Origin of the sequence: Micromonospora sp. NPDC005174 (assembly GCF_040608495.1) — a bacterium.
GTDB lineage: Bacteria > Actinomycetota > Actinomycetes > Mycobacteriales > Micromonosporaceae > Micromonospora.
Map to the genome: position 1 here is coordinate 56926 of NZ_JBEXIJ010000007.1, position 111287 is coordinate 168212.

General features: G+C 72.2%; 107 protein-coding genes and 2 tRNA genes (1 of these 109 running past the window's edge). 61 read left to right on the top strand and 48 right to left on the bottom strand.

The features are described from left to right. Positions 1-15: 15 nt before the first annotated feature. The 3 genes from ABZU91_RS10635 to ABZU91_RS10645 form a co-directional block, all read right to left on the bottom strand. Positions 16-291, bottom strand: coding sequence for a hypothetical protein (locus tag ABZU91_RS10635; RefSeq protein WP_355237145.1), 276 nt, complete (start codon positions 289-291; stop codon positions 16-18). Positions 292-502: 211 nt separating this feature from the next. Beyond that, complete coding sequence (locus tag ABZU91_RS10640; protein ID WP_355237147.1) at positions 503-742, bottom strand: DUF397 domain-containing protein; 240 nt, start codon at positions 740-742, stop codon at positions 503-505. Positions 743-816: 74 nt separating this feature from the next. Continuing rightward, positions 817-1797, bottom strand: coding sequence for a helix-turn-helix transcriptional regulator (locus ABZU91_RS10645; RefSeq protein ID WP_355237149.1), 981 nt, complete (start codon positions 1795-1797; stop codon positions 817-819). 216 nt (positions 1798-2013) lie between these two features. On the opposite strand from ABZU91_RS10645, the gene ABZU91_RS10650 reads away from it, so the two are divergent. Next, positions 2014-3303, top strand: a complete 1290-nt coding sequence (locus ABZU91_RS10650; RefSeq protein WP_355237152.1) for an MFS transporter — start codon at positions 2014-2016, stop codon at positions 3301-3303. A gap of 63 nt (positions 3304-3366) precedes the next feature. On the opposite strand, the gene ABZU91_RS10655 is transcribed toward ABZU91_RS10650, so the two are convergent. Continuing rightward, positions 3367-3609 (bottom strand): mycoredoxin, encoded by a 243-nt coding sequence (locus ABZU91_RS10655; RefSeq protein WP_355050572.1) that lies wholly within the window; start codon positions 3607-3609, stop codon positions 3367-3369. Positions 3610-3702: 93 nt separating this feature from the next. On the opposite strand from ABZU91_RS10655, the gene ABZU91_RS10660 reads away from it, so the two are divergent. The 3 genes from ABZU91_RS10660 (at position 3703) to ABZU91_RS10670 (ending at position 6737) form a co-directional block, all read left to right on the top strand. After that, positions 3703-5868 carry an ATP-dependent DNA helicase UvrD2 gene (locus ABZU91_RS10660; RefSeq protein WP_355237155.1) on the top strand — a complete coding sequence of 722 codons (2166 nt, stop codon included), beginning with the start codon at positions 3703-3705 and terminating at the stop codon, positions 5866-5868. 122 nt (positions 5869-5990) lie between these two features. Next, entirely contained in the window at positions 5991-6242 is a 252-nt protein-coding gene (locus ABZU91_RS10665; protein WP_355237158.1) for a hypothetical protein, read from the top strand. 129 nt (positions 6243-6371) lie between these two features. Further along, a complete protein-coding gene (locus ABZU91_RS10670; RefSeq protein WP_139582271.1) occupies positions 6372-6737 on the top strand; it encodes a WhiB family transcriptional regulator in 366 nt (121 codons plus the stop codon). 293 nt (positions 6738-7030) lie between these two features. On the opposite strand, the gene ABZU91_RS10675 is transcribed toward ABZU91_RS10670, so the two are convergent. The 3 genes from ABZU91_RS10675 to ABZU91_RS10685 all read right to left on the bottom strand — a co-directional run bounded on the left by ABZU91_RS10675 (position 7031) and on the right by ABZU91_RS10685 (position 9862). Next, positions 7031-8377 (bottom strand): AarF/ABC1/UbiB kinase family protein, encoded by a 1347-nt coding sequence (locus tag ABZU91_RS10675; protein ID WP_355237162.1) that lies wholly within the window; start codon positions 8375-8377, stop codon positions 7031-7033. Continuing rightward, positions 8374-9486, bottom strand: a complete 1113-nt coding sequence (locus ABZU91_RS10680; RefSeq protein WP_355237165.1) for a hypothetical protein — start codon at positions 9484-9486, stop codon at positions 8374-8376. Before ABZU91_RS10680 ends, ABZU91_RS10675 begins: the two co-directional genes overlap by 4 nt. Positions 9487-9694: 208 nt before the next feature. Beyond that, positions 9695-9862, bottom strand: a complete 168-nt coding sequence (locus ABZU91_RS10685; protein ID WP_007464795.1) for a DUF5679 domain-containing protein — start codon at positions 9860-9862, stop codon at positions 9695-9697. A gap of 526 nt (positions 9863-10388) precedes the next feature. On the opposite strand from ABZU91_RS10685, the gene ABZU91_RS10690 reads away from it, so the two are divergent. Next, a complete protein-coding gene (locus ABZU91_RS10690; protein ID WP_355237168.1) occupies positions 10389-10919 on the top strand; it encodes a M48 family metallopeptidase in 531 nt (176 codons plus the stop codon). A gap of 255 nt (positions 10920-11174) precedes the next feature. Continuing rightward, on the top strand, positions 11175-11783 hold the full coding sequence (locus ABZU91_RS10695; RefSeq protein ID WP_355237171.1) for a hypothetical protein: 609 nt from the start codon (positions 11175-11177) through the stop codon (positions 11781-11783). A gap of 288 nt (positions 11784-12071) precedes the next feature. On the opposite strand, the gene ABZU91_RS10700 is transcribed toward ABZU91_RS10695, so the two are convergent. Further along, positions 12072-13388, bottom strand: a complete 1317-nt coding sequence (locus tag ABZU91_RS10700) for a zinc-dependent metalloprotease (protein WP_355237174.1) — start codon at positions 13386-13388, stop codon at positions 12072-12074. A gap of 115 nt (positions 13389-13503) precedes the next feature. Here ABZU91_RS10700 and ABZU91_RS10705 point away from each other — a divergent pair, with 115 nt between their 5' ends. From ABZU91_RS10705 to ABZU91_RS10730, 6 genes are all read left to right on the top strand, one after another. Beyond that, positions 13504-14517: a PDZ domain-containing protein gene (locus ABZU91_RS10705; protein ID WP_355237177.1), complete on the top strand. Its 1014-nt coding sequence runs from the start codon at positions 13504-13506 to the stop codon at positions 14515-14517. A 96-nt stretch (positions 14518-14613) separates the two neighbouring features. Then, positions 14614-17610, top strand: a complete 2997-nt coding sequence (locus tag ABZU91_RS10710; RefSeq protein ID WP_355237603.1) for a UPF0182 family protein — start codon at positions 14614-14616, stop codon at positions 17608-17610. 193 nt (positions 17611-17803) lie between these two features. Then, the gene (locus ABZU91_RS10715; RefSeq protein ID WP_355237180.1) at positions 17804-18313 is read left to right on the top strand and encodes a SigE family RNA polymerase sigma factor; all 510 of its coding nucleotides are present in this window, start codon (positions 17804-17806) and stop codon (positions 18311-18313) included. After that, complete coding sequence (locus ABZU91_RS10720) at positions 18303-19241, top strand: hypothetical protein (RefSeq protein ID WP_355237183.1); 939 nt, start codon at positions 18303-18305, stop codon at positions 19239-19241. Before ABZU91_RS10715 ends, ABZU91_RS10720 begins: the two co-directional genes overlap by 11 nt. A gap of 60 nt (positions 19242-19301) precedes the next feature. Beyond that, positions 19302-19375, top strand: a tRNA-Met gene (locus ABZU91_RS10725). Between the two features lie 148 nt (positions 19376-19523). Continuing rightward, positions 19524-19600: transfer RNA gene (locus ABZU91_RS10730), tRNA-Met, on the top strand. 116 nt (positions 19601-19716) lie between these two features. Here ABZU91_RS10730 and ABZU91_RS10735 read toward each other — a convergent pair. Next, the gene (locus tag ABZU91_RS10735) at positions 19717-23487 is read right to left on the bottom strand and encodes a S8 family serine peptidase (protein ID WP_355237186.1); all 3771 of its coding nucleotides are present in this window, start codon (positions 23485-23487) and stop codon (positions 19717-19719) included. Positions 23488-23659: 172 nt separating this feature from the next. Between ABZU91_RS10735 and ABZU91_RS10740 the strand changes: the two genes are divergently transcribed. Then, a complete protein-coding gene (locus ABZU91_RS10740; protein ID WP_355237189.1) occupies positions 23660-23911 on the top strand; it encodes a hypothetical protein in 252 nt (83 codons plus the stop codon). A 66-nt stretch (positions 23912-23977) separates the two neighbouring features. Here ABZU91_RS10740 and ABZU91_RS10745 read toward each other — a convergent pair whose 3' ends face one another. Continuing rightward, complete coding sequence (locus tag ABZU91_RS10745) at positions 23978-25309, bottom strand: extracellular solute-binding protein (protein WP_355237192.1); 1332 nt, start codon at positions 25307-25309, stop codon at positions 23978-23980. A gap of 138 nt (positions 25310-25447) precedes the next feature. Here ABZU91_RS10745 and ABZU91_RS10750 point away from each other — a divergent pair, with 138 nt between their 5' ends. Beyond that, the gene (locus ABZU91_RS10750; RefSeq protein WP_355237195.1) at positions 25448-26281 is read left to right on the top strand and encodes a phosphoribosylaminoimidazolesuccinocarboxamide synthase; all 834 of its coding nucleotides are present in this window, start codon (positions 25448-25450) and stop codon (positions 26279-26281) included. 19 nt (positions 26282-26300) lie between these two features. On the opposite strand, the gene ABZU91_RS10755 is transcribed toward ABZU91_RS10750, so the two are convergent. Continuing rightward, complete coding sequence (locus ABZU91_RS10755; RefSeq protein WP_355237198.1) at positions 26301-27197, bottom strand: hypothetical protein; 897 nt, start codon at positions 27195-27197, stop codon at positions 26301-26303. 17 nt (positions 27198-27214) lie between these two features. Continuing rightward, positions 27215-27508, bottom strand: a complete 294-nt coding sequence (locus tag ABZU91_RS10760; RefSeq protein WP_355237201.1) for a hypothetical protein — start codon at positions 27506-27508, stop codon at positions 27215-27217. A gap of 104 nt (positions 27509-27612) precedes the next feature. On the opposite strand from ABZU91_RS10760, the gene ABZU91_RS10765 reads away from it, so the two are divergent. Then, positions 27613-28062: a hypothetical protein gene (locus tag ABZU91_RS10765; RefSeq protein WP_355237204.1), complete on the top strand. Its 450-nt coding sequence runs from the start codon at positions 27613-27615 to the stop codon at positions 28060-28062. 21 nt (positions 28063-28083) lie between these two features. On the opposite strand, the gene ABZU91_RS10770 is transcribed toward ABZU91_RS10765, so the two are convergent. From ABZU91_RS10770 to glpK, 3 genes are all read right to left on the bottom strand, one after another. Beyond that, complete coding sequence (locus ABZU91_RS10770) at positions 28084-28533, bottom strand: YbaB/EbfC family nucleoid-associated protein (protein WP_355237206.1); 450 nt, start codon at positions 28531-28533, stop codon at positions 28084-28086. A gap of 88 nt (positions 28534-28621) precedes the next feature. Continuing rightward, positions 28622-29044 (bottom strand): DUF3592 domain-containing protein, encoded by a 423-nt coding sequence (locus tag ABZU91_RS10775; protein WP_355237209.1) that lies wholly within the window; start codon positions 29042-29044, stop codon positions 28622-28624. Between the two features lie 3 nt (positions 29045-29047). Further along, on the bottom strand, positions 29048-30532 hold the full coding sequence (glpK, locus tag ABZU91_RS10780; protein ID WP_355237212.1) for a glycerol kinase GlpK: 1485 nt from the start codon (positions 30530-30532) through the stop codon (positions 29048-29050). Positions 30533-30609: 77 nt separating this feature from the next. Here glpK and ABZU91_RS10785 point away from each other — a divergent pair, with 77 nt between their 5' ends. Then, on the top strand, positions 30610-31548 hold the full coding sequence (locus ABZU91_RS10785) for a ribose-phosphate pyrophosphokinase (protein WP_355237214.1): 939 nt from the start codon (positions 30610-30612) through the stop codon (positions 31546-31548). Between the two features lie 188 nt (positions 31549-31736). Here the strand turns inward: ABZU91_RS10785 and ABZU91_RS10790 are convergent, their stop codons facing one another. Continuing rightward, entirely contained in the window at positions 31737-32177 is a 441-nt protein-coding gene (locus ABZU91_RS10790; RefSeq protein ID WP_355237217.1) for an ATP-binding protein, read from the bottom strand. 120 nt (positions 32178-32297) lie between these two features. Between ABZU91_RS10790 and ABZU91_RS10795 the strand changes: the two genes are divergently transcribed. Next, complete coding sequence (locus ABZU91_RS10795; protein WP_355237220.1) at positions 32298-33422, top strand: DUF5931 domain-containing protein; 1125 nt, start codon at positions 32298-32300, stop codon at positions 33420-33422. A 14-nt stretch (positions 33423-33436) separates the two neighbouring features. After that, positions 33437-34084 (top strand): response regulator transcription factor, encoded by a 648-nt coding sequence (locus ABZU91_RS10800; RefSeq protein WP_355237606.1) that lies wholly within the window; start codon positions 33437-33439, stop codon positions 34082-34084. 5 nt (positions 34085-34089) lie between these two features. Here ABZU91_RS10800 and ABZU91_RS10805 read toward each other — a convergent pair whose 3' ends face one another. Further along, complete coding sequence (locus ABZU91_RS10805; protein ID WP_355237223.1) at positions 34090-34662, bottom strand: DUF5709 domain-containing protein; 573 nt, start codon at positions 34660-34662, stop codon at positions 34090-34092. A 51-nt stretch (positions 34663-34713) separates the two neighbouring features. Continuing rightward, positions 34714-35712 carry an SDR family oxidoreductase gene (locus tag ABZU91_RS10810; protein ID WP_355237226.1) on the bottom strand — a complete coding sequence of 333 codons (999 nt, stop codon included), beginning with the start codon at positions 35710-35712 and terminating at the stop codon, positions 34714-34716. 204 nt (positions 35713-35916) lie between these two features. Between ABZU91_RS10810 and ABZU91_RS10815 the strand changes: the two genes are divergently transcribed. After that, on the top strand, positions 35917-37116 hold the full coding sequence (locus ABZU91_RS10815; RefSeq protein ID WP_355237229.1) for a glycosyltransferase: 1200 nt from the start codon (positions 35917-35919) through the stop codon (positions 37114-37116). Positions 37117-37189: 73 nt separating this feature from the next. On the opposite strand, the gene ABZU91_RS10820 is transcribed toward ABZU91_RS10815, so the two are convergent. From ABZU91_RS10820 to aroA, 4 genes are all read right to left on the bottom strand, one after another. Beyond that, positions 37190-38044: a hypothetical protein gene (locus ABZU91_RS10820; RefSeq protein ID WP_355237609.1), complete on the bottom strand. Its 855-nt coding sequence runs from the start codon at positions 38042-38044 to the stop codon at positions 37190-37192. A 59-nt stretch (positions 38045-38103) separates the two neighbouring features. Then, positions 38104-38922: a histidinol-phosphatase gene (gene hisN / locus ABZU91_RS10825; protein WP_355237232.1), complete on the bottom strand. Its 819-nt coding sequence runs from the start codon at positions 38920-38922 to the stop codon at positions 38104-38106. A gap of 28 nt (positions 38923-38950) precedes the next feature. Further along, a complete protein-coding gene (rsgA, locus tag ABZU91_RS10830; protein ID WP_355237612.1) occupies positions 38951-39946 on the bottom strand; it encodes a ribosome small subunit-dependent GTPase A in 996 nt (331 codons plus the stop codon). A 135-nt stretch (positions 39947-40081) separates the two neighbouring features. Next, the gene (aroA, locus tag ABZU91_RS10835) at positions 40082-41383 is read right to left on the bottom strand and encodes a 3-phosphoshikimate 1-carboxyvinyltransferase (protein WP_355237235.1); all 1302 of its coding nucleotides are present in this window, start codon (positions 41381-41383) and stop codon (positions 40082-40084) included. Between the two features lie 101 nt (positions 41384-41484). Between aroA and ABZU91_RS10840 the strand changes: the two genes are divergently transcribed. The 5 genes from ABZU91_RS10840 to rsrA all read left to right on the top strand — a co-directional run bounded on the left by ABZU91_RS10840 (position 41485) and on the right by rsrA (position 44822). Continuing rightward, a complete protein-coding gene (locus ABZU91_RS10840; RefSeq protein WP_355237238.1) occupies positions 41485-42195 on the top strand; it encodes an SOS response-associated peptidase in 711 nt (236 codons plus the stop codon). A 196-nt stretch (positions 42196-42391) separates the two neighbouring features. Continuing rightward, the gene (locus ABZU91_RS10845; RefSeq protein WP_355237240.1) at positions 42392-42784 is read left to right on the top strand and encodes a WhiB family transcriptional regulator; all 393 of its coding nucleotides are present in this window, start codon (positions 42392-42394) and stop codon (positions 42782-42784) included. A 52-nt stretch (positions 42785-42836) separates the two neighbouring features. After that, positions 42837-43490, top strand: a complete 654-nt coding sequence (locus tag ABZU91_RS10850; protein ID WP_355237243.1) for an alpha/beta family hydrolase — start codon at positions 42837-42839, stop codon at positions 43488-43490. Positions 43491-43705: 215 nt separating this feature from the next. Continuing rightward, a complete protein-coding gene (locus ABZU91_RS10855) occupies positions 43706-44533 on the top strand; it encodes a sigma-70 family RNA polymerase sigma factor (RefSeq protein ID WP_355237245.1) in 828 nt (275 codons plus the stop codon). Position 44534: 1 nt separating this feature from the next. Next, on the top strand, positions 44535-44822 hold the full coding sequence (gene rsrA / locus ABZU91_RS10860) for a mycothiol system anti-sigma-R factor (RefSeq protein ID WP_355237248.1): 288 nt from the start codon (positions 44535-44537) through the stop codon (positions 44820-44822). A 118-nt stretch (positions 44823-44940) separates the two neighbouring features. Here rsrA and ABZU91_RS10865 read toward each other — a convergent pair whose 3' ends face one another. After that, positions 44941-45075 (bottom strand): hypothetical protein, encoded by a 135-nt coding sequence (locus ABZU91_RS10865; RefSeq protein ID WP_355237251.1) that lies wholly within the window; start codon positions 45073-45075, stop codon positions 44941-44943. 149 nt (positions 45076-45224) lie between these two features. Between ABZU91_RS10865 and ABZU91_RS10870 the strand changes: the two genes are divergently transcribed. Beyond that, the gene (locus ABZU91_RS10870) at positions 45225-45446 is read left to right on the top strand and encodes a biotin/lipoyl-binding carrier protein (protein WP_007464729.1); all 222 of its coding nucleotides are present in this window, start codon (positions 45225-45227) and stop codon (positions 45444-45446) included. Continuing rightward, positions 45443-45952 (top strand): GNAT family N-acetyltransferase, encoded by a 510-nt coding sequence (locus ABZU91_RS10875; RefSeq protein WP_355237255.1) that lies wholly within the window; start codon positions 45443-45445, stop codon positions 45950-45952. Before ABZU91_RS10870 ends, ABZU91_RS10875 begins: the two co-directional genes overlap by 4 nt. A gap of 11 nt (positions 45953-45963) precedes the next feature. Here the strand turns inward: ABZU91_RS10875 and ABZU91_RS10880 are convergent, their stop codons facing one another. Further along, positions 45964-46578 (bottom strand): helix-turn-helix domain-containing protein, encoded by a 615-nt coding sequence (locus tag ABZU91_RS10880; protein ID WP_355237258.1) that lies wholly within the window; start codon positions 46576-46578, stop codon positions 45964-45966. A 112-nt stretch (positions 46579-46690) separates the two neighbouring features. Between ABZU91_RS10880 and ABZU91_RS10885 the strand changes: the two genes are divergently transcribed. Next, the gene (locus ABZU91_RS10885; RefSeq protein ID WP_355237261.1) at positions 46691-48268 is read left to right on the top strand and encodes an MDR family MFS transporter; all 1578 of its coding nucleotides are present in this window, start codon (positions 46691-46693) and stop codon (positions 48266-48268) included. 61 nt (positions 48269-48329) lie between these two features. On the opposite strand, the gene ABZU91_RS10890 is transcribed toward ABZU91_RS10885, so the two are convergent. After that, complete coding sequence (locus ABZU91_RS10890; protein ID WP_355237264.1) at positions 48330-50159, bottom strand: tetratricopeptide repeat protein; 1830 nt, start codon at positions 50157-50159, stop codon at positions 48330-48332. A 181-nt stretch (positions 50160-50340) separates the two neighbouring features. Between ABZU91_RS10890 and ABZU91_RS10895 the strand changes: the two genes are divergently transcribed. Both ABZU91_RS10895 and ABZU91_RS10900 read left to right on the top strand, forming a co-directional pair. Continuing rightward, entirely contained in the window at positions 50341-51372 is a 1032-nt protein-coding gene (locus tag ABZU91_RS10895; RefSeq protein ID WP_355237615.1) for an SIS domain-containing protein, read from the top strand. A gap of 30 nt (positions 51373-51402) precedes the next feature. Next, positions 51403-52995 carry a histidine kinase N-terminal domain-containing protein gene (locus tag ABZU91_RS10900; RefSeq protein ID WP_355237618.1) on the top strand — a complete coding sequence of 531 codons (1593 nt, stop codon included), beginning with the start codon at positions 51403-51405 and terminating at the stop codon, positions 52993-52995. Between the two features lie 162 nt (positions 52996-53157). On the opposite strand, the gene ABZU91_RS10905 is transcribed toward ABZU91_RS10900, so the two are convergent. After that, on the bottom strand, positions 53158-54642 hold the full coding sequence (locus ABZU91_RS10905) for a glycosyltransferase family 39 protein (RefSeq protein ID WP_355237267.1): 1485 nt from the start codon (positions 54640-54642) through the stop codon (positions 53158-53160). 348 nt (positions 54643-54990) lie between these two features. Between ABZU91_RS10905 and ABZU91_RS10910 the strand changes: the two genes are divergently transcribed. The 4 genes from ABZU91_RS10910 to ABZU91_RS10925 are packed head-to-tail and all read left to right on the top strand — an operon-like array spanning position 54991 to position 58386. Next, on the top strand, positions 54991-56703 hold the full coding sequence (locus ABZU91_RS10910; RefSeq protein ID WP_355237270.1) for a nitrite/sulfite reductase: 1713 nt from the start codon (positions 54991-54993) through the stop codon (positions 56701-56703). Further along, positions 56700-56861 (top strand): hypothetical protein, encoded by a 162-nt coding sequence (locus ABZU91_RS10915; RefSeq protein WP_355237273.1) that lies wholly within the window; start codon positions 56700-56702, stop codon positions 56859-56861. Before ABZU91_RS10910 ends, ABZU91_RS10915 begins: the two co-directional genes overlap by 4 nt. Continuing rightward, complete coding sequence (locus tag ABZU91_RS10920; RefSeq protein ID WP_355237276.1) at positions 56858-57619, top strand: phosphoadenylyl-sulfate reductase; 762 nt, start codon at positions 56858-56860, stop codon at positions 57617-57619. Before ABZU91_RS10915 ends, ABZU91_RS10920 begins: the two co-directional genes overlap by 4 nt. Then, positions 57616-58386: a CbiX/SirB N-terminal domain-containing protein gene (locus ABZU91_RS10925; protein WP_355237620.1), complete on the top strand. Its 771-nt coding sequence runs from the start codon at positions 57616-57618 to the stop codon at positions 58384-58386. The genes ABZU91_RS10920 and ABZU91_RS10925 overlap by 4 nt, the downstream gene beginning before the upstream one ends. 85 nt (positions 58387-58471) lie before the next feature. Here ABZU91_RS10925 and ABZU91_RS10930 read toward each other — a convergent pair whose 3' ends face one another. Further along, the gene (locus ABZU91_RS10930; protein ID WP_007072794.1) at positions 58472-58729 is read right to left on the bottom strand and encodes a WhiB family transcriptional regulator; all 258 of its coding nucleotides are present in this window, start codon (positions 58727-58729) and stop codon (positions 58472-58474) included. A gap of 448 nt (positions 58730-59177) precedes the next feature. Then, the gene (locus ABZU91_RS10935) at positions 59178-60128 is read right to left on the bottom strand and encodes a diacylglycerol kinase family protein (protein ID WP_355237280.1); all 951 of its coding nucleotides are present in this window, start codon (positions 60126-60128) and stop codon (positions 59178-59180) included. A 43-nt stretch (positions 60129-60171) separates the two neighbouring features. Here ABZU91_RS10935 and ABZU91_RS10940 point away from each other — a divergent pair, with 43 nt between their 5' ends. Next, positions 60172-60561 (top strand): hypothetical protein, encoded by a 390-nt coding sequence (locus ABZU91_RS10940; RefSeq protein ID WP_355237283.1) that lies wholly within the window; start codon positions 60172-60174, stop codon positions 60559-60561. Positions 60562-60669: 108 nt separating this feature from the next. Here ABZU91_RS10940 and ABZU91_RS10945 read toward each other — a convergent pair whose 3' ends face one another. From ABZU91_RS10945 to sodN, 3 genes are read right to left on the bottom strand one after another with little or no spacing between them, the layout of a single operon-like run. Further along, complete coding sequence (locus ABZU91_RS10945; protein WP_355237623.1) at positions 60670-61077, bottom strand: ATP-binding protein; 408 nt, start codon at positions 61075-61077, stop codon at positions 60670-60672. A 31-nt stretch (positions 61078-61108) separates the two neighbouring features. Continuing rightward, positions 61109-61630, bottom strand: a complete 522-nt coding sequence (locus ABZU91_RS10950; RefSeq protein WP_355237286.1) for a GNAT family N-acetyltransferase — start codon at positions 61628-61630, stop codon at positions 61109-61111. Next, positions 61627-62031, bottom strand: a complete 405-nt coding sequence (gene sodN, locus ABZU91_RS10955) for a superoxide dismutase, Ni (RefSeq protein ID WP_355050524.1) — start codon at positions 62029-62031, stop codon at positions 61627-61629. The genes ABZU91_RS10950 and sodN overlap by 4 nt, the downstream gene beginning before the upstream one ends. Positions 62032-62115: 84 nt before the next feature. Between sodN and ABZU91_RS10960 the strand changes: the two genes are divergently transcribed. From ABZU91_RS10960 to ABZU91_RS10970, 3 genes are all read left to right on the top strand, one after another. After that, positions 62116-62466, top strand: coding sequence for a S26 family signal peptidase (locus tag ABZU91_RS10960; RefSeq protein ID WP_355237289.1), 351 nt, complete (start codon positions 62116-62118; stop codon positions 62464-62466). A gap of 145 nt (positions 62467-62611) precedes the next feature. Next, entirely contained in the window at positions 62612-63790 is a 1179-nt protein-coding gene (locus ABZU91_RS10965; protein ID WP_355237291.1) for an NADP-dependent malic enzyme, read from the top strand. Positions 63791-63821: 31 nt separating this feature from the next. Then, the gene (locus tag ABZU91_RS10970) at positions 63822-64784 is read left to right on the top strand and encodes a zinc-binding dehydrogenase (RefSeq protein WP_355237294.1); all 963 of its coding nucleotides are present in this window, start codon (positions 63822-63824) and stop codon (positions 64782-64784) included. A gap of 132 nt (positions 64785-64916) precedes the next feature. Here ABZU91_RS10970 and ABZU91_RS10975 read toward each other — a convergent pair whose 3' ends face one another. Together ABZU91_RS10975 and ABZU91_RS10980 are read right to left on the bottom strand one after the other, a co-directional pair. Next, positions 64917-65885, bottom strand: a complete 969-nt coding sequence (locus ABZU91_RS10975; protein WP_355237297.1) for a chlorophyllase — start codon at positions 65883-65885, stop codon at positions 64917-64919. A gap of 74 nt (positions 65886-65959) precedes the next feature. Beyond that, positions 65960-67009 carry an aldo/keto reductase gene (locus ABZU91_RS10980; protein ID WP_355237300.1) on the bottom strand — a complete coding sequence of 350 codons (1050 nt, stop codon included), beginning with the start codon at positions 67007-67009 and terminating at the stop codon, positions 65960-65962. Between the two features lie 90 nt (positions 67010-67099). Here ABZU91_RS10980 and ABZU91_RS10985 point away from each other — a divergent pair, with 90 nt between their 5' ends. Both ABZU91_RS10985 and ABZU91_RS10990 read left to right on the top strand, forming a co-directional pair. Beyond that, positions 67100-67555 (top strand): MerR family transcriptional regulator, encoded by a 456-nt coding sequence (locus ABZU91_RS10985; protein ID WP_355237303.1) that lies wholly within the window; start codon positions 67100-67102, stop codon positions 67553-67555. A 144-nt stretch (positions 67556-67699) separates the two neighbouring features. Further along, complete coding sequence (locus ABZU91_RS10990) at positions 67700-67873, top strand: hypothetical protein (protein ID WP_355237306.1); 174 nt, start codon at positions 67700-67702, stop codon at positions 67871-67873. A gap of 53 nt (positions 67874-67926) precedes the next feature. Here the strand turns inward: ABZU91_RS10990 and ABZU91_RS10995 are convergent, their stop codons facing one another. The 4 genes from ABZU91_RS10995 to ABZU91_RS11010 form a co-directional block, all read right to left on the bottom strand. After that, positions 67927-69042 (bottom strand): acetate kinase, encoded by a 1116-nt coding sequence (locus ABZU91_RS10995; RefSeq protein ID WP_355237309.1) that lies wholly within the window; start codon positions 69040-69042, stop codon positions 67927-67929. Then, on the bottom strand, positions 69039-71108 hold the full coding sequence (pta, locus tag ABZU91_RS11000) for a phosphate acetyltransferase (RefSeq protein WP_355237312.1): 2070 nt from the start codon (positions 71106-71108) through the stop codon (positions 69039-69041). The genes ABZU91_RS10995 and pta overlap by 4 nt, the downstream gene beginning before the upstream one ends. Before the next feature lie 265 nt (positions 71109-71373). Continuing rightward, positions 71374-71559: a DUF6104 family protein gene (locus tag ABZU91_RS11005; RefSeq protein WP_139582193.1), complete on the bottom strand. Its 186-nt coding sequence runs from the start codon at positions 71557-71559 to the stop codon at positions 71374-71376. 120 nt (positions 71560-71679) lie between these two features. Beyond that, the gene (locus ABZU91_RS11010; RefSeq protein ID WP_355237315.1) at positions 71680-75426 is read right to left on the bottom strand and encodes a multifunctional oxoglutarate decarboxylase/oxoglutarate dehydrogenase thiamine pyrophosphate-binding subunit/dihydrolipoyllysine-residue succinyltransferase subunit; all 3747 of its coding nucleotides are present in this window, start codon (positions 75424-75426) and stop codon (positions 71680-71682) included. Positions 75427-75680: 254 nt separating this feature from the next. Between ABZU91_RS11010 and ABZU91_RS11015 the strand changes: the two genes are divergently transcribed. Next, on the top strand, positions 75681-76022 hold the full coding sequence (locus tag ABZU91_RS11015; RefSeq protein ID WP_355237318.1) for a hypothetical protein: 342 nt from the start codon (positions 75681-75683) through the stop codon (positions 76020-76022). After that, positions 76019-76426, top strand: coding sequence for a hypothetical protein (locus tag ABZU91_RS11020; protein WP_355237321.1), 408 nt, complete (start codon positions 76019-76021; stop codon positions 76424-76426). The genes ABZU91_RS11015 and ABZU91_RS11020 overlap by 4 nt, the downstream gene beginning before the upstream one ends. Positions 76427-76524: 98 nt before the next feature. Here the strand turns inward: ABZU91_RS11020 and ABZU91_RS11025 are convergent, their stop codons facing one another. The 3 genes from ABZU91_RS11025 to ABZU91_RS11035 form a co-directional block, all read right to left on the bottom strand. Continuing rightward, positions 76525-77346, bottom strand: coding sequence for an ABC transporter permease (locus tag ABZU91_RS11025; protein WP_355237324.1), 822 nt, complete (start codon positions 77344-77346; stop codon positions 76525-76527). Further along, positions 77343-78278, bottom strand: coding sequence for an ABC transporter ATP-binding protein (locus tag ABZU91_RS11030; RefSeq protein WP_355237327.1), 936 nt, complete (start codon positions 78276-78278; stop codon positions 77343-77345). The genes ABZU91_RS11025 and ABZU91_RS11030 overlap by 4 nt, the downstream gene beginning before the upstream one ends. Positions 78279-78408: 130 nt before the next feature. Further along, positions 78409-79053, bottom strand: coding sequence for a hypothetical protein (locus ABZU91_RS11035; protein WP_355237330.1), 645 nt, complete (start codon positions 79051-79053; stop codon positions 78409-78411). Between the two features lie 149 nt (positions 79054-79202). Between ABZU91_RS11035 and ABZU91_RS11040 the strand changes: the two genes are divergently transcribed. From ABZU91_RS11040 to ABZU91_RS11080, 9 genes are all read left to right on the top strand, one after another. Then, positions 79203-79976, top strand: a complete 774-nt coding sequence (locus ABZU91_RS11040; RefSeq protein WP_355237333.1) for a GNAT family N-acyltransferase — start codon at positions 79203-79205, stop codon at positions 79974-79976. After that, complete coding sequence (locus ABZU91_RS11045) at positions 79973-80905, top strand: lysophospholipid acyltransferase family protein (RefSeq protein ID WP_355237336.1); 933 nt, start codon at positions 79973-79975, stop codon at positions 80903-80905. The genes ABZU91_RS11040 and ABZU91_RS11045 overlap by 4 nt, the downstream gene beginning before the upstream one ends. A gap of 136 nt (positions 80906-81041) precedes the next feature. Next, positions 81042-81866 carry a DUF4097 family beta strand repeat-containing protein gene (locus tag ABZU91_RS11050; RefSeq protein ID WP_355237339.1) on the top strand — a complete coding sequence of 275 codons (825 nt, stop codon included), beginning with the start codon at positions 81042-81044 and terminating at the stop codon, positions 81864-81866. Further along, on the top strand, positions 81863-82474 hold the full coding sequence (locus ABZU91_RS11055; RefSeq protein WP_355237342.1) for a PadR family transcriptional regulator: 612 nt from the start codon (positions 81863-81865) through the stop codon (positions 82472-82474). Before ABZU91_RS11050 ends, ABZU91_RS11055 begins: the two co-directional genes overlap by 4 nt. 74 nt (positions 82475-82548) lie before the next feature. Then, entirely contained in the window at positions 82549-83250 is a 702-nt protein-coding gene (locus tag ABZU91_RS11060; protein WP_355052798.1) for a response regulator transcription factor, read from the top strand. Continuing rightward, a complete protein-coding gene (locus ABZU91_RS11065) occupies positions 83247-84803 on the top strand; it encodes a HAMP domain-containing sensor histidine kinase (protein ID WP_355237345.1) in 1557 nt (518 codons plus the stop codon). Before ABZU91_RS11060 ends, ABZU91_RS11065 begins: the two co-directional genes overlap by 4 nt. A gap of 62 nt (positions 84804-84865) precedes the next feature. Further along, a complete protein-coding gene (locus ABZU91_RS11070; RefSeq protein ID WP_355237348.1) occupies positions 84866-86515 on the top strand; it encodes a trypsin-like peptidase domain-containing protein in 1650 nt (549 codons plus the stop codon). 183 nt (positions 86516-86698) lie between these two features. Next, positions 86699-87355 carry a BON domain-containing protein gene (locus ABZU91_RS11075; protein ID WP_355237626.1) on the top strand — a complete coding sequence of 219 codons (657 nt, stop codon included), beginning with the start codon at positions 86699-86701 and terminating at the stop codon, positions 87353-87355. 141 nt (positions 87356-87496) lie between these two features. Further along, positions 87497-88552: a glycosyltransferase family 4 protein gene (locus ABZU91_RS11080; protein ID WP_355237629.1), complete on the top strand. Its 1056-nt coding sequence runs from the start codon at positions 87497-87499 to the stop codon at positions 88550-88552. A gap of 14 nt (positions 88553-88566) precedes the next feature. Here ABZU91_RS11080 and ABZU91_RS11085 read toward each other — a convergent pair whose 3' ends face one another. Continuing rightward, on the bottom strand, positions 88567-90075 hold the full coding sequence (locus tag ABZU91_RS11085) for a protein kinase (RefSeq protein ID WP_355237351.1): 1509 nt from the start codon (positions 90073-90075) through the stop codon (positions 88567-88569). Positions 90076-90239: 164 nt separating this feature from the next. Between ABZU91_RS11085 and ABZU91_RS11090 the strand changes: the two genes are divergently transcribed. The 6 genes from ABZU91_RS11090 (at position 90240) to ABZU91_RS11115 (ending at position 98347) form a co-directional block, all read left to right on the top strand. Further along, positions 90240-91073, top strand: coding sequence for a patatin-like phospholipase family protein (locus ABZU91_RS11090; RefSeq protein WP_355237353.1), 834 nt, complete (start codon positions 90240-90242; stop codon positions 91071-91073). Beyond that, complete coding sequence (locus ABZU91_RS11095) at positions 91073-92089, top strand: 1-acyl-sn-glycerol-3-phosphate acyltransferase (protein WP_355237355.1); 1017 nt, start codon at positions 91073-91075, stop codon at positions 92087-92089. Before ABZU91_RS11090 ends, ABZU91_RS11095 begins: the two co-directional genes overlap by 1 nt. Before the next feature lie 9 nt (positions 92090-92098). Continuing rightward, complete coding sequence (cutA, locus tag ABZU91_RS11100; protein ID WP_355237358.1) at positions 92099-92419, top strand: divalent-cation tolerance protein CutA; 321 nt, start codon at positions 92099-92101, stop codon at positions 92417-92419. 48 nt (positions 92420-92467) lie between these two features. Then, positions 92468-95854, top strand: a complete 3387-nt coding sequence (locus tag ABZU91_RS11105) for a hypothetical protein (RefSeq protein ID WP_355237361.1) — start codon at positions 92468-92470, stop codon at positions 95852-95854. Between the two features lie 134 nt (positions 95855-95988). After that, on the top strand, positions 95989-97038 hold the full coding sequence (locus tag ABZU91_RS11110) for an acyl-CoA desaturase (RefSeq protein WP_355237364.1): 1050 nt from the start codon (positions 95989-95991) through the stop codon (positions 97036-97038). A gap of 154 nt (positions 97039-97192) precedes the next feature. Further along, entirely contained in the window at positions 97193-98347 is a 1155-nt protein-coding gene (locus tag ABZU91_RS11115; protein ID WP_355237367.1) for an FHA domain-containing protein, read from the top strand. A 49-nt stretch (positions 98348-98396) separates the two neighbouring features. On the opposite strand, the gene rocD is transcribed toward ABZU91_RS11115, so the two are convergent. From rocD to ABZU91_RS11130, 3 genes are all read right to left on the bottom strand, one after another. Beyond that, positions 98397-99611 carry an ornithine--oxo-acid transaminase gene (gene rocD / locus ABZU91_RS11120; RefSeq protein WP_355237632.1) on the bottom strand — a complete coding sequence of 405 codons (1215 nt, stop codon included), beginning with the start codon at positions 99609-99611 and terminating at the stop codon, positions 98397-98399. Further along, positions 99611-100426: a dimethylargininase gene (gene ddaH / locus ABZU91_RS11125; RefSeq protein ID WP_355237635.1), complete on the bottom strand. Its 816-nt coding sequence runs from the start codon at positions 100424-100426 to the stop codon at positions 99611-99613. Before ddaH ends, rocD begins: the two co-directional genes overlap by 1 nt. 616 nt (positions 100427-101042) lie before the next feature. Next, entirely contained in the window at positions 101043-101837 is a 795-nt protein-coding gene (locus ABZU91_RS11130) for a DUF4190 domain-containing protein (RefSeq protein ID WP_355237370.1), read from the bottom strand. 134 nt (positions 101838-101971) lie between these two features. Here ABZU91_RS11130 and ABZU91_RS11135 point away from each other — a divergent pair, with 134 nt between their 5' ends. Further along, on the top strand, positions 101972-102781 hold the full coding sequence (locus ABZU91_RS11135; protein ID WP_355237373.1) for a DNA-formamidopyrimidine glycosylase family protein: 810 nt from the start codon (positions 101972-101974) through the stop codon (positions 102779-102781). A gap of 9 nt (positions 102782-102790) precedes the next feature. On the opposite strand, the gene ABZU91_RS11140 is transcribed toward ABZU91_RS11135, so the two are convergent. After that, positions 102791-103708 carry an aminoglycoside phosphotransferase family protein gene (locus tag ABZU91_RS11140; protein WP_355237376.1) on the bottom strand — a complete coding sequence of 306 codons (918 nt, stop codon included), beginning with the start codon at positions 103706-103708 and terminating at the stop codon, positions 102791-102793. A gap of 16 nt (positions 103709-103724) precedes the next feature. Here ABZU91_RS11140 and ABZU91_RS11145 point away from each other — a divergent pair, with 16 nt between their 5' ends. Next, positions 103725-104606, top strand: a complete 882-nt coding sequence (locus tag ABZU91_RS11145; RefSeq protein ID WP_355237379.1) for a fructosamine kinase family protein — start codon at positions 103725-103727, stop codon at positions 104604-104606. A 102-nt stretch (positions 104607-104708) separates the two neighbouring features. On the opposite strand, the gene ABZU91_RS11150 is transcribed toward ABZU91_RS11145, so the two are convergent. Beyond that, positions 104709-105188 (bottom strand): MarR family transcriptional regulator, encoded by a 480-nt coding sequence (locus ABZU91_RS11150; protein ID WP_355237382.1) that lies wholly within the window; start codon positions 105186-105188, stop codon positions 104709-104711. Between the two features lie 101 nt (positions 105189-105289). On the opposite strand from ABZU91_RS11150, the gene ABZU91_RS11155 reads away from it, so the two are divergent. The 3 genes from ABZU91_RS11155 (at position 105290) to ABZU91_RS11165 (ending at position 108620) form a co-directional block, all read left to right on the top strand. Next, entirely contained in the window at positions 105290-106186 is an 897-nt protein-coding gene (locus ABZU91_RS11155) for an NmrA/HSCARG family protein (RefSeq protein ID WP_355237385.1), read from the top strand. 278 nt (positions 106187-106464) lie between these two features. Continuing rightward, positions 106465-107670: an AGE family epimerase/isomerase gene (locus tag ABZU91_RS11160; protein WP_355237638.1), complete on the top strand. Its 1206-nt coding sequence runs from the start codon at positions 106465-106467 to the stop codon at positions 107668-107670. Then, positions 107667-108620, top strand: coding sequence for a carbohydrate kinase (locus ABZU91_RS11165; protein ID WP_355237387.1), 954 nt, complete (start codon positions 107667-107669; stop codon positions 108618-108620). Before ABZU91_RS11160 ends, ABZU91_RS11165 begins: the two co-directional genes overlap by 4 nt. 363 nt (positions 108621-108983) lie before the next feature. Here ABZU91_RS11165 and ABZU91_RS11170 read toward each other — a convergent pair whose 3' ends face one another. Together ABZU91_RS11170 and ABZU91_RS11175 are read right to left on the bottom strand one after the other, a co-directional pair. After that, the gene (locus tag ABZU91_RS11170) at positions 108984-109952 is read right to left on the bottom strand and encodes a LacI family DNA-binding transcriptional regulator (RefSeq protein WP_355237641.1); all 969 of its coding nucleotides are present in this window, start codon (positions 109950-109952) and stop codon (positions 108984-108986) included. 71 nt (positions 109953-110023) lie between these two features. Then, positions 110024-111287, bottom strand: the 3' portion of a protein-coding gene (locus ABZU91_RS11175) for an FAD-dependent oxidoreductase (RefSeq protein WP_355237390.1). 116 nt of this gene lie beyond the right edge of the window; 1264 of the gene's 1380 nt are visible here — the last part of the coding sequence; its start codon lies beyond the right edge, outside the window — the gene reads right to left on this strand; the stop codon is at positions 110024-110026.

The following is a 111287-nucleotide window of genomic DNA, read 5'->3' on the forward strand; positions in this document are numbered from 1 at the left end:
CGGACGTCTGGTGGGTCAGGTACCGGTCCGGCCGGGTCTGCGCCGGAAGGCGGGCCGCACTTCGCTGAGCGGAAGGACCTTGACCCGTTGCTTGCCTGCTCGTACCGCGCCGACTGTGGACAGGGCCCGGGCCAGCAGTAACGCGGCGTCCCGGTCCTCGGCGTGGACGGTCTGCCGGCGCGGCTCGGGTGTGGTCGTCTCGTCGCGGAGGCGATGGCCGTCCGCCCAGGCGGCGGCGATGTCCCCGTCGGCGACGGTGCGGATGTCGGTGCGAACGATCAGGAACCGCATAAGGGTCTCCGGATGAACCGCGACGGATGAGCCAGTGTGGAAGTTCCACGTTTCGTGGGTCATGTTACGCCCCGTGTTCATCCCAGCAAGTGAAACGCGCCTATTGGTTTCGAGCCTCGTCCGATCGGCGGATGCCTGGTCAGCGGGGTCGCCGACGGATACGACGGCGGGGCCGCCGGCATTGTGCCGACGGCCCCGCCTCAGTGGAGGATCAGTTCAGATCGAACTGGCCCGTCTTCGCTCCAGCGATGAAACCGAGCCAACCGGCCCGGTTGAACAGCAGCACCGGGCCGCCCCGGTCCTTGCTGTCGCGCAGCGCGACCGCCGACGGGCCGCTGCCCAGCGGTGCGACCTCCACGCAGTTGGAGGTCTGGCTGCGTGTGCTGGTACGCCACGGGGCGTCCGCCAGCGAACTGGCGGAGACGGACGGCGTGTGGTGGATGTCGTTCATGGCTCTGCTCCTGGTGTGAACCGATCCAATGGGACGAGTGGTGCCGCACGTCCCGACGGATGGTCCCCCGTGGATCACCGGTCCGTCAGCCGCCCCGAATCACGGCGGCGTTGGGTCGGCGCCGTTGCCGGCCCGAACGCCACTGTGGATGCGGGGCCCGCCCCGGTCAGCCGTCCCGTCGCCTCGATCAGCCAGGAGAGGGTGTCCGAGGCGTTCAGTGCCGCCGTGCATAGCCACTCGAACACTACTTTATAGCGATTTAGCGTGATTGACTCGGTCGACATGACGTCGGTGAACCCCCCTTCGATGGCCAATGTCTCCGGATCGAGTGGATCGGCGAACCGATAGAGGGAGAAGGCGGTCGGCGGAAGGTACCAATCGCCGACCTGCGTGTCCCGCGGAAGCACGTGCAGCGTCACGTTCGGCAGCAGGGCCAGCTCGCACAGCTGGTGCAGCTGCTCGTGCAGCACCTCGGGCGGGCCGGCCCGACGGCCCAGAGCCGCCTCCTCCAGCACGGCCGTGTAGCTCGGCGCGTGCGGCTCGCGCGTCAGCAGGGTCTGACGAGCCAACCGCGCCCGTACCTCGGTCTCCAGCTCGTCCGCCGGCTCGGGCTCGCCGGCGCCCTCGCCCACCCGGCGGGCCGAGAGGAGGCGGACCCGCGCGTACCCGGCGGTCTGTAGCAGGCCCGGCACCAGCACCGGGTTGTACTCGGAGATCTCCGCGCAGCCCGCCTCCAACTCGGCCCAGCTGCGCTGCTGCTGCGTCATCACCGGAAAGTTCTTCAACCAGCCGCGCATGTCGCCGGCCTCACCGGCGATCCCGAGCAACTCCTCGCGCGCCGCGGCGTCGGCGCCGTAGAGGTCCAGCAGGACGCCGACGTCCTGCGGGTCCGGTCTGCTGCGGCCGTTCTCCAGGCGTGACAGTTTGGACGCGGACGCCCAACCGATCCGTTCGATGACCTGGTCGCCGGTGAGGCCCGCGGTCTCGCGCAGGCTGCGCAGTTCGATGCCCAACCGTCGACGACGCATGATTGGGCTGGGTGCGGCAGGAGGCACAGTGTCCTCTTTCCCGTCGTCCGCCGCAGACGCGACGGTAACTGTATGAAATTCGCCCCCCACGGTCAGTATGGACGGCGCGACCGGTGTCGGAGGTTCCGGCGGGGGCGTGTCTTACCAAAAATGGACCACGGGTACGCCGGACGATGACGGACCCGCGGTCCCAGCCCCGTCGACCGCGCCCAGCCGGGCACGCCACCCTGCCGGAGGGACCCCATGCGCACCGTCCTGCGCCGACCCGACTTCCGCCTGCTGTTCGGCGGCCTGCTGGCCAGCATGACCGCCGAGTCGATCCTGCTGCTCGCGCTCGCCATCTGGGTCAAGGACCTGACCGGCTCCAACGGGCTCGCCGGCGGCATCATCTTCGCCGTCGTCGCTCCGATGACGACGGCGCCACTGGTCGGTTGGTTCGTCGACCGGTACCCGCGCCGGCCCTTCTTCGTGGCCGCGAACGTCGTCACCGCGCTGCTGCTCGTGCCGCTGTTCACCGTCCGCGACGCGAACGACGTCTGGCTCGTCTATCTGGTCGCCGCCCTGTACGGGCTGTCGTCCATCACGCTCGGCGCGGCGCTCAGCGGACTAATCCGGCAACTGGTGCCCGTGGACCTGCTGGCCGAGGCCAACGGCGTGCTGCAGACCGTACGCCAGGGGTTGCGGTTGATCGGCCCTCTGGCCGGCGCGGCGCTCTACGCGGCGCTCGGTGGATGGGCGCTGGCCAGCATCGGCATGGTCGGCTTCGTGACCGCCGCCGCGGTGGTGACCGCGGTGCCGAGCCCGGCGCAGTCGCCGCCCACCGTACGGCTGCGCTGGCCCGCCGAGCTGGGCGCGGGCCTGCGGCATCTGACCGGTGAGCCGGCGCTGCGCCGGGCCCTCGTCGGCTACGGGCTCGGGTCGCTGGTGATGGGCTTCAGCGAGTCGTTGATCTTCGCGTACGTCGACCAGGGGTTGGACCGGGACGCCGCGTTCGTGGGCGTACTCGTGATGGTGCAGGGCGTCGGCGGCCTGTGCGGGGGGCTCTGCTCACCGGCCCTGGTCCGCCGGCTCGGCGAGGTCGGCACGCTGGCCGCCGGGGTGGCGTTCTTCGCGCCGGCCGCGCTCGCGCTCGCGTATCCCGAACTGCCGCTCGGGTTCGCGGCGGTGCTGCTGGCCGGCATCTCGCTGCCCCTGACGATGGTGGGTCTGCACACGCTGATCCAGCGGCGCACCCCACCCGACCTGGTCGGACGGGTGGCGGCGGCCACCCAGGCGCTGGTCAGCGGACCGCAGGCGCTCTCCATCGGCGCGGGCGCCCTCCTGGTCGGCGTCCTGGACTACCGGGCCCTGTTCGTGCTGGTCGGGGTGGCCACGCTGGCCGCCGGTGCCTACCTCTGGCGGGGCCGGCACCTGAGCGCGCCGTCCGGGGCGCCGACGTCGACGCCGCCGGCCCTGCCGGGGCCGCGCCGCCCGCTCGACGCCGGCATCGACGGGTCGGTGACCACGGCCACCCGGCGGCCGTTCCGGCGGTGACGGATGTCGGGAACGACGAACGGCCGCCCCGGAGGGCGGCCGTTCGAGTGTCGTACCGGGCGGTCAGGCGCCCAGCGTGGCCAGGTGCTGCTTGACCTGCGTGATCGAGGGGTTGGTCAGGGCGCTGCCGTCGTCGAAACGCAGCGTCGGCACCGTCTGGTTGCCGCCGTTGACGCTCATCACGAAGTCCGCGGCCTTCGGGTCCTGCTCGATGTCGACCACCTCATACCCGATGCCTTCCCGGTCGAGCTGCGACTTCAGCCGGTGGCAGTAGCCGCACCAGGGAGTGGAATACATCGTCAGCATGATCTGATCCTCCAGCTGCTCCGGCCACCGGCTTGCCGATCAAGCCGAGGCTGTCCGCTACAACGCCCGGGGGAGCTGAGATGATTCCTGGTTGTGGGGGTTCACTCAGCGTCGGAAGGCGTACTCGCCGGGCTGGACCCGGAGCAGCGCTCCGCGGTGACCGCACCCGCCGGCCCGGTCTGCATCCTGGCCGGGGCCGGCACCGGCAAGACCCGCGCGATCACCTCCAGGATCGCCCACCGGGCGCTCACCGGTGAGATCTCGCCCCGGCACGTGCTCGCGGTCACCTTCACCGCCCGCGCCGCCGCCGAGATGCGACACCGTCTCACGCTGCTCGGGGCGCACGGTGTCCAGGCGCGGACCTTCCACGCCGCCGCACTGCGCCAGGTGCGCTACTTCGCCCCCCGCCTGCTGGCCGGCCGAGCCATGCCCGAGCTGCTGGACAGCAAGGTGCGGCTGGTCACTCTCGCCGCCGCCCGGGTCGGTCTGCGTACCGACCGGGCTGCCGCACGGGACCTGGCCGGCGAGATCGAGTGGGCCAAGTCGTCGCTCGTCGAACCGGGCGACTACGTCGTGGCGGCGGCCCGCGCGCTGCGTGACACGCCACACGAGCCGGCGAAGGTCGCCGATGTGTTCACCGCGTACGAGCAGCTCAAACGCTCCAACGGGGTGATCGACTTCGAGGACATGCTGCGGGCCGCGGTGTGGGGCATCGAGGAGCACCCGGACGTCGCCGAGCAGGTCCGTGGCCAGTACCGGCACTTCGTGGTCGACGAGTACCAGGACGTCAACCCGCTCCAGCAGCGGCTGCTGGACGCCTGGCTGGGCGGCCGCGCCGACCTGACGGTGGTCGGTGACGCCAGCCAGACCATCTACTCGTTCACCGGGGCGACGTCGGCGTACCTGGTCGACTTCCCGCGCCAGCACCGGAACGCCACGGTGGTCCGGCTGGTCCGGGACTACCGCTCCACCCCGCAGATCGTCGGGCTCGCCAACGCCGTGATCTCCCAGGCTCGCGGCACCGAGGCGCGGCTGCGACTGGAGTTGAGCGGACAGCGTCCTCCGGGGCCGGAACCCGACCTGCGGATCTTCACCGACGAGCCGGCCGAGGCGAACGCGGTGGCCGCGCGCTGCCGGACGCTGATCGACGGGGGAACGCCGGCGAAGGAGATCGCCGTGCTGTTCCGGACCAACGCGCAGTCCGAGGCGTACGAGAAGGCGCTGACCGAGGCCGCCGTGCCGTACGTCGTCCAGGGCGCCGAGCGCTTCTTCGAGCGCACCGAGGTTCGCCAGGCGATGGTCGCCCTGCGCTCCGCCACCCGATCCATCCCGGGGGAGACGCCGCTGCCCGCCGCCGTCGTCGAGGCGCTCACCGCCGTCGGCTGGGCGCCGGACACGCCCCCGGCGGGCGGCGCCGCCCGCGAGCGCTGGGAGGCGCTGGCCGCGCTGGTCCAGCTCGCCGAGGAGTACGCGGCCACGCCCGAGGTGGTGCCGATCGGTGCGGCCGCCTCGGTGGAGCGCGCGGTCACCCTCACCGACTTCACCGAGGAGCTGGCACGCCGGGCCGCCCAGCAGCACGTGCCGACGGTGGACGGGGTCACGCTGGCATCGCTGCACTCGGCCAAGGGGCTGGAGTGGGACGCCGTCTTCCTGGTCGGCCTCGCCGAGGGCACCCTGCCCACCACGTACGCCAAGACGGTCGAGCACGTGGAGGAGGAGCGCCGGCTGCTCTACGTCGGGATCACCCGGGCCCGGCAGTGGCTCTGGCTGTCGTACGCCGCCGCGCGCTCGCCGGGCGGGCGGGCCCGACGGCCCTCGCGGTTCCTGCCCCAGCTCGACCGCTCCGGAGGCACCGAGCGGGCCGGTGCCTCCGCCGGTCCCGCACCCCGTCCCGAGCGGCGTCGGACGCAGATCGTGTCCTGCCGGATCTGCGGCGCCACCCTGCTCGCCGGCCCGGACCGGAAGCTCGGTCGCTGCCCCACCTGCCCGTCCGACATCGACGACGAGCTGCACGAACGCCTGCGCGAGTGGCGGCAGCGGGTGGCCGGCGCGCAGAAGGTCCCGGCGTACGTGGTGTTCACCGATGCCACGTTGACCGCGTTGGCCGAGCGGCGGCCCGGCCGGCCGGAGGAGTTGATCGCCATCGCCGGCATCGGCCCTCGCAAACTGGGCCTCTACGGCGAGTCGGTACTGGCGCTCGTGGGGGGCGCGGGGGTGGACGACGTCTGCCCGGAGAAAACTTTCGAAATCTCGTCGTAAATTCGTTTGCCCTCGCGCCCAGGCGAGGAATAGCCTCAGAACACACCACGCGAGCGGCGCCATTCCGGCTGCTCACGGGGGTTGGTCCAGTCGATTCGAGGAACGTGAGGGAGGTGGCCACCGTGGAGATCTTCACCTATGAGCGTCTGACGGCGATGCCGTCTGTCCACGCTCCGCTGTCGGCTGTCCGGGTGGCCCTTGCGGCCGCACGACCGTCGGTTCCGCAGGTGCACCAGGTTCAGGCCGAGCTGAACCTGACCGTTGCGCCGAATGCCGGAGTCGAGGGGACCAGTGGCATCACGGGCATGGGCATCGATGGCGCGAAGAAGCGCACGGATGTCCGCGGCGTTCCACCTCGAGGTAGACCGGTCTGAATCTCAGACACCGGCTCACCTCGAGGCCGCGGAACCCGTTACCGGGATCCGCGGCCTCAGTTTTTTGCCCCGCCGAAGTACGTCGGAATGCGATCCACGAGATCGAAGTGAGAGAGAGGTGACCGGGAGATGAGTCTGGCGTTGGCCCCCCTCGATGTGAGCGTCGAGCTGGAGGCGAACCTGCCCTGCCGGAAGTTCGACCCCGACCTGTGGTTCTCCGACTCGCCTGCCGAGCTCGAGTTGGCCAAGTCGCTCTGCGGGGACTGCCCGCTGCGCGTCGAGTGCCTGGCCGGAGCGGTGGAGCGAGCGGAGCCGTGGGGCGTCTGGGGCGGCGAGATCTTCGAGCGTGGCGCGGTCGTTCCGCGCAAGCGGCCCCGTGGCCGTCCGCGCAAGGAGGACGTCGCTCGTGACGCCGCGCTCCGGGTCGAGGCCGAGGCGCGCCTGGCGGCCAGTGGGCTGTCCGAGGTGCGTGGCGCGGTCCGGCTGGCAGCCTGACATGTTCCCGACCCGTTCCAACTACGCCGGTGACACACCGGCAGTGAGTGAGAAAACGATGTTGAACGTTCCGAGTGGAGCCTTCGAGATGCAACTACTCCACGAAGCGTTGACCAGGGCTCGAATGCGCCGGCCTCAGGCCGGTCGTACCACCACGAGCACTGAGGCAACCCGATCCGCCCGTACCGTCGCCATGAACAGCCGTAACCAGTCGGCGCGCGACCTGGGCATTCTCTAGTACCACCCCACGCAGAAGGGCGGGTGCCGACCGGCACCCGCCCTTCCTCACGTCCTCAGGCGACCGGCGCGAAGCCCGGCAGCCAGCGTTCCAGGATGCTCCGGTACGGGGCCTTGGCCTCCAACTGGCAGAGCACCCCGATCGAACCGAGCGTCACCCGGTGGATGAGCAGGTACGACGGTGGCAGGTTGAGCTGTCGGCTCAACTGGTAGGTGGGGGAGCGGGGGCTGGCCAGCCGTGCCGCCTCGGCCCGCAGCCAGGCCCGGCTGAACCGGAACCCGTCGGCGGCGATGGGCTCCAGCATCGGGCGGAGGAAATCGAGGACTCCCTCGGCGTCGATCTCGTCGGTGGCGCCGATGAACCCCTCGTCCCGGAGCCCTGCCACCACCCCGTCCGCGTCGCCGCGCAGAGCCCGCCCGGCGATGAGGCCGATCGGCTCCGGTGTGCCCTCCGGCATCCGGGCCACCGCGCCGAAGTCGATCACGCCGAGCCGGCCGTCGGGCAGGAGCCGGAAGTTTCCCGGGTGCGGGTCGGCGTGCAGCAGACCGGCCCGCTGGGGTGCGGAGAGGTGCAACGTCGCCATGAGCCGGCCGGCCTCGTCCCGCTGCTCCTCGGTGCCCTCGCGGATGATGTCGGCCAGCGGAGTGCCCGTCACCCACTCGGTGACCAGGACCCGGGGCGACGCGGAGACGACCTCCGGAATGAAGATCTCGTCGTCGTCGGCGTACGCCACGGCGAAGGTGCGCTGCGACTCGGCCTCCAGCTCGTAGTCCAGCTCCTCGGTGATCCGCTCACGCAACTCGACGAGGAGCGGCTTGACATCGAGGCCGGGTTGGATGGCCCGGAACATCCCGCCCAGCCGGGAGAGCTGCTTGAGGTCGGCGAGCAACGCGTCACCGGCGCCCGGATATTGAATCTTGACCGCCACGTCGCGGCTGTTCGGCTCGCCCGCCGGGCCGTACCCCGGCTCCCGCCACCGCGCCCGGTGCACCTGCCCGATGCTCGCCGCCGCAGCAGGGGTGTCGTTGAACTCGACGAACCGGTCGCGCCAGTCCGGGCCGAGCTGCTCGGCCAGCACCTTGTGCACGCTCGCGGCCGGCAGCGGCGGCGCGGCCTCCTGGAGCTTGGTCAGCGCCTGCCGGTACGGCGCGGCGATCTCTTCCGGCAGGGCCGCCTCGAAGACCGACAACGCCTGGCCGAACTTCATCGCCCCACCCTTGAGCTGCCCCAACACGCTGAACAGCTGTTCGGCGGTGCGCTGTTGGATCTCTGCCGAGATGACGTCGGAGGCGAGCCCGGTGACGCGCTTACCCATGCCGAGGACGGTCCGGCCGGCGAAGCCGAGCGGCAGAGCGGCGAGCTTGGCGGTCCGGGACACGGCCCGGCGCGGGATGTCGGTCACTTCGCCATTGTTACCGACGGGAGGGCTCCGCTGCTGCTGTGCGGCCGGGCTGGTGCGGACACCCGGCTCCGTGAACACTCACACGCGGGGTGCGGCGGCCAACCCCGGCGACGAAACCGGCCCGCGCCGGAGATCTCCATGGCACCCCCGAGCGTCTCGGGTTGGCCTCCGTCGAGGTGCGCCAGGGCCTCCGCCACCGCGTACCCGATCGCCGCGAACAGGGTGCCGGTCGCACCCGCTGCCACCGGCTGCGCCGCCGCCAGTTGGGCGGCGAGCCCTGGCCAGGCCGGGTCGCGGTCCGCTCGGTGCAGCTCGACGCAGCGCAGACACGGCCCGGCGGGTGGGCGCACCAACGGTCCGATCACCGGTACGCCCTCGTGAAGGGTCACCACCAAGTGCGGTTGGCGACGCTGGGCCAGGCCGGCGGCGAGCAGCGCGGGTGGACGGTCCGCGCCGAACTGGATCACCAGATCCACCCGGGCGGCCCGGACCGGGTGGGTGCCGGTGCCTGGCGCGACGCGGTCGACCGCCGCCCGGATCGCCGGGGCCAACGGCTGACCCAACTCGGCGGCGGGAATGCCCGTCCCGACGAGGTCGATCGGTCGTACCAGGCCGCTGAGGTGCGGGATCACCTGCCCGACGCCGGCCTGGGCCAGCGCCACGGCCAGCGGGGCGCCGAGGGCTCCGGCCCCGGTGAGCAGCACCCGCGCCACCCGCCGGCGACGCAGGACCTGGGCCGGGGTGCCGGGTAGCCGGGCCGCGACCAGGGCCAACGCTCCGGCCTCGGCGGCGAGCCGGGTCCGGACGGGCCCGGTCAGGTCGCGTGGGAGCAGGGTGTGCGCCGGCACCAACAGGCCCGCCGTGCGCAGAGCGTCCAGCAGCGTACGCGCGTCGTCGGCGGGGACCTGGGCGGCGCTGGCCTCGACCAGCACGTCCCGTTCGCTGCGGCTGCCGTCCAGCAGATCGAGCAGGTGAGCGGTACGCGGATTGGTCAGCTCCACCAGCGCGGCGGGGCCGGGGCCCAGGCCGATCTGCAGCGTGTGTCGATCCCGCCAGAGCCGGCTGAGGCCGGGGAGGAGCGTGGGGCGAGGCAGCGGGGTACGACTCATGGTGACGAATCGTGACCGCTTCCCTGCGCTGGGTCGATCGTTGTCCACAGGCGCTCGGGGTCGTATCCAGCCTTGTCCACAGGTTCTGCCGGGTTATCCACAGGCCACGGCGCGTACTGTCGGCCACCCGACAAGCCCGTCTACGTTCTGGACGGCAACGGGGGCGGGACGGCCCTGTGGCCGTCCCGCCCCCGCAGATCCGAACGGGTCAGACCTTCGCCTTGCCGAGAATCCGGTTCACTGTTGTGCCGCATACCGGACATTTGCCCTTTGCCATGTTCATGCCGGTCTTCGAGACCTCCACGTGCCCCTCGAAGTCCCGCTTCTCCTTGCACTTCACGCAGTAACCGTTGTAGGTCTGGGCCTGGTCGGCCACGGTGCCCTCCTCGTCTCGTCCGCCGGTCAATACGGTTCCGGCGGAATGCCCGGCGGCGGACCACACGGGGCGCCGGCGCTGGGTCTTACTCCACGGCCACCTTCGTGACCGCTGGTTCGCGGACCCTACCCAGGTCTGGGCAGTTCCATGTCAGCTGTGCATCGTCACTGTGAGCAAGTCGACGTCGAGAGTGTGCATGGCGAATTAGGTCGGATAAGTCAGTTTGGCGGGGACACGCCGACCAAACCCTCCCAGCCACTCCTGCGGGTGCCCCCGCGGCAGCGTCGGACGCCGTGATCACCTACCGTGTCGGAGAGGGCCGTGCGACGCCGCCATCGCCGTACACGGTGGGTGACGAGATGGCGCGACGGCACTTCAGGGGTGGTCCAGTCAAGAAATTTTCGGGACGCCGGACGACCAATCACCATTTTTTGGGCGCGTGTCGTGCGGTTGACTCTTGCGGACCCCTGGTCAGTACGCATTAGCTTTCCCTCGTGACACGTAGCCGAGGCTGCGCGGGCCAGTGATGGCGGGGACGCGTAAGCCGGTCGTCGAGGTGCGGCGCAGCCAGCGTCGGCGACGTACGGTGTCTGCGTACCGTGACGGTGAGCGGGTCGTCGTCCTCATCCCGGACCAGTTCTCCCGTGCCGAGGAGAGCGAGTGGGTGGACCGCATGCTGGCGCGGCTCGCCGCCCGCGAGGGCCGACTGGCCCGCTCCGACGACGAACTCGTCGCCCGGGCCAACCGGCTGATCGACCTCTACCTCGGCGGGTACGGCGAGAGGGCGGTGCCAGCCAGCGTCCGGTGGGTCACCAACCAGAACGGCCGCTGGGGCTCCTGCACCCCCGCCGACCGCAGCATCCGCATCTCCCACCGCGTCCAGGACATGCCCGACTGGGTGATCGACTACGTGCTGCTGCACGAGTTGACCCACCTCATCGTGCCCAGCCACAACTCCCGCTTCTGGGCGGTCGTCGGCCGGTACCCCAAGTCGGAGCGCGCCCGCGGCTACCTGGAAGGCGTCGCCGCCGCATCCTGCGCCCCCGTGCCCACCTGACCCGCCCCTGGGCCCAGCCCAGCAGTGACCGACTCCATATCGCTGATGTCGGGGTGTCCTGGCGTCGGGATGCCCCGACATCGCTGATGTGGAGTCGATCATCGGGCCCGCCGGCTGACTGGCCCGTCTGGGCTTGCGCGGTGCGGCGGGTCGCGCGCGTTGGGCTCGGCGAGGCGGGCTCGGCGCGCGTTGGGCTCGGTCGGGTGGGCTCGGCGGGGTGGGCGGGGCGGTAGGTCGGGGCGTTAAGGTCGGGTCATGGCGCGGCGGGTGGTGGTGGTCATGTTCGGGCCGGTGCGGTGGTCGCCGCCGGGGATCGACCTGGCGGAGTGGCGGGCGGCGCTCGCCGAGGATGTCATCGACCTGGTCGCGACCCTCAACGAGGTGGACGTGGCCGTCGCCGTGACCCCGGCAGACCGTCCGCTGGCGGACGCGCTGGTCTGGCCCGGCACCGCCGTCCACGAGGTGCCCGAGCCGACGCCGAACGCGGTGTTCGCCACGCTCGACGGCTACGACCAGGCGGCAGTGCTCGTGGGTGACGTGCCCGACCTGCCCGCGCTGACCGTCGGCAAGCTGTTGCGCCCGCTCACCACCCGGTCGGTCGCCGTCGCCCCGGCCGAGGGCGGCGGCCCGGGTCTGCTCGGAGTGGCCGTACGGCTGCCCGTGCCGCAGTGGTTGCCCCCGCTCGACTTTGACACCGCAGTGCCGGCCGACGCCCGGGTCGGCGCCCCCCAGCCAGGGGACGTCGCCGTCACGGCCGGCTGGCGACGCCAGCGTGGCCCGGCCGACCTCGCCGCGCTGGACCCGGCCTTCGAAGGCTGGGAGGCCACCCGCTCGCTGCTGTCGGGCTCAGGCCGCCCCGCCTGATCGCCGCGCCTGATCGCCGTTCGCCTGGCCGCCGCGCTGTCGAGGCGTCGGCCGCCCCGGTGGGTTGTCGCGGGCGTGATCCACTCGGGTTCCAGGAAGGCGCGGCGTCCAGGCCGCGCGGACAACCCGCCATCCAGGAAGCCGAGTGGATTACTGAGCCGCGCCGGGCGCGTGCCCGGATCATCGAGCCGCGCCGGGCCGCCGAGCCGCGTCGGGCGTGTGCCGGACGCCCGAGCGGCGCGGGCGTGTGCCGGACGCCCGACCCGCGCGACGCCCGGCCTGGCCGCGTCAGCTCCTGGTGCCGCCGTCCGTGCCGCCGCCGTCGTTGCCGCCCTCGTCCTCGGTGTCGTCGGCCTCGCCCGGCGCCTTCTCGTGCGCGCCGCCCGGGGCCGTGAAGTCGAAGCTGTCCAGCTCGCTCAGGTCCAGGTCGTTCATGGCGAACGCGACCGGGTCGGCGAAGTCGTCGTCCGACGGGAGCAGGTCCGGGTGGCCCCAGACGGCGTCCCGGCCCTCGATGCCGCGGTGTTGGGTGAGCGCCGCCCACAGGGCCGCCGCCTCGCGCAGCCGGCGCGGGCGCAGCTCCAGGCCGACGAGCGCCGCGAAGGTCTGCTCGGCGGGGCCACCGGCGGCACGGCGGCGGCGGAACGCCTCGCCGAGCCGGACGACGTTGGGCAGCCGGTCGCTGGCGGCGCTGTCCACCACGTGGCACACCCAGCCTTCGACCAGGGCCAACGCGGTCTCCAGTCGGGCCAGCGAGGCCTTCTGAGCCGGGCTGTCCTCGGGGGTGAAGATGCCTTCCAGGGCGATCGCCTGCATCGACTCCGGGTCGGTCGGGTCGACCCGGCCCATCGCCTCCTCGATCGCCTCCCGGTTGACCCGGATGCCCGAGGCGTACATCTCCACGGCGCTGAGCACGTGCCCGCGCAGCCACGGAACGTGCTGGAAGAGCCGCTGGTGGGCGGCCTCGCGCAGCGCCACGTAGAGGCGTACCTCGTCCTCGGGGAGTTCCAGGCCCTCGCCGTACGCGCGGATGTTGGCCGGGATCAGCGCGGCCGTGCCGGCCGGGCCGAGCGGGAGGCCGATGTCACCGGCGGAGAGCACCTCCGCGGCGAGCGAGCCGAGAGCCTGACCGAGCTGACCGCCGAAGAGCGCGCCACCGAGGGTGGCCACCATCGACTGCATCGGGCCGAGCTGGGCGCGCGCCTCCGGCGGCACCAGGTCGCCCATCGCGCCGACCATCCGGCTGGCCACCGGGTCGCAGAGCTTGCGCCACACGTCGAGCGTCTTGTAAATCCACTCGTTGCGGTTCCAGGCGACCGGGGACTGGATGCCGGACGGCCACGCCGTGGCCGGCTCCAACCACAGGTCGGCCAGGCGCAACGCCTCCTCGACCGCGTGGCGCTCGTACGGCGACACGGCCGGGTCGCCGCTGGCGGCGAGCTGGCTGGCGGCCACCTGCCGGGCCAGGTCCCAGTTGACCGGCCCGCTGCCCGGCGCCGAGAGCAGGTGCTGCAACTGCGACATGAACTGCTGCATCTGCGCGGGATCGTTGGGGTCTGGTGGTTGCCCACCCGGGAGCGCGAAACCGAACGGAATATCAGGCACGACGTCTACGGTACGCGGGCCGCGCCCCAGGTAGCCGCCGCTGGCGTTGCGCTGAGGGCGAAGTCGCGTGGCGCATCCGTCGGACGGGCCGGCAGCGATCGGTACGCTCTGGCGCATGAGACGTCGCGGCCTGACGGTCCTGCTCGGTGCCCTGTTCACCGCCCTGCTGAGCATCGGGGTGCTCCGGGTGCCGATCCCGTACGTGGTGCTCGGCCCGGGCCCGACGGTCAACACCCTCGGAACGACCGACGGTAAGGAGGTCATCCAGGTCACCGGCCGGGAGACCTCCACCTCCGCGGGCCAGCTCCGACTGACGACCGTGGGGGTGCAGCCGACGGTGCGGCTCCGCTCGGCGATCGCCGGCTGGTTCTCCGACGACGAGGCGGTGGTACCGCGCGAGCTGGTCTACCCGCCGGGAGAGTCGACCGAGCAGGTCGAGCAGCGCAACGCCGAGGACTTCAAGGTGTCGCAGACGAGCGCCGAGACCGCCGCGCTGCGGGAACTGGGCTTCCCGGTCCAGGTGGTGATCAAGACGGTGGCGGCGGACGGTCCGGCCGCCGGGGTGCTCAGGGTCGGCGACGTGGTCACGTCGGTCGACGGTAAGCCGGTGCCGGTGGCCGCCAAGGTCACCGAGCTGATCCGGGCCAAGCCGGCGGGTACGGCGCTGACCATCGGCTACACGCGCGACGGCGCGGCGGCCACCGCGACGGTGACCAGTCGGGAGCAGGACGGCCGGCCGCGGATCGGGGTCGAGATCGACCAGCAGCAGCCGCACCCGTTCACCCTGGGCATCGACCTGGAGGACATCGGCGGACCGAGCGCCGGCCTCATGTTCGCTCTGGGCATCGTGGACAAGCTGACCCCGGCCGACCTCACCGGCGGAAAGGTCATCGCGGGCACCGGCACCATCGACGACGAGGGCACCGTCGGCCCCATCGGCGGAATCGCCCAGAAGCTGGTCGGCGCGAAGCGGGCCGGGGCCAAGGTCTTCCTGGTGCCGGCGGACAACTGCGCCGAGGCGGTCCGTAACCCACAGCCCGACCTGCCGTTGCTGAAGGTGGGCTCGCTGGACGAGGCGCTGACCGCGTTGGACACGCTGCGCGCGGGTGGTCAGCCGACCCGCTGCTGACCCGTGTGACCGTGCCCCGACACGCTCAGGAACACCCCGTACTCTGGGTGCCTGATCGGAGCCGATCACATCGAGCGTGCGGAGCCAACAGTGGTAATGCGTAGCAGCAGCCCTCTGCCGAGGATGAGCCGGCGCGGCCGGGTCACGATCGCCGTCCTGGTCGGGGTGTTCGTGCTCTTCACCCTGCTCGGCTGGGGTGTACAGGCGTGGACCGACTGGCTCTGGTTCGACGAGGTGCGCTACACCGAGGTCTTCACCGGTGTGCTCGTCACCAGACTGCTGCTCTTCCTCGCCATCGGTGTCGGCATGGCGGTGGTCGTCGGCGGCAACCTGTGGCTGGCGTACCGGCTGCGGCCGCGGCTGCGACCGCACTCGGTGGAGCAGGCCACGCTGGAGCGCTACCGGATGGCGCTGAGCCCGCGCCTCGGCACGTGGATCGCGCTGACCGCCGCCGTGATCGGCCTCTTCGCCGGCCTGTCCGCGCAGGGCCGGTGGAACCAGTGGCTGCTGTTCCGCAACGGTGGTGACTTCGGGATCAAGGACCCGGAGTTCGGGGTCGACATCGGCTTCTACGTCTTCCAGCTTCCGTTCTGGCGCTACCTGCTCGGTGTCGGCTTCACCGCCGTGGTGCTGGCGCTGATCGGCGCGCTTGCGGTGCACTACCTCTTCGGCGGGGTTCGCCTACAGGGCGTCGGTGACCGGATGAGCACCGCGGCGCGCGCGCACCTGAGCAGCCTCGTCGCGGTGTTCGTCCTGCTCAAGGCCCTCGCGTACGTGCTGGACCGCCGGGCGATGCTGCTGGAGTACAACGAGGGCGCCAAGCTGTACGGTGCCGGCTACGCGGACGTCAACGCGCTGCTGCCCGCGAAGGAGATCCTGGCGTACATCTCGGTCGTGGTGGCCATCGCGATCATCGTGTTCTCCAACGCCTGGATGCGGAACCTGGTGTGGCCGGGCATCTCCCTCGCCCTGCTGGGCGTCTCCGCGGTGGCGATCGGCGGCATCTACCCGTGGGCGGTGCAGACCTTCGAGGTGAAGCCGAGCGCCAAGGACAAGGAAGCGCCGTACATCCAGCGCAGCATCGACGCGACACGTGTGGCGTTCGGGTTGGGCGGCACCGAGACCACTCCGTACGCGGCGAACAACCTCACGCCACCGGCGAACCTGGCCACCGACACCTCCGTCGTGTCGAACGTCCGGCTGCTCGACCCGCAGTTGGTCAGCGAGACGTACACCCAGCTCCAGCAGGTGCGGGGCTTCTACGACTTCGGCCCCAAGCTGGACATCGACCGGTACGGGGTGAACGGCAAGACCTCCGACTACGTCGTCGGCGTACGGGAGATCAACTACGGTGAGCTGACCGACCAGCAGAACACCTGGATCAACCGGCACACCGTCTACACCCACGGGTACGGCCTGGTGGCCGCCCCGGCGAACCAGGTGGTGTGCGGCGGGCAGCCCTTCTTCGTCTCGGGCTTCCTCGGCGAGCGGACCCAGGAGGCGTGCTCCTCGCAGACCGAGCAGATTCCCGCCAAGCAGCCGCGCATCTACTACGGCGAGCGGATGGCGCCCGACGACTACGCGATCGTCGGGCAGTCCGACCCGAACAAGAAGGCCGAGTTCGACAGGCCGGTCGGTGAGGGTGGCGGCGAGTCCTACACCTACACCGGTGAGGGCGGCGTCAAGATCGGTTCGTTCAGCCGACGGCTGCTGTACGCCATCAAGGAGCAGGAGTCGAACTTCCTGCTCACCGAGGCGATCAACAAGGACTCCAAGCTGCTGTACGTGCGTAACCCGCGGGACCGGGTGGAGAAGGTCGCGCCGTTCCTCACCCTCGACGGTGACCCGTACCCGGCGGTGGTCGACGGCCGGGTGCAGTGGATCGTCGACGGCTACACGACGGCCGCGACCTTCCCGTACGCCGAGCGCGTCAACCTCCAGGTCGAGACGACCGACGAGCTGACCAACCGGGGCACCTTCCAGTTGGCCCGGGAGAACGTCAACTACATGCGCAACTCGGTGAAGGCCACCGTCGACGCGTACGACGGCACCGTGACGCTCTACGAGTACGACGACACCGACCCGGTGCTCAAGGCATGGAACAAGGCCTTCGGCGGTGACCTGATCAAGCCGAAGGCGGACATCCCGCCCGAGCTGACCGAGCACCTGCGCTACCCCGCGGACATGTTCAAGGTGCAGCGCAACCTGCTCACCAAGTTCCACGTGACCAACCCGGGTGACTTCTACTCGGCGCAGGACTTCTGGCAGGTGCCGAACGTGCCGGACGCGCCGGACAGCGGCCAGAAGCAGCCGCCGTACTACCTCTTCACCCAGTTCCCGGGGCAGGAGAGCCCGCGGTTCCAGCTCACCTCGGCGGTCACCCCGAACGGCCGGCAGAACCTGGCCGCGCTGATCTCCGGGTCGTACGTCGACGGAAAGCCGCGGCTCGAGGTGTTGGAGCTGCCGGACCAGACCCGGATCTCCGGGCCGGTGCAGGTGCACCAGCAGATGACCAACAACGCGAACATCCGACAGCAGCTCAACCTGCTCTCCAGCAACCAGGCGCAGGTGCAGTACGGCAACCTGCTGTCGCTGCCCTTCGCCGACGGCATGCTCTACGTCGAGCCGGTCTACGTGAAGAGCAACCAGCAGGACGCGTACCCGCTGCTGCAGAAGGTGTTGCTCTCCTACGGTGACGGCGGCTCGTTCGTGGCGCTTGCCGACAACATCAACGACGGCATCAAGCAGTTGGTCGATCAGGGTAAGAAGGCCGGGCAGGGCACCTCGCCCCCGCCCTCCACGGGAGGTAACCCGACCAACCCGTCGCCGAGCGCGACGCCGACGCCGGGCAGCACGACCCCGGCGCCGGGCAGTGCGACGCCGCCGCCGACCGGTGAGCTGGCCGCCGCCGCGGACCGGGTGCAGACCGCCATCACCGAGGTCCGCGCCGCGCAGACGTCCGGGGACTTCGAGCGGTACGGTCGCGCGCTGAAGGCGCTGGACGAGGCGCTGACCGCGTTCCAGCAGGCGCAGCAGGCGGCCAACCCGAACGGCGGGGCACCCCCGTCGCCGTCGGCCACCCCGGGCGGCTGACCAGCCGCCTGCGGAGCACACCGGAGCCCTCGTCGTCGGACCCACCCGGGTCTGGACGCCGAGGGCTCCGTCGCGTCCGTACCGTATGCCAGCCTGTCGCCTCTCCGACACGATTTGTCCGGCCGACCCGCAACCCACACCAGCTCCCCGCCGTCCTTGATGCATCGGGGGCGCGGACAAGGGGGAGGCAGTCGTGAGGGACGCACGGAGCTTCGACGATTTCTACCGCGGCACCTCGCGGCGGATGATGCGGTACGGCTACGCGGTGACCGGCGACCACACCGAGGCGCAGGACGTCGTGCAGGAGGCGTTCGCGCGGGCCTGGCGGCAGTGGGGGCGGCTGGCCGAGCATCCGGCGCCGGAGGCGTGGCTGCGGCTGGTGGTGTCCCGGTTGGCGAACGACCGTTGGCGGCACCTGCACCGCTGGCGGGTGCTGCTGAGCCGCAGCGGGCCGCCACCGACCGCGCCCCCTCCGGGTGAGGACGCGGTGCTGCTCGTGGGCGCGCTGCGCCAACTGCCGCCCGCGCAGCGACAGGCGCTGGCCCTGCACTACCTCTTCGACCTGCCGGTGGAGGAGATCGCCCGGGAGGCCGACGTGCCGGTCGGCACCGTCAAGTCCTGGTTGTCCCGCGGCCGGTCCCGGCTGGCCGCGCTGCTGCCCGACGTCCACATCGACGAGCTGGAGGCGAACGATGTCAGCTGAAATCTCCGACCTGTACCGGTCGCTCACCGTCAGCGCGGACGAGGTGACCGTGGCACGTCCCGAGGTGGTCCGGCGGCACGCCGACCGGCAGGCGCGCGTCCGGATGGCCGGCAGCGCGCTCGCGGTGGCGGTGCTGCTCGGCGGGGTGGCAGTCGGTGGACGCCTGGCGTTCAGCGCGGACGGGTCCGCGCCGCTGCCGCCACCGGCCGGCGCGCCGGCCCCGATACCGAGCGGGGTGACTCCCACCCCGACCCCCGGGCCGTCCGCGTCGTCCGCGGCCGGGTCGTCGGGTCCGACGCCGTCGCGCACCACCCCGGGGGATACGCGGCCAGCCACGCCCACCGGCGCGGCGACCGCCCACCCGCCGACCTCGATCCCGGACCGCGCCTTCTTCGTCCTGGCCGCCGCCAACCGGACGGGCCTGGAGTCGACCGCCGGCGGCCCGATCCTGCCGCCGCTGTGCGACGCCCGGTACGCCAGCGAGTCGGCGGTGGTGCAGCGCCGCGCCCGGTCGATCGCCTACAAGACGCCGGAGGCCCCGGCGGGGAGCGTGCCGGCCGGCAGTTACCGGCACAGCATCACCATCTACCGGCCCGGCCGTGCCGACGACGCGATTCGGGAGCTGCGGCAGGCCGTGCGCGCCTGCCCCGAGCAGAAGATGCCCGACGACAGCAGGACCTGGCGGCAGCGCCTGCTGGACCCGGGGGTGTACGGCGACGAGTCGGTGCTGTTCGAGCTGCGTTCCCCGTACCCGCCGGGGATGGGTGACCCGGGCGCGTACGAGGTGCGGCTGGTCCGGGCCTTCCGGGTCGACGACGTGGTGACGGTGCTCTGGGAGCAGGGCTGGGAGTACACCGCGGCCGAACGCGCGCAGGTCGACGCTGACAGCCGACGGGCGGTCGCGGCGATCGAGAACTGGCTCGGCTGACGGCGGTATCGGAGTCGTTTTGCGGTGCCCCGGGTCGGTGCGCTACGGTTAACGAGCCGACGCGGGGTGGAGCAGCTCGGTAGCTCGCTGGGCTCATAACCCAGAGGTCGCAGGTTCAAATCCTGTCCCCGCTACGAAAGAGAAAGCCCGCCTCCGGATTCCGGGGGCGGGCTTTCGTCATTGTCGCGTCCGCTCGCGATTGTCGCGTCCGCTCGCGCGGTTGCCCGGCGGTGACCCCCGCTGATCATCGCCGGGGCGCATGGGTTAAGCTTGAATAGCCGACGCGGGGTGGAGCAGCTCGGTAGCTCGCTGGGCTCATAACCCAGAGGTCGCAGGTTCAAATCCTGTCCCCGCTACCACGGAAAGTGCACGACAGAACCCGGTTCCCCCTGATGGGGGGGCCGGGTTTTCTGGTTCCGGCGACGGCACCGCCGTCGCGTGCGGGGGCCGGCGCAGACCGGCCCCCGCACGGACGTCACTTCAGGCCGAAGGCCCGCCTGACGGTCTGGGTGACGCCACCGCCGTTGCGCTGCTGCGCGGTGACGCGGATCGACACGTACCCGGCCTGGCCCGGCGCGTTCAGGGCCGCCGTCCAGGTGCCCTTGCGCTCCTTGAGGTTCTGCCGCTGCCAGGTGCGCCCGTCGTCGTACGAGACCTCGAGAGCGAGCGAGGAGACCCCGTCCTTCGCGGCGGTGCTGCCCACCACCGCCGGGGTGATGGTGAGGTCGTTCCTGCGCGGTGCGCGGCCCGCCAGGTCCACGTCGGTGCCGTAGTCCAACTGGACCAGCGGCATCGCCTGCACCTCGGTGACGGCACCGGAGAAGAACGTCCAGTCGGTACGCGTGCTCGAGGAGTACGGGCTGTACTCGGGCTTGGTCTCCGTCTCGACGACCAGCCGGTACGGCGACGTCTGCGCCGGCAGGTCACCGGCGAACAGCTCCGGCCAGTTCTCGAACTGCACCAGTTGTCTGTCGCCCTGGTAGAACGAGATCCGTTGCAGCATGGCCGCGCCGCCGCTGTGCGCGGCACCGGCGTCACCGAATCCCTGGATGTAGGCGCTCATCCCGAACTCGCTGCGGAACGGGATGTCGTACGTCAGCAGGCGCGGTCGTGTGATGGGCCCGAACCAGCGGTCCTTCTGGACGCTGCCCGGCCGGTAGGCGATCTCGTCGGTGTTCGACCGTCCCCAGTTGACGACGTCCGCGAACTGCTTCCACCGGACACCGTCGCCGGCCGAGACCCAGTCGGTACGCGGCCCCGGGGCCACCGGCTGGAAGCGGAAACCGCGGGCGGCCGCCCACTCGTACGGCGGGAAGTCGGTCCGCGTCTCGGCAGCCTGTTGACCGGGCGGCGGGGCGAACACGAGGTCGATCCGGGCGAGGTGCTTCGGGTCCGTCCTGGGCGACGGATCCTCGGGTACGCCGCCGCGGTGGTAGTCGACCAGGTCGTACAGGTATCTCGATGACGGATGGGCGGTGACCGTGAGGCGTACCCCCTTGCGGCCGGCGGCGGTGATCCTGCTGATCAGGTTCTCGCCCGCACCCGCGATCAGCGACGCGACCGGGAGCGGTCCGTTCGTCGTACCGTCGGAGTTTCCGTACCACTCGCTGGCCCGGCCCTCGCGGTCGTTGACGACCAGGAGCAGCGCCGCGCCGGCGGCGGTTGCCGCCTTCACCCGCTCCGACGGGGGTACGGCGTCGTCCCGCCGCACGACGACGGCCCTGCCACGGGCCGACACGCCGGTGTAGTCAGCCGTCGAGCCGGTGCCGGCGAAGACGGCGTCGACGCGCGTCATGCCGTCGGTCAGCGGGTGGGCGCCCGGCTGTGCGAGGGGGTCACCGATGCGACCGCCCTCGTGGCTGATCTCCAGCGGTGTCTGCTCCGCCCGGATGCGGGTGGTGAAGACGAAGCTGCCCTGTCGCACCGTGCCCCTGGTCGGCAGTGCCCAGAGGCTGTCGTAGGTGGCGCCGGGCCAGAACGTCTCGTGCAGGGCGCTCGTGTCGCTGGGCGTCGGCTCGCGAGAGGTGAACGAGCGGTAGACGTCGATGCGACTGTTGGTGATGGCGGTCGGCTGGGGTGTCGCCACCTTCACCTGACGTGCCTTCGAGGCGTCGAGGTCGACGACCCGGTCGGTCGTCAACTCCACCTCGGGCACGGTCAGCAGCGCGAGGCCGAGCGAACGGTCGCCGTGCAGACCCTTGACGTCGACGGCGCCGACGACCGTGTAGGAGCCGGGCGTCCAGCGGCTGGTCAGCTGTCCGTCCGGTACCCACATGAAGGTCGAGACGCCGTCGGCACCGACGACCTCGACCTCACCACTCATGGGCCGGCCTGCGCGGTCCTTCAGTCGGATCGTGAGGTCGTACTTCTTGGACTCCACGGCGATCCCGACGGCCGTGTGCACGACACCGGCGCCGTGGCGGGCGGTGACCCGGGCCGAGTAACGGCCGGGGGTGAGGCCCTTCGGGTCCACCACGACGTCCACCGTCGAGGTGCCCTGTGCCGGCACCGTCAGCCGGGTGGCGCCCGCCGTGAAGGTCGTGGTGGGGGCGTCCGTGCCGTCGACGGAGAGCGCCAACGTGACGGCGCTGCTCGTGGTGTTGGTGTAGGTGATCTTCCGGGTGATGCGCTGCGGCTGCGTACGCGGCGACCACCGGACGAGACCCGCGTCGACCGATCCGGTCGCGATGATCTGGTCCTGGTGGTAGGCGGCGGCGACGTTCAACCGGCCAGTGCCGGCCCGGTAGGCGCTGTAGTCGGGCGTCGGCACGGTGGTGCTCATCAGGGCGTCCTTGATCTGCCCGGCGCTCCAGGTCGGGTGCTTCTGTGCCAACAGGGCGGCGGCGCCGGCGACGTGCGGTGCCGCCATCGAAGTGCCGCTGTCCAGCCGGTAGAAGCCCTCGCCCCACTCGATGTGCTGCGAGCGTGCCGCCAGCACGTCCACCCCCGGGGCGGTCAGATCGGGCTTGAGGCCGTCGTCGATCATCCGGGGTCCGGCGCTGGAGAAGTCGGCCAGGTGGTCGGTGGCGTCCACCGCGCCGATGGTCAGCGCGGCGTCCGCGGTCCCCGGCGCTCCCAGGGTGTACGGGTCCGGGCCGCCGTTGCCGGCGGCGACGACGAAGAGAGCACCGGTCTCGGCGCTCAGTTGGTTGACGGACTGGCTCAGCGGATCATCCTGGCTGTGCCAGGCGCTGACGCCGAGGCTCATGTTGATCACCTTGGCGTGTTCGGTCCGCGCCGCCCATTCCATGCCGGCGATGATCCCCGAGGTCGACCCGCTCCCGAACTCGTCGAGGACCTTGCCGATGACCAGGTCGGCGCCGGGGGCGACCCCCCGCTCCCGCCCGTCGGAGGCGGCGCCCGTCCCGGCGACCGTGGACGCGGTGTGGGTGCCGTGCCCGTTGCGGTCGATGACGTCCTGGCCGGGGATGAAACTGCGGGACGCCACGACCTGGTCCGCGAGGTCCGGGTGGGTCGTGTCCACTCCGGTGTCCAGCACGGCCACCCGTACGCCGCTGCCCGTTCCACCGGCGGCCCAGGCGGCCGGTGCGCCGACCTGCGCGGTGGTGTCGGCGAGGGCGGCCTTCGCCCTGCCGTCGAGCCACACCTTGTCGACGCCGGCGGCGAAGGAGGGCGTCGCGGCGTCGGCCGAGCGTGTCGTGGACGCCGCTGTGTCGGAACGTCCGGCGGTGAGGGCCGACCAGAAGTCGGCAGCCTGCGGGCGGTGGGCGCGGATCGCCTGGCCACGAACCGACGGCAGGTCCAGGGTGGTCTCCGCGCCCGGCAGGTCGGTGCGGGTCCGGAGCGTCGCCGAGTCCGTGGCGCGGGTGACGATCAGCGGGAGCGCGCTGGCCCGTGTGTCGTCGAAGCCCTGTGCGATGAGTTGCGTGACGTCGAAGAGCTGCTTGTCGAGGCGGCCGGTCGCCAGGTACGGCAACGCCTCGTCCGGATACACGTAGGTGTCGCCGCCCTCGGTGGCGACGCGTACGGAGCCGGTGGCGCCCGACGCGCGCGCGACGTCCACCGTGGGCGTTTGACCGGCGCGCCCGGGGGTCACGGTCACCCGGTCGCCGGTGATGAGGGTGACCGTCACGGGAGAGGCGGGGGCGTCAGCGGCCCGACCGGGTGGTGTCGGCGGTGCCGGGGACGCCGGAGCGGCGTGGGCTGTCGTCGGGGTGACGAGAGCGGCGACGAGGGTGACGCCGACCGCTGCTGCCGCAGATCTTCGGGTGGGAGAGAGCCGCACAGTGCCTCCTGAGGTGACCAGTTGCCGAATCTGATCACCTCGATGGATTCATGTAAAGATCATCGTCTTTACCGTGCGGTTGCGGGCACATTGCGCGGGCGGCCGGGCCCGGTCCCGTGAATTTGGGGTCGACCGCCGTGCCGACGTTGCGCCCTTCGGCGAGGATGGGCGCATGTCTTCTTTCGGCAAGTGGTGGGGCCGGTTCAGCGCGGTCCTCGGTGCGGTTGTTCTCGCGGTCTTCGTGCCGGTCGCGGCCTGGGCGTCCACGGGCACCGGAGAGCTGGTGGTGGAGGCCGCGCGGCGGCGCTCCCGTGGTGGCGGCTTCGGTTTCCTCGGACTGCTCTGCTGTCTCGTGGTGGTGGCGATCATCGTGTTCCTGGTGCTGCGACTGACGCGCAACCGCCGTGGCGGTCCGCCGCGCTGAGCGGCGGCACCGTCTGGGGCAGGACCGCGTTCGACGGGTGACCGCCGCGCGGAACGACCGGCGGGCTCAGCCCGCGAGGGCGCCGATGGCCTGGGACAGGAAGCGGGCGGTGGCCTCGCGGGTGCCGTCCCGCTTGACCCGGACGCGCTCGGCGGCGGTGACCAGCAGGGTGCGCACCTTGGCATGGCCCTTCGGCGGTGGCTCCGGCGCCGGCCCGAGCTGGTCGGCCAGGCTGTCGCCGAGGGCGGCGGCGCGCCGCTGCGCCGGGTCGGTGATGCTGCCCTGGGTGTACCGGCGGACGGCGAGGCTGGGGTTGAGGCCGCGCTCGTGGCCGAGGACCGTGCCGGCCTCGCCGTTGGTGGTCAAAAAGTTGATCACGTCGGCCACCGTGTCCGGATGGCGGGTGCCCCGGAAACCGGACCAGTACATCGACGCGCGCGGCCACTGGGCGCCCGCAGGACCGGGGAAGCCCACCACACCCAGCTCGGAGTCGGTGAGTCGTTGCAACTCCGGCAGCTGGTGGGACCACGCGAAGGAGGCGGCCGTCAACCCGGTGACCACCGGTTGCCGGGACGGCTCCCCGCTGTCGGCCTGCTCGACCAGGGCCGCGCCCGGTGTGGCCCGCCCGGCGCGGGCGCGCTGCCACAGCTCGAACCAGGCGATCAGCTCGTCGGCGCCGAAGCCGAGCTCCCGCCCCCGGTAGAACTCGCCGCCCTGGGACCGGAGCCAGAGCCAGAGGGCGCGATAGTCGCCGGACGCGTCCATCGTGCCGGCCACCTGACCGTCGCTGGCCTCGGTGACCTGCTGTGCCCACGCGATGTAGTCCGCCCAGGACGTCCCGCTGCGCGGCTCGGGTACCCGCAGCTCGCGCAGCAGGTCGCGGTTGAAGACCACAGCCGCGAGTGTCTGCCCGGCGGCCACCCCTGTCGTCCGCCCGTCCACCGTGCCGTAGCGGACCAGACCCTCCGGGAAACCACGCAGGTCCAGTCGGTGATCGCCGATCGCATCGGTCAGGTCCAGGACGATCTGACGCTGGGTGTACTCGGCCAACATCGAGTCGTCGAGCTGGATCAGGTCCGGAACGTTGCCGCCGGCCGCCTGGGTGGCCAGCCGCTCGTAGTAGCCGTTTACGCCCTGCCAGGTGACCCGGAAGGTGACCCCCGGGTTGCGCTCCGAGTACAGCCGGAGGGCCTTCTCCGTCAGCTCGGCCCGTTTCGCTCCGCCCCACCAGAAGACCGACAGCTCCACCGGCGCGTTCCCGGTCGAGGTGTCGGCGCCGTCGCTGCACCCGGCCAGCCCACCGGTGGCCAGCAGGGGAGCGCCGAGCAGCGCGCTGAGCACCCGGCGTCGGCCCGGGTCGGCGCCAAACCGGTCGAGCGTGGGACGAACAGCGGGCACGGGGTCTCCTGGCACCAACGGACGGGGGCCGGACCATTCACGCAGGCGGCGCACGAGGGTGTCAACGTCCGTCCGGTCACCCCGGTCGGATGGGTGGCCGCAACAGGCGCTGCCCGGTCACGTGGTGTACTAGGGCGCGTGGAACTTCTGCACTCGGGCAAGGTCCGGGATGTGTACGCCGACGGCGACGACCTGATCCTGGTCGCGTCGGACCGCATCTCGATCTACGACGTGGCGTTGCCGACGCCGATCCCGGACAAGGGCCGGCTCCTGACCGCGCTGTCGCTGTGGTGGTTCGAGCAACTGGCCGACCTGGTGCCGAACCACGTCATCTCGGCCACCGACGTGCCGGCCGAGTTCGCCGGCCGGGCGATCCGCTGCCAGCGACTCGACATGGTTCCCGTCGAGTGCGTCGCCCGCGGCTACCTCACCGGTGGCGGCCTGCGGGAGTACGAGCGCACCGGCGCGGTCTCCGGCGTACCGCTGCCCCGCGGGCTCGACGAGGCGTCGATCCTGCCCGAGCCGATCTTCACCCCGTCGAGCAAGGCGCCGGCCGGTGAGCACGACGAGCCGATCACCTACGCCGACGTGGTGGACAAGGTGGGCGAGGCGACCGCCGAACGGCTCCGGCAGATCACCATCGACATCTACCGGCGCGGCGCGGAGCTGGCCGCCGACCGGGGCATCCTGGTCGCCGACACCAAGATCGAGCTGGGCTGGGCGCCGGACGGCACCCTGGTACTCGCCGACGAGTTGCTGACGTCCGACTCGTCGCGCTTCTGGCCGGCCGAGTCGTACCAGCCGGGCCGCGTGCAGTTCTCCTACGACAAGCAGTACGTGCGGGACTGGGCCACCGGCGGCGGCTGGAACAAGCTGCCGCCCGCGCCGGACGTACCCGCCGAGGTCGTCGAGGCGACCCGCGCCCGCTACGTCGAGGTGTACGAGAAGCTCACCGGCAACCGCTGGGAGTGACCGCGCCGCCCCGGGGCCCTCAGTGGTTCCAGGCGTCGTTCCCGAACAACCTCGACCACAGATTGTCGACCACGCCCGAGGTGCCCCAGACGGTGTCCCCGTCGCCGTCCGCACCGGCCGGCGCGACCTGGGTGCCGCCTCCGTAGATCAGGTAGCCGGGTCCGGTCGGGGAACCGACCGCGTGGCGGGCGCCGCTGTGGATGCCGTAGCCCACGAAGTCGCGTTCCCACTTGGACAGGAACCCGGCGGCCACGTTGTCGAGCCCGTCGACGGTGGCCTGGACCAGGTCCTTCAGCACCCCGACGTCGCCGCTGCCCAGGTGGGTGCCGACGTCGAACGAGGCGGCGCCCGCGATGGCCGCCGCCCCGCCGGTGGCGACGGCCTCGGCCATCGTCTCGATCCCCTTCAGGAAACTGAGCGCCGAGGCGGCGAACGAGGCTGCCGTGGCCTCGGCCGACGCCGCGGCGGGCGCTCCGACGACGGTCGCCGAGGCCGCCACGATGAAAGTGGCGAAGGCCAGCAGGATCGTGGATACCACCGCGTACGCCACGACGAGGGCGAGCAGGACCCCGCCCACGCAGAGCATGGTGACGCCCACGGTGACCGTCAGCACCTGGGTGCCGACGACCTGGACGCCGTACGCGTTGATGTGCGCCCCGAACGCGTCGCGGTCCTTGCCGCTCCACTGGGCCGCTGTGAGGGTCGCGAGGGCGTCGTCGAGGTTGCCGTGTGCGGTGCCGAGCTGGTCGTACATGGCCAACCAGTCACCGCCCTTGCGCATGATCGTCTCGGGGTCGCACTGGTTGAAGTAGACGATCTGCGCGATCGGCCAGGCCGACGGGATGACCGAGGCGGCCACGCTGATCTCGGCCATCGCGATCTTCGCCGCGGCCGCGGGGTAGGTAGGGTCTGCCATGTCGGTCTCCGGCGTCGTCAGCGGGGAGCGATGGTGCTGGCGGTCTCGGCGGCTTCCCAGTTGTCCGCCGTACGGCCCAGCCGGGACCGGACCTCGGCGAGGTGCTCGCGTTTGGTGCGCAGTTGCTCCTCGACGAACTCGATCGCGCCCACGTAGGCGACCGCGAGCTGCGGCACCACCGAGGTGAAGTTGCTGTGTTCGATGGCGCGGGCGGAGGCCAGCAGCTCGGCGCAGGCGTCGAGGGGCGGTCCGACCTGACGTTCGATCGTCTCGCCGAGCGCACGGATCGCCGGCGGGTCAACCTCGATCATCGACTCTCCCCGTGTACGCGATCGATGTTCATGTTGCCGGAGCCCGGACAGCCTAACAGGATCATGGATGGGCGTGAGTGCCCGTCGCTGGTAGCCTGCGACCCATGCCAGCCGGACCGTCCGCGTCGACGCCCCCCGACAACTACGCGGCCCGGATGGCCCGCCGGCCGCGCTGGCAGCGGGTGGCGATGCCAATCGTGCTGCTCCTGGCCCTCCTGGTACTGCCGGTCGGCCTCGGCCGCAATCTTATCGGCGCCGAGCGGGTGAGCATCCAGGTCGAGTCCTGTGACAACGATGGTCCCAAGGGGGCCGAGCGGTGCCGTGGCACGTGGAGCATGTCCGACGGCCGGGTGGTCACCGGTCCGGTGGGCGGTGGCGCCCCGCACGCCGGGGACCGGGTCGACGGCTGGGCCAACGGCGACCGGGCCACCGTCAGCCTGATGGCCTGGGTCATCGCCCCGTTGCTGGTGGGCTCGGCCCTGCTGGCCGCCATGGTGGCGCTCGCCGTCGTCTATCTGCGGGCGGCCGCGAAGCGGGTGCGGCGCAGCCGCTGACCCGCTCCGGGCCGGCGACCGTCACACCCCCAGTTGACGCCGCAGTCGTTCCAGCATCTCCGTGCTCTCCCGGAGCGGCCCGCTGACCATGTCGTTGAGCTGCGCCAGCTTCGCCTGAGCCGCCGCCGGATCGTGCACGAGCGTCGCCGGTCCGGCCGGACCACCCACCTCGCGCATCACCTCGGCGGTCGCCCGTGCCAGGTCGGCCCGTGCCTCGCGCAGGAGGCCGGCGACCAGTTCCGACAGCTCGGCGGCGGGCAGGCGCAGGGCCCGTGGGTCGATCTGGAGTTCCCGGGCCGGGTCGTCGGCGGTGCAGGTGACGCGGACCAACCCGTTCTCGCTCTCCGCGCGACCGGTCAACCCGGTCAACCGGCCGCGCAGTTCCTCGCCGCGACCCAACTGCTCCCGCATCCGTGCGGCCAACTGCGCCATCACGTCCGGTCTCGGTGTGTCGCCGATCGGCCCGCTCATCGTGCCCCTCCCGCTGTCGTCGGTCTGACCGGCCGACGGTACCCACCGCGACCCGGAGCTGGGGGGCCGGACCATTGTGGAGGGCGGGTCAGCCCAGTCTCACGAAGACCCCGATGCCGACCACCAGCACGACAACGCTGACCGTGAGCAGCGAGACGAACGGGACCAGCACCGAGGACGTTCCCGCCGCGCTCGGCGACTCGACGAGGATCCGGTTCGGACGCTCGGGTTCGTACACGACGGTGACCGGCCCCGGCGCGGCCGACAGCGGGGTCTGCCGGAAGCGTCCCGGCGTCGCGGTCACCACGGAACCGTCGGTCGGCCGGTACCGCACCACCGGGTAGTAGGTCCGGGGACCGTTCCCCCGGATGACCGGACGCAGCTCCACCACCTCACCCGGCGTCCGTACGCCCCGGCGCAGCAGGCCGAGGTCGCGCCGGAACCGGACGAGGGCGTACGCCATCCCGGCCAGGCCAAGGCCGGCCAGGATCGTCAGCACCACCTGCGGCATGACTCACTCCTCCCAGTCGAGGGTGCGCTGGACGGCCTTGCGCCACTGACGCAACTCCCTCTCGCGCAGCTCGGGGGCCATCGTCGATTCCCACTGCGCGTCGGAGCGCCACTGCGCGCGCAGGGTCGCGAGGTCGGGCCAGAAACCCACCGCCAGACCGGCGGCGTACGCGGCGCCGAGGCAGGTGGTCTCGGTGATCCGGGAGCGGACCACCGGAACGTCGAGCACGTCGGCGAGGAACTGCATGAGCAGCGCGTTGGCCGTCATCCCGCCGTCCACCCGGAGCCGGCGCAGCGCCACGTCGGAGTCGGCGTCCATCGCGTCGACCACCTCGCGGGTCTGCCACGCCGACGCCTCCAACACGGCCCGGGCCAGGTGTCCCTTGGTGATGTAGCCGGTCAGGCCGGCGATCACCCCGCGCGCGTCGCTGCGCCAGTGCGGGGCGAAGAGACCGGAGAACGCCGGCACGACGTAGCAGCCGCCGTTATCGTCCACGGTGCGGGCCAGGTCCTCCACCTCGGACGCCGAGGAGATCAACCCGAGGTTGTCCCGCAGCCACTGCACGAGCGAGCCGGTGACCGCGATGGCGCCCTCCAGGGCGTACGCCGGTGGTTGGTCCTTGATCCGGTACGCGACGGTGGTGAGCAGGCCGTGCGTCGACGGGACCGGGCTGGCGCCGGTGTTGAGCAGCAGGAAGCTGCCGGTGCCGTAGGTGCACTTCGCCTCGCCCGGCTGGAAGCAGGTCTGCCCGAACAGGGCGGCCTGCTGGTCGCCGAGCGCGCTGGCCACCGGCACGCCGGCCAGGACACCGGTGGCCGTGCCGTACACCTCGGCGGAGCAGCGGATCTCCGGCAGCATCGCGGCCGGCACGCCCAGCGCGTCCAGCAGTTCCGGGGCCCAGTCGAGGGTGGTCAGGTCCATCAGCAGGGTCCGGCTGGCGTTGGTCACGTCGGTGACGTGCCTGCCGGTGAGCTTCCAGATCAGCCAACTGTCCATCGTGCCGAACAGCACCTCGCCGCGCTCGGCGCGCTCGCGCAGACCGTCGACCTCGTCGAGCAGCCACCGCAGCTTCGGACCGGCGAAGTAGGTGGCCAGCGGAAGGCCCGTGCGAGCCCGGAAGCGCTCCTCGCCGTACGCCGAAGACAGCTCGCGCAGCAACGGCCCGGTGCGGGTGTCCTGCCAGACGATGGCGTTGGCCACCGGGCGGCCGGTGGCCCGGTCCCAGACGACGGTGGTCTCCCGCTGGTTGGTGATGCCCAGGGCGGCGAGCCCGCTCGCGTCGATGCCGGCGGACCGCAGCGCCTCGGCCACCACCTGCTGCACGTTGTCCCAGATCTCCTCGGCGTCGTGCTCCACCCAGCCGGGGCGGGGAAAGATCTGGCGGTGCTCGCGTTGGGCCGCGGCGACGATCTCCCCGGCGGAGTCGAAGACGATGCACCGCGAGGAGGTGGTGCCCTGGTCGATGGCGGCGACGTACTCGGGGGTCACGGCAGCACCGTACCCAAACCGGCGACGCGGAGCGACCGACGTCACGTCGGCCTTCGCTTCGCCTACGATGTGCGAACGTGCGCGACATCGCCGTTTTCAGTGGAACCGCCCATCCCGATCTGGCTGCCGAAATCTGCGCCCACCTGGGGGTGCCGCTGCATCCGGTGCGGGTCTCCCGGTTCGCCAACGACTGTCTCGAAGTGCAGTTGCAGGCCAACTGCCGCGAGCGGGACGTCTTTTTGATCCAGCCGCTGGTGCCACCGGTCCAGGAGAACCTGGTCGAGCTGCTACTGATGATCGACGCGGCGCGGGGCGCGTCCGCCGGCCGGATCACGGTGGTGCTGCCGCACTACGCGTACGCCCGCTCGGACAAGAAGGACGCGCCACGGATCTCGATCGGCGCCCGGCTCGTCGCCGACCTGCTGACCTCGGCCGGAGCGGACCGGGTACTCGCGCTGACCCTGCACTCGCCGCAGGTGCACGGCTTCTTCAGCGTTCCCGTCGACCACCTGCACGCGCTGCGGGAGTTGGCCACCCACTTTCGGCGGTACGACCTCAGCAACACCGTCGTGGTCTCGCCCGACCTGGGCAACGCCAAGGAGGCCGCGGCCTTCGCCCGGCTGCTCGGCACGCCCGTCGCGGCCGGTGCCAAGCAACGGTTCAGCGACGACCTGGTCAAGATCAGCGCGGTGATCGGTGAGGTCGCCGACCGGGACGTGATCGTGTTGGACGACGAGATCGCCAAGGGCAGCACGGTGATCGAGCTGATGGAGCACCTGCGCGACCTCAAGGTCCGCTCGATCCGGTTGGCCTGCACGCACGGCCTGTTCTCGGGCGACGCGTTGCGTCGGCTCAGCGACCAGAACGGGGTGTTGGAGATCGTCTGCACCAACAGCGTCCCCATCGCCGCCGAGAAGAGGGTGGAGAAGCTCCAGGTCCTCTCGGTGGCTCCGGCGCTGGCCGAGGCGATGCGCCGGATTCACAACGGAGAGTCGGTCTCCGCCCTCTTCGGCTGACCTCAACGCCTACCGCCCCGCCCTCACCCCACCCCACCCCACCCCGCCCTCGCCCCGCCGCGCCGCTCCCGCCCCCGCCGATCTTGCAGTTTGTGTTGCCCAAATGTCGCCTTGGGACCGCTTTGTCGCCACCGAAAGTGCAAGATCGACGCGACGAGGGGCGGGGGACGGGGGGCGACGCGACGAGGTTAGGGGGTGGGGAGGGTGGCGGTTATGCGGACCGTGGTGCCGGCGGAGCTGGTGGCGATCTCCATGGCGTCGGTCAGTTCGCGGGCCAGCCAGAGACCCCACCCGCCCGCGGTGTCCGGGGCGGGGCGGCTCCGGTCACCGAGCCGCTGCGGGGTGATGCCGTGCCCGTGGTCCGCCACCTCGCAGAGCAGCTCACCGGGCTCCTGCCAGAGCCGCAGCCACCCGCGCCCACCGCCGTGCCGCACGGCGTTGGTGATCAGCTCGTTGACGGCGAGCACGAAGTCGTCCAGTCGTTGGCCGTCGAGACCGCAGGCGTGCGCGCAGGAGGTGACCGAGTGGCGAATCTCGGTCACCTGGGCCTGGTTGAAGGCCTCGGCGATCAGGAGGGCGGGTTCGATGGGCACAACCGTACGCGGTGCGTGCGGATCTGCATTCGTCATGGCCCTGTCCCGGGTGCGGATCTCGGAGTATTTCGCGGCTTTTCAACCGTACTTCAGCGTTTCTCGCACCGCACGCCGTGGCCCCCGCGCGGCTGACCCGGCTGTGGCATCCTGACCGCCATGCCGTCCCCGCCAGGTGGTTTCGAGGTGCCGCTCTGGCGGGCGCTCACCGTGTTCCGGCTGGCCTCCCTCGGGTACGTCTGCGCGCTCGCCGTGCGCGACGTCGACAGGTACGACCATCCGATCGCCGTCGGCGCCCTGGTACTGCTGATGATCATCTGGACCGGAGTGACAGCCGTCGCGTACGCCCGGCCGGCCTGGCGTCGCTGGCCGCTGCTGCTGGTCGACCTCGGCGTGGTGATTGCCATCGTGCTGTCCAGCCCGTGGGTGGTGGGACGGCAGGCGCTCGGACACGGCGTACCCACTCTCGGGGTGGCCTGGATGGCCGGCCCGGTGCTGGCCTGGGCCGTCTCCGGAGGCCGGCGTCGCGGCACGGTGGCCGCGCTGCTGGTGGCCGGCGCGGACCTGGCCACCCGGGAGCGGATCGGCCAGTCCTCCTTCACCGGGGTGATCCTGCTGCTGCTCGCCGGGCTGGTGGTCGGGCACGTCGCCCGGCTCGCCGCGACCGCCGAGGAACGCCTGCAACACGCGGTGGAGTTGGAGGCCGCCACCCGGGAGCGGGAGCGGCTGGCACGCGACATCCACGACTCGGTCCTCCAGGTGCTGGCGCTGGTGCAGCGGCGCGGTGCGCACCTGCCCGGTGAGGCCGGCGAGTTGGCCCGGCTCGCCGGTGAACAGGAGGCCGCACTGCGCGCCCTGATCGCCGACGCCACCCCGGCCGCGCTGACCGGGACGGACGCGGTGGACCTGCGTGGCCTGCTCGGCCGGTACGCGTCGGCGGCGGTGTCGCTGTCCGCGCCGGCGACCCCGGTGACCCTGCCCCGGCAGGTGGCGGGCGAGTTGGCGGCCGCCACCGGGGCGGCCCTGGACAATGTGGGCCACCACGCCGGAGGGCGGGCCTGGGTGCTGATCGAGGACGAGGGGGAGACCGTGACCGTGTCGATCCGTGACGAGGGGCCCGGCATCGGAGAGGGCAGACTGGCCGAGGCCGCCGCGCAGGGGCGGCTCGGCGTGACCCAGTCGATCCGCGGTCGGGTGTCCGACCTGGGCGGGACGGTCCGGATCATGTCGAGCCCCGACGCCGGCACCGAGATCGAGCTGACCGTGCCGAGGACGCGGCGGTGACCGCCGTGCGGGTGATGGTGGTCGACGACCATCCGATGTGGCGCGAGGGCGTGGCCCGGGACCTGGCCGAGGCTGGCTTCCTGGTGGTGGCTACCAGCGGCGAGGGGCGGCAGGCGATCCGTGTCGCCGCCGCCGTTCGACCCGACGTGGTCGTACTCGACCTGCAACTACCGGACATCTCCGGCGTCGAGGTGGTCGTCGGGCTGCGCGCCGTCCTGCCCGACGTGCGGGTGCTGATGCTCAGTGCCAGTGGCGAGGAGCAGAGCGTGCTCGACGCGGTCAAGGCGGGCGCCACCGGCTACCTGGTGAAGTCGACGGCACCCGGTGAGTTCCTCGATGCGGTACGTCGCACCGCCGCCGGCGCTCCCGTCTTCACGCCCGGTCTGGCGGGACTGGTGCTGGGGGAGTACCGCCGGTTGGCCGCCGGGCCGGACGCGGGCACGGCCGACGACGGTGAGCCGGGGACGCCCCGACTCACCGGCCGGGAGACGGAGGTGCTGCGCCTGGTGGCCAAGGGGATGTCGTACAAGCAGATCGCCGAGCGGCTCGGCCTGTCCCACCGTACGGTGCAGAACCACGTGCAGAACACGCTCGGCAAGCTGCACCTGCACAACCGAGTCGAGTTGACCCGCTACGCCATCGAGCGTGGCCTGGACGACTGACCGGCTCAGACCGAGCGCGGCGGCTCGGTCTCGTGGATGGCCAGCTCCTCCGCGGTCGCCCCGCCACCCGCCGAACCGGCGTCGTACGCCACGGAATCGGTCTCCTGGTCGGTGTGCGCCCCCTCGTCCGGTTCCACCAGCCGGCCCACCGTCGCGTCGGCGACAGTGCCGAGCTGACCGTGGTCGTAGAGGGAGACCGGCGAGTTGGGATCCGAGGTGGGCCCCGGGTTCATCACGTCGGCGTCGAGCTGGGCCTCCGCCGCGGCGGCCTCGTTCTCCGCCTCGAAGGCGATCTTCGGGTCGACCGGGCCGGCGAGCGGGTCGTCCACCGGACGCTCGTACACCTCCCGATCGAGCTTGTAGTCCAACGACTCCCCGTCCAGTTGCTCCTCGGCGGTCGTCCCGAAGCGGTCCACCGCCACCGGGGTCCGGTCGCCGGGCAACTGGGCCGGGTCCGGGCCGTCCGCCTCGCGCCCGGTGAGCACGTCGTCGTTGGCGGTGGAGTCGTCATCGGCGGTGTCGGGCAGGCCCTGCGCCTCGGTGTCGGACACGGGGGTCGGGTACTCGTTGTCGCGCATGTCTGATCACTACCCGCTGCCCTCGCGCCGTAACCGGAGCACGGCTGGTCATCAGCGGTCGGGGCGGGATCGACGGTTCATCGCCGCCATCGTGCCGACGGCGGTGCCGGCGGCGGCGAGACCGAACGCCGCCGTCATCCGCACCAACTGACGTCGTCGACCGTGCCAGCCGCCGTCGTGGCTGGCCTGCCCGTCGGCATGGAACACGTTGCCGGTGCTGTCCAGTCGGACGCCCGGGCCGAACTGGGTGCGGTGGGCGTACCAGCCGAGGGTCCGCTCGACCAGCGCCGGGGCCAAGCGCCACTGCAGGCCGAGCAGCCGGGCCGCCCCACCCGCGTACGCCTCGCGGCGTGGTCGGCGCAGCAACCGCACGATCGTCTCGGCGACCACCTCCGGCGGGTAGATCGGCGGGGGCGGCACCAACTCCCGGCCGGTGTGGTTGGCCGCGTGCCGGAAGAACGGGGTGTCGATGGTGGCCGGCAGCACGGTGCAGACGGAGATCTGCCCCCGGCCGGTGACCCGCAGCTCCTGCCGAACGGTGTCGGCCAGGCCGCGGATGCCGTGTTTGGCGGCGTTGTACGCCGACTGATACGGCATCGCCACCTCGGCCAGCACCGACGCGTTGTTGACCAGCACGCCCCCACCGGCCGCTTCGAGGTGCGGCAGCGCGGCCTTGATGCCGTGCACGGTACCCAGCAGGTTGACCTCCAGGACGCGCCGGAACTCGGCGACGGGGATCTCGTCGAACAGACCCACCGCGCTCACCGCGGCGTTGTTCACCCAGGCGTCGACGCGGCCGAATTCGACCACCGCCCGCTCGGCCAGGTGCTGGACCGAATCGAGGTCGGTCACGTCGGTCGGTACGGCCAACGCTCGGCCGCCCAGTTGTCGGCAGCGCTGCGCGACCTGTCCCAGCGCCTGCTCGCTGCGGGCGGCGAGGACCACGGCCGCGCCGCGGCGGGCCAGCGCGTACGCGGTTGCCGTGCCGATCCCGCTGGACGCGCCGGTGATCACCACGGTCGAGTCGTCGAGGCTCCGGGTCAGCGGCATTCACCAGCGGTACCCCGGGTCGGGCCTGGTCATTCCCACCGGCCGTCGACGATCCGAATCGGGGCTACTGTGATTGCCGTGGCGCAAGTGTCGGTGGCACTCGCGGTGACTGTTCCCGATCTGCCAGGTTTCGGCTCGGGTCCCGCAGGTTAATGGGACGCTCTGACCGGGACCGCCGAGGAAAAGATCGCAGGGAGGTGACCCATGCGCGTCGGCCTCGTCTGCGCGCACAGCAGTTCGTACCGGCACGCCGACGGCCCGCCGGTCGGCACCCGACAACACATCGCACGGGTCGCCGCCGAGTTGGTCGGCAGAGGCCATGATGTCCGGATCTACGAGCGCCAGGATGATCCGGCCCTGCCGGCGACGGCGGACGTCGACGGCTACCGGGTGCACCGGGTGCCCGTCGGCCCTCCGACCGCCCTGCCCACGGCCGGGCTCGTACCGCACGTCACCGAGTTCGGCCGCTGGTTGACCGACGAGTGGGGCGGCGCCTGGCGTCCCGAGGTGGTGCACGGGCACTACTGGATCGGTGGCCTGGCCGCCGCGCACGCCGTCCGGGAGACCGACATCCCGGTCGTGCAGACCTTCCACTCCCTCGGCGTGGAGCAACTCCGTCACCTCGGCGGCGGGTACGACGGCCCGGGGGAGCGCATCCCGCTGGAACGGGCGCTGACCAGGGCGGTGGACATCGCCGTCGCCCAGTCCAACGACGAGGTGGACGAGCTGACCCGGATGGGTCTGCAACGGACCTCCGTGGCGATGGTGCCGGCCGGCGTGGACATCGCGCAGTTCCACCCGGACGGCGAGGCGGCCCCGCGCGAACAGCGGGCCCGGATCCTCTCCGTCGGCGGACTGTCCCCGGGGCACGGCCAGGACGACCTGATCAGGGCGATGCGACTGGTCGGCGACGCCGAACTGGTGATCGCCGGTGGCCCACCCGCCGATCAACTGTCCCACCACGCGGAGTCGCGCCGCCTGCGCGAACTGGCCGAGCGCGCCGGGGTGGCCGAGCAGGTACGCCTGGTCGGGGCGGTGCCGCACGACCAGATGGCGACCTGGTACCGCTCGGCCGACGTGGTGGCCTGCACCCCGCACTACTCCTCCGCCGGGCGGGTCTCCCTCGAGGCGATGGCCTGCGGGGTGCCGGTCGTCGGCTACGCGATGGGTGGCCTGGCGGACGCCGTCGTCGACGAGGTCACCGGCCGCCTGGTGCCACCCGGCGACGTCCGGACCCTCGGCCTGTCGCTGCGCCGGCTGCTCGGCGACAACGCCGGCCGGTTCGCCTACGGTCACGCCGCAGTTGACCGGGTCCGCAGCAGCTACACCTGGGAACGGACCGCCGGTGCACTGGAACGCCTCTACGAGCGGGTGGTGAGCCGCCGCAAGCCCGTCGAGGCCTGAGACGACACGGCCCACGCCACGCCCGCACGGTGTGGCGTGGGCTGCTCGCTCACCGGCGTGGTGGGCTTCTCGCTCAGATGGGCCGGCCCACGCCGACCATGGCCCGGTCGCGGCGGTGCGCCATCGAGCGGTGCTGCTGCGGCTGGGCGTACCGGGTCAGACCGATCACGGCCGCCAGGGTGACCAGGAAGCCGACGGCGGCCAGCCACTCCCGCCCCGGCCAGATCTTGTCGTTGAGCAGCAGCAGGCCGACGATCGCGGCGGGCACCGCCCCGGCCGCGTCCATGGCGGCGACGGCAGCGGTCGTCGAGCCGCGCTGCATGGCCAGGCCGAGCAGCAGTTGGCCGACGATCGAGTGGGCGACCAGCAGGTAGAACAGCGGGTCGGCGAGGAACGCCTCGGCCGACGGCGCGGAGGCCAGGGGGCGTGCCGCGACGGCGGCCGAGGAGAACGCCAACCCGGCCAGCGAGCCCAGCGCCACCGAGCCGGGCGCGCCGTGCAGCCGGACGGCGAAGACGCCGAGCACCGCGATGACACCGAGCGCCACCAGGAGGGCCACCGAGCCGGCGGTGCCGAGCTGCTTCGACGGCGCCGGCCGGGCGGCCAGCACCAACGCGGTGATCCCGGCGAAGAGCAGGGCCAGCAGGGCCACCTCCGCCATCGGCAACCGCCACTTCAGCACCAGTACGCCGATGATGGCGGTCACCCCGAGCCCGGCCGCCACGCTCGCCTGCACCAGGAACAGCGGCAGATCGCGCCGGGCCAGGAAGGCGAGCACGAAACCGCCGATCTGACAGGTCAGCCCGACCAGGTATGTCCGGTGCCCGGCCAGTCTCAGCAGCAGACCCGGATCGAAGGTGTGGTGCACGGTGGTGCGGGCCGCCGCCACCGACTGGAGCAGGTTGGCGAAGCCGTACGCGACGATCATCGCCGCGAGGAAGCACCAGCCGGAGGAGACCACCTGGCGAGGATAGAGGTTGTCGTGAGTCAGCGCTCGGCTGGTCGATCGAGGCGGGCGAGGATGTCGGCGTGCAGCACACCGTTGGTGGCCACCACGCTGCTCTCGGTGCCGGGCTCGCCCGTCGGCGCGGGTCGACCGCTCAGATCGGTGATCGTGCCACCCGCCTCGGTCACGATCGGCACCAGCGCCGCCACGTCCCACAGGGACAGCTCCGGCTCGACCATCACCTCCAGCGCGCCCTCGGCCAGCAGCACGTAGCCGTAGAAGTCGCCGTACGCCCGGCTGCGCCAGCCGGCCCGCAACAGGTCGAGCATCGCGTCGAGCCGGCCGGCGTCCTCCCACCCGGTCAACGACGAGTAGCAGACGCTCGCGTCGCCGACGTCGCGTACCGCGGACACGCCGATCCGCTCGCCGGCGTCGGGACCGGGACCGGCGTACGCGCCCGCGCCCGCGCTCGCCCACCAACGCCGCCCCAGCGCCGGCGCGGACACCACGCCGACCGCCGGACGGTCACCGTCGTACAGCGCGATGAGGCTGGCCCACACCGGCACCCCACGGACGAAGTTCTTGGTCCCGTCGATCGGGTCGACGATCCACCGGCGACCACGCAGGTCGGTGGCCGGGGCCGCGCCGTACTCCTCACCGAGCAGTCCGTCGCCGGGCCGGTGCTCGGCCAGCAGCGCGCGGATCTCCCGCTCGACGGCGGTGTCCGCGTCGGAGACCGGTGTCAGGTCCGGCTTCGTGTCCACCCGCAGGTCGAGCGCCCGGAACCGGGCCGTGGCGATGGCGTCGGCGCGGTCGGCGAGCAGGTGGGCGAGGGCGAGGTCGTCGGCGTACCCGGTCATGCCGGCAACCTAGCCGACGCCCGCCGGCTCACTCGTCGGGCCCGCGCCGGTCGTCCTCGCCGGGCCCGCGCTGGTCGCTGTCGCCGCGCGCGTCGCCGTCGCCGGCACGCGAGGCGAGCAACCGGCGGTACGACGCCAGCCGGCGCGGGTCGGCCTTGCCGGCGGCCACCCAGGCGTCCAGGGCGCAGTCGGTCTCGTCGGCCGTGTGCTGGCAGTTGGGCGGGCAGTCGACGGTGCCCTCGACCAGGTCGGGAAAGCCGTGCAGCAGGCTGTCGGCGGAGACGTGCGCCAGCCCGAAGCTGCGGATGCCCGGGGTGTCGATGATCCAGCCCGGGTCGGTGTCGACACCCGGCACCGGTGGCAGCCGCAGCGCCACGGCGCTGGTCGAGGTGTGCCGGCCACGGCCGATCGCGCTGACCACGCCGACGGCGCGCGCGGCCTCCGGGACGAGGCGGTTCACCAGCGTCGACTTGCCCACTCCGGAGTGCCCGACCAGTACCGAGACCTTGCCGCTCAGCAGCGCACGAAGCGCGCCCAGGTCGGAGTCGGGCCGGTTGAGCACGTACGGCAGCTCCAGCTCCGTGTAGTAGCCCAGCACCTCCTCCGGACCGGCCAGGTCGGCCTTGGTGAGGCAGAGCAGCGGCTCGACGTCGGCGTCGTACGCGGCCACCAGGCAGCGGTCGATGAACCCGGTACGCGGCGGCGGGTCGGCCAGCGCGCTGACGATCACCAACTGGTCGGCGTTCGCCACGACGACCCGCTCCAACCGGCCCTCGGCGGTGGTCTCGTCGTCGTCCGCCGTGCGACGCAGCACCGAGCGGCGCTCGGCGATCCGGACGATGCGGGCGAGAGCGCCCTGCGCGCCGGAGGTGTCCCCCACGAGGCTGACCCGGTCACCCACGACCACCGACTTACGGCCCAGTTCCCGGGCCCGCATCGCGGTCACCGTCGGCAGCTCGGCCCCGACCACGCCGCGTTCGGCGCCGGCCAGCACACACTGGTAGCGGCCCCGGTCGACGGCGATGACGAAGCCGTCGACCGCGTCACTGTGCTGGGGTCGGGTGCGCGTACGCGGACGCGACGACTTGCCGGGCCGGACCCGTACGTCGTCCTCGTCGTACTCCCGCCGTTTGGTCGCCAGGACCGTCCCCTTCTCGCGTCAGCTCTTGCCAGTCACCATCGCTGACCATAGTGCCGGGAACTCGGGCATCGTCTTGGAGGTACACCCCACGTCGTCCACCTCGATGCCCGGAACGGCGAGCCCGGCCACCGCTGCGGCGTGCGCCATCCGGTGGTCCTGGTGGGTGCGGAAGACTCCGCCGCGCAGTGGGCGGGGCCGGATCTCCAACCCGTCCGGTGTCTCGGTGATGTCGGCACCGAGCCCGCCGAACTCCCGCGCCAGCGCGGCGAGCCGGTCGGTCTCGTGGCCGCGGATGTGCCCGACGCCGGTGAAGACCGACGGCGAGTCGGCAAGCATGGCCAGCGCGGTCAACACCAGGGTCAGCTCGCCGACGTCGGACAGGTCGGCGGTCACGCCGTGCACCACGCCGGTGCCCCGGACGGTGAGCCCGCCGGTGGAGAGGGTGACCTCGCCGCCCATCTGCTGCAGCAGCGTGCGGAGCCGGTCGACCGGCTGCGCGCTGCGGTGCGGCCAACCCTGCAGGGTCACCTCGCCGCCGGTGACCAGGGCGGCGGCGAAGAACGGCACGGCGCCGGAGAGGTCGGGCTCGATCTCCCAGCCGCGCCCGGTGAGCGGGCCGGGCTCGACGGTCCACACGTCGGGGGTGCTGTCGTCGACGGCGGCACCGGCAGCGCGCAGCATCTGCACGGTCATCCGTAGGTGTGGCGCGGACGGCACCGGCGGGCCGACGTGGCGCACCACGAGGCCCCTGTCGAAGCGGGGAGCGGCCAGCAGCAGCCCGGAGACCAGCTGGCTGGACGCGGAGGCGTCGATCACCACCGCACCGCCGGTGACCCGACCGGCGCCGAGCACGGTCAACGGCAGGCTGCCCGAGCCGGTGACGTCGATCCGGACGCCCAGCGAGCGCAGCGCGTCGACAAGCGGGCCGAGCGGGCGGGTGCGGACGTACGGGTCGCCGTCGAAGGTGACCTGCCCGTCGGTCAGGCCCGCCACCGGCGGCAGGAACCGCATCACGGTGCCGGCCAGCCCCACGTCCACGTGGGCGGGGCCGACCAGCGGGTGCGGCCGGACCAGCCAGCGCTCGTCGTCACTGATCGAGACGTGCGCGCCCATCGCGCGCAGACCTGCGGACATCAGCTCGGTGTCGCGGGCGCGCAGTGGCTCGGCCAGGGTCGACGGCCCGGCGGCCAGGGCGCTGAGCACCAGGGCGCGCGCGGTCATCGACTTGGAACCGGGTAGGCGCAGCGTCGCCGCCACCGGGTCGGATGCGGTCGGTGCGGTCCACGGCTGCGGCGGCCGGGTCGCGGTCAGATTCCCCACGGTTACATTCTGCCGTGCCGGCCGGTGGGAGGCATCGACCGGCGGTCGTACTCCCGGTTGGCGGGACAGCAGGCGGGGCCCCGGAGGGATAGCGTGGGCGCATGTGCGGCAGGTACGCGACGACCCGTGGCGCCGGTGAGCTGAGCGCCCTGTTCGAGTCGTCCGACGACACCGACGGGGTGATCCGGCCGGATCACAACGTCGCGCCCACCGATCGCGTTCCGCTGGTCCGGCTCACCCCCGAGGGTCACCGCAGTCTCTGCGTCGCCCGCTGGGGTTTCCTGCCGCACTGGTCCCGGTCCGCCGCCGGCGCGGCGCGCATGATCAACGCGCGGGCCGAGACGGTGGCCACCAGTCGGGCGTACGCCGGCGCGTTCGCCCGGCGTCGCTGCCTGGTTCCGGCCGACGGCTGGTACGAGTGGGTCCGTCAACCCGACGGCGGTCGGCAGGCGTACTTCATGACCCCGGCCGACGGCTCGGTGCTCGCCCTGGCCGGCATCTGGTCGGTCTGGGAGTCCGGCGCCGACAGTCGGCTCACCTTCAGCGTGCTGACCACAGCGGCTGTCGGCGAGCTGGCCGAGGTGCACGACCGGATGCCGGTGCTGCTGGAGCCCGAGCGGTGGTCGTCGTGGCTGACGCCGTGTGACGAGCCCGAGCGCCTGCTCACGTCCGCGTCGCCCGACCTCCTCGCCGGGTTGGAGATCCGCCCGGTCGGGCCGGCCGTGGGCGACGTCCGCAACGACGGCCCGGAGTTGACGGCCCGGGTGTCCGTCCCGTCGATGTCGTCCCCGCCGGAGCTGACCCTGTTCTGAGAATGAGAGGCATCGTCGGGCGCCGATTTGCCAGGTTCTGATCGATTCGTCGCCTGGCCGTTCAGCCATGTTCTCGAAAGCCCCTTGTCCTCGTGTCCGAAAGTGCGATACAACACAGCGCCGGTAGTGGCTGTCGGTTCGCACGGGGCGGACGACTTCACCGATCCTGCCGGTCCCACGGGGGAGGTGGGTGGAAATGACACGGGCGCGTATGCCCCGCCCGCACGAGGTGGCTGCGGCACGCAGAGATCCGCGGCTGCTACGGGCCTTACGAGAACGCCGACAGGACGACGCGTGGCGCACCAGAGGCACGTGCCAGAGCGTCGATCCGGAGACGTTCTTTCCGGCGCCGAACGAACCGGCGGACGCCGCCGTCGCTCTGTGCCGCAGTTGCGACGTGCAGGGTTCCTGTCTGGCGTGGGCGCTGGAGGTGGGCGACTGCCACGGCGTGTGGGGCGCGACCACGCCGCGCGAGCGGCGGGCGATGCTCGTCGCGTGGCGCGGCGAGGTCGAGCCTGATCCGGACGCGGTCGACGACGCCGGCCCACCGGTGCGCGACCGCCTGCTCACACTGGTGCCGCTGAGCTGACCAACGCGGCGAACCGATCCCGGTGACCGGCGGGCCGGCGCAGAATGGGCCGGTGCTGCCCAGCGACGACATCGACACCCCGCGCGGTCCGGCGCGGCTCGACACCGACCTGCCGGTCGGGCCGCCGGACCGCGCGGCCACCGTCGCGCCAGCTCGTGCGCCGGCAGCCCTGCTGGTGCTCGGGCACGGTGCGGGCGGCACCGTGGACGCCCCCGACCTGCTCGCGGTACGGGACGCGGCGGTCGCGGCCGGCCTCGTGGTGGTCCGGGTGACACAGCCCTACCGGGTCGCCGGTCGGCGTGCGCCGGCACCGGCCGGGCACCTCGACGAGGCGTGGACCGCCGTGCTGGCCGTGCTGCGCGAGCGGTACGCCGACGTACCCACGATCCTGGTCGGCGGTCGTTCCAGTGGCGCGCGGGTGGCCTGCCGGACGGCGGGCGCGGTCGGCGCGGCCGGCGTCGTCGCGCTGGCCTTTCCGCTGCACCCACCGGGCCGGCCGGAGCGTTCCCGGGCCGCCGAACTCGCCACCGGCCTGCCCACCCTTGTCGTCAACGGCGACCGGGACCCGTTCGGGATGCCGGCGTCCGGGCCGGACGTGCGGGTGGTGAGCCGTCCGGGGGAGACCCACGACCTGCGGCGGGACCCGGCCGGGACGGCCACCGTCGTACAGGAGTGGCTGCGCTCCCACGGTTGGACGGCGGACTGACCGGCGGACCGTTTCCGGTGCCGGGCGCGGGTCGTTGCAACCGGTGGCGCCGTCGGACCGATTCGGACAGGCGGTGCCAGTCCTCCCAGGCCCTTCCTGGTCCCAGCGCCGGTGCCACCGGGGCCGGGACCAGGAACGGGAGAGCCGGACGGAATGCCCCAGTGGTCATCTCGCGTTACCAACCCCGGACGACTTTTCTGCGAGGGGGGTGACCGGTGCCGACCGAGACACGAAGCCTGGAACGGGACGAGCGGGACGCCCGGCAGCTACGACGGCTGTTGGATGGTCCGGACTGGCCCGTGACAGCGGGACCGGGCGGGGTGGGTACGGTGAGCACGAGCACACCGGCCGGAAGTGAATCTGCGGGCAGGTCCGTGCGCGTATCCTCGGCGGGAAAGCATCCGACGCGAGGGGATGTGCGGTTGACCACCGAGAAGACGGACGAGCGCAGGGCCCGGTTCGAGCGGGACGCGATGCCATTCGTCGATCAGCTCTACGCTGCTGGGCTGCGCATGACGCGTAACCCGGCGGATGCCGAAGACCTGGTCCAGGAGACGTACCTGAAGGCGTACGCGGCCTTCCACCAGTTCGAGCAGGGCACGAACCTGAAGGCCTGGCTCTACCGGATCCTGACCAACACCTACATCAACTCCTACCGCAAGCGGCAGCGCCAGCCGATCCAGGCGCCGACCGAGGAGATCACCGACTGGCAGCTCGCCGAGGCCGAGTCGCACACCTCCAGCGGTCTGCGCTCGGCTGAGACCGAGGCTCTGGACCGGCTGCCGGACAGCGACGTGAAGGAGGCCCTCCAGCAGTTGCCGGAGGAGTTCCGCCTGGCCGTCTACCTGACCGACGTCGAGGGCTTCTCCTACAAGGAGGTCGCCGACATCATGGGCACGCCGATCGGCACCGTGATGTCGCGTCTGCACCGCGGCCGTCGTAATCTGCGCAAGCTGCTCGAGCAGTACGCCTCGGAGCGGGGCTTCAGCCCGGCCCGGTCCGCGAAGGGCTCGACCGCCGCCGCTGCCGGCCGGGAGGTGTGACGTGAGCTGTGGAGAGCCGCACGAGACGGACTGCCGCGAGGTGCTCGCGGAGGTTTACCTCTACCTGGATCTCGAGTGCGCCGACGAGCGGCGCACGTTGATCCGGCACCACCTCGACGAGTGCGGGCCGTGCCTGCGCGAGTACGGGCTCGAGCAGGAGGTCCGGGCACTTGTCGCCCGTTGCTGTGGCAACGAGACCGCGCCGGATCAGCTGCGTGAGCGGCTGCGGGTCAAGCTCACCGAGCTGGTGGTCTTCGAGACCAGCGATTCCCGTGAGCTGGCCGACTGAGCGTCGGCGTACGACGAAACACCGGTGGCCCGGGTCGATCTCGACCCGGGCCACCGGCGTACCCGGCCTGCGCCGGGTGGGACTGACCGGTGACGGGCGCATCGGCCCGTCGGCGCGTTCAGGAGTTGGGACGCTTGCCGTGGTTCGCGGCGCTCTTCTTACGGGCCTTCTTCTTGCGGGACTTCTTCGCCATGCTGACCTCCTCGTGATGGGTCGGATCCGCGCTGCGCGCGGCCTCGCCGGTTGCACCCACCGGCCGCCCGGCGTCGGGTCCGACCCGCTGATGGTAGTGCGGCCGGCACCTCGTCCCTTCCCCCGGGGGCGTCCCGCGCCGCTGCGCGCCCATGCCTCAGCCTCCCGTGATTGGATACGTCGGCAGGCACATCGCGAAGAGGGAGGGCCGTGGACATGGCCGAGGAGATCCGCGCCGAGATGGTGGCGAACGTCTGGAAGGTCGTCGCGTCGGCGGGCGACACCGTGTCCGAGGGCGACACCCTGGTGATCCTCGAGTCGATGAAGATGGAGATCCCGGTCGTCGCGGAGGCCGACGGTGTGGTCCAGCAGCTCGCCGTCCACGAGGGCGACGTCGTGCAGGACGGCGACCTGATCGCGGTGATTGGTTGACCGGCCTGCTGGTCCGGCTCGCCGACCCGGCCGACTTCCCGGCGATCGCCCGACTGACCGTGGCCGCGTACGAGGCGGATGGTCAGCTCAAGGGCGAGCACGGGTACGGGGCGGTGCTGGCCGACGTGTCGACCCGGGCCGCCGAGGGCGCGGTGCTGGTCGCCGTGGACGAGGCGACCGGCGCGGTGCTCGGCTCGGTGACCTTCGTGCTGCCGGGCACCCCGTTCGCCGAGCTGTCCGGGCCGGGCGAGGCGGAGTTCCGGATGCTGGCCGTCGACCCGGCCGCCCAGGGGCGGGGTGTCGGCGCGGCACTGGTCCGGGCGTGCGTCGACCGGGCGACCGAGCTGGGCTGTGCGGCGGTCGTGATCTGCGTCCGCGCGGGGATGGCCGTGCCGGCCCACCGGCTCTACGAGCGTCTCGGGTTCGTCCGCACACCGGAGAAGGACTGGTCGCCGGTGGCGGGTGTGGCCCTGCTCGGCCTGCGGCTGGCGCTCGCCCGCACCTGAGAACCGGCTGATCAGCCGTGTGCGTTGGCCGGGTCGCTCGGCGTCGCGGCCCCGTCGGGCTCCGCACCGCCGATCGCGGCCAGCAGTTCGTCGGCGACCTCCAGCGCGAGCCGGCGACGATCCTCGTCGGTGATGCCCGGCGCCCGCACGGCGAACCAGCTGGTGTGCACGGCGAACAGGCACAGGGTGGCGCGTAGTTGGGCGGCGGGGGAGTCGTCGCCCCGGCAGAGGGCGCTGGCGAGCCGCATCATCCGGCCGCGCATCTGCTGACCGGAGGAGAGGCTCTTGAGCACGGTCTGGTTCTGCTCGAAGAAGCGCATCACCGACGGCATGTCGCCGCCGAACATCGTGTCGGCGTAGCGGGAGATGAGGGTGCGCCGGGTGGCCAGGGTCGCGGGCTGTGACTCGGCCCAGGCGGTCAGCGCGTCCATCTGCTCCAGCCGGTCCTCCACGAAGCTGGCGACGATGTCGTCCTTGCTTCTGAAGTGGTAGTAGAGCGCGGCCTTGGTGACGTTCAGGCGCTCGGCGATCTCTCGCAGGGAGGTCTTCTCGTACCCCTGCTCGGTGAAGAGCTCCAACGCGACGGCCTTGATCCGCTCTCGGGTGCCGCCTGTGCTCTCCCTCACCCACGCTCTCCAATTCGGTTGACCGCCAGTTGGTACCCAACTTACCGTGCGGCTAGTAAGGTGACTAGCCGGGCGGCAAGTAAGTAGGACAATCCTCGGGGGGAGCTTACCCATGACTCAGGCAACCCAGGCCGACGTGCGACCCAATGTACGGGTCGTGCTGTTCGGGCTGATGATCGCGATGATGCTCGCGATGCTCGACAACATGATCGTCAGCACCGCGCTGCCGCGGATCGTCGGCGAGTTCGGCGGCCTCAACCACTTCACCTGGGTGGTCACCGCGTACGTCCTGGGCACCACGGTCTCCACCCCGATCTGGGGCAAGCTCGGTGACCTCTACGGCCGCAAGTCGGTCTTCCTGACCTCGGTCGGCATCTTCCTGGTCGGCTCGGCCCTCTGCGGCATGGCCGGTTCCGGGATGTTCGGCGGACCCGAGGACGGCATGGTGCAGCTCATCGCCTTCCGGGCCGTGCAGGGCCTGGGCGCGGGCGGCCTGATGGTCGGCGTGATGGCGATCATCGGTGACCTGGTCCCGCCGCGCGAGCGCGGGCGCTACCAGGGCATGATCGCCGGCATCATGGCCATCGCCATGGTGGCCGGCCCGCTGGTCGGCGGCTTCATCACCGACAACCTCTCCTGGCGGTGGGCGTTCTACGTCAACCTGCCGCTGGGTGGCATCGCGCTCCTCGTGCTCATCACCACCATGCACCTGCCGAAGTACCGGACCGAGCACCGCATCGACTGGCTCGGCGCCGGACTGCTCTCGGTGGGCATCACCGCGATCGTCCTGATCACCACGTGGGGCGGCAACGAGTACGACTGGACGTCGCCGCAGATCCTCGGGCTGGCCGTGCTGGCACTGGTGGCGCTTGTGGCGTTCGGCCTGGTGGAGCGCCGGGTTCCGGAGCCGATCCTGCCGCTGACGCTCTTCGCCAACCGCAACTTCGCGCTGATCTCGGTGATCGGCTTCCTGCTCGGCTTCGCGATGTTCGGCGCCATGAACTTCCTGCCGCTGTACCAGCAGACCGTGCAGGGGGCTTCGGCCACCAACAGCGGCCTGCTGCTGCTGCCGCTGATGTTCGGCATGCTCGTCGTCTCGCTGGTCATCGGCCGGGCGATCACCAAGAACGGCAAGTACCGCGCGTACCCGATCCTCGGTGGTGTGGTGATGGCCAGCGGCATGGCGCTGCTGTCAATGCTCGACACCAACACCAGCAAGCTGACGTCCTCGCTCTACATGGTCGTGCTCGGCGTCGGCATGGGCTTCCTCATGCAGACCTCGATGCTCATCGCCCAGAACAGCGTGGAGCAGAAGGACCTCGGCGCGGCGAGCGGCGCGGCCACGTTCTTCCGGTCGATCGGCGGCTCGTTCGGCATCTCGCTGTTCGGCGCGATCTTCGCCAACCGGCTGGCCGACTCCGCTGCCGGTAAGGCGTTCGGCGGCGGCGAGGGGGCAATGGACCTGGAGAAGCTCAAGCAGCTGCCCGCCCAGGCGCGTGAGCTGGTCCTCACCGGCCTGGCCGACGCGATCTCGCACGTGTTCCTCTGGGCCGTGCTGTTCACCGTCGTGATCCCGGTGCTCGCCTGGTTCATCAAGGAGATCCCGCTGCGCACCGCCAACGAGGCGCCACCGCAGGCGACTCCGGAGGAAGAGGCCGAGGTCGCCCTCGGCAAGGCCCCCGTGGCCTGAACCTCCCCGCAGAAGCGCCGCGTCGATCCTCGGCGCGGCGCTTCTGTGCGACGGCGGGGATTCAGCGTCGGTGAGTCAGGCGCTGCCAGAGGCGGCGTAACGGGTTGCGGGGGCGGGGAAGTCGGGGGGTCCGCTCGCCGAGCATCCGGTTGGCCAGCGCCACGGTGGTCGGGTCGACGGCAGGGGCGGCCAGCGCGAGGTGGGCCAGCGAGATCGCGATCGGCACCGGCCGCGTCTGGGCCACCTCCGCCGCGTCGGCCAACCGCTCCGACACCACCCGGGCCACGTCCGGCCGCACGGCGGGGTCCACCCAGGCGGCGGTGACCAGGGCGAACAGCGCCGCTTCGGTGATCCAGTCCTCCACACCCCAGACCAGGTCCAGCAGCACCTGCCGTCTCATCGAGCCGTCCCAGGGCTCGTCGGTGCGCTGGTGCAACAGTCCCAGACAGGCCCACACCTGCACCCCGCGAACCCAGATCGACGGGTCCTGGGCGGCCAGCAGTCGGCCCAGCGCGTTGGCCGGCGGGGCGGGCGGATGGACCAGCAGCCCGAGTAGGTCGTCCACGTCGAGCCCGGCCAGGCCCACGGCCGCGTCGTAGGCGGCCGGCGGGTGCGGCCACGCCGGCTGGGCCACCTGGCCGATCCGCTCGACCGCCGCCGCCGAGGGCGCGGGAAGGGTCGGCGTCGGCACGTGACCCGCGAAGGTCCAGAGCCGCCGCGCGGACGCGCGCCGAGGCTCGTGCGGGTCCGGCCCGACCGAGCCCTCGACCTCGATCCGCAGCCCGGGTGCCACGGACGTCGCCGTCCGTACGGCGCTCGGTGGGGCCGCAACCGCGAGGCGTACGACGTGGCCGACGCCGTTGTCGTCATCGACGACCGCCTGTCGGAGCGCGTCCACCAGGGGACCGCCGGCCGGCGTCAGTTGCCCGAGCCAGGGTCGTCCACGGCAGCACTGGGCCAGATCGCCGTGCTCGTGACTGTCGTCCGGGTGATCACGGATGAAGTCGGCGAGCGCGACGAGGTGGGACACGTCGCCGTCGCGCAGGTGCCGCAGGCGGTGAGCCGTGTGCACCGCGCAGTCGAACGTCGGGTCGCGGGCCAGCGCCCGCTCGGTCCACTCCAGCGCGTCGTCGAGCCGGCCCGTGTCGGCGAGGGTGCCCGCGATGTCGGCGTAGATGGCCAGGTCGTCGGGGTCCCGGTCGACGGCCCGGTACAGGGCCGCGAGGGCGTCACGGGTCCGGCCCGCGCTGCGGTACGCGTACCCGAGCCAGACCTCGCCCATCTTCGAGGGCTGGCAGCGTACCCCTCGGCTGGCCCAGCGGATCGCCAGCGCGACCTCGCCGAGACGCCGGGCCAGCGCGGACGCCGCGCCCAGCAGCATCCCGTTGTCGGGATGGACGGTGACGGCGTTGCGGGCGAGCGTGAGGTACGGCGTCAGCGCGGCCCGGCCAGCGCGCGGCACCGGGTCGCCCAACGCCGCGCAGACCTGCATGAGAACGCGGGCGAGGTGGTCCGGCTCCAGCCGTTCGGCCAGTTCGGGGGCGGTCACCCACGGCACGCCGGCCCACTCGGTGCCGGGCGCGTGGCTGGTTGCCGCGGCGAGCAGTTCCAGACCCTCGGCGGGGCGGCCGGCGGCGGCCAGCAGATGGGCGCGGGCGACGACCGCGCCCACGAAGGTGTGGTGGTTGATCGGAAAGAGGTCCAGTCCGCCGCTGTCGGCCGCGGCGAGGCGGGCCAGCGTCTCGTGCACCTCGGGCAGGGTGGGCGCCCGTGCGAGCGCGCCGGCGACATGACGGGCGGCGTGGTGGAGGTCACCCTCGCCCAGTGCCAGACGGGCCAGGGCCAACTCCTCCGTCGCGGAGAGCGCGGGGTTGTCCCTTCCCTCGGGCACGGTGTCCTCTCGTCGTCGCTGTTCGGCCGGGCCAGCGTAGTTGATGTTGAGATGATCAAGTGATCAACTGCGCACTGCTGCTCGAATAATTGCTCCCTCCCGCAGAAGAGTGCAAGACTGAGCAGGAAACGCGCGGCAATCGCGCACGAGGGGAGTGTCCGTGACAACCGCTGGGTCCGGAATGGCCGCCGACATCGACGAGCAGCCGGCCGGTTACGCGCGCCTGCTGGACAGCGCCAACGCGGCGGCGATCGCCCAGGTGGCCGCGGCCGTGGCCGAGCGTCGACCTCGGCACGTCGTCTTCACCGCCCGAGGAACGTCCGACCACGCCGCCCTCTACGGGGCGTATCTGACCGAGATTCGGCTCGGCCTGCCCGCCGGGCTCGCGTCGCCGAGCGTGGTCACCCTGTTCGGTGCACGCCCCGACCTGTCCGACGCGCTCGTCGTCGGGGTCAGCCAGAGCGGTGGCTCACCCGACCTGGCCGAGGTGCTGCGCGCCGCGCGGGCCTCCGGCGCGCTCACCCTCGCGGTGACCAACGCCCCCGGCTCCCCGCTGGCCGAGACGGCCGAGCTGAGCATCGACATCGCCGCCGGGCACGAGCGCGCGGTGGCGGCGACCAAGACGTACACCGCCGAACTGCTCGCCCTGCTGATGCTGGTGGAGGGAATCCGGGCCGGCGACGGCGTCCTCCCGGCAGCCGAGCGGGAGGCGCTCGCCGCGCTGCCCGACCTGGCCGCCCAAACCCTGGCCGACGACACCCCGGCCCAGCTCGCGCCGCGTTACCGCTTCGCCCGCCAACTCGTCACCACCGGCCGGGGGTACGCCTACCCGACCGCCCGCGAGGCCGCGCTGAAGCTGATGGAGACCTCGTACCTGCCGGCGCTCGCCTTCTCCGGCGCCGACCTGCTGCACGGCCCGCTCGCGATGACCGATCCGGAGGTCCCGGTTCTCGCCGTCGTCGGCTCCGGCCCCGGCGGCCGGTCGATGGGCGAGGTGCTGCCCCGCCTCGGCGAACGCCGCGCCGACGTGGTGGTGGTCGGCTCCGCCGACGTGCCGGGCACCGCGCGGCTCGCCGTCCCCGAGGTCGACGAGCGGTACGCCCCGCTGCTGGACATCCTGCCGTTGCAGCGCCTGGCGCTGGCGTTGGCACTGACCCGTGGTGAGGACCCGGACGCGCCGCGCGGCCTGAAGAAGGTCACCGCGACGATGTGAGACGTGGCGCGGCGTGGCACCCTGGTCACCGTGTCCACGCTGCGCGACCTCGCCGAGGAGCACACCCACCTCCGTCCGGCCGACATCGACCATCTGCACCGGATCGCCGGTGACTGGCAGTTGCTCTCCGATCTGTCCTTCGCCGACCTGCTGCTCTGGGTGCCGGTGGACGCCGAAGGGACGTTCCTCTGCGTCGCCCAGGTCCGCCCGACGACCGCGCCCACCGCGTACCAGGACGACCAGGTGGGCCGGATCATCGGCGGCTCGGAGGTGGCCCATCTGGGGGTCGCCTACTCCCAGGGGCGGATCTGGCGCGAGGGCGACCCGGTCTGGTACGGCGACGTACCGGCCCGGCACGAGGCGATCCCGGTGCGGCTGCGCACCGCCGACGGCGAGGCCGGCGAGGTGATCGCCGTGGTCGGTCGGGACACCAACCTCTCCACCGCGCGTACACCAAGCCAGCTCGAACTCAACTACCTGACCACGGCCGACGACCTGGCCCAGATGATCGCCGACGGCACCTTCCCGCCGACCCGGCACCCGGGTGAGACCACCTCCGCACCCCGCGTCGGCGACGGCCTGGTGCGGTTGGACGCCGGCGGGAAGGTCACCTACGCGAGCCCGAACGCGCAGTCCGCGTACCGGCGGTTGGGCTACGCCTCGCACCTGGTGGGGGAGGACCTGGCCGCGCTGCACCGCCGGCTGGCCGGCGATCCGCTGGACGGCACCGAGGCGGCGAACGGCATCCTGGCCGCGCTGCGCGGCGAGGCACCGCCCCGCCGGGAGATCGACGCGCGCGGCGCGACCATGCTCACCCGGGCGCTGCCGCTGATGCCCGCCGGTGTGCCGATCGGCGCGCTGGTGCTGGTGCGCGACATCACCGAGGTCCGGCGCCGTGATCGGGCTCTGATCACCAAGGACGCCACGATTCGGGAGATCCACCACCGGGTGAAGAACAACCTCCAGACCGTGGCCGCGCTGCTGCGGTTGCAGGCTCGCCGGGTGGCCATGCCGGAGGCCCGGGTCGCCCTGGAGGAGTCCGTCCGCCGGGTCGCCTCGATCGCCCTCGTGCACGAGACGTTGTCGATGTCCAGCGACGAGGCGGTCGAGTTCGACGGCATCGTCGACCGGGTGGCCAGCGCGGCGACCGAGGTCGCGGCGACCGAGGTGAGCGTCGGCATGCGCCGTCAGGGCAGCTTCGGCGTACTGCCGGCCGAGATCGCCACGTCGCTGGTGATGGTCCTCAACGAACTGCTGCTCAACGCCGTCGAGCACGGCTTCCCATCGGCGGACGAGGCGGAGGAGCCAGCCGCGCCCACCGCCTCGGGCATGGTGCCGGCTGCCGCTGGTGACATCGATCCGTCGTTGCGGCCCGAGGTGGTGGTCTCGGCGCACCGGTTCCGCAAGATGCTGCACGTGTCGGTGACCGACAACGGGCGCGGGCTACCGCCCGAGTTCGACGCCGAACGTGGCAGCCGGCTCGGCCTCCAGATCGTCCGGGCCCTGGTCACGGGCGAGTTGCGCGGCACCATCGAACTGCGGGCGGGCGCCAACGGTGGCACCGAGGCGCTGCTTGTCGTTCCGCTGGCCCGCAGCACGCACGACGGCCGCGCGCAGGGCTGAGCCGCCCGCTGCCGGCGACCCCTTCCGGGGAGCGGATACCAGAATGAGCGTGATGCCTCTGAGTCATCAAGATGACTCAGAGGCATCAGCCTCGTCGAGGTGGGCCCGAATGCCGGACGATCAGGTCGTCAGCCGAGGCCGCGTGGACCGGTGGCGTGGCGGTCAGCGGCTGGTCAGCAGGGCTACGGTCAGGCCGGGGCGCTGCCAGACCTGGGCGACGGTGAACCCGGCGCGCAGCGCGTCACCCTTGGCGCCCTGCACGCCGGCCAGCGGCTCGGCCTGCCGGCCGGCGACGACGAGCCACACGCGCGTCGTACCGGTCAGACACTGTGCCGGCTGCGGGCACTCGGCGGCCCACAGGTCGCCCCGAGCGACCTCGTCCTCGGTGACCAGCACGTCGCGTGGGGGCTTGTCGAGGTGGTACGCGGTGCCCAGGTCGAGGAAGAGCCAACTGCGCCGGGGGGAGTAGACCACGGCGTCGCCCGGCCGCTGGCCGTCGGCGATCACCCGGGCGGCGCCCGCGTAGTCCACCGGTGCGCTGCGCGGCCACTCGTGGGTCCGGCGTAGCGCGGCCTGGTCGGGCAGGCCGAGGAGTCCGGCGAGGACCACCACGGTCAGCGCGGCCGGCGCGGTCACCGACGCCAGCGCCGCGCCGGCCAGCAGGCAGGCGAACGGCACGACGAACACCAGGTAGCGGGGCACCCACAGCGGTACGACCGCGCCGGCCGCGAAGAGCAGCAGGACCGGCAGCAGCACGGCGCTCAGCGGCAGCAGGGCACGCCGTCCGAGCCGGGCCGCGCCGAGCGCGGCGACCCCGACCAGCAGGCCGCCGACCACGCTGCTCTGGGCCACGCCGCCGGGCAGCGCGCTCAGGTCGTCCAGCCGGGCCGGGTCGACCCAGTTCAGCTGCTCGGACCGCTGCGCGCGGGCACGCAGCAGCAGCGGGGTCACCACCAGCACGGCCGGCGTCAGCGCGAGCGCCCAGCCCCACACCCGCCGGTCCCGGACGGTGGGCCCGGCCGGAGTGGCGATGCCGGCCGCGGTGGGCCCTCGCCACCAGCAGATCAGCACGACCACCGCGTGCGCGGCCAGCAGGGTGAGCGCGATCAGGTGCGTGAGCCCGAGCGCGGCCACGGCTGCGGCGTATCCGGTCCAGCGGCCCCATCCCGGTCGGCGCAGCGCGGTCACCAGCAGCAGCGTGGCGAGCACCGCGAGCGCGGTGGCCAGGGCGTACGGGCGAGCCTCCTGGCCGTACCGGGAGGTGCTGGGCAGCACCGCGAACAGCAGCCCGGCGAAGAGGCCGCCGCGCCGGTCGACGAGCTGCGCCCCGAGCACGGCGAGCAGCCCCGCGGCGACGGTCATCGCCAACGCCGCCGGTACCCGCAGGGCGGTCGTGGAGTCCCCGGCGAGTGCGGTCCAGACGTGCATGAGCAGGTAGTACGGGCCGGTGGCGCTGTCGATGGTGCCGGCCAGTCGAGCCAGTTCGCCCGGTGAGCGGGTGGCCGCGCTCCAGGTGGCCAACTCGTCGCGCCAGAGCTGCGCCGAGTCGATCCCGGTCAGCGTCACCGCCAGGGTCAGCAGCGCCGGGAGAAGCCAGACCGGCCCGCCCCGAACCACCCCGATCGCCTTCCCGGACAATCCGCCCACGGTCCGAGCCTGCCACGGACGTACCCTCGCCCGGGGGTGGCCCGCGACAGTGGTGGGCCGGCCCGTGATGTGGGATGCGGCACGTGTACATTGGCCGGTTCCCATGGGGTGTGGCAGCATGGGCGCATGACCGCCGCTGTCGTCCGCCGCTTCGTGGCACGCCGCCACGTCGACTACGGCCGCGTGCGCAGCGCGATCTGTCCGGCCTACTGACGACGCCCGATCAATCTGTCTCGGGCGCGCTCCGCGCCGGCTGTCTGAAGACACCGTTGTCCCGCCCGCTTCGGCGGGCCGGCCGCCGCGCCCCGCGCGTGCCCCGAGGCACAGCAGACAACGGAGGACGCCGCGATGGCGGTCAGCAGCATCCCGGCCCGGTCCGAGGACCCGACGGCCCGGCCCGCCCGGCCGCCGCGCCGACCCCGGGGCGAGGGTCAGTGGGCGCTCGGTCACCGCGAGCCGCTCAACCCCAACGAGCGGATCAAGAAAGATGACGACCCGCTCAACGTTCGGGCCCGCATCGAGAACATCTACGCGCACCGCGGCTTCGCCTCCATCGACCCGCAGGACCTGCGCGGCCGGTTCCGCTGGTGGGGCCTCTACACCCAGCGCAAGGCGGGCATCGACGGTGGGCGCACCGCCGTGCTGGAGCCGCACGAGCTGGAGGACGAGTTCTTCATGCTCCGGGTCCGTATCGACGGGGGGCAGCTCAGCCTGGCCCAGCTGCGCGTCATCGCGGACATCTCCCGGGAGTTCGCCCGGGACACCGCCGACATCACCGACCGGCAGAACATCCAGTACCACTGGATCCGGGTCGAGGACATGCCGGAGATCTGGCGTCGCCTCGAGTCGGTAGGCCTGCAGACCACCGAGGCGTGCGGCGACTGCCCGCGCATCGTGCTGGGCAGCCCGGTCGCCGGGGTGGCCCGCGACGAACTGCTCGACCCGACTCCGGCGATCGACGAGATCGTCGCCCGGTACGTGGGCGACAAGCAGTTCTCCAACCTGCCCCGCAAGTTCAAGACCTCCATCTCCTGGCTTGTCGACACGCCGTACGAGTCGAACGACATCGCCCTCCTCGGCGTCGACCACCCCGAGCACGGCCCCGGCTTCGACCTCTGGGTCGGCGGCGGGCTCTCCACCAACCCGATGCTGGCCCAGCGGCTCGGCGTCTGGGTGCCGCTGGCCGAGATCCCCGACGTGTGGGCCGGTGTGGTCGGCATCTTCCGCGACTACGGCTACCGCCGGCTGCGTAACCGGGCCCGGCTGAAGTTCCTGGTGGCCGACTGGGGCGTGGAGCGTTTCCGCGAGGTCCTGGAGAAGGACTATCTGGGTCGTACGCTGCTCGACGGTCCCGCACCGGAGCTGCCGGCGAAGCCGATCGACCACGTGGGCGTGCACGAGCAGGCCGACGGGCGGCACTACGTCGGGGCGGCCCCGGTGGTCGGGCGGGTCTCCGGTGGGCAGCTCGCCCAGCTGGCCGACGTGGTCGAGGCGCACGGCAGCGACCGGGTGCGGCTCACCCCGTACCAGAAGCTGCTGGTGCTCGACGTGCCGTCGGAGCGGACGGAGTCGCTCGTCGACGCGCTGCGCGGGATCGGCCTGGAGGCCCGGCCGTCGGCTTGGCGGCGCGGCACCATGGCGTGCACCGGCATCGAGTACTGCAAGCTCGCCATCGTCGAGACCAAAGCCCGGGGCGAGGAGCTGGTGGCTCGCCTGGAGCAGCGGCTGCGCGACTTCGACGCGGACATCTCGATCCACATCAACGGCTGCCCGAACGCCTGCGCCCGCACCCAGGTCGCCGACATCGGCCTCAAGGGTCAGCTGGTGGTCGGCCCGGACGGCCGGCAGGTGGAGGGTTTCCAGGTGCACCTGGGTGGCGGGCTGGGCATGGCGCAGGGGCAGACCGCCGGTTTCGGCCGCAAGCTGCGCGGCCTCAAGACCACCGCCGACGAGCTTCCGGAGTACGTGGAACGGCTGGCCCTTCGCTACTTGGCCGGGCGCAGCGAGGGCGAGACGTTCGCCAACTGGGTGATCAGAGTCGACGAGGAGGAACTGCGATGAGCAGCGAGAACCGAGCGGCACCCCTCTACTGCCCGTACTGCGGCGAGGAGGACCTGCGGCCGCACGAGGCGGGTCACGGCGCCTGGGAGTGCCACGCCTGCGCCCGGGTCTTCGCGGTGAAGTTCACCGGGCTGCTCTCGCAGGCGGTGACCCGATGAGTCTCGTGTCCGCCGCAAGCCTGCGCCTGGTCGGTCCGGGCGCGCAGACGTCGACCGCTCCGGCCGGGCGCAGCCCGGACGAGCTGCGCACGCTGGCCGAGCAGGCTGCTCGGGACCTGGAGGGCGCCCCCGCCCTGGAGATCGCCCGGTGGGCGGCGCAGACCTTCGGTGACCGCTTCTGCGTCACCAGCTCGATGGCCGACGCCGTCCTGGCCCACCTGGTGTCCCGGGTCGCCCCGGGAGTGGACGTGGTCTTCCTCGACACCGGTCTGCACTTCCCCGAGACGCTCCGCGTACGCGACGAGGTCGCCCGTACGCTCCCGGTGAACGTCCGGTCGATCCGACCCCGGCTCACCGTGGGGCAGCAGGACGGCCAGTACGGTCCGCGACTGTTCAACAAATCACCGGACGACTGCTGCCAGTTGCGCAAGGTGGAGCCGTTGGAGCGGGCCCTGTCCGGGTATGACGCCTGGGCCGCCGGACTGCGCCGGGACGAGTCGCCGACCCGGGCCAACACACCGGTGGTGACGTTCGACAACCGGCGCGGCAAGGTCAAGGTCAACCCGATCGCGGCCTGGTCGCAGGGGGACGTGGACGCCTACATCGCCCGCTGGAACGTGCCGGTCAACGAGCTGTTCAAGCAGGGGTACGGCTCGATCGGTTGCTGGCCGTGCACGCGCCGTACCAAGGCCGGCGAGGACCCGCGGGCCGGCCGGTGGGCCATGTTCGAGAAGACCGAGTGCGGGCTGCACGTCTGACCGCGTCGTCGACGACCCCGACCGGCCCGGATGCGGCCGGCGGGGCGGACCCGGTGGTGCTGGTCGCCCACGGCAGCCGTGATCCGCGAGCCGCCGAGGCCACCCGGGCGCTGGCTCGGGCGGTGTCGGCGGCCCGGCCGGGGCTCGCGGTGTGGGCGAGTTGGCTGGACCACACCGAGCCGGGGCCGACCGAGGTGCTGAGCACGCTGGCCGAGGCCGGGCATCGGCGTGCGGTGGTGGTGCCGCTGCTGCTGACCGCCGCCTACCACCACCGGGTGGACATCCCTGCCGCGGTCGCGGCCGCGACGACGGCTGGACCAACGCTGACGGTACGGGTGACAGACGTGTTGGGCCCTGCGGACGGGACGGTGGCACCAGCGTTGCTGGCGGGGCTGCGCCGTCGGCTCGGCGAGGTCGCCCCGGGTCGCTTCGACGCGCTGGTGTTGGCCGCCGCGGGCACCCGTGACGCGCGTGCGCGGGGTTCGGTGGGCCGGGTGGCGGACGCGCTCGGCGTCGAGTTCGGGGTGCCCTGCCGGGTGTCGTACGCCTCGGCGGCCCCGCCGGGGACCGGTGTGGCCGTTGCCCGCCTGCGGGCGGCTGGGGCGCGCCGGGTGGCGGTGGCCGCGTACTTCCTCGCGCCGGGCCTGTTCCACGACGCGGTGACCGAGTCCGCGCGGGCGGCCGGTGCCGTGGCGGTGGCGGCCCCGTTGACGGATGCGCCCGAGTTGGCCGAACTGGTGCTGCACCGGGTCGACGTGGCGGCCTGACCGCTCGTGCGACCGACACAGTTCCGGACAGCAGTACGCCCCGGCAGGCGGACCTGCCGGGGCGTACTGCTGTGTCGTTGGGGGATCAGGCGGAGTGAGCGCGCAGCACCCGGAGGCCGCCGCGCCGCTTGACAGCGCGCCGTTCCTCCTCGCTCATCCCGCCCCAGACGCCGGCGTCCTGACCCGACTCGAGCGCCCACTGGAGGCACTGGTCGGTGACGGAGCAGCGCCGGCAGACGGCCTTGGCCTGCTCGACCTGAAGGAGAGCCGGTCCGGACGTCCCAATCGGGAAGAACAGCTCCGGGTCCTCGTCGCGGCAGACAGCATGGTGACGCCAGTCCATGGCGGCAACACTCCTCATTCTGGATGGGTGGCAATTTATTGCGGGCAGTTCTTTTCCTATATGCATCCGCAGTGCCGATGGTGACCGTTTGCGTCTGACCATTCGGCAGTGCGTGAGCAGGCAGTTAGCCCCCGGGGACCTGCTGGAACAGCTCAACCTGACGAGCATATCCAGGCAATGTCCCGGTAACTCAAGTTCGCTTGTGAATACTTTCACGAACGCTCGTGATGTCAAGGGTGACGCTCGGAAAAACTCCGCGCGGTGAGCAAGCCCACAACCCATTTGTCCGGGTTCCAGTGCCTTCCTGGTTACCCGCCGTGCCACAGTCGAGGATCAATATAGTACAGTCCGCGTGACATTGCTGACATTTCCGGCACCTGCCCCTCGGTGTGGCGGTGCCTGCCGGTGCGGTTGCGGCGCCGCGTCGACCAAGGGCAGTACCCGAGACCTAGCAGATTACTCTGAGTGCGGCCGGAATGGAGGTGAATCTGACTTTCTCCCGCTCGCCAAGATAGTCGCCGTCGAGCTGGAACGCCTGCGGACGGCTGGAGAGCAGGGTGAACTCCGCAGTGTCATGGAGCCGCAACACCTGACGACCGTTCGGATCTGGCTGCCGGGACATGAATTGAGTCACTGTCCGTGTTGTGCTAGCCACCCGGAGCTGACGCAGCGCCAGCACGTCGAGGCCGAGGTCGAACGACGCCTCCGGGTTCGGGTTGACCTCCCGGTCACCCAGATAGGTCCACGGCGCGGTGTTCTGGATGATGACGGTGGCCAGCTCGCCCTCCGACGCCTCACCCGGCCGCTCCAGGCTGATCGCGGGATGCCGTCGGTCCGAGGCGAAGAAGTACTGGCCCATGATCGAGCGGAAGTAGAGCCCGGGAGTGGAGACGCGCCCCTTGCGGCGGGCCTGCTCCACCCGGTGGATCACGGCGGCGTCCAGGCCGAACCCCGCGCAGAAGGTGAAGTAGCGGTCGTCCGCGCGGCCCAGCCCGACCGTGCGCTGCCGGCGCAGGCGCAGCCCTTCCAGGATCATGCTGGTCGCGTCCGGCCATTCCCGGGGCAGACCCAGCGCGCGGGCGAACACGTTCGTCGACCCGCCCGGAACCGTGGCCAGCGCGGGCAGCCGCTCCGCCATCGACGCGCCCTGGACACCGGCCGGCGGTTCGGCCGTCATCAGGCCGTTCACCACCTCGTTCACGGTGCCGTCACCGCCCAGGGTGACGACGAGGTCGACGCCCTCGGCGGCGGCCTCCCGGGCCAGCGCCATGGCGTGCCCCCGGCGACGGGTGTAGCGCACACTGAGGTCGACTTCGCTGCGCAGCGCGCGGACAAGCACGTCCCGACTGCGTTCGCTGGTGGTGGTGGCCTTCGGATTGACCACCAGGACGGCCCGCATGGGCGGCACTTTACCTCTCGGTAGCACGGGTATCGTGGCGCGCGTGACCATCGACTCGGCCCCGATTCCCGTCACCCTTCGCTGGGCGGTGCGGCTGCTGTGGGCGGAGGCGGTCGCCGTCGGGCTGATCGCGGTCTGGTTGGTCTGGGCGGACCTGACCGCCACCACCACCGACCTCGCGTCGGCGTTGCTGGTGACCGCGTTCGCCGTCGGGGCGGCCGTCGCCCTCTGGGCGTTGGGCCGCGCGCTGCTGCGGCGTCGTGCCGGCGCACGCGCCCCGGCGATCGTCCTCCAGCTGATGCTGCTGCCGATCGGCTGGTTCATGATCCAGGCCGGCCTGGGGTGGCTGGGCGTACCGCTGATGGCGCTCGGCCTGGGCGTCGGCTGGCTGCTCGTCAGCCCGCCCACGACGAGGGCGCTCGGCTTCGAGTAACCCCGACCGGCGTACGTGACATGGCGTGCGGCCCTGCCCGGCGGAGCGCGCTCAGCGCGAGCGTGCGGCACCGCCCGGGTCGGCGCGCCTCGACGCGGGTCCCGTCGGTCAGTAGCCGCCGGAGCGGCGGGTCAGCAACGAGATCGTCGCCCGGCCGTCGGCGGCCGTGGCGGACGCCGACGTCGTCAGCGCGGTCAGCACCTTCCAGGCGAAGGACGACTCGGCCGGCAGCGTGGCACCGCGGACGGTCGGCACGGTCACCTCGACGGTCAGCGCGTCGTTGGTGACGGAGAACCGACACTCCAACTCGGCGTCCCGGGTGGCGATGGCGAGCAACATGGCGCACGCCTCGTCGACCGCGATCCGTAGATCCTCGATCTCGTCGAGCGCGAACTGCAGCCGGGCCGCGAGGCCGGCGGTGGCGGTACGAAGCACGCCGAGGTAACCGCCGTCGGCGGGCACCGTGAGGTGCACCACGTCGTCGTCGGTCGCTGGCTGGCCGGTCAGTTGAGTCACGCTCATCCCCCCGGTCGGGGACTCTACCCGGTCAGTCGCCCGGGTGCGTGTCGGCGGCCTCCGCTCGGGCGGCGAGAGCCCGCAGGGCGTCTCCGCTGAGCCGGTACGGGACCCACTCGCTCATCTGCTCCGCGCCGATCGAGGCGTAGAAGCCGGCGGCCGGATTCCACTCGATCATCCACCACTCCAGCCGCCGGTATCCCCGTCGTACGCAGATGTCGGCAAGCGTGGCGAGCAGCAGGCGACCCGCGCCGGTGCCCCGGGCGGCCGGGGAGACGTACAGGTCCTCCAGGTAGATGCCGTGCACGCCGGCCCAGGTGGAGAAGTTGAGGAACCACAGGGCGAAGCCGACCGCCTCGTCGCGCTCGTCGACAGCGACGTGACCGAAGAGCGCTGGCGCAGTCGCGAACAGCGCCGAGGTGAGCTGGTCCTCGGTGAGGTGACACTCATCGGGGGCGCGTTCGTACTCCGCCAACTCGTGCACCATGGCAACGACGGCCGGCACGTCCTGGGGACGTACCGGCCGGATCGTCGGGGTGACGGGGTTGGTCACGCCTTCTTGGTCTCCCAGAAGATCTTCGCGATCTCGTCGATCTTCGCGAGGAGTTGGTCGGCGGTGGCCGGGTCGAGGCTGCCCTTGACGCCGCTGGCGCCGGCGAGCTTGGTGGCCTCGTTGAACAGGGTGTGCAGGTTCGGGTACTTCTCGAAGTGCGGCGCCTTGAAGTAGTCGGTCCAGAGCACCCACAGGTGGTGCTTGACCAGCTCGGCGCGCTGCTCCTTGATGATGACCGCCCGGGTGCGGAACTCCGGGTCCGTGTTCGCCTGGTACTTCTCGCAGATCATTTTGACCGACTCGGCCTCGATCCGGGCCTGGGCCGGGTCGTAGACGCCGCACGGCAGGTCGCAGTGAGCGCTCGCGGTGACGCGGGGCGCAAGGATGCGTGGAAGTCGCATCGGGATCCTCCATGGGAAGTTTGCGATGATCAAAGGCGACATTACTCCTGAGAATGCTCCCCGAACCGGGTGGAGGTGAAACCAGTGCGCGCCGATCACCCGGGTGAGGCGCCCCGCCTGCGCGGCCCGCTGACGGCGGTCACGGTGATCGGCCCGTCCATGGCGCCGACGCTGCGGCACGGCGACGCGGTGCTGGTCCGCTCGGGGGGACGTCCGATCCGAGCCGGTGACGTGGTGGTCGCGGTCTTCCGGACGCGGCCGGAACTGCTGGTCGTCAAGCGTGCGGTCCGGCCGCAGGACGGTGGCTGGTGGCTACGCGGCGACAACGACCTGATCACCGACGACTCCCGGGCGTACGGCGTGGCGGACGTACGGGGTCGGGTGGTGGTCCGCTACTGGCCGCGCCCCGGACGGGTGCCTCGTCGCGAGATATGACCCTGCTCACATCCGGGGGGCAGTGGCGACACTATGCTCGGAAAGTGCCCGGGTGACCCCCCGCGCCGCGTGCCATTGCTCGCCGCCCACCTCGCGGCCGGGCCCGCCGCCTCACATCTGCTCGACAGATCCTGGAGTCACCGCCATGTCTTCGTCCGTCGTGGACCCCGCTGATCCCGTCTTCCAACTGCACGTCGGCGGCAAGATGGCCGTCGCGTCGACGGTGCCGCTCACCAGCCGCGAGGACCTCTCCCTCGCGTACACCCCGGGGGTGGCCCGGGTGTGCGAGGCGATCGCCGCCGATCCCGACCTGGCCGACGAGTACACCTGGGCGTCGCATGCGGTCGCGGTGGTCACCGACGGCTCGGCGGTGCTGGGGCTCGGCAACATCGGACCGCGCGCCGCGCTGCCGGTGATGGAGGGCAAGGCGGTGCTGTTCAAGCAGTTCGCGGGGGTGGACGCGGTGCCGATCTGTCTGGACACCCAGGACGTGGACGAGATCGTCGCGGTGGTGCGGGCGCTGGCCCCCTCGTTCGGCGGCATCAATCTGGAGGACATCAGCGCGCCGCGCTGCTTCGAGATCGAGCGGCGACTCGACGAGGCGTTGGACATCCCGGTCTTCCACGACGACCAGCACGGCACCGCGATCGTGGTGCTCGCCGCGCTGCGCAACGCCGCCACCCTGCTCAATCGCAAGCTCGGTGACCTGCGGGTCGCGGTGAGCGGCGCGGGCGCGGCGGGTGTGGCGGTGACGAAGATGCTCATCGCCGGAGGCGTCAACCCCGACCAGGTGGTGGTCTGCGACTCGAAGGGGATCATCGGCCCGCACCGCACCGAGCTGACCGGTGGCAAGGCCGAGTTGGCGGCGAGCACCAACGCCGACGGCCGCCAGGGCGACATCACCGAGGCGCTGCGCGACGCCGACGTGCTGATCGGCGTGTCCGGCGGGCAGATCCCGGAGGCCGCCGTCGCCGGCATGGCGCCCGGCGGCATCGTGTTCGCGCTGGCCAACCCGACTCCGGAGGTGCACCCCGAGGTGGCCGCCCGGCACGTCGCGGTGGTCGCCACCGGTCGCAGCGACTATCCCAACCAGATCAACAACGTGCTGGCGTTCCCCGGGGTGTTCCGGGGCGCGTTGGACGCGCGGGCCACCCGGATCACCGAGGGGATGAAGGTCGCCGCCGCCGACGCCATCGCCGGCGTGGTGGCCGAGTCGCTGACCGCTGACGCGATTGTGCCGTCGCCGCTCGACCCGCGTGTCGCCCCGGCCGTCGCCGAGGCCGTCGCGGAGGCCGCCCGACGCGACGGCGTGGCCCGACGGTGAGCCCTTCTTAACGAGCGCTCAGCTTGTTACCGTGCCGATCATGCGTGCTGCCTTCGCCACCCGCTTCGACGACGCCGATCCGCTGGCCGCCCTCACCGTCGGTGAGCGGCCCGAGCCGACCCACCCGGAGGACGACTGGGTGACCGTGCAGGTGAGCGCCACCTCGCTCAACCACCACGACCTCTGGTCGCTGCGCGGGGTGGGGCTCACCGAACCCCAGCTGCCGATGATCCTCGGCTGCGACGCGGTCGGCGTGGACGCCGAGGGCAACCAGGTGGTCGTCTACCCGGTCGTCGTCACTCCCGGTGACCCGCGCGGAGTCTCCATCCTTTCCGAGCACTTCGCCGGAACCCTCGCCGAGCGGGTCGCCGTACCCCGGTCGAACCTGGTCCCGCTGCCCGACGGCATGGCGGCGACCGACGCGGCGTGCCTGCCCACGGCCTGGCTGACCGCCTGGCGGATGCTGACCACCAAGGGCCGCGTCGCGGACGCCGACAGCGTGCTGGTGCAGGGCGCGGGCGGCGGCGTCGCCACGGCGGCCGTCGCGCTCGCCGTCGCAATGGGTAAGCGGGTGTACGCGACCAGCCGCGACGCCGCCAAGCGCGAGCGGATCACCGCTCTCGGGGCCACCGCTGTGGAGCCCGGCGCCCGGCTGCCGGAGCGGGTCGACGTGGTGATCGAGACGGTCGGCGAGGCGACCTTCGAGCACTCGATGAAGTCGGCCGCCCCGATGGCCCGGATCGTGGTCTCCGGCGCGACCGCCGGCCACCAGCCGTCGGTCAACCTGCGTCGGCTCTTCGCCATGCAGTTGGAGATCCTGGGCACGTCGATGGGCACTCCCGGGGAGCTGTACGAGCTGCTGGCGTTCTGCGCCGAGAACGAGGTCCGCCCGGTGGTGGACAGCGTGGTCCCGTTCAGCCGGGTCGAGGACGCCTTCGCCCGCCTGCACTCCGGCGAAGCCTTCGGCAAGATCGTCGTCGACCACACGGCCTGACCGCCCCCCGCCCCCCGCCCCCGCCCCCGCCCCCGCCCCCGCGATCTTGCACTTTCTGTTGCCGATAAGCGAAAAGTGTCCCGTTATGCCGCGACAGTAAGTGCAAGATCGCGCAGGGGAGGGACGCGGAGTTCAGAGGTGGTCGTCGAAGGTGGCGATGTCGCCGCGCGTCGCGTCGGTGGGGATGCGCTTCCTGGCCTCGGCGTCGCCGTAGAGCGACCAGCGCAGGAACTCGACTGACGTGTCCGAGACGACCCGCAGCGTCGCGGTGTCGCCGAGCAGCGCCCGCCCGTGGTCGCCCTTGGGCAGGCTGAGCAGCGCCTTCGGCCAGGGCACCTTGTCGTACGCCGCCTTGCCCGCCGCGTAGTCGACCACCTCGTCCAGCTCGCCGTGCACGAACAGTTGCGGCGCGGCCGCACCGGCGAACGCGGTGCCCACCCCGAGCGCCGTGCCGGCGAACACCACACCCGCGTCCAGCCGCTCGTCCCGACCGGCGGTGAAGAGGCCGATGGTGGTCACCCCACCGGCCGAGTGCCCGGCCGCAGCCACGCGCTCGCCGTCCAGCCGGCCACGCAGTCCGTCGCCGGCCGTGCCGTCCAGCGCCAACACCTGGTCCAGCGCGTACGACACGTCGGCCGGCTGGTTGAGCACGTCCAGGACGTTGTTGTCGGCGCCCTTGGAGGTGTGCGGGAACGTCGGCGCGGCCACCACGAAACCGGCCGCCGCCCAACGGGTCAGCAGCTTGGAATAGTCGGCCGGTCGCCCACCCAGGCCGTGACTGAACATCACCACCGGGAACCGGCCCTCGGCGGCCGTCGCCGACCGCTTGGGCGCGCCGCCGGACTGCCCGGCCGCCGGGTACCAGAGCGTCGTCGGCAGCGCCCGGCCGTTCCGGTCCAGCTCCAGTTGACGTACGCCCACCGCGAAGGTGTTCTTCGGGGCCACTCCGGCGGCGACCTTCGGGGTCGGCGCGGCGGCGGTCGTCGGCTCGGCCGGCGGCGTCTGCCCGCTCGCGCTCGGGCGGGTGTCCGCTGAGCAGCCGACCAGGCCGGCGATGAGCACGATGCTGGCCATCAGTGCGGGAGTGACGCGTCGGGGCATGGACTCAATTGTGCCCTGTCCGACGGTGCGGGCCGGAGGGCTTGGGCGGGGTGTACGGGCCCGATCACCGCGGGTCAGGCTGCTGCCCGCTCGGCGAGAGGGCGTCGCCGCATGGCCGTGTCGGTCAGGGCGCGTGGGAGAAAGGCGGCGTTGGGGTTGTACCGGTTCGTCCCCGGCGGCACGATCTCGTCGATCCGGTCCAGCGTCGCGTCGTCCAGGGCGAGCGTGGCGCCCTTGAGCAGGTCCTCCAGCTGCGGCAGGGTTCGCGGCCCGATGATCGCCGACGTGACGGCCGGGTGAGCCACGGTGAAGGCGACGGCGAGCTGGGGGAGCGTACAGCCGATGCTTGCCGCCAGATCGACGAGCTGCTCGACGATGTCGAGCTTGGCGACGTTCTCGGCTATCGCGGGATCGAACTGTGCCGGCCGGAGCATGGCACGCCCGGTCGAGAGGTCGACGGGCTGGTTCTTGCGGTACCTGCCGCTGAGAAACCCGAACGCGAGAGGACTCCAGACCAGCACACCCATGCCGTAACGCCGGCAGACGGGCAGGGTCGACGCCTCGACCCCGCGGGCCAGGATCGAGTACGGGGGCTGCTCGCTGCGCAGGCGTCCGAGACCACGACGTTCGGAGACCTGGTGTGCCTCGACGATCTCCTCGGCCGGGAAGGTCGAGCAACCGAAAGCGCGGATCTTGCCGTCGCGGACGAGGTCGGTGAGCACCGCGAGCGTCTCCTCGATGTCGGTCGAGGGGTCGGGACGGTGGACCTGGTAGAGGTCGATCCAGTCGGTGTCCAACCGCCGGAGGCTCCCCTCGACCGCCTTGAGGATCCAGCGCCGGGAATTGCCGCCCTGGTTGGGGCCCTCGCCCATCGGGAAGTGCACCTTGGTGGCGAGCACGACGTCGTGCCGGCGCCCGCGCAGCGCCTTGCCGACGATCTCCTCGGACTCCCCCCGGCCGTACATGTCGGCGGTGTCGACGACGTTGATGCCCTGGTCGAGGGCGGTGTGGACGATGCGGACGCAGTCATCGTGGTCAGGGTTGCCGACGGCACCGAACATCATGGTTCCGAGGCAGTGGGTGCTCACGTCGATGCCGGTGCCGCCGAGAGTGCGATAGCGCATGCCGATGCTCCTTTGGCGTTCTCGTGACGATCACGGTGGACCCTAGGAGCTAGAGCCGGCTCTAGGTCAACCCTCGTTACCCTGCTCGGCATGGCTGAGGTCACTGCGGGTCTGAGCATCGGACAGGTCGCCGAGCGCACGGGTTTGAGCGTGCACGCGCTGCGCTTCTACGAGCAGCAGGGTGTCTTCGTCAGCCCGATCCGTCGGGGAGTGGGCGGGCGTCGTAGCTACAGCGAGGACGACGTCGACTGGCTGACCGTCTGCATCATCCTCCGCGCCTCCGGCATGCCCCTGCCCGCGCTCCGCCGCTATGCCGACCTTGTCCGTGCGGGCGCGGGCAACGAGGAGGAACGTCTCGCGCTGCTCAAGGAGCACCACGGACGCGTCACGACCCAGCTCGGCCGACTCACGCAGTGCCTGGACCTGATCACCTTCAAGGTCGGGGTGTACGAGGACCTACTCGACCGGTACGCAGCTGGGCGAGATCGTCCGCGTCCTTCGGTCGGCGGGGACGTTCCGGCATCCAGACCGGGTACATCTGCTTGAACTCGATCTGGGCCGCCACCGAGATCGTCGGCACGGTGAGCGCGCCGATCCGACCGGGAGGTCACCCTCGTCGGCCGGTTCGACTCCATGGGATCGCGGAGGTGGGGGCGGTGCGTCCGGTACGGCTTCGCTAGGGTCACCGGCATGGCTGAGAACTACACCGACCCCAGCGGCAACACCGAGGCGTTCCGCGCCTTCTCCCAGACGCCGGAAGCCGCCGGCCCGGCCGACGCGCCGTCCCGGCTGCCGCTCATCGTCGGCGCGGCGGTGGTCGTCGTGCTGCTGGTGGCCGTGGTCGCCTGGTTGACGATGGGCTGAGCCCTCGCGCGCCGAGGTGCCGAACGGTCGCGTACCCACCGGTCGGGGCGGCTTCAGTGCGCCCCGACCACGTCCCGGGTCTGCCGGGCGATCTCCCGCTCCTCGTCGGTGCGGATGACGCAGACGCTCACCTCGGCGTCGTCGGGCGAGATCACCCGGTCGCCCTCGCCGTCGTTGCGGGTGTCGTCCACGCTGATGCCGAGCCGTTCCAGGCCGGCCAGCGCGGCGGACCGCACCGGCGCGGCGTGCTCGCCCACCCCGGCGGTGAACGCGATCGCGTCGACGTGCCCGAGCAGGGCGTAGTACGCCCCGACGTACCCGGTGATCCGCCGGCAGTAGACGTCGAACGCCAACGCGGCGGCCCGGTCCCCGGCGGCCCGGCGTTGCAGCACCTCGCGCATGTCGTTCGCGCCGGTCAGGCCGAGCAGGCCGCTGCGGTGGTTGAGCAGGTCGTCGATCTCGTCGACCGACAGGCCGCCCTCCCGCCGCAGGTGGAAGATCACGGTCGGGTCGAGGTCGCCGCTGCGGGTGCCCATCACCAGGCCCTCCAGGGGTGACATCCCCATCGAGGTGGCGACGCTGCGGCCGTTCGTCACCGCGCAGGCGCTGGCTCCGTTGCCGAGGTGCAGGGTGATCGTGTTGAGCTGCTCGTACGGGCGGCCCAGCAGTTCGGCCGTGCGCCGGGAGACGTACGCGTGTGAGGTGCCGTGGAAGCCGTACCGGCGGATGTCGTACCGCTGCGCGGTGTCCCGGTCGATCGCGTAGGTCGCGGCGGCCTCCGGCAGCGTGTGGTGGAACGCCGTGTCGAAGACGGCGACCTGCGGTACGTCCGGCAGTGCCGCCCGAGCCACCTCGATGCCGGCCAGGTTGGCCGGGTTGTGCAGCGGAGCGAGCGGCACCAGATTCCTGATCGCGGCCAGCACCGCGTCGTCGACGAGCGTCGGGGCGGTGAACGTCTGGCCGCCGTGCACCACCCGGTGCCCGACGGCCGTCAGACCGCCCAGGTCCAGCCCGTCCAGGATCTCCCGGACCGCGCCCGCGTGGTCCGCCGGGCCGCCGCCGGGCTCGCCGACCCGCTCGACGGTGCCCTGGCCGAGCGTGCGGTCCCCGTCGTAGTGCCGCCACTTCACCGACGACGACCCGCAGTTGAGCACCAGGACCCGACTCATGACGCCTCCCCGGCGGCCGCCTGGATGGCGGTGATCGCCACCGTGTTCACGATGTCCGGCACCAGCGCGCCCCGGGACAGGTCGTTCACCGGCCGGCGCAGGCCCTGCATCACCGGGCCGACGGCGACCGCCCCGGCCGAGCGCTGCACCGCCTTGTACGTGTTGTTGCCCGTGTTGAGGTCCGGGAAGATGAAGACCGTGGCGTGCCCGGCGACCGGGCTGTCCGGCAGTTTGGTCGCCGCCACCGCCGGGTCGATCGCCGCGTCGTACTGGATCGGCCCCTCGACCAGCAGGTCGGGCCGGCGTTCCCGGACGATCGCGGTGGCCGCGGCGACCTTCTCCACGTCGGCGCCCGCGCCGGAGCTGCCGGTGGAGTACGACAGCATGGCCACCCGGGGTTCGATGCCGAACCGCGCGGCGGTGTCTGCCGACGAGATCGCGATGTCGGCGAGTTGGGCCGAGTCCGGGTCGCGGTTCACCGCGCAGTCCCCGTAGACCAGCACCCGGTCGCGCAGCAGCATGAAGAAGACGCTGGAGGCCACCGAGACGTCCGGGACGGTACGGATGATCTCGAACGCGGGTCGGATGGTGGCGGCGGTGGTGTGTGTCGCGCCGGACACCATGCCGTCGGCGTGCCCGGTGGCCACCATGAGCGTGCCGAAGTAGTTGGGCTGGGCCACGATGTCGTACGCCAGCTCGGCGGTGACGCCCCGATGGGCGCGCAGCCGCGCGTACTCGGCGGCGAACTCGTCGTGCCATCCGCTGCTGGTCGGGTCGACGAGCCGCGCGTCGCCGAGGTCGATGCCCAGTTCCCGGGTACGGCGGGCGATGTCGTCGGGGCGGCCGAGCAGCGTCAGGTCGGCCACACCCCGGCGTAGCAGGATCTCTGCCGCCCGCAGAATCCGATCGTCGGTGCCCTCGGGGAGCACCAGGTGGCGGCGCTGCGAGCGGGCCCGGTCGATCAGCTCGTTCTCGAACATCAGCGGGGTCACCCGCGTCGACCGGCTGACCCGGAGCCGGCGGGCCAGGTCGTCGGTGTCCACGCTTCGCTCGAACGCGCCCAGCGCGGCCTCCACCTTGCGCGGGTTGGCCACGCTGGGCCGCCCCTCGATCCGGCTGGACGCCTCGACCGTGTCGTAGCTGTCGCTGCCCACGGACAGCACCGCCAGGCCGGTGTTCAACCCCTCCACCAGCCGCATCACCCGGGGATCGGGCTGCTCGCCCAGGGTGAGCACCAACCCGGCCACCGACACCTGCCCGGCCACGTGGGCCGCGCTGGCGGCGACGAGCAGGTCGGCCCGGTCGCCGGGGGTGATCACCAGCGCTCCCTCGGTGAGGTGGCCCAGCAGGGTCGGCACGTGTGCCGCGCCGACCACGAAGTCCAGCACGTCCCGGCCGAGTGCGGCGTCGTCCCCGGCGAGCAGGGTCGCGCCGAGCGCCGCCGCCACCTCGGCCACCGTCGGCGCCGAGACGCTCGGCACCTCCGGGATGGCGTATGCGGGCACCGGCAGCTCCGGCAGCGTCATCGGCCCGGGCACCCGGTTGGCGATCACCGCGAGCACTGTCGCGCCCAGGTCGGCCACATCGTGGTACGCGCCGCGCATGGCCGCCGCGACGGCCGCCGGCTCCTGCTCGTAGCCGTCCACCACCGGCACCACGACGCTGCCGAACTCCGTGGCCAGCCGGGCGTTGAAGGCCAGCTCGCTGGGGTGCGCCGGGTCACCCGGTTCGTCGAAGTCACTGCCCACGACGACGACCGCCGAGCACTGCCGCTCCACCGCCCGGTAACGCTCCACGATCGCCGAGATCAGCTCCTCGCGACGGCCGTCGGCGACCAGCGCGGCTGCCTCGGTGTAGGTCGCCCCGGCCAGCTCGCCGATCGGCAACTCGACCCGGTACCGCTCGCTGAGCAGGGCGAGGATCGGATCGGGCCCGACGTCGGCGACCAGCGGCCGGAACACGCCGATCCGTCCCACCTGCCGCGACAGCAGTTCGGCCAGCCCGAGAGCGATGGTCGACTTACCCCCGCCCGAACCGACGCTGGTCAGGTACACGCTGCGAGCCACAGGCCCACCCTAGAAGATCGCGAGTGTGCCGAGCCTCGTGGGCCGAGAAAGGGACCCGGAATCGGGCGTTTCGTCGGCCGGGCGGCGAGGTGTTGAGGTCCTCCTTTGCTCTGCTTCAACCCGCGCAACACCCGGTGTCCGGATATCGGACACCGGGTGTTGCGCCCGCTGAAGCAGAGCAAAGGAGGAAAGTCACAGGCGCCGACCCCTCGCCGGCAGCGTCGAGCCCGTCCCCGCCGAGGGCCACAGGGGTGTCTGCGGGCTGTCAGGCGTCTTCGTCGTCGGGGTCGTCCAGGCGGGCCAGGTAGGTCGCCAGGCGCTCGATGGGGGTTTCGAACTCCGGGTTGAGGTCGACGAAGTCGCGCAGGCGCTCGCCCAGCCACTCCAGGGTCACCTGCTCGTCACCCCGGCGTTCGACCAGCTCCTCGATGCCACGGTCGGTGAAGTACACGGCGTACGTCCTCGTGCTCGGCCCGGCGTGGGCCGGGTGGGTCGGTGATCGGCTGGACCGACGCGAGCCGGGGCAGGACCGTGGGAACGGCCCTGCCCCGGCTGTCGCGGTGCGGTCAGGTCACGGGCGGGGAAGTGCCGCCTCGATGAGCGCGGTCTGCTCGACCTCGTGGGTCTTGGCCGAGCCGACCGCCGGGGCCGCCGCGGCGGGGCGGGAGATCCGCCGCAGCCGAACGTCGGTGAGGTGCTCCAGCAGGTTGAGCGCGACGAACGACCAGGCGCCCTGGTTGGCCGGCTCCTCCTGCACCCAGGCGAAGTCCTCCGCGTTCGGGTACTGCGCCAGGGCGGCGCGGATCTCCTCCACCGGCAGCGGGTAGAGCTGCTCGATCCGGATGATCGCCGTGTCGGTGATGCCGCGCTCCTGCCGGGCCTGGAACAGGTCGTAGTAGACCTTGCCGGAGCAGAGCAGCACCCGCTTCACCGCTTCCGGCGCCGGGGCGGCGGTGTCGCGCAGCACCGGCTGGAAGGTGCCGGTGGTGAAGTCCTCCACCGAGGAGACGCAGAGCTTGTGCCGCAGCAGCGACTTCGGCGTGAACACCACGAGCGGCTTGCGCTTCGGCGACAGGGCCTGGCGGCGCAGCAGGTGGAAGTAGTTCGCCGGGGTCGTCGGAATGGACACCCGCATGTTGTCCTCGGCGCACATCTGCAGGAACCGCTCCGGGCGACCGGAGGTGTGGTCCGGGCCCTGGCCCTCGTGGCCGTGCGGCAGCAGCAGGGTGACGGCGGAGCGCTGACCCCACTTCACCTCACCGGAGGAGATGAACTCGTCGATCACCGACTGGGCGCCGTTGACGAAGTCACCGAACTGGGCCTCCCAGGCGACCAGCGCGTTGACGTTCTCCACCGAGTAGCCGTACTCGAAGCCCATCGCCGCGTACTCGCTGAGCAGCGAGTCGTGGACGAAGAACCGGGACCGCTCACCGTCGCCGGTGAGCGACTTCAGCGGCAGGTAGTCGTCGCCGGTGCGGGAGTCGACCACCGAGGCGTGCCGCTGGACGAAGGTGCCGCGCCGCGAGTCCTGCCCGGCGAGCCGGACGGTGACGCCGTCGTGCAGCAGCGCCCCGAGCGCGATGATCTCGCCGAAGCCCCAGTCGATGTTGCCCTCGACGGACATCTTGGAGCGCCGGTCCAGCAGTTGCTGGATGCGCTTGTGCGGGGTGAAGCCCTCCGGCAGGTTGACGTGCGCCTCGCCGATCGCCTTGACGACGGCGGCGTCGGTGGCGGTGTCGACCGCCGGCTCCGGCTCCTCCTCGCGGCGGGGGCGGTTGAGCTGGCGCGGCGTGGCGGCCGCGTCCCGGGTGGCCTTGAAGACCTTCTCCAGCTGCGCCTGGTAGTCGCGCAGCAGCTCCTCCGCGTCCTCCACGGTGATGTCGCCGCGACCGATCAGCTCCTCGGTGTAGAGCTTGCGCACCGAACGCTTCGAGTCAATGATCTTGTACATCTGGGGGTTGGACATCGACGGGTCGTCGCCCTCGTTGTGGCCGCGCCGGCGGTAGCAGACCATGTCGATCACGACGTCCTTGTTGAACGCCTGCCGGTATTCGAAAGCCAGCCGGGCCACGCGGACCACGGCCTCCGGGTCGTCGCCGTTCACGTGGAAGATCGGCGCCTGGATCATCCGGGCCACGTCGGTGCTGTAGAGGCTGGACCGGCTGTACTCCGGGGCGGTGGTGAAGCCGACCTGGTTGTTGACGACCACGTGCACGGTGCCACCGGTGCGGTAGCCGCGCAGCTGCGACAGGTTGAGCGTCTCGGCGACCACACCCTGGCCGGCGAACGCGGCGTCGCCGTGCACTGCCAGCGGCAGCACGGTGTAGCCCTCCAGCTTGAGGTCGATCCGGTCCTGCTTGGCCCGGACGATGCCCTCCAGCACGGGGTCGACGGCCTCCAGGTGCGACGGGTTCGCCACCAGCGACACCTTGACGACGTGCTCGCCGTCCGGGGTGGTGAACTTGCCGTTCTGACCCAGGTGGTACTTCACGTCGCCGGAGCCCTGCGTCGAGCGCGGGTCGAGGTGACCCTCGAACTCCGAGAAGATCTTCTCGTACGGCTTGCCGACGATGTTGGCCAGCACGTTGAGGCGACCACGGTGGGCCATGCCGATGACGACCTCGTCCAGGCCGTTCTCGGCGGAGGACTCCAGCATCTCGCCGAGCAGCGGGATCAGCGACTCGCCGCCCTCCAGCGAGAAGCGCTTCTGGCCGACGTACTTGGTCTGCAGGAAGGTCTCGAACGCCTCGGCGGCGTTGAGCCGGTTGAGCACGTGCTTCTGCTCGTCGGCCGACGGCTTCTCGTACTTGCGCTCGATCCGCTCCTGGATCCAGCGCCGCTCCTCCGGGTCCTGGATGTGCATGTACTCGATGCCGACCCGGCGGCAGTACGAGTCACGCAGCACGCCGAGGATCTCGCGCAGCTTCATCCGCTGCCGACCGGCGAAGCCGTTGACCGGGAACTCGCGGTCGAGGTCCCACAGGGTCAGCCCGTGCTGGAGGACGTCCAGGTCGGGGTGCTTGCGGATCTTGAACTCGAGCGGGTCGGTGTCGGCCATCAGGTGACCGCGCACGCGGTACGCGTGGATCAGCTCGTGCACCCGGGCGGTCTTGTTGATCTGACCCTCGGAGTTGACGGCCACGTCCCGCATCCAGCGCACCGGCTCGTACGGGATGCGCAGCGAGGTGAAGATCTGGTCGTAGAAGCCGCGCTCGCCCAGGATCAGCTCGTGCATCACCTTGAGGAACTCGCCGGACTGCGCGCCCTGGATGATCCGGTGGTCGTACGTGCTGGTCAGCGTGATGATCTTGCTGACGGCCAGCTCGGCGAGGGTGGCCTCGGACATGCCCTGGTAGGGGGCCGGGTACTCCATCGCGCCGACGCCGATGATCGCGCTCTGCCCCTGCATGAGCCGCGGCATCGAGTGCACGGTGCCGATGCCGCCCGGGTTGGTCAGCGAGATCGTGGTGCCGCTGTAGTCCTCCATGGTCAGCTCGTTGCGCCGCGCCCGCCGGACCACGTCCTCGTACGCCTGCCAGAACTGCCGGAAGTCCATCTGCTCGCAGCCCTTGATGGAGGGGACCACCAGGTTGCGGCTGCCGTCCGGCTTGGCCAGGTCGATGGCGATGCCGAGGTTGACGTGCGCCGGGCGGACCACGGCCGGCTTGCCGTTGGCCTCGGCGAACGAGTTGTTCATCTCGGGGTGCTCGACCAGCGCGCGGACCATCGCGTAGCCGACCAGGTGGGTGAAGCTGACCTTGCCACCCCGCCCGCGGGCGAGGTGGTTGTTGATCACGATGCGGTTGTCGACGAGCAGCTTGGCCGGGACCGCGCGCACGCTGGTCGCGGTCGGCACGCTCAGCGAGGCGTCCATGTTCTGGACGATCTTCGCGGCCACACCCCGTAGCGGCGTGGTCTGCGGGCCGTCGGAGCTCGGCGCGGGCGCCTTCGCGGCCGGCTTGGCCGGCGTCCCCTTGGCGGGCGCCGGGGCGCTCTTGGCCGGGGCGGCGGTCGGCGCGGGCGCCTTCGCGGCCGACTTGGCCGGCGCGGCGCTCGGGGCGGCGGCCGGCTGGCTCACCGTGGCTGCCGCCTCCGGCTGACCGTCCGGCTCGGGGGCTGCGGCCGGCTTGCCGGCGGGGTCAGCACCGCGCGGTGTGGCGGCGCCGGGCGCTGGCCGGTAGTCGGCGAAGAAGTCGTGCCAGGCCGAATCGACGCTCGTTGGGTCGGCGAGGTAGCGCTGGTACATCTCCTCGACGATCCACTCGTTCGGGCCGAAACCCGCCAGTGGGTTCTCCTGCGAAGTCTGCTGGGTCGACACGGCCGGTAATCGCCTCTTTCACGCGGGTTTGTGTGTCACGCGGTGCCCGTCACGTCCGATCAAGGAGAACGGACAGACGACTCCCAGGCTACGCCGTACGGATCGCCCCGGCATTTCCGCCTCGGTCGGGTGGCCCGATTCACAGAAGATGCCAGAAGTTCGGCAACCCCTGCGGTGATCGCCGCTGGCTGCTACGGCGGGACTGAGTATCCCGACGGATGTCCCGTGGGCGCTCCTACGCGAGGATCGGGCGCATGGATCGACACGGGGCACGGGGGCGCTACGGCAGGAGCATGGCGGTGGCGGCCGGTTGGTACGTCACCGCCATCGCGGCCGTGGCGGTGGGCACCACAAGCGTTCCGAGCACGCCGCCGGACGACGACTGCGCGGCCTGGTTCAGTTGCCTGTCGCCGGGGGAGTCGCTGGCGTTCGTCGCGCTGGTGTGGGGCGCGCCGATATTCGTCGGGCTGCTGTTCGTGACGGCCCTGGTGGCTGCGCTGGCCGTCCGGCTCGTCCCGTCGGCAGTGGTCGCCGGAACGCTGTCCGCAGGGGTCAGTTTCACGCTCTGCGTCGCCGTCCTCGCGGGGCTGGCATGAAGCGCCTCGGCTTCGGAGGGCTCTTCTTCGCCTGGCTCTACGGAGTCCCGTTCCTGCTGCTGGTGGGCGTGCTCCGGCGCGTCTCCCAGCCGTACACGCCGACCCACGACGAGGCGCAGGCGTTCGGCGCGACCACCGACGCCCTGCTGACGATCGGGCTCCTGCTCAACGGGGCCCTGCCGGTGATGGGCCTGCTGCTGGCCGTACTGGCCGGGGACGCGGTGTGGCGTCGGCACTTCGCCTGGGCGTTCGGCGGGGTGGCGCTGATCTACGTGGCCGTCGCGCTGGTCGGCAGCATGGCCACCGGCGGGCTGACCGGGCACGTCCCCGCCGACCGGGAGCCGGCTCCGCAGATCACCCAGTGCATACCCGTCAGCGGCGGCCGGGGCTGCCCTGGCGGGTGACGGGTGGGAAGACTCCGGGGTGACGGGCGTGGTGCGGCCGCCTCCTGAGACCGTCCCGGGGTGACGGCCGTGCCGCCGCCACCCCGGAACGTCGTCGGTCAGGAGATGTCGCGCCGACGGATCAGCAGGGAGCCGGCCACGCCGGTGACCACCGCGTACCCGATGAGCACCGCCGCGCCGGCCCAGCGCGGTGGGTTGCCCGGGATGTCCGTCCCGGTGACCATCAGCGACGACGCCAACGACGGCACCAGCAGTTGCAGGTTGTTGATCCAGTCACCCCAGCGGTCGGCCAGGATGGCGATCACCACTGCCGCACCGATCGAGCCGCCCAGGTAGAGCAGGATGCCGGTGACTGTCGCGCCGATCTGGCTGCGGATCAGCACGCCGATGCCGACGCCGAACACCGCCCAGAGCAGGTACGCGAGCAGGTTCAACCCGATGGCCCGCCACGCCGCGTCGTTGCCCAGTTGGGAGTCCACCCCGACCGCGCTCAGCACCGCCGAGCCGGCGATCAGGTTGAACACGGTGGTGACCAGCCAGAAGAGCAGTGCCAGCACGCCCGCCGCGACCAACTTGGCGAGCATCACCGCGGTGCGGTGCGGTGCGGTGAGGAACGTGGTGGTGACCGTCTGGTGGAAGAACTCGCTGGTCACCACGATGATGCCGAGCAGCATGATGATCAGCAGGCCGAAGAACTGCCCGGTGGTGAACAGGTTCGACGAGAGCGCGTCCGGAGTGGCCGCAGCCTCGAACTGGGCGGCCTGGTCGCCCACCTCGGCGGGGTTGGTGCTGGTGAGGGCGTCGGCCTGCAACCAGTTGATGAGCAGCGTGAGCGCCCACAGCGGCAGGCTGATCAGCGCGAAGATCCACCAGGTGTTGGTGGTACGGATCTTGAGCAGCTCGGATCGGACCAGGTTCATCGGATGTCCGCCTTTCCGGCCGTCAGCTCCAGGAAGACCCGTTCCAGGTCGGGTCGTTCGGTGGTCAGTTCGTGCAGTTCCACGCCGGCGGTCAGGGCTGCCCGGCCGATCGTCGGGGCGTCCACCCCGGAGACCAGCAGGACACCGTGTTCGTCGGTGGTGACGGTCGCCGACTGCGCCTTCAGCGCGGTGGTCAGCGCCTCGGCCTGCGGGGTACGGACCCGGACCTGGGCGCCCTGCGCCATCGACCCGAGGACCTGCTCGACCGGCCCCTGCCGGACGAGCTGCCCGGCCGCGATGATCACCACGTCGTCGGCGAGCAACTGCATCTCGGACAGCAGGTGGCTGGAGACCAGCACCGTGCGGCCCTCGTGGGCGAGGTTCTTGAGGAACCCACGCATCCACCGGATGCCCTCCGGGTCCAGCCCGTTCGCCGGTTCGTCGAGGATCAGCACCCGTGGGTCGCCGAGCATCGCCGCGGCGATACCGAGCCGCTGCTTCATACCCAGCGAGTAGCCCTTGAACTTGCGCTTCGCGGCCGGGGTCAGCCCGACCAGCTCCAGCACCTCGTCGGCCCGCGTCCGAGGCAGACCGGCCGCCGCGCAGATCACCCGCAGGTGGTTGATGCCGGTGCGGCCCTTGTGCGCGCTGGACGCCTCCAGGATCGCGCCGACGTGCCGCAGCGGGTCGGACAGGTCGGCGTAGCGGTGACCGCTGATGGTGGCCGTGCCGCCCGTGGGCGTGACCAGGTTCAGCAGCATGCGCAGCGTGGTGGTCTTGCCGGCGCCGTTCGGGCCGAGGAAGCCGGTCACCCGCCCCGGTGCCACGGTGAAGGACAGGTTGTTCACCGCCCGCACGTTCTTGTACTGCTTTGTCAGACCGGACACCACGATCTGACCGTCGCTGGTGGGGCTTCGCTGCCCGTCAGTCATCGTTCTCCTCCCGTGTGGCGTCGAGGTACGCCGTGGCACAGCGTGACGGTACCGAGCAACAAGGTCAATCAGCCCGAGTACCTACGGCGTGGTCCTCCTTGCGAACGACGCCCGGGACGACGCCGGGGCCTCAGCGGGCGATCCAGGTGGCCCGCGCCGCGCCGAGCAGCGCGCCGCCCGGCCCGTACAGGCTGGTGTGCACCAACGCCTTGCGGCCGTCGACGCCGATCAGCGCGCCGGTCACCACGCACTCGTCGCCGGGCGCCGGCCGGGCCGTGACCACGGCGGCGATCCGACCGAGCAGGTACGGGCGGTCCGACGCGAGCACCGTCCAGCCGCCGGGGCAGTCCAGCGCGGCCCACACGGTGGCGTCGCCGACCTCCTCGGGTACGCGGAACGGCGCGGCGGTCCGGCCGTCCGGCAGCCGCCCGGGGAAGATCCGCAGCCCGTCGGTACGGCGCGGACCACAGACGAAACATCCGGGGTACGGGTGCGCGGCGAACCCGGGGTAGCGGGTGGCCGCCTCCGCCGCCGTCTCCGCGTCGACCGGCGGTACGACCGCGTCCACGACGTCCGTCGGGCGCACCTCGGCCACCAGTTCGCCGGACGGGTCCCGCACCTCGCCGTCGACCAGGGTCAGCGTGGTCTCCAACGGCGGTGGCCGACGGAGTGTCACCTCGACCGGCCCGGGTCCTGCCGCGGCGGCGAAGAGCCCGGCGCTCCAGCCGCCGTTACCGGAGCCGGTGGGCCCGTTGTAGCGGGACTCGATGCGCATCGGTGACCTCCGTGGGGCTGGGACGGCATCGTCGCCGGCCGTCCCGCAGCCTCGCACGGACACACCTCGCAGGCATCCGCCGGCCGGCGTTCATCCGTCCGACACCAGCGGTGTCCACCGATGGCACCCGGGGCCCTTACACAGATCCCATGGCCGTTCTGCATGTCGCTGGCACGCCACTGACGACCAGCGGATACACCCTGCTGATCGCCGACGACCCCACCCAGGTCGCGGCCGCGCAACGCCTGCGCCACGAGGTGTTCGCCACCGAGTTGGGCGCCACGCTCGCCCCCGGCGGAGCCGGGCTGGACGTGGACCCCTTCGACGCCCACTGCGACCACCTCATCGTCCGGGAGGACAGCACCGGGCAGGTGGTCGGCACGTACCGGCTGCTGCCGCCGGGGCGCACCGACCGGCGGTACGCCGAGAGCGAGTTCGACCTCGCCGCGCTGGACCCGCTCCGTGACGACCTCGTCGAGACGGGTCGCTCCTGCGTGCACCCCGACCACCGATCCGGCGCGGTGATCAACCTGATGTGGGCGGGCCTCACCCGCTATCTGCACCTACGCGGCTCCCGGTGGCTCGGTGGCTGCGCCTCGGTGCCGGTCGACGACGGTGGTCGTACGGTCGCCGGGGTCTGGGCACAGGTTCAGGCGCGACACCTGTCGCCGCCGCCGTTGCGGGTGCGTCCGCTGCGCCCGTGGTTCGCCGAGCCGGCCGCCGCTCTGGCCGTCGACGGCGAGCCGGCCGCTCGCGTGGCGGTGCCGCCGCTGCTGCGCGGTTACCTGCGACTCGGCGCGTGGATCTGCGGCGAGCCGTCGTACGACCCCGACTTCGGGTGCGCGGACTTCTACGTGCTCTTCTCGCTGGACCGGATGAACCCGCGCTACCTGCGGCACTTCCTGGGCGGGGACGAGCGGTGAGCGTCGTGGCGCACGACCTGTGGCGACCCTCGTCGGGCTGCGACGACGACTGCCTGCCGACGGCCGGCGAGGTGCCGACGGTGCCGGTGGCCCGTCGGGTGCTCCGGCTGGTCGCGGCGGTAGTCATGCTGGTGGCCGGGGTGGGCGTGGCGTTGCTGCTGCCCGTACTGCCGGCGCCCGAGCGGCAGGCCCTGCTGCGTGGTTGGGCCCGTGGCACGGTGCGCGCCTTCGGCGTCCGGCTGGTGATCAAGGGGCGGCTGCCCCGGCGGCGTGCGCTACTGGTCGCCAACCACGTGTCGTGGTTGGACATCCTCGCCGTCCTGGCGGTCGCGCCGACCCGGATGGTGGCGAAGCGGGAGATCCGATCGTGGCCGGTGGTCGGGCTGCTGGCCGCCGCCGCGGGCACGGTCTTCGTGGACCGGTCGCGCCCGCGCGCACTGCCGGCCACCGTGCGCCGGCTCGCCGACGCGCTGCGCGCCGGCCGCTCGGTCGCGGTCTTTCCCGAGGGTACGACCTGGTGTGCCGGGGACGGCGCGGCCGAGTGTCGTCCCGGGGGCGGCTTCCGTCCGGCCATGTTCCAGGCGGCCATCGACGCGGGCGCTCCGGTGGTGCCGCTGCGACTCGGGTACCGGTGCGCGGACACCGGGGTGGGTACCACTGTCGCCGCCTTCCTGGGTGCGGACACCCTGCTGCGCTCGGTGGCGCGGGTGGTCGCGGCCCGGCAACTGGTGGTCTCGGTGACGATCGCCGCCGCGCTGCACCCGGGGCAGGACGCCGAGCGGCGGTTGCTGGCCCGGGCCGCCGAGTCGGCCGTACACCTGGTGGCGACCGCCCCGGCGCGAACCCGGCTGCGGCCGGTGCCCACGGCGACCCAGGCCGTTCCGGCACCGACGCCCGACCCAGGTCAGGAGTTGGACCTGGCCGCCTGAACCGGCCTCGCCCAACTGTGCGGATCTGTGCGGGCGCCGTGGTCCCAGCTTGCGACAGTCTTGTCGTATCGCGATGTATCGCGTTATTGTCTTCTCGGGAGGCGCGCCACGGCGTGCCGTCGAGAGGAGCACACCCATGGCCGGATGGACGGTCGAGACGCCGCAGCGGCTCACCCTGGACGGTCCGGTCACCCGGCTGGACGTCCGCCTCGTCAGCGGACGGCTCAACGTGGTCGCCGCCGATGGGCCAGCCCGGATCGACATCACCGAGGTCGGCCGTCGTCCTGTGCTGATCGACCACTCCGACGGCCGCCTCAGCATCCGCCAGGAGCGTGACTGGGGCTGGCCGAACTTCCTGCGCGGGCTCCGGGCGATCCACCGCTTCCCCCGGGTGGACGTCTCGGTGGCCGTACCCGCCGACGTCCTCGCCGACCTGGGCCTGGGCGCCGGCTCGGTGGTCGTCTCCGGGCTGCGCCGGCAGACCACCGTCGACCTCGCCGCCGGTCAGATCACGCTGATGGGGCTGCGCGGCACCACCTCCGCGAAGATCACCTCGGGGCCGGTCGAGGCGCTCGGGGTGCGCGGCGACCTCACCCTGGAGACCGTCTCCGGGGAGGTGATCCTCGCCGACAGCGCCGCCGAGCGGGTGCGGGCGCAGACCGTCTCCGGTGCCATCACCTGCGACCTGGACAACCCCCGCCGCAGCGACATCCGGCTCGCCACGATCTCCGGCAGCATCACCGTCCGGGTCCGCGAGGACAGCGACCTCTCGGTCCGGCTGAACACCGCCGCAGGCCGGATCACCAGCGGGTTCCCGCAGGTGCGCAGCTCGACATATCCGCTGCCGAGCAGCGAGGGGGTGCTCGGCAGCGGTGCCGGTAAGCTCTGGGCCTCCGCCACCTCGGGCAGCATCGCCCTGCTCGCCCGAGCGGTCGACGACGATTCCGAGGAGCTGCCGTGACCGCCGTGTTCAGCCACGGACGGCTCCGGCTCTACCTGCTCAAGCTCCTCGACGACGGTCCCAAGCACGGCTACGAGCTGATCCGCCTCCTGGAGGACCGGTTCCTCGGGCTCTACGCGCCCAGCGCCGGCACCATCTATCCCCGGCTGCAACGGCTGGAGGCCGAGGGGCTGGTCACCCACACCGCCGCCGGTGGGCGCAAGACGTACGGCATCACCGACGCCGGCCTCGACGAGCTGCGCCAGCGGGCCGGTGAGCTGGCCGCGTTGGAGGCGGACATCGCGGCCTCGGTGGCGGACCTCTCCACCCTGGCCGGCGAGATCCGCAGCGAGGTGCGTGGCTCGACGCGTGACCTCAAGCGGGAGTTGAGCGAGGCCACCCGCCAGACCCGACGGGCGCGCTGGGTGCCGCCCGCGTCGTCGTACCGGCCCCCGTCGGGCGACGCGCCGCGCGCCGCCCTGCTCGACGAGTTGGACCAGCGGCTGGCCGCGTTCACCGCCGAGGTGGGCCGTCTGGCGCGGGCGCGACAGTTCAGCGACACTCAACTGCGTACGGCGATCCGACTGCTCGACGGCGCCTTGGACGGGCTGCGCCGGCTCCTGCGCTGACCGGTCCGCGACTCACAGGATTTTTCCAGGAAGCGTCCAGCGCCGGTGCAGTGAGTTCACCGATGATTGGGCCCATGCCCGCTACCCAGACCGAGGCGCGACTTCTCGTCGTCGAGGACGACCCGAACATCCTCGAACTGCTCTCCGCGAGCCTGCGCTTCGCGGGCTTCGACGTGGCCACCGCGACCAGCGGCAGCGCGGCCCTGAACGCCGCCAAGGACCACCGGCCCGACCTTGTCGTGCTCGACGTGATGCTGCCGGACCTGGACGGCTTCGAGGTCATCCGGATGCTGCGCGAGGGCGGTACGCGTACCCCGGTGGTCTTCCTGACCGCGCGGGACGCCACGGACGACAAGATCCGCGGGCTCACCCTGGGTGGCGACGACTACGTCACCAAGCCGTTCAGCCTGGAGGAGCTGACCGCCCGGATCCGGGCCGTGCTGCGCCGCACCACCACCGGCGAGCAGGCACCGTCCCGGCTCACCTTCGCCGACCTGGAGTTGGACGAGGAGACCCACGAGGTGCACCGCGCCGGGCAGCGGGTGCAGCTCTCGCCGACCGAGTTCAAGCTGCTGCGCTACCTGATGCTCAACGCCAACCGGGTGCTGTCCAAGGCGCAGATCCTCGACCACGTCTGGAACTACGACTTCCGGGGCGACGACAACATCGTCGAGTCCTACATCTCCTACCTGCGGCGCAAGGTCGACACCGGTCAGCCCCGGCTGATCCACACCCTTCGCGGCGTGGGGTACGTGCTGCGCAAGCCGGCGGCGTGAACCCGGTCCAGCAGGCGAAGGGACGGCTGCGGGGCGTACCGCTGCGGGTGAAGCTTGTCGCCTCGGTGCTCGCGCTGGTCTCCGCGGCGTTGCTGGTGATCAGCTCGCTGACCGCCTACTTCCTGCACAACTACCTGGTCGACCAGGTGGACGGGCAGATCCGGTCGGCCACCCAGGGTCTTGGTCAGTACCTCCCGGGTCTGCGCAGCGGCGAGGTAAACGTGACGCTCCCGAGCGACTACGTCGTCTCGCTGGCCGACGAGAGCAGGGTGTCCCGGCCGTACTACGACAAGGTGAATCGCTCCCCCGAACAGTTGCCCAGCTTCCCCACCACCCGCGCGGGCTTCGAGGACCTGGAGGGGCAGCCGAAGACGGTCCTGTCCCAGGACGGGCGGACCCGGTGGCGGGTCTACTACGCCGCCCAGCCGGACGGCTCGGTGCTGGCCGTGGGCCAGCCGCTGACCGAGGTCGACCGCGCGGTCAAGCAGCTCGTCTGGATCGACCTGCTGGTCGGCGGCGCGGTACTGATCATGCTGGCGTCGGTCGGCGCGGCAATCGTGCGGACCAGCCTCAAGCCCCTGGTGGAGATCGAGCGGACCGCCGCCGCCATCGCCGGTGGCGACCTGACCCGCCGGGTGCCCGACCCCGAGGAGGGGCACGAGCAACCCACCTCGGAGCTGGGCCGGCTCTCCCGCGCGCTGAACGCGATGCTCACCCAGATCGAGGCGGCGTTCACCGCCCGGGCGGCCTCGGAGACGGCGGCCCGCTCGGCGGAGAGCACCGCCCGCGACGCGGCCGCCGCGGCCCAGGCGTCCGAGGCGCGGGCCCGACGCTCCGAGGAGCGGATGCGGCAGTTCGTGGCGGACGCCTCGCACGAGCTGCGGACTCCGCTGACCACCATCCGTGGCTTCGCCGAGCTGTACCGCCAGGGCGCGGCCCGCGCGCCGGAGCAGACCTCCGGGCTGCTGCGCCGGATTGAGGACGAGGCCGCCCGGATGGGTCTGCTGGTCGAGGATCTGCTGCTGCTCGCCCGGCTGGACCGGGAACGGCCGCTCTCGCTGGCCCCGGTGGAGCTGCCGGTGCTCGCCTCCGACGCCGTGCAGGCGGCCCGCGCGATCGCCCCGGACCGGCGGATCGAGCTGGAGATCGAGCCCGGTTCCGGCCCCCTCGTCGTCTACGCCGACGACGCGCGGCTGCGGCAGATCATCGGCAACCTGGTGACCAACGCGTTGACCCACACACCGCCGGAAGCCGACGTCAGCGTGCGCCTACGAGCCGAGACGGGCAACCTCGCGGTCGTCGAGGTGGCGGACACCGGTCCGGGACTGTCCCCGGAACAGTCGGAGCGGGTCTTCGAGCGGTTCTACCGGGCCGACGCGGCCCGGACCCGACGGGCGGACGGCAACACCGGCACCGGCCTCGGCCTGGCCATCGTGGCGGCTCTGGTGACCGCCCACCACGGTTCGGTCGAGGTGGTCGAGACGCCGGGGGGCGGGGCCACCTTCCGGGTCCGGCTGCCGCAGGTGCCCAGAGGCGACGACCTGGGCGAGTGACTTTCAGCCAACTTCCAGGACGGTTCCAGGTTGATTGCAGTGCGGAGGGAGAAGGTAGTCCCATGACCGAGTTCGAGTCCGACCCGCAGCGCCGGCCGGCCCCCACCGACGCCGAGCCGTCGCACCCCACCGCCGAGTTGCCGCGCGACGAGCGCGCGCAGTCCGACTCTCCGACGACCCCCGTTCCGGCCGACGCCGCCACCCCGACCGCCGCCACCCCGACCGCCGCCACCCCGGCCGTGGCCGACGCTCCGACGGCCGCGAACCCGGCCGTGACCGACGCGCCGACCGCGCCCGTCCAGCACGTCGGGCAGCCCACCGGGTACGAGCCGCCGACCGCGGCCCAGCCCGCCGGATACCAGCCGGCGACTGGCCAGCCCACCGGGTACGAGCCGCCGACCGCCGGCACGTCCGCGCCGCCGTACCCGGTCTCCGGCCACCCGACGCCCGGCCAGCACGGCTACCCGCAGCCCACCGACGGTCGCTACCCGGGTGCCCCCTGGTACGCGGGCCAGCAGTCCGGCTGGGCCGGCGGGGGCCAGCCGGGCATGGCCTACCCGCAGCACGCGCCCCAACATGGACAGCACCCCCAGCACCCGGGACAGCCCGTGCCACCCTGGGGTCCGCAGGCCACGCCGCCCGGCTCCGGGCCACGGCCGGGCCGGATCGCCAAGTTCGCCGGCGCCGGTGTCGCGGTGTTCGCCCTGATGCTCGGCTCCGGCGTGGCCGGTGGTGCGCTCGCGCTCGCCCTCGACGGCGACGGCGGTGGTGTCACCCGCACCTACACGGCGGCACCGGTGCTCAACAGCGCGGACCTGCCGAAGATCGCCGCCGCCGTCCAGGACAGCGTCGTCTCCATCGCCACCGACAGCGGTGAGGGCTCCGGCGTGGTGCTCACCGCCGACGGCTACGTGCTCACCAACAACCATGTGGTCGCCTCCGCGAGCGGAGACACCGTGCAGGTGGTCTTCGCCGACGGCCGAAAGGTCCAGGCGAAGATCGTCGGCACCGACCCGAAGACCGACCTGGCCGTGGTCAAGGCCGACGGGCTGAACGACCTCAAGCCGGCGAAGTTCGGCGACAGCGACGCCATGCAGGTCGGCGACCAGGTCCTCGCCCTGGGCAGCCCGCTGGGCCTCCAGGGCTCGGTGACCGCCGGCATCCTGAGCGCCCGGGACCGCACCATCCGGGCCGGCGAGGGCCAGCAGCAGGACCCGGGGCAGCAGGGCCAGGCCGTCAGCTCGATCTCCGGCCTGTTGCAGACCGACGCGCCGATCAACCCGGGCAACTCCGGTGGTGCCCTGGTCAACACCCGGGGCGAGGTGATCGGCGTCAACACCGCCATCGCCACCTCCGGGCAGAGCACCGGCAACATCGGCGTCGGCTTCGCCATCCCCAGCAACAAGGCCAAGGACGTGGCGGGCAAGCTCCAGCGCGGCGAGAAGGTCAGCCACCCGTCGCTCGGAGTCGGCGTCAACCAGGCCGAGGGCGGCGGCGCACTGGTCGCCTCGGTCACCGCGGGCAGCGCCGCTGAGAAGGCCGGCCTCCAGCAGGGTGACGTGGTCACCCGCTTCGGTGACAAGGCGATCAACGACTCCGACGACCTGGTCGGCGCGGTGCAGGCCGGCAAGGTCGGCGACCGGGTCGAGGTGCACTTCAAGCGCAACGGTGCCGAGAAGACGGTGACCGTGACGCTCGCCGAGACGTCCTGACCGACACCACCACCTGCCTCCCTCCGGCGGCGGGTGGCGGAGCCAAGGGGGTTGGCTCCGTCACCCGCCGCTGCTTTCCCCCGAACGGCGGTTCACCCGAGCAGGGTGAACCGCCGTCACCCGTACGCCCGGCAGGCTCGGCGGGCGAGCTGGCGAGCGTGAGGGGTGGGGCTGATGAGCACCATGGATGTCGAGGACGACCAGGTCCAGCGGGACGTCCTGGCCGAGCTGGCCTGGGACCCGCAGGTGCCGCCGAACGAGATCGGAGTGACCGTCGACCAGGGGGTGGTCACCCTCACCGGTCACGTCGACGGGGCCGCCCGCGGGTGGGCGGCGATCCGCTGCGTCCAACGGGTCCGGGGCGTACGCGTGGTGGCCGACGAGATCGAGGTACGGCTGCCGGGGACCCCGGGGCGTACCGACGGTGATATCGCCCTCGCCGCGTCCCGCGCCCTCGACTGGGACAGTTTCGTACCCGCCGAGCATCTGGACGTCAGCGTGGCCAACGGCTGGGTGATGCTGCGCGGGGAAGTCGAGTTCGGGTGGCAGCGCCGCGCCGCCGAGGGGGAGTTGCGCCGACTGGACGGCGTACGGGGGATCACGAACCTCGTCGAGGTGCGACCGTCGTCGCCGCCGCCGGACGAGCGGGTGCGCCAGGACGTCCAGCGCGCGCTGGCGCGGACACTCGGCGCCGAACGGGTGGCGGTGGAGGTGGACGGCGACACGCTGGTCCTCGCCGGGGTGGTCCGCTCGTGGTGGGAACGGGACCAGGTGGAGCGGGTGGCGTGGTCGACGCCGGGTGTGCGGGTCGTGCACGACCAACTCCTGGTCGGCGGGTAAGCGTCCGCCTTGTCCGGTTTACCGGGGGCGGCGTGGGGAATCCGCCGCGAACCATGCCGACCGGGGGACCAACGGGGAGGACTCGTGGCCGTGAACCACCCGCCCGCCGACCGCCCGCCGGAGCGGTCGTTGCGCATCGCGATGGTGGTCCCGCCATGGCTGTCCGTGCCGCCGCCCGGCTACGGCGGTCTGGAGCAGGTGGTGGCCGGCCTGGTGGACGCGTTGACCGCGCACGGTCACGCGGTGACGCTGTTCGGTGCCGGTGCGCAGCACGGCACCGCCGCCAGCGGCTTCGTCTCCACCGTGGCGGAGGTGCAGTACGAGCGGCTCGGCGAGTCGTTGCCGGAGCTGGCGCACCTGGCCCGGGTGAACCGCCTGATCACGCCGGCCGACTTCGACGTGATCCACGACCACACCACGATCGGCCCGCTGGTGGCCGGCCGCCGGTCGGTACCGACGGTGGCGACCGTGCACGGCAACCCGGTCGGGGAGTACGGCGACGTGCTCGGTGACGCCGACGAGGACGTCGCCCTGGTGGCCATCTCGCACGCCCAACGTGGGCTCAACACGGGCCTGCCCTGGGCCGGCACCGTGCACAACGCGCTGGACCTGCGCGGCTTTCCGCGTAAGACCGAGCCCGGCCCGGGGCCGGTGCTGTGGCTGGCCCGGTTCAGCCCCGACAAGGGCCCGGACGTCGCCATCCGTGCCTGCCGGGAGGCCGGCCTGCCGCTGCTGCTGGCCGGCAAGTGCAACGAGCCGGCCGAGCGGCGCTACTACGAGCAGGTCGTCGCGCCGCTGGTCGACGAGGACGTGACCGTCGTCTTCAACGCCGACCGTGCCGAGACCCTGCGAATGCTTGTCGACGCCCGCTGCCTGATCATGCCGATCCAGTGGGACGAGCCGTTCGGCATGGTGATGCTGGAGGCGATGGCGACCGGTACGCCGGTGGTCGCGCTGGACCGGGGCGCGGTCCCGGAACTGGTGCGGCCCGGTCGCACGGGATTGGTGTGCCGAGGGGCCGAGGAACTGCCCGCCGCTTTGCGGGCTGCGCGGGAGCTGGACCCGCGGGACTGCGTGGCGCACGTCGCCGAGAACTTCTCGGTCGAGCGGATGGCGTACGGCTACGAGGAGATCTACCAGCGCTTCGCCCTCGGTCGGCCCGACGTCCGGCGAACGGCTTCGGTCGCGGTGCGCTGACCGCCTCGCCCCGGTCAGACCCGTGCCGCGCCCAACTCGGCGATGGCGGCGTCGAGCCGCTGCGCGTACGCCGGGCTGATCGCACCCTCGCCGAGCCGGACGGTGACCTTCTCGCGCAGCCGGGCTACCGACGGCGCCAGCTCGTTCCGGCCGGACCCGACGGCGACGAGCAGGTTGCGCAGCGACTGGTGCAGGTCGAGGCCGACGTCGCTGCGGATCTCGCCGTCGCGCAGCCCGGCGTCGACGAGCCCGTCGACGCGGTTGGCGGCCTCGGCGAGGGTGCCCGGCTCGGCAGTGGACGCGACGGTGGGCGGTGCCGACGTCGGTGCCGGGGCCGGCTGTAACGGGTCGCCGGCTGGCGGATCGGTCGACGGGTCGCTGGGCGCGGGCGTCGTCGGACCGGCCGTGGGCTCGGCCCGACGATCCGGTTTCTGGTCGGGCAGCAGGGTGGTGCCGGCGAGCGCAACGGCGACGGCCAGGACCACGGCGATCCCCAGCAGCGCCGGCCGTCGGAGTGACCGGGGGGCGCCGTCAGCGGGCAGTGCCGGCGTGCGGGTCGTGCCGTCGGCGCGGAGCGTCGTCACGACGCCCGCGTGCGCGGCCGGGGCGTCGCTCGCCGGCAGGCCCGGCGGCGACGGCGTCGGCAGGGTCGGGGCCGGAACTCCGATCGTGGCGGTCGGCGGGTCGGGCGTCAGCAGATGGCCGCGCAGCACGGTGGCGATCTGCCGAGCGGTCGGCCGGTCCGCCGGGTCGCGGGCGAGGCTGCGCAGGCAGATCCGGGCGACCGCCGTCGGCAGCTCCGGCACGCCGGCCAGCGTCGGCGCGGGGCCGTCGGCGAGCGCGGCGCTGAGCTGCTCCCAGGTGTCCGCCGGGTACGGCACCCGCCCGGTCAACGCCTCGTGCAGAAGGACGCCGAGCGAGTAGACGTCGGTGGCCGGTTGGGCGGGAGCGCCGTCGAGGCGTTCCGGGGCGACGTACGCCGGGGTGCCGAACGTGCCGCCGTCCTCGTCCTCGTCGGGCGCGCCGATCCGGGTCGCGATGCCGAAGTCGAGGACCTTCACCCCCATCGCCGTCATCATGACGTTGGACGGGGTGATGTCGCGGTGCACGATGCCCAGCCGGTGCGCGGCGGCCAGCGCGTCGGCGACCTGGGCGCCCACCTCGACCGCCTCGGGCCACGGCAACGGCCCCTCGGTGAGCCGCAGCTCCAGCTCCTCGCCGCTGAGCAACTCCATCACCACGAACGAGGTGATGGAGCCGTCCGGGTCGACCGTCTCGCCGTAGTCGTGCACCGAGGTCACGTGCGGGTGCACCAACTGGGCGGCGGCGCGCGCCTCCTCCCGCACCATGTCGCGGAACCGTGCGTCGGCGGCCAACGAGGCGGCGAGCACCTTGAGCGCCACGAAACGGTCGAGCACCTCGTCCCGTGCGCGCCAGATGACCGACATGCCGCCGGCACCGATCTGGTCGATGAGTCGGTACCTGCGGGCCAGCAAGCGGCCCGGATGCAGCGCTGCCTTCACGGATCGCACCTGCCCTCGGGGTGGGAGCGGTATCAGGTTGCGCGAATGTGTCGTGCCTGTCAACGCCGACGGGACGGCAAGTCGACGGACGGTGGCTGGGGTGCGCCGACCGTCCGGCGGCGGCGGCTCGCGGGTCGGCGGCGGGCGCGTGCCAGGATGAGGACATGGCTCCGGGACCGGTGGCGTTCGTGCTCGGCGGCGGCGGGGTGCTCGGCGCTGTGGAGGTCGGGATGCTGCGGGCACTGTTCCGCGCCGGCATCCAGCCCGACATGGTGATCGGCACCTCGATCGGCGCGGTCAACGGTGCGCTGGTCGCCGCCGACCCGTCCGAGGCGGTGACCGACCGGCTGGTCCGGCTCTGGGCGTCGCCCGAGGCCAGCGAGGTGTACGGCGACTCCGTCGCCCGACAACTGCGCCGCTTCGCCGCCCGTACCCACCTGCATTCGCCCCGACCGCTGCGCCGGCTCCTCGAGTCGGAGTTGGGGCTGGACACCACCTTCGCCGACCTGCGCGTGCCGTTCCGCTGCTGCGCCGCCCACATCGAACGCGCCGCCGAACACTGGTTCACCAGCGGGCCGGTGGTGCCGGCGGTGCTGGCGTCGGCATCGGTGCCAGGTCTGCTCCCGCCCACCGAGATCGACGGCGCGCACTACATCGACGGTGGCATCGTCAACTCCATCCCGATCGGCGAGGCGGTGGCCGCGGGCGCCAGCCAGATCTTCGTCCTCCAGGTGGGCCGGATCGAACGGGAGCTGACGCCGCCCCGACGGCCCTGGGAGATCGCGCAGGTGGCGTTCGAGATCTCCCGCCGGCACCGGTTCTTCCGGGAGATGGCCGCGCTACCCGAGGGGGTGGAGGTGCACGTCCTGCCGACCGGAGGGCTGGATCCCCGCGACGACACGCCCTGGGCGTACCGGGACATGGCCGCGGTGGGACGTCGGATCAGCCGGGCGTACACCGCTTCCCGCCGCTACCTCGCCACCCACGTGGACCGCTGATGCCGCTGCCTCCCCGGTGGTTGCGGCGGTTGCTGATCGCTCCCGGCGTGGTGCTGCTCGCGATCGTCGTCGTGACCACGCTGCCGGTCTGGGCGCTGCTCGCCGCCGCTGCCTCACCGCTGGTCCCGGGCCGGCTCCGCCCCCTGCGGCTGCTCTGGATCGGCTGCGTCTACCTGGTCTGGGACGCGGCCGCGCTGCTCGCGCTCTTCGTCCTCTGGCTGGCCTCCGGGTTCGGCTGGCGCAGCCGGTCCCCGGGGTTCCAGCGCGCGCACTACGTGCTGGCCGGCTGGTTCCTGCGGGTCTTGTTCTGGCAGGCCCGCTGGTCGCTGCGGCTGAACATCGACGTGGTCGGGACCGACCCGGACACCGCGCTGCCCGGTCGGCCCGAACTGGTGCTGTGCCGACATGCCGGGCCGGGCGACTCGTTCATCCTGATCCACGGGCTGGTCAACTGGTTCCACCGGGAGCCACGGATCGTGCTCAAGGACAGCCTGCAGTGGGACCCGGCGATCGACGTGCTGCTCAACAGGTTGCCCAACCGGTTCATCGCGCCCACCGCGGAGCGTGGCGAGGAGACCGTACGTCAGGTCGGGCACCTGGCCACCGGCCTGGACGACAACGACGCCTTCGTGATCTTCCCGGAGGGCGGCAACTTCACCCCGCGACGGCGACTGCGGGCCATCGCCCGGCTGCGCTCGCTTGGCCTCGAACGCATGGCGCGTCGTGCCGAACGGATGCGTCACGTGCTCGCCCCGCAGCCCGGTGGCGTGCTCGCCGCGCTGGACGCCGCACCGGACGCCGGGGTCATCTTCGTCGCCCACACCGGACTGGACCGGATGCTCACGGTCGCCGACGTGTGGCGGGAACTGCCCATGGACAAGCGGATCGTGATGCGTTTCTGGTCGGTGCCGCCCGAGGAGGTGCCGACCGAACGGCAGCAGCGCATCGACTGGCTCTTCGACTGGTGGGCGCAGATCGACACGTGGATCGCAGCCAACCGGGAGGTTGCCGCGTAGGGTGCGCTCGTGGAGCAGATCTGCGTGGTGACGACGGTGGTGGATGCGCGTTCGGTCGCGGACGTGCTGGCGGCGGCGGCCGTCGCCGGGCGGCTCGCCGCCTGTGCCCAGGTCGGCGGTCAGGTGGACAGCACCTACTGGTGGCGTTCCGGGGTGGAGACAAGCACCGAGTGGTCCGTGCAGTTCAAGACCGCACCGGACCGGCTGGCTGCTCTGGTGGACCAGATCCGGGCCAGCCACCCGTACGAGGTCCCGGAGATCCTGGTGTCCAGGGTGGAGAGCGGCAACCCCGGGTACGCGGCCTGGGTACACGACCACACCCGACCCTAGGTACGCGCACTCTGGGCTGTCCCCCTCCGGCTTCTCGATGATGACCGGGTGGACGACACGCGCTATCCCTGCCCCGCCTGCGGCGCCTCGGCCGATCTGAGCGCCGGTTGTGCCGGCTGCGGCCGCCCGCCGGACCCGATCGCGGCCGAGGTCGTCCAACTCGGTCGGGAGGTGGCTCGGCTCGAGCCGGAGGTGGAGCGGGCCCGCCGGACGTACACCGAGTTGGCGGGGTTGCTGACGGCGACCTCGCGGCGGCGCGCCGAGCTGGCGGCGGTGGTTCGCGCGCAGAGGGCGGCGGAGGTGTCGACCGTACCGGCGGCACCGCTCGCTGCGTCGACGCCCGTCGGTTGCGTGGTGGGGACGCCGTCGCCCGGCGCGGCGGAGACCTCGACGCGGACCGTCCAGGGGCTGTTGTTCGTCCTGGGTGGACTCCTGCTCGGTACGGCGGCGGTGGTCTTCACGGCGGTCGCCTGGGCGGCTGTGGGGGTCGGCGGCCGGGCGTTGATCCTGGCGGCGGTCACGACGCTCGTCCTGGCCGGCCCGCTGGTGGCGGTTCGGCGGGGCCTGCGGGGCACGGCGGAGACGTTTGCCGCGGTGGGGCTGCTGCTGGTGTTGCTGGACGGGTACGCCGCCTGGTCGGTGGACCTGGCCGGGGTGGCCGACTGGCCGGGCACCCGTTACGCCGCGCTGGTCGGGGGGGCCAGCGCGGCGGTCGCCGTCGCGTACGGGCTGCTCAGCGGCTTGGCGGGGCCCTGGTTCGCCGCCCTCGTGGTGGGCCAGCCGGTGCTGCCGCTGCTCGCGGTGCAGGCCGAGCCCGGCGCGGCGGGCTGGGCGCTGGCGCTGCTCGGGGTTGCCCTGCTCGACCTGGTGGTGCTGGTCGCACTGCGCGGCGGGGTGGCTGGCGTCCGGCTGGCCGGTCGGGTCCTCGCCGGAGTGGGCCATGTCGGCGCGCTGGCCGGGGCCGCCGCGTGTGCGCTGGTGCCGTTGCTGGTGGGGCGGGCTGCGGGATCGCCACTGCTGGCGGGGGCGCCGCTGCTGCTGGTCGCGGTGACGGGGGTCGGCGCGGCCTGGCTGGTTGGCGGTGCGACGCTGCGGGCGGTGGCCGGCGGGCTGCTGGTTCCGGTGCTCGCCGCCGCGCTGCTGCGTCCGGTGGGTGAACTGCGTCCGTCGCTGCTGTTGCTCGCGGCGTCGACGGTGGCACTCGCCCTGGCCGGTGCGGTGCGACTGCTGCCCACCGGTTGGCGTACCGGTCCGCGTGCCGGCGCGCTGCTGGTCGCCGCCGCTACGGCGCAGATCACCGTGGTGATCGCCGGTGCGCTGGCGGTGGCCGCTGCCACCCGGTCGCTGCCGCCCTGGCACGGGGCCCGGCTGGGGCCGGACCTGAGCTGGGGCTGGCAGTTGGCGCCGGCCGTGGCGCTGGCGCTGGCCGGGACCGTGGCGCTGCTGCCCCGGCGCGGGTGGGCGGTGCTCGCGTCGGCCGGTGCGGTGGCCGTGCTGCTCGCCGTCCCGGCCGGGTGGACGGCGTCGTGGACGACGGTGGTGGCCGTGGACCTGGTGGGTGGGTCGGTGCTGCTGCTCGCCGTGCTGGCCCGCCCGGCGACCCGAGCGGCGATCCTGCTCTGCTGGGCGTCCGGCGGCGCGGTCCTGCTCGGGCACGCGCTGCTGGTGGCGCTGGCCGATCCGGCAGGCGTGGTGGTGGTGTTGGGTGTCGGCACCGCGCTCGGGGTGGCGGTGGCGTTGCGGCGGGGGTCCGGGGCGTACCGCCGGGTGGCGGGTGTGGGTGTGCTGGTCGCCCAGCTCGCGCTGCCCGGCATCGCTGCGGTGGCGGTGTTCGCGGCCGGCGCGCCGCCGTGGTGGCAGGCCCGCGCGGCCCTGGCCGCCGCCGGGCTTCCGCTGGTCGCGGCGCTCGCGGTGCGTCGCCACCGGACCGACCTCCTGGGGTACGCGGTGACGGGCGCGGTGGTCGCGGTGCTCGCGGCCGGGATCGCGCCACTGCTGGCGGTGGGAGACGAACCCGTGACGCTGTACGCCGCGCTGGCGGCGTTGGGCGTCGCGCTCGTCACCCACGGGGGCGGACTGTCGGCGGTCGGCCCGTCGAGGGTGCTGGCGGCGTCGGGTGTCGTGCTGGCGGGGGTCGCGGCGCTGGCCGCGGTGCCGGCGGTGTGGGGGGCGCTGTTCGCTCCGTACCGCGTCCCGGGGTCGGTCTGGTCCGGCGTGCCGACCGTCGTCGCCGATCGGGGGCTGTTCCCGGCCGGGCTGGCCCTCGTCACGCTGACGGTGGCCGCGCTGCTGGCCGGTCGGCCGCTACGCCAACCGCTGCTGGTCGCCGTGCCGTTCGCCGCCGCCGCGCTGCCGGTACTGCTCGTCGCGGTGGGCGCGCCCTGGCCGGTGCTGCCGGCCGCCACCCTGCTCGCCGGAGTGTCCGCGCTGCTGCTCGCCGCCCTGCTGACGCCCCGCCTGGCACTCGCGTCGATCGTCGCGCCGGCGGGGGCGGTACTGACCGTGGCCGGGGTGACGGGGCTCCTGGCCACCCGGTCCGGGACGCTCGCCGCCGAGGGCACGCTCCTGGTGGCGGCCGTGGTCGTTGCCGTCGGGGCACGGGTCGGCGAGGTGCGCCTCGTCGGAAGCGTCGCGGCGGTGGGGGCCGCGTGCGCGTTGGCGGTGACGGCGCCGCTCGCCGCCGGGCAGCCGGTGCAGGCGGCGGCGTACCCGCTGCTGGGGGTGGCCGCGCTGGTCCTCGCCGTCGCCGCCGCCGCGAGCGGCCGACGTGTGGCGGTCGGGCGCGTGTTGGACGCCGCCGCGCAGGCGGTGGCGCTGGTGGCGGCGGTGCTGGCCGTCGAGGTGGCCCGGCATCTCGCGACCGTCTGCGTGCTCTGGGGAGCGGCCGTGGCGCTGCGGCTGCTGCGACGGGGCGAGTCGGCCGGTCGACGGTGGGGGTTCGCCGCCGTCGCCGCGGGCAGCGAGTTGCTCGGAGCGTGGGTGCTGCTCGCCGCCGGCGGGGTGACCGTGCTGGAGGCGTACACCCTGCCGGCCGCCGCGCTCGCCGTCGGCGCGGGCCTGCTGGCGCTGCGGACCCGGCCGGGGCTGACCAGCTGGCCGGCGCTCGGTCCAGGGCTCGTCGCCGCGCTGCTGCCGAGTCTGGTGTCGGTGCTGGCCGGGTCGGACCCGCAGCCGTGGCGGCGGCTGCTACTCGGGGCGGCGGCCCTGGGCACCGTGTTGGCCGGGGCCCGCCGTCGCTGGCAGGCGCCGGTGCTGGTCGCCGGTGGCGTGCTGGCGGTCCTGGCACTGCACGAGCTGGCGCGTGGCTGGGACCTGCTGCCCCGGTGGATCTACCTGGGCGTCGGCGGGTTGGCGTTGATCGGGTTGGCGGCCAGCTACGAGCGGCGGCGGCGTGACCTGGCCCGACTGCGCGCGGTGGTGGCCCGGCTGGGCTGAGCCGAGGTCGGGGGGTAGTGCTCGCCCTACCCCCCGTCCGGGGGTTCTCAGGGTTACTCAGCCCAACTTCCTTGGGCATGGTTGACGGTGAGCCCGGACCATCCGGTCCGATCCACATCAAGGGGGACGCAGCGATGGCGCTCGGAGCGGTGGCGGAACCGCCGGTACGGCGGGGTAGTGACTACGCACAGCTCTCCCGACGGATCAGTCAGGCCGGTCTGCTGGAGCGGCGGCCCGCCTCGTACGTGGCCCGGACCGTGCTCACCCTCGGCGCGTTCGTGGCCGGCTGGGTTGCCGTGGTCCTCGTCGGCGACTCCTGGTGGCAGGTGGCGCTCGCCGTCGTGCTGGCGGTCGCCACCACCCAGGTCGCGTTCCTGGGCCACGACGCGGGACACCGCCAGATGTTCCGTCGACGCCTCCCCAGCGAGCTCGTCGGGTTGGTCGCCGGTAACGCGGCGGTGGGGCTCAGCTACGGCTGGTGGGTCGACAAGCACAACCGGCACCACGCCAACCCGAACCACGAGGACGAGGACCCGGACGTCGGCGCGGGCGCGCTCGTGTGGACGTACGAGCAGGCGCTGGGCACCCGGGGGTTCGGTCGGTGGCTGGCGCGACGGCAGGCGTACCTGTTCTTTCCGATGCTGCTGTTGGAAGGTCTGAACCTGCACGCGGCGAGCATCCGGGCGATCGTCGGCCGGGGGCCGGACGGCCGGTACGCCACCCCGATGCGGCACCGCGCGGTCGAGGCGGCACTGCTCGTCGCACACACCGTCGGCTACGTGGCGCTGCTGCTGGCGGTCATGTCGCCGGGCAAGGCGCTGCTCTTCGCCGCCGTGCACCAGGCGCTGTGGGGCCTCTACATGGGCTGCGCGTTCGCGCCGAACCACAAGGGCATGCCGATGCCGACCGCCGAGGACGAGTTGGACTTCCTGCGCAAGCAGGTGTTGACCTCGCGCAACGTGCGAGGCAGTCGCCTGGTGGACACCGCACTGGGTGGGCTCAACTACCAGATCGAGCATCACCTGTTCCCGAACATGCCTCGGGCCAACCTGCGCCGGGCGCAGCCGATCGTGCGCGCCTACTGCGCGGAGCAGGGCATCTCGTACGCCGAGACCGGGCTGGTCGAGTCGTACCGGCAGGCGCTCGGCCACCTGCACGAGGTGGGCCGGCCGCTGCGCGGCTGACGGTGGCGCGTCCGACTCGTCGACTGCGCCACCGGTAGGGTCTGGTCATGGCAGACCTGCTCACCGCGGACGCGGTGCGGAAAGAGCTGGGCGGGGTAACCCACCGGGACATCGAGCTGGCCAGGCGGATTGACGACATCGTCCGGAGTGCGGCATGAGATTCGAGATCAGCAAGGTGCTGGACGCCATCGAGGGGCGGGTCTGCACGGACCCGTCGTTGGCCCGCGCGGTGCTCGACCTGGCCGAGATCATCCGTTACCAGGACATCGACGGCGGTCGGCCGGCGAGCCTGCTGCGCCTCGGCATGGTCATCGACGCGCTCTCCCGCGAGATGGAGGAGGACAGCGTCCAGGTGTACGCGGTGGTGCACCGTGCGCTGCTCTCCGACGCCGACCTGACGTCCAACGAGCGGATGGTGGTGCGCCGCTGGGCGGACGACGGGCTGGTCGAGGTGCTCGACAATCCGGGTGACCGGATGCTGGAGGTGGCCGACCTGCTGGGCGTGCCGGTGCTCACCCGGGTCCGCTTCGACGGGCTGCGTGGACGGTTCCCGTGGCTGGTCGAGCAGCCCGGCCGGGTGGTCGCCCCCGTGCCGGGCGCGGGTGGTCCGGTGTTCATCGCGCACGTCGGCGGCGGGCACGCCCCGGTCGCCGGCAAGCGCTCGCCGACCGGCGCGAAGCTGCTGGCCCGCCAGTGGCGGTGCCCGGAGTCGGGGTGCGCGCTGTTCGGCGGCGGTGGTGGGGGTGGCGCGTTCGCCGACCTCGCCGGAGGCGCGGACCGCAGCCCGGCCGCGCAGCCGCCGCCCTCGCTGCGCAACGGCGTACCGACCTGCCCCCGGCACGGCGCGCGGCTCGGTGACGCCGGCCCGCGTCCGCGTACGGAGGTGCTCGCGGTACGCGTCGGCGGTCTGGTCCGGCGGCGGTTCGTGCTCAGCGAGGAGCAGCCGGTGGTGGCCGGCCGGGCACCCGAGCAGGAGGGCGGGATCATGCTCGGGCAGTGGCTCAACGACGAGGCCAGGCGGTGGATCAGCCGGGGTCACGTGCACTTCGAGCTGCGGGTCGGTGAGGTCATCGTGACCGACATCAGCACCAACGGCTCGGGCATCCGCCCGGGCGGTTCGATGACCGAGTCGGACCGCATTCCACTGGCCCCGCAGCAGTCCCGGGTGCTTGGCGAGAACGACATGATCGAGCTGTACCCAGGCGTGCAGATCGGCCGCGCCGAGGAGTTGCCGACCGGCGCCCCGTTCACCCCCACCTCGGTGATGGCCGAGGCCCCCACAATGGCGATGCGCCTACCCCGTCCGTGACGCGAGTGGCGGGCGCCGACGTCGGCGCCCGCCACTCACACGTTCCGGATCAGGCGGCCAGCACCTCGGCGAGCGTCGTGATCGCCTGGTCGATCTCCGCTTCGGTGATCACCAGGGGCGGGGCGAGCCGGATCGTGGAGCCGTGGGTGTCCTTGGCGAGGATGCCGCGATCCATCAGGCGCTCGCACGCCTCGCGTCCGCTCATCAGCGCCGGGTCGATGTCCAGGCCGGCCCACAGGCCGCGGACGCGTACGCCCACGAGGCCCTTGCCGACCAGCCCTTCCAGGCCGGCCCGCAGGCGCTCGCCCAGCTCCGCCGAGCGCTGCTGGAACTCACCCGTCGCCAGCAGCCGGACCACCTCGACGGCCACCGCGCAGGCGAGCGGGTTGCCGCCGAAGGTGGAGCCGTGCTGGCCGGGCTTCAGCACGCCGAGCACGTCGGTGTTCGCGGCCACCGCGGAGACCGGCACGATGCCGCCGCCGAGCGCCTTGCCCAGCAGGTACATGTCCGGCACGACGCCCTCGTGGTCACAGGCGAAGGTCCGACCGGTACGCCCCAGACCCGACTGGATCTCGTCGGCGATGAAGAGCACGTTCCGCTCGGTGCAGACCTCGCGTACTCCCGGCAGGTAGCCCTCCGGCGGCACCACCACGCCCTGCTCGCCCTGGATCGGCTCCAGCAGCACGGCGACGGTGTTCTCGTCGATCGCGGCGGCGAGCGCGTCCAGGTCGCCGTACGGCACGACCGTGAAGCCCGGGGTGTACGGCCCGAAGTCGGCGCGCGCGTCCTCGTCGGTGGAGAAGCTGACGATGGTCGTCGTCCGGCCGTGGAAGTTGCCCTCGGCCACCACGATGTTCGCCTGACCGGCCGGTACGCCCTTGACCTGGTAGCCCCACTTGCGGGCCACCTTGATCCCGGTCTCCACGGCCTCCGCGCCGGTGTTCATCGGCAGTACGAGGTCCTTGCCGCACAGCTCGGCCAGCTCCCGGCAGAAGTCGGCGAACTGGTCGTGGATGAACGCGCGACTGGTCAGCGTCAGCCGATCGAGTTGCGCGTGCGCGGCGGCGATGAGCTGCGGGTGCCGGTGGCCGAAGTTGAGCGCCGAGTAGCCCGCGAGGCAGTCCAGGTAGCGCTTGCCGTCCACGTCGGTGAGCCACGCGCCCTCGGCGGACGAGATCACCACCGGCAGCGGGTGGTAGTTGTGCGCCGTCCAGCGCTCGGCGTCCCGGACCGCACCCGGCGTACGCAGCATGTCGTCCACGATCACTTGCTTGCCTTTCCCTGACGGAGTCGCAGCGTGCAGCACTTCGGTCCGCCGCCGGCCTTACGCAGCTCGGACAGGTCGACGCCGATGGTCTCGTAACCCCGGTCGCGCAGCTTGGCGGCGAGGTCGGTGGCCTGCGCGGGCAGCACGACGTGGCGTCCGTCGCTGACCGCGTTCAGGCCCAGTACCTCGGCGTCGGCCATGGTGGCGTGCACGGCGTCGGGGAAGAGCCGCCGCAGCACGGCCTGGCTGCCGGGGGAGAACGCCTCCGGCAGGTACGCCACGGTCTGCGCGTCGAGGACGGTCAGCGCGGTGTCCAGGTGGTAGAAGCGCGGATCGACGAGCTGCATGGTGATCACCGGATAGCCGAAGACCTCCTGCAACTGGGCGTGCGCGGCGTGGGCGGTGCGGAAGCCGGTGCCGGCCAGCAGGTGGTCGCCGGCCAGCAGGACGTCGCCCTCACCCTCGTTGACGTGCTTCGGGTCGTACATCTCGAAGCCGGCGGCCTCGAACCAGGCCCGGTAGGCCGGCGCCTCGTCGGCGCGCTGCGGGTCGCGGAACTGCACGGCCATCGCCTTGCCGTCGATCACGGTGCCACCGTTCGCGGCGAAGACCATGTCGGGCAGGCCGGGTACCGGAGTGATCTCCTCGACGGTGTGGCCCAGGTCAAGGTACGTCTGGCGAAGCTGCTCCCACTGCCGGACGGCCAGCGCGGCGTCGACCGGCGCGCTCGGGTCCATCCAGGGGTTGATGGCGTAGTCGACGGCGAAGTACGTCGGCCGGCACATCAACAGGCGCTGGCTGGTGGCGTCCATCGTCATTGTCCTGCTCCCAGGGGTCGGGCGCGCCCGGCCACCGTGGCCCACGGGCTGGCGCCGTTGCTCAACGGTATGCGGCGTCAGCGGCGAGATCCACCACCGAGAGTTGCGCAGACCGTAGATACGTTGCGTCTGAGGTCAGCTCGGCCGCGATTCGTTGCGTTGACGGGCAGGTGAGGAGTCGTGCGTGCTCCGGGTCACCCCGGTGCCGCTGGACACCGGGTGCCGTCCGTGGGTGGGTCGAGGTGCATCAGGCGACGCGACCGGCGGGCGGGGTCGGTGGGTGGGTGCACGTCCTTTGCTCTGCTTCAACGGGGGCAACAGCTGTTGTCCGGTAATCGGACGCACGGTGTTGCCTGGGGTGAAGCAGAGCAAAGGACACAGGGGGAGGGGGCGCGGGCGGAGGGGCGCAAGGGGAAGGGCGCGCGGGCGGCGGGCGCAAGGGGAAGCGGGCGCAAGGAGAACGGGGCGAACCCCGGACACACTTCAGGGGCGGCGAATCGCCGCCCCTGAAAGGGTGTCTCCCGGCCGGTGAACCACCGGACTGATCGGGCTCTGCCGGCGAACCGCCGGTTGTTCGCCGGTGCATCACCGGCGAGCGGAACAGTGCCCGCTAGAAGCGATCGACAAACTGTGAGTCAAGCCACTCGCGGAGGCGCTGCACCCAGTCGCCGTCGGTGGTCGGCCACACGAACTGTCCGGTCATCGCCAGGACGCCGAGCACCACGGCCGCGAGCCCGATGAGAATGCCGAACAGCGCGTCGGTCTTGCCGGCGACGTGCCGGCGGCGGGTCGCCATCAGGCCCAGCACCGAGAGCACCGCGCCGACCCCGCCGAGCCCGATGCCGTACCCGGCCAGCGTGCCGCTCAGCACGAACAGCGCACCGACGACGGAGACGATCAGGCCGAGGGTGGCGAGCAGGCTCGCCCGAGGCTTCGGGCCGCGCGTCACCGGTGGCTCCAGCTCGGTGTCGCGGGCGGGGGTCGTGTCGACCGGGCGGTCGGTCACGTCGGGCCGCCGGGTGGTGGGGTCGAGGTCGGTGTCCCGCTCGGGACGTCGGGTCGTACCGTCGAGGTCCTTGTCACGCTCGATGGTCGGGGCCGCGACCGTCGCGGCAGCGGCGGCCGGGCGGGCGGCGTCGGACCGGGTCTCGGTGTCCGCCGGCCGGGCGGTGGCGGCGCGGGCCACGGCGGCGCGCTCCGCGGCTCGCCGCTCGGCCTCGCCGCTGCGTCCGGTCCGCCCGGCGGTCGCCGTGGCGTCGCCGGTGGCCGTGGTGCTGGGGTACGTCGCCTGGTCGGCGTCCCGGTCGGTCAGCGTTGTATCACGGCCGTCGACCCGGCCGTCGAGGTTCTCGTCCCGCGTCGGCGTCTGCTCCGACCGGCGGGAGAGCGAAGGAATCTTGACCACTGCACACCTCCTGTTGACTGCGTGGTGGCCGACGTTCAGAGGTGGCACCCACGCGTTGCGACCCCGAAATACCCACCTGGGCGTTTCCTGACACCGATTTCGGGTACGACCGGCGCTGACTATCCTTGGCACCCGTGCCAGAGGGACACACGATCCACCGCCTGGCGGCCCGGCACGCCGAGCTGTTCGCCGGGGACAAGCTGCACGCCGCCAGCCCGCAGGGCCGCTTCGCCGACGGTGCTGCGCGGCTCTCCGGCACCGTCCTGGACAGCACCGAGGCGTACGGCAAGCACCTGCTGCACCACTACGCCGACGAGCTGACCCTGCACGTGCACCTCGGGCTGTACGGCAAGTTCACCGACGGCCCGGGGACGCCACCCGAGCCCGTCGGCCAGGTACGGCTGCGGCTGGCCAGTGACCGGCACTGGCTGGACCTGCGCGGCCCGACCGCCTGCGAACTGCTCACCCCGCCCGAGGTCGACGCCCTGCGGGCCCGCCTCGGTCCGGACCCGCTGCGCGCCGACGCCGACCCCGAGCGGGCGTACGCCCGGATCTCCCGCAGCCCGACGCCCCTCGCGGCCCTGCTGCTCGACCAGTCGGTGGTGGCCGGCACCGGTCTGATCTTCGTGACCGAGGCGCTGTTCCGGGCCGGCCTGCCGCCGACGATGCCCGGCCGGGGGCTGACCCGGGCCGGCTGGGATGCCCTCTGGGCCGACCTGGTCGCGCTGATGCGGCTCGCCCTGGAGCACGGTCGGATCGACACCGTCCGCGACGTCCACCTGCCGGAGGCGATGGGCCGGCCGCCGCGCGTCGACCGCCACGGCGGCGAGGTGTACGTCTACCGCCGCGCCGGCACTCCCTGCCACATCTGTGGCACCGAGGTCAGTCGCGGCGAGTTGGCCGGCCGCAACCTCTACTGGTGCCGTACCTGCCAGACGGGCTGACCCTCGGCGTCAGTCGCTGCCGAGCAGCCAGCGGACCACCTCGATCTGGTGCGCGAAGACGACCTGGTCGGCGATGCTCCAGGCCAGGCAATGACCGATCGTCCAGCCCCGGACCCGGTCGACGTCCAGCCCGAGGTCGGTGCTGAGCCGGTCGAGCCGGTGCCGGACGGCGACCGGCGAGTGACCCAGCTCCGGACCGCGCACGAGGGGCACCACCGAGAACTCCCGCTCGCCGATCAGCGGCTTGGGATCGATCACCAGCCAGGGGGCGCGCTCGGCGGCGAGCACGTTGCCGGCGTGCGAGTCCTGGTTGACGAGCACCTGTTCGCCCTGGCTCGCCGACAGGTCGACGAGCAGGGAGCGGGCCGCGTCGAGGAGTCGCCGTTCGTACGGCCGGCCGGCGCGGTCCCAACTGCGCGGCATCCGGTCGAGCCAGCCGGCGGCCTCCTCGGCGAGCGGGGTGAACGGCGCGTCGGCCGGTCGCCAGAGCCGGGGCAGCAGGTCGACCGCCGCGTCCAGCGCCCGATCCATCGGTAGTTCGTGCAGGGGCGTACCGGGTCGGCAGCGCTCCACCAGCAGCGCGCGCCGTTCGGGGTCGTGGGCGAGCAGCCGGATCGCACCGTCGCCGTCCCAGTGGGCGAGCGCGTGGGCCTCGTACCGACTGTCCTCGTCCGGGAACTGGACCTTGAGCACTGCCGCCGTACCGTCGGGCAGATCGGCGGGGAGCGCCAGCGAGGCGTACGCCTGCCGGAACGGCGGACCGAGCCGCAGCGACCACCGTTCGGCGCACTCCGCCACCAGCGTCGGCAGCGCGGTCAGCCAGGCCTGGCCCACCCCTGACGCTCGTACCCAACCAAGCCCCTCGGGCAGTTCCATCCCGCCATCCTGCCCGGACGCGACAGACGGGGTGGACACCAGATCGGACATCCTGGAACCTGTCGTGATGCGACCGGGGCCGTTCTTACGGGAGAGCCTGCTGCGCGCCGGGATGCGCGATGTCGTCGCCGTCGAGCCGGCGGCGGGTGGGCTCGCGGCGCTGGCGGGCATCGCCACCCGCCGGGACGCGCCGCCGGTGTTCGTCAAGGCGTTCGCCGAGGCGCCGGCCGACGACGTCTTCCCCGCCGAGGCCGACGGGTTGGCCGCGCTGCGCGACCTGGGCGGGGTGGCGACGCCCGAGGTGATCCTCGCGGACCGGGACGTGCTGGTGCTGTCGCTGCTGCGGCCGAGGCCGCGCAGCGAGGCGTTCTGGGAGCGGTTCGCGCATGTGCTGGCTCACCTGCACACGAGTACGCCCCATCCGCGCTTCGGTTGGCACCGGGACAACTGGCTGGGGCGTCGCCGGCAGGTCAACACGTGGCACGACGACGGCTTCGCGTTCTTCGCGCAGCACCGGCTACTCCGGTGGCTCGGCGAGCCCCGTGTGGACGCGGCGCTGGATCGCGAGGATCGGGCGGCGCTGGAACGGCTCTGTTCCCGGTTGCCCGAGCTGCTGCCGGCCCGGCCCGCCTGCCTCACACACGGCGACCTGTGGACGCAGAACGTCCTGTCCACGGCGGACGGCCAGCCGGCGCTGATCGATCCAGCGGTGTCCTATCTGTGGGCCGAGGTCGACCTCGCCCACGTCTGGACGACGTCGCCGCCGCCGGAGGCGCAGCGGTTCTTCGACGTCTACGCGGAGCTGACGTCGCTCGACAGCGACTGGCGGGCCCGGATGCCGATCATCCAATTACGACAGCACCTCGCGGTGCTGGCCCAGTTCGACGACGATTGGGGCGCGGGCGACCAGATCCGTACCACGCTCGCCCCGTTCCGCAGCAGGACGTGACCCGGGAGGCCCTGTGACTACGAGGGGCCGGCGTTGTTCGAGGAGGCGCGTCGGCCGATCGACGACCACTACTGAGGGACGGCTTGCAACCTGCTGGCCCGCTCAGTCGGGCTTGGGTCGTGAGCGCAGCCGATCCATCTGGGCGTGGCTGAGGTCGTGTGCGCGCGCCAGGTGGCGGGTGATCACCTCAAGCTCCTCCTCGGTGTGGTCGTCGAGGATTGCCTGCCAGGACCGGCCAAGGTCGTCCCAGACCCTCGTGACCCGGTCGATCCGGTCCGGCACAGGGCTGACCAGCACCCGACGCCGGTCCTCCCGGTCGGGCGTGCGTTTCACGTAGCCGCCACGTTCCAGTCGGTCGACCAGGCGGGTGGCCGAGCCGGTGGTCAGGCCGGTCATCTCGGCGATCTCACGCACCGTGGGCGGGGTGGGTGCCGCGGTGAGCAGGCTGAGGAACTGTACGTCCGTCGGATGGAGCCCGAGGTGGTCGGCGATCGCCTGGTTGAACAGCACATACGAGGCCAGATAGCGACGGGACGCCATCGACAGATCCTCGTAGAGCCGTGCCCGACGCGGTGGAGTCATGTCCATCACCTCCTAATTGGTTGCGCGGCGCAGCGATTCCTTCTAATCTGCTGCGTGATGCAGCAAATGCGTCACGCAGCTATCTTACCTCGGGAGGACTCGTGCTCACCGTCGCCGTCAGTGGAGCCACCGGAGCGCAGGGCGGGGCCACGGCCCGCGCCGTGCTGAAGGCCGGCCATCGGGTACGAGCGCTCACCCGCCAACCCACCTCCTCGGCGGCCGACAGTCTGCGCGGCCTCGGCGCCGAGGTGCGCCAAGCCGACTTCGACGACCGCGCCTCCCTGGCCGCCGCGCTCGCCGGAGCGGATTCGTTGTTCGCGGTCACCACCCCGTTCGGCACCGACCTGGCCACCGAGGTCCGACACGGCGCGGCCCTCGTCGACGCCGGGGCTGCCGCCGGCCTCGGTCATATCGTGCTGACCACCGTCGCGCACGCCGACCGGGGCACGGGCGTACCGCACTACGAGAGCAAGTACCTGGTCGAGCAGCACCTTCGCGGCTCCGGCGTGCCCTGGACGATCATCGCGCCAGCAGCATTCATGGACAACTACGCCAGTGGCTGGACCCTCGACGGCCTGCGCAAGGGCGTCTTCGCGTGGCCGATGCCGGCAGATCGGCGGCTCGCCCTCATTTCGGCGGCCGACATCGGCGCGTTCGCCTCGCTCGTCCTCCAGCGCCCTGACGAGTTCGCCGGCCGCCGGATCGACATCGCCTCTGATCAGTGCACGCCTGCGGAAATCGCCGAGATCCTCACCGTCGTCACCCGCTCCGCCATCGACCATCGGCAGGTGCCGCTGGCCCGTGTCCGGCAGTGGTCCAGCGACCTGGCGGCCATGTTCGAGTACTTCACCGAAGTCGGTCTGGACCTTGATGTCCCCGGGCTGCGGGCTGACTACCCGGAGGTCGGCTGGCAGCGCTTCGCCGACTGGGCCGCCGCTCAGGACTGGGCCACGCTGCTGTCCGCCACGCCCACCGACAGCGGGTCCTCCAACTCCTGACGGGTGGTGTGACGCAGCGGAATTGACAGTCGACCGGCAGCCGGAGCAGGGTTGCGAAGTGACAACGCTGTCAACGGACAAAAGGGATGAGAAGCAGTCGCTTCCACTCCTACGTCTACGGCGGCATGCCGTACCGTTGACCGTTTTCCGGCGCGGACCCGGTCCGTCCGCCGATCCTTGCCGTATGCCCCTTCGCTCCTCGACGGTGACCAGCTGAGATGACCGACACGCCCCGCTTCGACGCCGAACCGCCCCCTGCCCCGGCAGGGGTACCCGACATGCCCGACCTGGACGGCTTCCTCGCCGACCAGACCCGCACGCTGCTCGACACCGCCCGCCGGTCGGTCCGGCCCGAGGGCGGCTTCTGGTGGCTCACCGACGACCGCACCCCGGACCGGGGCGAAGCCGTCTACACCTGGATCACCTGCCGGATGACCCACGTCGCCGCGCTCGCCCACCGCAACGGTGACCCGGATGCCGCCGCCATCGTCGACCACGGCGTCGCCGCGCTCGACACGCTGCTGCGCGACGACCGGTACGGCGGCTGGTTCGGCGCCGTGGACCAGCACGGTACGCCGACCGACGAGCGCAAGGCCGGGTACGACCACGCGTTCGTGCTGCTCGCCGCGTCCAGCGCCGCCCGGGCCGGGCGGCCCGGCGCGGACCGGTTGCTCGCCGAGGTCCTCAACGTGGTGCGGGACCGGTTCTGGGACGACGAGACGGGCGCCGTCCGTGAATCGTGGAACCGGGACTGGACGGTCACCGAGGACTACCGCGGCGCGAACAGCAGCATGCACATGGTCGAGGCGTTCCTCGCCGCTGCCGCCGCCACCGGCGACACGAGCTGGACCGACCGGGCCCTGCGGATCGCCAGCCACCTGGTGCACACCGAGGCCGCCCGGCACGACTGGCGGCTGCCCGAGCACTTCACGGCCGACTGGGTGCCGCTGCTCGACTACAACCGGGACCAGCCCGCCGACCCGTTCCGGCCGTACGGCTCGACGATGGGCCACTGGCTGGAGTGGGCCCGGCTGCTGCTCGAACTGGAGGCGGTCCTGCCGCAGCCGCCGGGCTGGCTGCTCGCCGACGCCCGTGCCCTGTTCTCCGCCGCCCTGCGGCGTGGCTGGGCGGTCGACGGCGCGGACGGCTTCGTCTACACCATCGACTGGGACGATTCGCCCCTCGTGCGCTCCCGGATGCACTGGGTGCTGGCCGAGGCCATCGGGGCGGCGGTCACCCTGTTCCGCCGTACCGGGGACGCCGCCTACGCCGACTGGTACCGGGCCTTCTGGGCGTACGCGCGCCACTACCTCGTCGACGGCACCGGCTGGCGGCACGAGCTGGACGCGCGGAACCTGCCCGCCGACACGGTGTGGCACGGTCGCCCCGACGTCTACCACGCGTATCAGGCGGTGCTTCTGTCCCGCTCGGCCGACGGCCTCGGTGGCCCCGGCCCGCTCGCCCCGGGGACGGTGACCGCATGATCGTTGTCGCCGGAGAGGCGCTCATCGACCTGGTGGTCACCGCCGACGGGCAGCGCGCGGTGCCGGGCGGCTCGCCCGCGAACGTGGCGGTCACCCTGGCCCGACTCGACCAGCCGGTACGACTGCTGGCCCGGCTCGGTCCCGACGAGTACGGTCGGCAGATCGCCGAGCACCTGGCGGCCAACCGGGTGGACCTCCAGTGGGCGGTCCGCGCCCCGGAACCCACCTCGGTGGCGGTCGCCACCCTGGACGCCACCGGCCAGGCCAGCTACGAGTTCCGGCTCGACGGCGCGGCGGACTGGCAGTGGACACCGCAGGAGCTGCCCGACCTGGCCGGCTCGTCGGCGATCGCCTTTCACACCGGGTCACTCGCCCTGGCGCTCGCCCCCGGCGCGCAGGCACTGGAGGGGCTGCTCGCCCGCGAACGCGACCGCGACGCCGTCACCCTCTCGATCGATCTCAACCTGCGTCCGAGCATCGTCACGGACCGGGCAGCCGAGCAGGAGCGGGTACGCCGACAGGTACCCCTCGCGCACGTGGTCAAGGCCAGCGACGAGGACCTGGCCTGGCTCTACCCGGGTCGGTCGGTGGGCGACGTGATGGCCGACTGGCGCGAAGCCGGCGTGTCCTGCGCCGTGGTGACCCGTGGCGGTGAGGGCGCGTGGCTGCTCGCCCCCAACGGAGTGCTGCACGACCAGCCGGCCGTACGCACCACAGTGGTCGACACCGTCGGCGCGGGCGACTCGTTCACCGGTGGCCTGCTCGCCGCACTGGCCGACATCGACGCGCTGGGTAACCGGCCTTCCGACCGGCTCGCCGCGGTGACCGAGTCGCAGTGGACGACGGTGCTCCGCCAAGCGGCGACGGTGGCAGCCCTGACCTGCGCCCGCCGAGGCGCCAACCCCCCAACCCAAGCCGAGGTAAAAGCCCTCCTGACAGCCCCGCGCTAACCCCCCGGCCCTGACCCCGCCCTGACCCCGCCCTGACCCCCTCCGCGATCTTGCACTTTCTGTCGCGACAGAGCGGGTCAAAATCCACGAATCGACAACAGAAAGTGCAAGATCGCGGAGGTCCGGTGGGTGCGGGGGCGCATGCACGTCGCTCACTCCCGCGATCTTGCGTTTTCTGCTGCGACAAAAGGCGCATTTGTGCGCAGGTCAACGACAGAAAGTGCAAGATCAGCGGGCCGCGGGCAGCGGGGCAGCGGGCAGCGGGCCGCGGGGCCGCGGGCCGCGGGCCGCGGGGCAGCGGGCCGCGGGCAGCGGGGCAGCGGGGCAGCGGGGCGGGGCAGAGCGGGGCAGAGCGGGGCGGGGTTAGGGGAGGCCTCGGTGTAGGAGGCGGGTGGGTAGGACCGTTGTCGACGGGGGGGAGTCGTCGCCGGCGATGCGCTCGAAGAGGCGTTCGGTGGCTACCCGGGCCAGTTCGCGTGTGTCGTAGGCGACGACTGTCAACGGTCGGGGCATCAGGTGGGCCAGTTCGAAGTCGTCGAAGCCGACAAGCGCCGCGTCGCTGCCCCGGCGGTGCAGCTCCTGCAACGCGCCGACGGTGAGCCGGTTGTTGCCGCAGAAGAACGCGGTGGGTGGGTCCGGGAGGTCGAGCAGCGCGGCGACCGCCCGCCCGGCCTCCTCAGGGGCGATCAGGCGGTCGCACACCAGCGACTCGTCCGACTCGACTCCGGCGTCCGCCAGTGCCGCCCGCGCGCCGGCCAGCCGTTCCCGCATCGTGGGTACGCTCGGCGCGCCGAGCAGGAGACCGACCCTGCGGTGCCCCTCGTCGAGCAGCGCGTCGACGCCGGCCCGACCGCCACCGGAGTTGTCCAGCAGCACGGTGTCGGCGAGCAGCCCCTGCGGCGGCCGGTCCAGGAAGACCACCGGCATGCCCAGTTCGACCTCGCGGCGCAGGAACGAGTGGTCGGGGCCCGCCGGCACCACCAGCAGCCCGTCGACCCGGCGCTGGGTGAAGTCCTGGAGGACGGCGCGTTCCCGCTCCGGGTCCTCCTCCGATGAGGCGGTGATCAACATGGTGCCGTGCGCGGCGGCGATCTCGGCGGCCACGCTCGCGATCGTGGCGTAGAACGGGTTGGCGATCTCCTCGATGAGCAACCCGACGGTCGCGTTGAGCTGGCGCGAGCGCAGGTTGCGCGCGATGTCGTTACGTCGGAAACCCAGCTCGGTGATGGCGGCCAGCACCCGGCCGAGCAGTTCCTGACCCACCGGCTCGTCGTTGACCACCCGGGAGACCGTCTTCAGGCTGACTCCGGCGTGTCGGGCGACATCGACCATGGTCGGACGTCGGCGCGCGGTGAGCCTGGTCGGGGTCTGGGTCACGGGGTGGACCTCCACGGCGGGCGCGGTCAGCGATCAAGGGCGGCGAGCGCATCGACCGCCTTCCGGGCGGCGATCAGCACCGGATCCCAGACCGGCGCGTACGGCGGAGCGTAGCCCAGGTCCAGTGCCGTCATGTCGTCCACGGTCATGCCGTTCCACAACGCGACGGCGAGAGTGTCGATGCGTTTGGCCGCCTCGGACCAGCCGACGATCTGCGCGCCGAGCAGACGGCCGCTGGGACGTTCGGCGATCAGCTTGACGGTCATCGCTCGGGCGCCGGGGTAGTAGCCGGCCCGGTTGGTCGACTCGGCGATCACCGAGATGAAGTCGAAGCCGGCCGCCGAGGCGTCCCGCTCCCGCAGACCCGTCCGACCGACCTCCAGCTCGCAGACCTTGGTCACGGCCGTGCCGATCACGCCGGTGAAGGTGGCGTACCCGCCGCCGATGTTGATGCCGGCCACCCGGCCCTGCTTGTTGGCGTGGGTGCCGAGTGGGATGTACACCGGCATTCCGCTGACCCGGTGCAGGGTCTCCACGCAGTCGCCGGCCGCCCAGACTCCAGGGAAGCCGGGAACCCGCATCCGCCGGTCCACCCGGATCGCGCCGGTCGGCCCGAGCGGCAGTCCGGCGGCCTCCGCGAGCCCGACGTTGGGGCGTACGCCGAGACCCAGGACCACGACGTCGGTCGGAATCGGCCCCTCGGCGGTGACCACGGCGGACACCCGGCCGTCCCGCTGGTCGAGGCCGGTCACCGGCAGGCCGGCGCGGATGGTGACGCCGAGGCCACGCATGGCCTCGGCGACGAGTTCGGCCATGTCGGCGTCGACCGTCGACATGGGTTGCTCGGCCTGCTCGACGAGCGTCACCGACAGGCCGCGCTGGATCATCGCCTCGGCCATCTCGACGCCGATGTAGCCGCCGCCCACCACCACCGCCCGGCGCGGCTGCGGCTCGGCGTCCAGCCAGTCGCGCAGCGCCGCCCCGTCGTCGAGGGTCTGCACCCCGAACACGCCGGCGACGTCCGACTGCGCCCACGGGGGCTTGGTCGGTGTCGCGCCGGCGGCGTACATCAGCTCGTCGAAGCGTTCCCGGATCTCGCCGCCGTGCTCCAGGTCCCGGGCGACCACCTCGCGCCGTTCGAGGTCGATGGCGGTCACCTCGTGGCGCATCCGTACGTCGATGTCGAACTTGGTGCGGAACGTCTCCGGGTCGCGGGCGATCAGATGCTCCGGGCCGGGCACGAGCCCACTGATCCAGTAGGGGATGCCGCAGGCCGAGTAGGAGGTGAAG

Bases quoted from the DNA above. Each gene is read 5' to 3' on its own strand.
- ABZU91_RS10635 (WP_355237145.1), bottom strand. From the start codon at position 291: ATGCGGTTCCTGATCGTTCGCACCGACATCCGCACCGTCGCCGACGGG.
- ABZU91_RS10640 (WP_355237147.1), bottom strand. From the start codon at position 742: ATGAACGACATCCACCACACGCCGTCCGTCTCCGCCAGTTCGCTGGCG.
- ABZU91_RS10650 (WP_355237152.1), top strand. From the start codon at position 2,014: ATGCGCACCGTCCTGCGCCGACCCGACTTCCGCCTGCTGTTCGGCGGC.
- ABZU91_RS10655 (WP_355050572.1), bottom strand. From the start codon at position 3,609: ATGCTGACGATGTATTCCACTCCCTGGTGCGGCTACTGCCACCGGCTG.
- ABZU91_RS10670 (WP_139582271.1), top strand. From the start codon at position 6,372: ATGAGTCTGGCGTTGGCCCCCCTCGATGTGAGCGTCGAGCTGGAGGCG.
- ABZU91_RS10680 (WP_355237165.1), bottom strand. From the start codon at position 9,486: ATGAGTCGTACCCCGCTGCCTCGCCCCACGCTCCTCCCCGGCCTCAGC.
- ABZU91_RS10690 (WP_355237168.1), top strand. From the start codon at position 10,389: ATGGCGGGGACGCGTAAGCCGGTCGTCGAGGTGCGGCGCAGCCAGCGT.
- ABZU91_RS10695 (WP_355237171.1), top strand. From the start codon at position 11,175: ATGGCGCGGCGGGTGGTGGTGGTCATGTTCGGGCCGGTGCGGTGGTCG.
- ABZU91_RS10705 (WP_355237177.1), top strand. From the start codon at position 13,504: ATGAGACGTCGCGGCCTGACGGTCCTGCTCGGTGCCCTGTTCACCGCC.
- ABZU91_RS10710 (WP_355237603.1), top strand. From the start codon at position 14,614: ATGCGTAGCAGCAGCCCTCTGCCGAGGATGAGCCGGCGCGGCCGGGTC.
- ABZU91_RS10720 (WP_355237183.1), top strand. From the start codon at position 18,303: ATGTCAGCTGAAATCTCCGACCTGTACCGGTCGCTCACCGTCAGCGCG.
- ABZU91_RS10740 (WP_355237189.1), top strand. From the start codon at position 23,660: ATGTCTTCTTTCGGCAAGTGGTGGGGCCGGTTCAGCGCGGTCCTCGGT.
- ABZU91_RS10755 (WP_355237198.1), bottom strand. From the start codon at position 27,197: ATGGCAGACCCTACCTACCCCGCGGCCGCGGCGAAGATCGCGATGGCC.
- ABZU91_RS10760 (WP_355237201.1), bottom strand. From the start codon at position 27,508: ATGATCGAGGTTGACCCGCCGGCGATCCGTGCGCTCGGCGAGACGATC.
- ABZU91_RS10765 (WP_355237204.1), top strand. From the start codon at position 27,613: ATGCCAGCCGGACCGTCCGCGTCGACGCCCCCCGACAACTACGCGGCC.
- ABZU91_RS10770 (WP_355237206.1), bottom strand. From the start codon at position 28,533: ATGAGCGGGCCGATCGGCGACACACCGAGACCGGACGTGATGGCGCAG.
- ABZU91_RS10775 (WP_355237209.1), bottom strand. From the start codon at position 29,044: ATGCCGCAGGTGGTGCTGACGATCCTGGCCGGCCTTGGCCTGGCCGGG.
- ABZU91_RS10790 (WP_355237217.1), bottom strand. From the start codon at position 32,177: ATGACGAATGCAGATCCGCACGCACCGCGTACGGTTGTGCCCATCGAA.
- ABZU91_RS10795 (WP_355237220.1), top strand. From the start codon at position 32,298: ATGCCGTCCCCGCCAGGTGGTTTCGAGGTGCCGCTCTGGCGGGCGCTC.
- ABZU91_RS10800 (WP_355237606.1), top strand. From the start codon at position 33,437: ATGGTGGTCGACGACCATCCGATGTGGCGCGAGGGCGTGGCCCGGGAC.
- ABZU91_RS10805 (WP_355237223.1), bottom strand. From the start codon at position 34,662: ATGCGCGACAACGAGTACCCGACCCCCGTGTCCGACACCGAGGCGCAG.
- ABZU91_RS10810 (WP_355237226.1), bottom strand. From the start codon at position 35,712: ATGCCGCTGACCCGGAGCCTCGACGACTCGACCGTGGTGATCACCGGC.
- ABZU91_RS10815 (WP_355237229.1), top strand. From the start codon at position 35,917: ATGCGCGTCGGCCTCGTCTGCGCGCACAGCAGTTCGTACCGGCACGCC.
- ABZU91_RS10820 (WP_355237609.1), bottom strand. From the start codon at position 38,044: ATGATCGTCGCGTACGGCTTCGCCAACCTGCTCCAGTCGGTGGCGGCG.
- hisN (WP_355237232.1), bottom strand. From the start codon at position 38,922: ATGACCGGGTACGCCGACGACCTCGCCCTCGCCCACCTGCTCGCCGAC.
- ABZU91_RS10840 (WP_355237238.1), top strand. From the start codon at position 41,485: ATGTGCGGCAGGTACGCGACGACCCGTGGCGCCGGTGAGCTGAGCGCC.
- ABZU91_RS10845 (WP_355237240.1), top strand. From the start codon at position 42,392: ATGACACGGGCGCGTATGCCCCGCCCGCACGAGGTGGCTGCGGCACGC.
- ABZU91_RS10885 (WP_355237261.1), top strand. From the start codon at position 46,691: ATGACTCAGGCAACCCAGGCCGACGTGCGACCCAATGTACGGGTCGTG.
- ABZU91_RS10895 (WP_355237615.1), top strand. From the start codon at position 50,341: ATGGCCGCCGACATCGACGAGCAGCCGGCCGGTTACGCGCGCCTGCTG.
- ABZU91_RS10910 (WP_355237270.1), top strand. From the start codon at position 54,991: ATGGCGGTCAGCAGCATCCCGGCCCGGTCCGAGGACCCGACGGCCCGG.
- ABZU91_RS10915 (WP_355237273.1), top strand. From the start codon at position 56,700: ATGAGCAGCGAGAACCGAGCGGCACCCCTCTACTGCCCGTACTGCGGC.
- ABZU91_RS10920 (WP_355237276.1), top strand. From the start codon at position 56,858: ATGAGTCTCGTGTCCGCCGCAAGCCTGCGCCTGGTCGGTCCGGGCGCG.
- ABZU91_RS10930 (WP_007072794.1), bottom strand. From the start codon at position 58,729: ATGGACTGGCGTCACCATGCTGTCTGCCGCGACGAGGACCCGGAGCTG.
- ABZU91_RS10935 (WP_355237280.1), bottom strand. From the start codon at position 60,128: ATGCGGGCCGTCCTGGTGGTCAATCCGAAGGCCACCACCACCAGCGAA.
- sodN (WP_355050524.1), bottom strand. From the start codon at position 62,031: ATGCGACTTCCACGCATCCTTGCGCCCCGCGTCACCGCGAGCGCTCAC.
- ABZU91_RS10965 (WP_355237291.1), top strand. From the start codon at position 62,612: ATGTCTTCGTCCGTCGTGGACCCCGCTGATCCCGTCTTCCAACTGCAC.
- ABZU91_RS10975 (WP_355237297.1), bottom strand. From the start codon at position 65,885: ATGCCCCGACGCGTCACTCCCGCACTGATGGCCAGCATCGTGCTCATC.
- ABZU91_RS10980 (WP_355237300.1), bottom strand. From the start codon at position 67,009: ATGCGCTATCGCACTCTCGGCGGCACCGGCATCGACGTGAGCACCCAC.
- ABZU91_RS10985 (WP_355237303.1), top strand. From the start codon at position 67,100: ATGGCTGAGGTCACTGCGGGTCTGAGCATCGGACAGGTCGCCGAGCGC.
- ABZU91_RS10990 (WP_355237306.1), top strand. From the start codon at position 67,700: ATGGCTGAGAACTACACCGACCCCAGCGGCAACACCGAGGCGTTCCGC.
- ABZU91_RS10995 (WP_355237309.1), bottom strand. From the start codon at position 69,042: ATGAGTCGGGTCCTGGTGCTCAACTGCGGGTCGTCGTCGGTGAAGTGG.
- ABZU91_RS11015 (WP_355237318.1), top strand. From the start codon at position 75,681: ATGGATCGACACGGGGCACGGGGGCGCTACGGCAGGAGCATGGCGGTG.
- ABZU91_RS11020 (WP_355237321.1), top strand. From the start codon at position 76,019: ATGAAGCGCCTCGGCTTCGGAGGGCTCTTCTTCGCCTGGCTCTACGGA.
- ABZU91_RS11025 (WP_355237324.1), bottom strand. From the start codon at position 77,346: ATGAACCTGGTCCGATCCGAGCTGCTCAAGATCCGTACCACCAACACC.
- ABZU91_RS11030 (WP_355237327.1), bottom strand. From the start codon at position 78,278: ATGACTGACGGGCAGCGAAGCCCCACCAGCGACGGTCAGATCGTGGTG.
- ABZU91_RS11035 (WP_355237330.1), bottom strand. From the start codon at position 79,053: ATGCGCATCGAGTCCCGCTACAACGGGCCCACCGGCTCCGGTAACGGC.
- ABZU91_RS11040 (WP_355237333.1), top strand. From the start codon at position 79,203: ATGGCCGTTCTGCATGTCGCTGGCACGCCACTGACGACCAGCGGATAC.
- ABZU91_RS11050 (WP_355237339.1), top strand. From the start codon at position 81,042: ATGGCCGGATGGACGGTCGAGACGCCGCAGCGGCTCACCCTGGACGGT.
- ABZU91_RS11060 (WP_355052798.1), top strand. From the start codon at position 82,549: ATGCCCGCTACCCAGACCGAGGCGCGACTTCTCGTCGTCGAGGACGAC.
- ABZU91_RS11070 (WP_355237348.1), top strand. From the start codon at position 84,866: ATGACCGAGTTCGAGTCCGACCCGCAGCGCCGGCCGGCCCCCACCGAC.
- ABZU91_RS11075 (WP_355237626.1), top strand. From the start codon at position 86,699: ATGGATGTCGAGGACGACCAGGTCCAGCGGGACGTCCTGGCCGAGCTG.
- ABZU91_RS11080 (WP_355237629.1), top strand. From the start codon at position 87,497: ATGGTGGTCCCGCCATGGCTGTCCGTGCCGCCGCCCGGCTACGGCGGT.
- ABZU91_RS11090 (WP_355237353.1), top strand. From the start codon at position 90,240: ATGGCTCCGGGACCGGTGGCGTTCGTGCTCGGCGGCGGCGGGGTGCTC.
- ABZU91_RS11095 (WP_355237355.1), top strand. From the start codon at position 91,073: ATGCCGCTGCCTCCCCGGTGGTTGCGGCGGTTGCTGATCGCTCCCGGC.
- ABZU91_RS11110 (WP_355237364.1), top strand. From the start codon at position 95,989: ATGGCGCTCGGAGCGGTGGCGGAACCGCCGGTACGGCGGGGTAGTGAC.
- ABZU91_RS11115 (WP_355237367.1), top strand. From the start codon at position 97,193: ATGAGATTCGAGATCAGCAAGGTGCTGGACGCCATCGAGGGGCGGGTC.
- ddaH (WP_355237635.1), bottom strand. From the start codon at position 100,426: ATGGACGCCACCAGCCAGCGCCTGTTGATGTGCCGGCCGACGTACTTC.
- ABZU91_RS11140 (WP_355237376.1), bottom strand. From the start codon at position 103,708: ATGTCCGATCTGGTGTCCACCCCGTCTGTCGCGTCCGGGCAGGATGGC.
- ABZU91_RS11145 (WP_355237379.1), top strand. From the start codon at position 103,725: ATGCGACCGGGGCCGTTCTTACGGGAGAGCCTGCTGCGCGCCGGGATG.
- ABZU91_RS11150 (WP_355237382.1), bottom strand. From the start codon at position 105,188: ATGACTCCACCGCGTCGGGCACGGCTCTACGAGGATCTGTCGATGGCG.
- ABZU91_RS11160 (WP_355237638.1), top strand. From the start codon at position 106,465: ATGCCCGACCTGGACGGCTTCCTCGCCGACCAGACCCGCACGCTGCTC.
- ABZU91_RS11165 (WP_355237387.1), top strand. From the start codon at position 107,667: ATGATCGTTGTCGCCGGAGAGGCGCTCATCGACCTGGTGGTCACCGCC.
- ABZU91_RS11170 (WP_355237641.1), bottom strand. From the start codon at position 109,952: ATGGTCGATGTCGCCCGACACGCCGGAGTCAGCCTGAAGACGGTCTCC.